The organism is uncultured Tateyamaria sp. (assembly GCF_947503465.1).
GTDB lineage: Bacteria > Pseudomonadota > Alphaproteobacteria > Rhodobacterales > Rhodobacteraceae > Tateyamaria.
Genome location: NZ_CANNDN010000005.1, coordinates 1 through 100,173, shown reverse-complemented (window position 1 = coordinate 100,173; position 100,173 = coordinate 1). Strand labels below are relative to the sequence as shown.

At 56.9% G+C, this 100,173-nt stretch carries 101 protein-coding genes; 37 read left to right on the top strand and 64 right to left on the bottom strand.

Annotated elements, in window-relative coordinates:
* Positions 1 to 408: 408 nt before the first annotated feature.
* The 14 genes from Q0844_RS20135 to Q0844_RS20070 all read right to left on the bottom strand — a co-directional run bounded on the left by Q0844_RS20135 (position 409) and on the right by Q0844_RS20070 (position 21,084).
* Positions 409 to 5,739 (bottom strand): DUF3883 domain-containing protein, encoded by a 5,331-nt coding sequence (locus Q0844_RS20135; RefSeq protein WP_299048871.1) that lies wholly within the window; start codon positions 5,737 to 5,739, stop codon positions 409 to 411.
* Between the two features lie 261 nt (positions 5,740 to 6,000).
* A complete protein-coding gene (locus Q0844_RS20130) occupies positions 6,001 to 7,068 on the bottom strand; it encodes a hypothetical protein (RefSeq protein ID WP_299048868.1) in 1,068 nt (355 codons plus the stop codon).
* Positions 7,025 to 7,417 (bottom strand): hypothetical protein, encoded by a 393-nt coding sequence (locus Q0844_RS20125; protein ID WP_299048866.1) that lies wholly within the window; start codon positions 7,415 to 7,417, stop codon positions 7,025 to 7,027. The genes Q0844_RS20130 and Q0844_RS20125 overlap by 44 nt, the downstream gene beginning before the upstream one ends.
* A 10-nt stretch (positions 7,418 to 7,427) precedes the next feature.
* Positions 7,428 to 9,383 carry an AAA family ATPase gene (locus tag Q0844_RS20120; protein ID WP_299048864.1) on the bottom strand — a complete coding sequence of 652 codons (1,956 nt, stop codon included), beginning with the start codon at positions 9,381 to 9,383 and terminating at the stop codon, positions 7,428 to 7,430.
* Positions 9,383 to 9,580, bottom strand: coding sequence for a hypothetical protein (locus Q0844_RS20115; RefSeq protein WP_299048861.1), 198 nt, complete (start codon positions 9,578 to 9,580; stop codon positions 9,383 to 9,385). Before Q0844_RS20115 ends, Q0844_RS20120 begins: the two co-directional genes overlap by 1 nt.
* Positions 9,573 to 11,735, bottom strand: a complete 2,163-nt coding sequence (locus tag Q0844_RS20110) for a DEAD/DEAH box helicase family protein (protein ID WP_299048859.1) — start codon at positions 11,733 to 11,735, stop codon at positions 9,573 to 9,575. Before Q0844_RS20110 ends, Q0844_RS20115 begins: the two co-directional genes overlap by 8 nt.
* Positions 11,732 to 12,562, bottom strand: coding sequence for a helix-turn-helix domain-containing protein (locus Q0844_RS20105; RefSeq protein ID WP_299048858.1), 831 nt, complete (start codon positions 12,560 to 12,562; stop codon positions 11,732 to 11,734). Before Q0844_RS20105 ends, Q0844_RS20110 begins: the two co-directional genes overlap by 4 nt.
* Before the next feature lie 86 nt (positions 12,563 to 12,648).
* Positions 12,649 to 16,434 (bottom strand): DNA methyltransferase, encoded by a 3,786-nt coding sequence (locus tag Q0844_RS20100; protein ID WP_299048856.1) that lies wholly within the window; start codon positions 16,432 to 16,434, stop codon positions 12,649 to 12,651.
* Positions 16,435 to 16,742: 308 nt separating this feature from the next.
* Positions 16,743 to 17,282: a hypothetical protein gene (locus Q0844_RS20095; protein ID WP_299048854.1), complete on the bottom strand. Its 540-nt coding sequence runs from the start codon at positions 17,280 to 17,282 to the stop codon at positions 16,743 to 16,745.
* Between the two features lie 135 nt (positions 17,283 to 17,417).
* Positions 17,418 to 18,164 carry a protein phosphatase 2C domain-containing protein gene (locus Q0844_RS20090; protein WP_299048853.1) on the bottom strand — a complete coding sequence of 249 codons (747 nt, stop codon included), beginning with the start codon at positions 18,162 to 18,164 and terminating at the stop codon, positions 17,418 to 17,420.
* Positions 18,151 to 18,858 carry a hypothetical protein gene (locus Q0844_RS20085; RefSeq protein WP_299048852.1) on the bottom strand — a complete coding sequence of 236 codons (708 nt, stop codon included), beginning with the start codon at positions 18,856 to 18,858 and terminating at the stop codon, positions 18,151 to 18,153. The genes Q0844_RS20090 and Q0844_RS20085 overlap by 14 nt, the downstream gene beginning before the upstream one ends.
* Positions 18,855 to 19,424: a hypothetical protein gene (locus tag Q0844_RS20080; protein ID WP_299048850.1), complete on the bottom strand. Its 570-nt coding sequence runs from the start codon at positions 19,422 to 19,424 to the stop codon at positions 18,855 to 18,857. The genes Q0844_RS20085 and Q0844_RS20080 overlap by 4 nt, the downstream gene beginning before the upstream one ends.
* Positions 19,425 to 19,489: 65 nt before the next feature.
* Positions 19,490 to 20,125: an SMC-Scp complex subunit ScpB gene (locus Q0844_RS20075; protein ID WP_299048848.1), complete on the bottom strand. Its 636-nt coding sequence runs from the start codon at positions 20,123 to 20,125 to the stop codon at positions 19,490 to 19,492.
* Positions 20,122 to 21,084, bottom strand: coding sequence for a DUF1403 family protein (locus Q0844_RS20070; protein WP_299048846.1), 963 nt, complete (start codon positions 21,082 to 21,084; stop codon positions 20,122 to 20,124). Before Q0844_RS20070 ends, Q0844_RS20075 begins: the two co-directional genes overlap by 4 nt.
* A 126-nt stretch (positions 21,085 to 21,210) precedes the next feature.
* Between Q0844_RS20070 and Q0844_RS20065 the strand changes: the two genes are divergently transcribed.
* Complete coding sequence (locus Q0844_RS20065; protein WP_299048844.1) at positions 21,211 to 22,329, top strand: tyrosine-type recombinase/integrase; 1,119 nt, start codon at positions 21,211 to 21,213, stop codon at positions 22,327 to 22,329.
* A 6-nt stretch (positions 22,330 to 22,335) separates the two neighbouring features.
* On the opposite strand, the gene Q0844_RS20060 is transcribed toward Q0844_RS20065, so the two are convergent.
* The 5 genes from Q0844_RS20060 to Q0844_RS20040 all read right to left on the bottom strand — a co-directional run bounded on the left by Q0844_RS20060 (position 22,336) and on the right by Q0844_RS20040 (position 26,852).
* A complete protein-coding gene (locus tag Q0844_RS20060; RefSeq protein WP_299048842.1) occupies positions 22,336 to 22,680 on the bottom strand; it encodes a type II toxin-antitoxin system RelE/ParE family toxin in 345 nt (114 codons plus the stop codon).
* Positions 22,667 to 22,924: a type II toxin-antitoxin system ParD family antitoxin gene (locus tag Q0844_RS20055; RefSeq protein ID WP_299048839.1), complete on the bottom strand. Its 258-nt coding sequence runs from the start codon at positions 22,922 to 22,924 to the stop codon at positions 22,667 to 22,669. The genes Q0844_RS20060 and Q0844_RS20055 overlap by 14 nt, the downstream gene beginning before the upstream one ends.
* Positions 22,925 to 22,978: 54 nt before the next feature.
* Complete coding sequence (gene repC, locus Q0844_RS20050) at positions 22,979 to 24,268, bottom strand: plasmid replication protein RepC (protein ID WP_299048836.1); 1,290 nt, start codon at positions 24,266 to 24,268, stop codon at positions 22,979 to 22,981.
* Positions 24,269 to 24,483: 215 nt separating this feature from the next.
* Complete coding sequence (locus Q0844_RS20045) at positions 24,484 to 25,500, bottom strand: ParB N-terminal domain-containing protein (protein ID WP_299048834.1); 1,017 nt, start codon at positions 25,498 to 25,500, stop codon at positions 24,484 to 24,486.
* Positions 25,497 to 26,852 carry a ParA family protein gene (locus tag Q0844_RS20040; RefSeq protein WP_299048833.1) on the bottom strand — a complete coding sequence of 452 codons (1,356 nt, stop codon included), beginning with the start codon at positions 26,850 to 26,852 and terminating at the stop codon, positions 25,497 to 25,499. The genes Q0844_RS20045 and Q0844_RS20040 overlap by 4 nt, the downstream gene beginning before the upstream one ends.
* A 719-nt stretch (positions 26,853 to 27,571) precedes the next feature.
* Here Q0844_RS20040 and Q0844_RS20035 point away from each other — a divergent pair.
* From Q0844_RS20035 to Q0844_RS20020, 4 genes are all read left to right on the top strand, one after another.
* On the top strand, positions 27,572 to 28,444 hold the full coding sequence (locus Q0844_RS20035) for a site-specific integrase (RefSeq protein WP_299048831.1): 873 nt from the start codon (positions 27,572 to 27,574) through the stop codon (positions 28,442 to 28,444).
* A gap of 10 nt (positions 28,445 to 28,454) precedes the next feature.
* Positions 28,455 to 29,657 carry an IS91 family transposase gene (locus tag Q0844_RS20030; RefSeq protein ID WP_299048828.1) on the top strand — a complete coding sequence of 401 codons (1,203 nt, stop codon included), beginning with the start codon at positions 28,455 to 28,457 and terminating at the stop codon, positions 29,655 to 29,657.
* Between the two features lie 591 nt (positions 29,658 to 30,248).
* A complete protein-coding gene (gene rsgA, locus Q0844_RS20025) occupies positions 30,249 to 31,331 on the top strand; it encodes a ribosome small subunit-dependent GTPase A (RefSeq protein ID WP_299048825.1) in 1,083 nt (360 codons plus the stop codon).
* Positions 31,318 to 32,088 (top strand): VOC family protein, encoded by a 771-nt coding sequence (locus tag Q0844_RS20020; RefSeq protein ID WP_299048823.1) that lies wholly within the window; start codon positions 31,318 to 31,320, stop codon positions 32,086 to 32,088. Before rsgA ends, Q0844_RS20020 begins: the two co-directional genes overlap by 14 nt.
* 209 nt (positions 32,089 to 32,297) lie before the next feature.
* Here the strand turns inward: Q0844_RS20020 and Q0844_RS20015 are convergent, their stop codons facing one another.
* The 22 genes from Q0844_RS20015 to Q0844_RS19910 all read right to left on the bottom strand — a co-directional run bounded on the left by Q0844_RS20015 (position 32,298) and on the right by Q0844_RS19910 (position 52,837).
* Complete coding sequence (locus Q0844_RS20015; RefSeq protein ID WP_299048878.1) at positions 32,298 to 32,999, bottom strand: hypothetical protein; 702 nt, start codon at positions 32,997 to 32,999, stop codon at positions 32,298 to 32,300.
* A 170-nt stretch (positions 33,000 to 33,169) separates the two neighbouring features.
* Complete coding sequence (locus Q0844_RS20010) at positions 33,170 to 33,415, bottom strand: hypothetical protein (protein ID WP_299048822.1); 246 nt, start codon at positions 33,413 to 33,415, stop codon at positions 33,170 to 33,172.
* A gap of 143 nt (positions 33,416 to 33,558) precedes the next feature.
* Positions 33,559 to 34,557, bottom strand: coding sequence for an IS30 family transposase (locus Q0844_RS20005; protein ID WP_299048820.1), 999 nt, complete (start codon positions 34,555 to 34,557; stop codon positions 33,559 to 33,561).
* A 458-nt stretch (positions 34,558 to 35,015) separates the two neighbouring features.
* Positions 35,016 to 35,540 (bottom strand): Rrf2 family transcriptional regulator, encoded by a 525-nt coding sequence (locus Q0844_RS20000; protein ID WP_299048817.1) that lies wholly within the window; start codon positions 35,538 to 35,540, stop codon positions 35,016 to 35,018.
* Positions 35,541 to 35,545: 5 nt separating this feature from the next.
* Complete coding sequence (locus Q0844_RS19995; protein ID WP_299048814.1) at positions 35,546 to 36,508, bottom strand: branched-chain amino acid ABC transporter permease; 963 nt, start codon at positions 36,506 to 36,508, stop codon at positions 35,546 to 35,548.
* A gap of 2 nt (positions 36,509 to 36,510) precedes the next feature.
* The gene (locus Q0844_RS19990; protein ID WP_299048812.1) at positions 36,511 to 37,383 is read right to left on the bottom strand and encodes a branched-chain amino acid ABC transporter permease; all 873 of its coding nucleotides are present in this window, start codon (positions 37,381 to 37,383) and stop codon (positions 36,511 to 36,513) included.
* Between the two features lie 2 nt (positions 37,384 to 37,385).
* Positions 37,386 to 38,126 carry an ABC transporter ATP-binding protein gene (locus Q0844_RS19985; RefSeq protein WP_299048809.1) on the bottom strand — a complete coding sequence of 247 codons (741 nt, stop codon included), beginning with the start codon at positions 38,124 to 38,126 and terminating at the stop codon, positions 37,386 to 37,388.
* A complete protein-coding gene (locus tag Q0844_RS19980) occupies positions 38,119 to 38,832 on the bottom strand; it encodes an ABC transporter ATP-binding protein (RefSeq protein ID WP_299048806.1) in 714 nt (237 codons plus the stop codon). Before Q0844_RS19980 ends, Q0844_RS19985 begins: the two co-directional genes overlap by 8 nt.
* Positions 38,833 to 38,840: 8 nt before the next feature.
* Positions 38,841 to 39,272: a VOC family protein gene (locus tag Q0844_RS19975; RefSeq protein ID WP_299048803.1), complete on the bottom strand. Its 432-nt coding sequence runs from the start codon at positions 39,270 to 39,272 to the stop codon at positions 38,841 to 38,843.
* Entirely contained in the window at positions 39,272 to 40,102 is an 831-nt protein-coding gene (locus Q0844_RS19970) for an SDR family NAD(P)-dependent oxidoreductase (RefSeq protein ID WP_299048801.1), read from the bottom strand. Before Q0844_RS19970 ends, Q0844_RS19975 begins: the two co-directional genes overlap by 1 nt.
* A gap of 26 nt (positions 40,103 to 40,128) precedes the next feature.
* Positions 40,129 to 41,400 (bottom strand): ABC transporter substrate-binding protein, encoded by a 1,272-nt coding sequence (locus Q0844_RS19965; RefSeq protein ID WP_299048799.1) that lies wholly within the window; start codon positions 41,398 to 41,400, stop codon positions 40,129 to 40,131.
* A gap of 382 nt (positions 41,401 to 41,782) precedes the next feature.
* Positions 41,783 to 43,540, bottom strand: coding sequence for an FAD-dependent monooxygenase (locus Q0844_RS19960; RefSeq protein WP_299048796.1), 1,758 nt, complete (start codon positions 43,538 to 43,540; stop codon positions 41,783 to 41,785).
* A 2-nt stretch (positions 43,541 to 43,542) separates the two neighbouring features.
* Complete coding sequence (locus tag Q0844_RS19955; RefSeq protein WP_299048793.1) at positions 43,543 to 44,598, bottom strand: branched-chain amino acid ABC transporter permease; 1,056 nt, start codon at positions 44,596 to 44,598, stop codon at positions 43,543 to 43,545.
* Entirely contained in the window at positions 44,598 to 45,461 is an 864-nt protein-coding gene (locus Q0844_RS19950) for a branched-chain amino acid ABC transporter permease (RefSeq protein ID WP_299048790.1), read from the bottom strand. The genes Q0844_RS19955 and Q0844_RS19950 overlap by 1 nt, the downstream gene beginning before the upstream one ends.
* Positions 45,458 to 46,165 (bottom strand): ABC transporter ATP-binding protein, encoded by a 708-nt coding sequence (locus tag Q0844_RS19945; RefSeq protein WP_299048788.1) that lies wholly within the window; start codon positions 46,163 to 46,165, stop codon positions 45,458 to 45,460. The genes Q0844_RS19950 and Q0844_RS19945 overlap by 4 nt, the downstream gene beginning before the upstream one ends.
* Positions 46,165 to 46,881, bottom strand: coding sequence for an ABC transporter ATP-binding protein (locus tag Q0844_RS19940; RefSeq protein WP_299048786.1), 717 nt, complete (start codon positions 46,879 to 46,881; stop codon positions 46,165 to 46,167). Before Q0844_RS19940 ends, Q0844_RS19945 begins: the two co-directional genes overlap by 1 nt.
* A gap of 46 nt (positions 46,882 to 46,927) precedes the next feature.
* Entirely contained in the window at positions 46,928 to 48,202 is a 1,275-nt protein-coding gene (locus Q0844_RS19935) for an ABC transporter substrate-binding protein (protein WP_299048784.1), read from the bottom strand.
* A gap of 42 nt (positions 48,203 to 48,244) precedes the next feature.
* Complete coding sequence (gene pcaF / locus Q0844_RS19930) at positions 48,245 to 49,447, bottom strand: 3-oxoadipyl-CoA thiolase (protein WP_299048876.1); 1,203 nt, start codon at positions 49,445 to 49,447, stop codon at positions 48,245 to 48,247.
* Between the two features lie 2 nt (positions 49,448 to 49,449).
* Positions 49,450 to 50,505, bottom strand: a complete 1,056-nt coding sequence (locus Q0844_RS19925; protein WP_299048781.1) for a maleylacetate reductase — start codon at positions 50,503 to 50,505, stop codon at positions 49,450 to 49,452.
* 7 nt (positions 50,506 to 50,512) lie between these two features.
* Positions 50,513 to 51,319, bottom strand: a complete 807-nt coding sequence (locus Q0844_RS19920) for a CoA-transferase (RefSeq protein ID WP_299657957.1) — start codon at positions 51,317 to 51,319, stop codon at positions 50,513 to 50,515.
* A complete protein-coding gene (locus Q0844_RS19915) occupies positions 51,316 to 52,179 on the bottom strand; it encodes a CoA-transferase (protein ID WP_299048775.1) in 864 nt (287 codons plus the stop codon). Before Q0844_RS19915 ends, Q0844_RS19920 begins: the two co-directional genes overlap by 4 nt.
* A gap of 7 nt (positions 52,180 to 52,186) precedes the next feature.
* Positions 52,187 to 52,837 (bottom strand): malonic semialdehyde reductase, encoded by a 651-nt coding sequence (locus Q0844_RS19910; RefSeq protein ID WP_299048772.1) that lies wholly within the window; start codon positions 52,835 to 52,837, stop codon positions 52,187 to 52,189.
* A gap of 172 nt (positions 52,838 to 53,009) precedes the next feature.
* Between Q0844_RS19910 and Q0844_RS19905 the strand changes: the two genes are divergently transcribed.
* The 9 genes from Q0844_RS19905 (at position 53,010) to Q0844_RS19865 (ending at position 60,312) form a co-directional block, all read left to right on the top strand.
* A complete protein-coding gene (locus Q0844_RS19905) occupies positions 53,010 to 54,056 on the top strand; it encodes a C4-dicarboxylate TRAP transporter substrate-binding protein (RefSeq protein ID WP_299048770.1) in 1,047 nt (348 codons plus the stop codon).
* Positions 54,057 to 54,122: 66 nt separating this feature from the next.
* Positions 54,123 to 56,108, top strand: coding sequence for a TRAP transporter large permease subunit (locus tag Q0844_RS19900; RefSeq protein WP_299048767.1), 1,986 nt, complete (start codon positions 54,123 to 54,125; stop codon positions 56,106 to 56,108).
* Positions 56,093 to 56,590, top strand: coding sequence for a DMT family transporter (locus Q0844_RS19895; RefSeq protein ID WP_299048764.1), 498 nt, complete (start codon positions 56,093 to 56,095; stop codon positions 56,588 to 56,590). The genes Q0844_RS19900 and Q0844_RS19895 overlap by 16 nt, the downstream gene beginning before the upstream one ends.
* Positions 56,530 to 57,405: an IclR family transcriptional regulator C-terminal domain-containing protein gene (locus Q0844_RS19890; protein WP_366523040.1), complete on the top strand. Its 876-nt coding sequence runs from the start codon at positions 56,530 to 56,532 to the stop codon at positions 57,403 to 57,405. Before Q0844_RS19895 ends, Q0844_RS19890 begins: the two co-directional genes overlap by 61 nt.
* A complete protein-coding gene (locus tag Q0844_RS19885) occupies positions 57,402 to 58,268 on the top strand; it encodes an intradiol ring-cleavage dioxygenase (RefSeq protein WP_299048759.1) in 867 nt (288 codons plus the stop codon). Before Q0844_RS19890 ends, Q0844_RS19885 begins: the two co-directional genes overlap by 4 nt.
* Before the next feature lie 12 nt (positions 58,269 to 58,280).
* A complete protein-coding gene (locus Q0844_RS19880; protein WP_299048757.1) occupies positions 58,281 to 58,574 on the top strand; it encodes a YciI family protein in 294 nt (97 codons plus the stop codon).
* Positions 58,571 to 59,197 (top strand): glutathione S-transferase N-terminal domain-containing protein, encoded by a 627-nt coding sequence (locus Q0844_RS19875; protein ID WP_299048754.1) that lies wholly within the window; start codon positions 58,571 to 58,573, stop codon positions 59,195 to 59,197. The genes Q0844_RS19880 and Q0844_RS19875 overlap by 4 nt, the downstream gene beginning before the upstream one ends.
* 46 nt (positions 59,198 to 59,243) lie before the next feature.
* On the top strand, positions 59,244 to 59,687 hold the full coding sequence (locus tag Q0844_RS19870) for a VOC family protein (protein WP_299048751.1): 444 nt from the start codon (positions 59,244 to 59,246) through the stop codon (positions 59,685 to 59,687).
* Positions 59,680 to 60,312, top strand: a complete 633-nt coding sequence (locus tag Q0844_RS19865) for a glutathione S-transferase N-terminal domain-containing protein (RefSeq protein ID WP_299048750.1) — start codon at positions 59,680 to 59,682, stop codon at positions 60,310 to 60,312. The genes Q0844_RS19870 and Q0844_RS19865 overlap by 8 nt, the downstream gene beginning before the upstream one ends.
* On the opposite strand, the gene Q0844_RS19860 is transcribed toward Q0844_RS19865, so the two are convergent.
* Positions 60,309 to 60,884: a TetR/AcrR family transcriptional regulator gene (locus tag Q0844_RS19860; protein WP_299048748.1), complete on the bottom strand. Its 576-nt coding sequence runs from the start codon at positions 60,882 to 60,884 to the stop codon at positions 60,309 to 60,311. The genes Q0844_RS19865 and Q0844_RS19860 overlap by 4 nt on opposite strands.
* Before the next feature lie 104 nt (positions 60,885 to 60,988).
* Here Q0844_RS19860 and Q0844_RS19855 point away from each other — a divergent pair, with 104 nt between their 5' ends.
* A complete protein-coding gene (locus Q0844_RS19855) occupies positions 60,989 to 61,417 on the top strand; it encodes an antibiotic biosynthesis monooxygenase (RefSeq protein ID WP_299048746.1) in 429 nt (142 codons plus the stop codon).
* 3 nt (positions 61,418 to 61,420) lie between these two features.
* Positions 61,421 to 62,095: a glutathione S-transferase family protein gene (locus Q0844_RS19850; protein ID WP_299048744.1), complete on the top strand. Its 675-nt coding sequence runs from the start codon at positions 61,421 to 61,423 to the stop codon at positions 62,093 to 62,095.
* 362 nt (positions 62,096 to 62,457) lie between these two features.
* Here the strand turns inward: Q0844_RS19850 and Q0844_RS19845 are convergent, their stop codons facing one another.
* Together Q0844_RS19845 and Q0844_RS19840 are read right to left on the bottom strand one after the other, a co-directional pair.
* Positions 62,458 to 62,715 carry a helix-turn-helix transcriptional regulator gene (locus tag Q0844_RS19845; RefSeq protein WP_299048742.1) on the bottom strand — a complete coding sequence of 86 codons (258 nt, stop codon included), beginning with the start codon at positions 62,713 to 62,715 and terminating at the stop codon, positions 62,458 to 62,460.
* A 113-nt stretch (positions 62,716 to 62,828) separates the two neighbouring features.
* The gene (locus Q0844_RS19840; RefSeq protein ID WP_299048739.1) at positions 62,829 to 63,149 is read right to left on the bottom strand and encodes a hypothetical protein; all 321 of its coding nucleotides are present in this window, start codon (positions 63,147 to 63,149) and stop codon (positions 62,829 to 62,831) included.
* A gap of 142 nt (positions 63,150 to 63,291) precedes the next feature.
* On the opposite strand from Q0844_RS19840, the gene Q0844_RS19835 reads away from it, so the two are divergent.
* The 15 genes from Q0844_RS19835 to Q0844_RS19765 are packed head-to-tail and all read left to right on the top strand — an operon-like array spanning position 63,292 to position 74,903.
* Positions 63,292 to 63,648 (top strand): hypothetical protein, encoded by a 357-nt coding sequence (locus Q0844_RS19835; RefSeq protein WP_299048874.1) that lies wholly within the window; start codon positions 63,292 to 63,294, stop codon positions 63,646 to 63,648.
* A gap of 43 nt (positions 63,649 to 63,691) precedes the next feature.
* On the top strand, positions 63,692 to 64,306 hold the full coding sequence (locus tag Q0844_RS19830; protein ID WP_299048712.1) for a lytic transglycosylase domain-containing protein: 615 nt from the start codon (positions 63,692 to 63,694) through the stop codon (positions 64,304 to 64,306).
* Positions 64,303 to 64,692: a TrbC/VirB2 family protein gene (locus Q0844_RS19825; protein ID WP_299048710.1), complete on the top strand. Its 390-nt coding sequence runs from the start codon at positions 64,303 to 64,305 to the stop codon at positions 64,690 to 64,692. Before Q0844_RS19830 ends, Q0844_RS19825 begins: the two co-directional genes overlap by 4 nt.
* Before the next feature lie 12 nt (positions 64,693 to 64,704).
* Positions 64,705 to 64,983 (top strand): VirB3 family type IV secretion system protein, encoded by a 279-nt coding sequence (locus Q0844_RS19820; protein ID WP_299048708.1) that lies wholly within the window; start codon positions 64,705 to 64,707, stop codon positions 64,981 to 64,983.
* Positions 64,973 to 67,336, top strand: a complete 2,364-nt coding sequence (locus Q0844_RS19815) for a type IV secretion system protein B4 (protein WP_299048706.1) — start codon at positions 64,973 to 64,975, stop codon at positions 67,334 to 67,336. The genes Q0844_RS19820 and Q0844_RS19815 overlap by 11 nt, the downstream gene beginning before the upstream one ends.
* Positions 67,333 to 67,500 (top strand): hypothetical protein, encoded by a 168-nt coding sequence (locus Q0844_RS19810; RefSeq protein WP_299048704.1) that lies wholly within the window; start codon positions 67,333 to 67,335, stop codon positions 67,498 to 67,500. Before Q0844_RS19815 ends, Q0844_RS19810 begins: the two co-directional genes overlap by 4 nt.
* A gap of 37 nt (positions 67,501 to 67,537) precedes the next feature.
* Entirely contained in the window at positions 67,538 to 68,644 is a 1,107-nt protein-coding gene (locus tag Q0844_RS19805) for a lytic transglycosylase domain-containing protein (protein WP_299048702.1), read from the top strand.
* Positions 68,644 to 69,471, top strand: a complete 828-nt coding sequence (locus tag Q0844_RS19800; RefSeq protein WP_299048700.1) for a type IV secretion system protein — start codon at positions 68,644 to 68,646, stop codon at positions 69,469 to 69,471. The genes Q0844_RS19805 and Q0844_RS19800 overlap by 1 nt, the downstream gene beginning before the upstream one ends.
* An 11-nt stretch (positions 69,472 to 69,482) precedes the next feature.
* Entirely contained in the window at positions 69,483 to 70,136 is a 654-nt protein-coding gene (locus Q0844_RS19795) for a virB8 family protein (protein WP_299048698.1), read from the top strand.
* Positions 70,137 to 70,145: 9 nt separating this feature from the next.
* On the top strand, positions 70,146 to 70,832 hold the full coding sequence (locus Q0844_RS19790; RefSeq protein ID WP_299048873.1) for a TrbG/VirB9 family P-type conjugative transfer protein: 687 nt from the start codon (positions 70,146 to 70,148) through the stop codon (positions 70,830 to 70,832).
* The gene (locus Q0844_RS19785; RefSeq protein ID WP_299048696.1) at positions 70,829 to 72,220 is read left to right on the top strand and encodes a TrbI/VirB10 family protein; all 1,392 of its coding nucleotides are present in this window, start codon (positions 70,829 to 70,831) and stop codon (positions 72,218 to 72,220) included. Before Q0844_RS19790 ends, Q0844_RS19785 begins: the two co-directional genes overlap by 4 nt.
* A gap of 3 nt (positions 72,221 to 72,223) precedes the next feature.
* Complete coding sequence (locus tag Q0844_RS19780; protein WP_299048694.1) at positions 72,224 to 73,213, top strand: ATPase, T2SS/T4P/T4SS family; 990 nt, start codon at positions 72,224 to 72,226, stop codon at positions 73,211 to 73,213.
* Positions 73,210 to 73,413, top strand: a complete 204-nt coding sequence (locus tag Q0844_RS19775) for a hypothetical protein (protein ID WP_299048691.1) — start codon at positions 73,210 to 73,212, stop codon at positions 73,411 to 73,413. Before Q0844_RS19780 ends, Q0844_RS19775 begins: the two co-directional genes overlap by 4 nt.
* A complete protein-coding gene (locus tag Q0844_RS19770) occupies positions 73,410 to 73,814 on the top strand; it encodes a hypothetical protein (protein WP_299048688.1) in 405 nt (134 codons plus the stop codon). Before Q0844_RS19775 ends, Q0844_RS19770 begins: the two co-directional genes overlap by 4 nt.
* A gap of 12 nt (positions 73,815 to 73,826) precedes the next feature.
* Positions 73,827 to 74,903 carry a type IV secretion system protein gene (locus tag Q0844_RS19765; RefSeq protein ID WP_299048685.1) on the top strand — a complete coding sequence of 359 codons (1,077 nt, stop codon included), beginning with the start codon at positions 73,827 to 73,829 and terminating at the stop codon, positions 74,901 to 74,903.
* Positions 74,904 to 74,923: 20 nt separating this feature from the next.
* Here Q0844_RS19765 and Q0844_RS19760 read toward each other — a convergent pair whose 3' ends face one another.
* The 9 genes from Q0844_RS19760 to Q0844_RS19720 all read right to left on the bottom strand — a co-directional run bounded on the left by Q0844_RS19760 (position 74,924) and on the right by Q0844_RS19720 (position 81,394).
* The gene (locus Q0844_RS19760) at positions 74,924 to 75,130 is read right to left on the bottom strand and encodes a hypothetical protein (protein ID WP_299048682.1); all 207 of its coding nucleotides are present in this window, start codon (positions 75,128 to 75,130) and stop codon (positions 74,924 to 74,926) included.
* Positions 75,131 to 75,494: 364 nt separating this feature from the next.
* Positions 75,495 to 76,337, bottom strand: coding sequence for a transglutaminase family protein (locus tag Q0844_RS19755; RefSeq protein WP_299048679.1), 843 nt, complete (start codon positions 76,335 to 76,337; stop codon positions 75,495 to 75,497).
* Between the two features lie 296 nt (positions 76,338 to 76,633).
* Positions 76,634 to 77,155, bottom strand: coding sequence for a hypothetical protein (locus Q0844_RS19750; RefSeq protein ID WP_299048676.1), 522 nt, complete (start codon positions 77,153 to 77,155; stop codon positions 76,634 to 76,636).
* Between the two features lie 57 nt (positions 77,156 to 77,212).
* Positions 77,213 to 77,350 carry a hypothetical protein gene (locus Q0844_RS19745; protein ID WP_299048673.1) on the bottom strand — a complete coding sequence of 46 codons (138 nt, stop codon included), beginning with the start codon at positions 77,348 to 77,350 and terminating at the stop codon, positions 77,213 to 77,215.
* A 173-nt stretch (positions 77,351 to 77,523) separates the two neighbouring features.
* On the bottom strand, positions 77,524 to 78,630 hold the full coding sequence (locus tag Q0844_RS19740; RefSeq protein WP_299048670.1) for an alanine/ornithine racemase family PLP-dependent enzyme: 1,107 nt from the start codon (positions 78,628 to 78,630) through the stop codon (positions 77,524 to 77,526).
* 11 nt (positions 78,631 to 78,641) lie between these two features.
* The gene (locus Q0844_RS19735; protein ID WP_299048668.1) at positions 78,642 to 79,841 is read right to left on the bottom strand and encodes a DUF1611 domain-containing protein; all 1,200 of its coding nucleotides are present in this window, start codon (positions 79,839 to 79,841) and stop codon (positions 78,642 to 78,644) included.
* Positions 79,842 to 79,930: 89 nt separating this feature from the next.
* Entirely contained in the window at positions 79,931 to 80,764 is an 834-nt protein-coding gene (locus Q0844_RS19730) for a hypothetical protein (protein WP_299048666.1), read from the bottom strand.
* A complete protein-coding gene (locus Q0844_RS19725; protein WP_299048665.1) occupies positions 80,754 to 81,107 on the bottom strand; it encodes a hypothetical protein in 354 nt (117 codons plus the stop codon). The genes Q0844_RS19730 and Q0844_RS19725 overlap by 11 nt, the downstream gene beginning before the upstream one ends.
* A complete protein-coding gene (locus Q0844_RS19720) occupies positions 81,104 to 81,394 on the bottom strand; it encodes a hypothetical protein (protein WP_299048663.1) in 291 nt (96 codons plus the stop codon). The genes Q0844_RS19725 and Q0844_RS19720 overlap by 4 nt, the downstream gene beginning before the upstream one ends.
* 266 nt (positions 81,395 to 81,660) lie before the next feature.
* Here Q0844_RS19720 and Q0844_RS19715 point away from each other — a divergent pair, with 266 nt between their 5' ends.
* Together Q0844_RS19715 and Q0844_RS19710 are read left to right on the top strand one after the other, a co-directional pair.
* Positions 81,661 to 82,071, top strand: a complete 411-nt coding sequence (locus Q0844_RS19715; RefSeq protein WP_299048660.1) for a hypothetical protein — start codon at positions 81,661 to 81,663, stop codon at positions 82,069 to 82,071.
* A 169-nt stretch (positions 82,072 to 82,240) separates the two neighbouring features.
* A complete protein-coding gene (locus Q0844_RS19710; protein ID WP_224825431.1) occupies positions 82,241 to 82,441 on the top strand; it encodes a hypothetical protein in 201 nt (66 codons plus the stop codon).
* A 60-nt stretch (positions 82,442 to 82,501) separates the two neighbouring features.
* Here Q0844_RS19710 and Q0844_RS19705 read toward each other — a convergent pair whose 3' ends face one another.
* Entirely contained in the window at positions 82,502 to 83,233 is a 732-nt protein-coding gene (locus Q0844_RS19705; protein WP_299048655.1) for a Crp/Fnr family transcriptional regulator, read from the bottom strand.
* Positions 83,234 to 83,383: 150 nt separating this feature from the next.
* Here Q0844_RS19705 and Q0844_RS19700 point away from each other — a divergent pair, with 150 nt between their 5' ends.
* From Q0844_RS19700 to Q0844_RS19690, 3 genes are all read left to right on the top strand, one after another.
* Positions 83,384 to 83,620, top strand: a complete 237-nt coding sequence (locus Q0844_RS19700; RefSeq protein ID WP_299048652.1) for a hypothetical protein — start codon at positions 83,384 to 83,386, stop codon at positions 83,618 to 83,620.
* Positions 83,621 to 84,058: 438 nt separating this feature from the next.
* On the top strand, positions 84,059 to 84,265 hold the full coding sequence (locus tag Q0844_RS19695) for a cold-shock protein (protein WP_224825428.1): 207 nt from the start codon (positions 84,059 to 84,061) through the stop codon (positions 84,263 to 84,265).
* A 163-nt stretch (positions 84,266 to 84,428) separates the two neighbouring features.
* Positions 84,429 to 85,109, top strand: coding sequence for a hypothetical protein (locus Q0844_RS19690; protein WP_299048642.1), 681 nt, complete (start codon positions 84,429 to 84,431; stop codon positions 85,107 to 85,109).
* A 195-nt stretch (positions 85,110 to 85,304) separates the two neighbouring features.
* On the opposite strand, the gene Q0844_RS19685 is transcribed toward Q0844_RS19690, so the two are convergent.
* The 9 genes from Q0844_RS19685 to Q0844_RS19645 all read right to left on the bottom strand — a co-directional run bounded on the left by Q0844_RS19685 (position 85,305) and on the right by Q0844_RS19645 (position 96,296).
* Entirely contained in the window at positions 85,305 to 85,937 is a 633-nt protein-coding gene (locus Q0844_RS19685) for a tyrosine-type recombinase/integrase (RefSeq protein ID WP_299048641.1), read from the bottom strand.
* A 320-nt stretch (positions 85,938 to 86,257) separates the two neighbouring features.
* Positions 86,258 to 88,279, bottom strand: a complete 2,022-nt coding sequence (locus tag Q0844_RS19680) for a type IV secretory system conjugative DNA transfer family protein (RefSeq protein ID WP_299048639.1) — start codon at positions 88,277 to 88,279, stop codon at positions 86,258 to 86,260.
* Entirely contained in the window at positions 88,272 to 90,506 is a 2,235-nt protein-coding gene (locus Q0844_RS19675) for a relaxase/mobilization nuclease domain-containing protein (protein ID WP_299048636.1), read from the bottom strand. Before Q0844_RS19675 ends, Q0844_RS19680 begins: the two co-directional genes overlap by 8 nt.
* Positions 90,493 to 91,074: a helix-turn-helix domain-containing protein gene (locus tag Q0844_RS19670; RefSeq protein ID WP_299048633.1), complete on the bottom strand. Its 582-nt coding sequence runs from the start codon at positions 91,072 to 91,074 to the stop codon at positions 90,493 to 90,495. Before Q0844_RS19670 ends, Q0844_RS19675 begins: the two co-directional genes overlap by 14 nt.
* A gap of 348 nt (positions 91,075 to 91,422) precedes the next feature.
* A complete protein-coding gene (locus tag Q0844_RS19665) occupies positions 91,423 to 91,629 on the bottom strand; it encodes a hypothetical protein (protein WP_299048631.1) in 207 nt (68 codons plus the stop codon).
* Between the two features lie 315 nt (positions 91,630 to 91,944).
* On the bottom strand, positions 91,945 to 92,460 hold the full coding sequence (locus Q0844_RS19660) for a hypothetical protein (protein ID WP_299048627.1): 516 nt from the start codon (positions 92,458 to 92,460) through the stop codon (positions 91,945 to 91,947).
* Between the two features lie 131 nt (positions 92,461 to 92,591).
* The gene (locus Q0844_RS19655; RefSeq protein ID WP_299048625.1) at positions 92,592 to 94,442 is read right to left on the bottom strand and encodes a ParB/RepB/Spo0J family partition protein; all 1,851 of its coding nucleotides are present in this window, start codon (positions 94,440 to 94,442) and stop codon (positions 92,592 to 92,594) included.
* Between the two features lie 72 nt (positions 94,443 to 94,514).
* Positions 94,515 to 94,910 (bottom strand): DUF3768 domain-containing protein, encoded by a 396-nt coding sequence (locus Q0844_RS19650; protein WP_299048623.1) that lies wholly within the window; start codon positions 94,908 to 94,910, stop codon positions 94,515 to 94,517.
* A gap of 681 nt (positions 94,911 to 95,591) precedes the next feature.
* Entirely contained in the window at positions 95,592 to 96,296 is a 705-nt protein-coding gene (locus Q0844_RS19645) for a hypothetical protein (protein ID WP_299048620.1), read from the bottom strand.
* A gap of 279 nt (positions 96,297 to 96,575) precedes the next feature.
* On the opposite strand from Q0844_RS19645, the gene Q0844_RS19640 reads away from it, so the two are divergent.
* Complete coding sequence (locus Q0844_RS19640) at positions 96,576 to 98,576, top strand: DEAD/DEAH box helicase family protein (RefSeq protein WP_299048617.1); 2,001 nt, start codon at positions 96,576 to 96,578, stop codon at positions 98,574 to 98,576.
* A gap of 408 nt (positions 98,577 to 98,984) precedes the next feature.
* On the opposite strand, the gene Q0844_RS19635 is transcribed toward Q0844_RS19640, so the two are convergent.
* Positions 98,985 to 99,869 (bottom strand): zincin-like metallopeptidase domain-containing protein, encoded by an 885-nt coding sequence (locus Q0844_RS19635; RefSeq protein WP_299048614.1) that lies wholly within the window; start codon positions 99,867 to 99,869, stop codon positions 98,985 to 98,987.
* Between the last annotated feature and the right edge of the window lie 304 nt (positions 99,870 to 100,173).

Here is a 100,173-nt window from a genome sequence, read left to right as displayed (position 1 = left end):
CCGACGCCAGCGGCGGCGCTTGCCGGTTTTCTCGGACCTGCCGGGATGGCAGGCGGACCAACAGGATTTGGAAACTGTCAAGGTTGGGGTGAGCGGGCGTCAGCCCACAGGTCCCCTGCCCTGTCAATCGCCCAGTGCGAGACCGGCCCCTTCCCGCGAGCAAACCTCAAAGCCTAAGGCGGAGGGTTTGCTTAAGTGCGCCCTCAGCGGCTCAATTTCTGCGTGGGACGATAATGGCGGGCCATTATCGTTACCGCCGAAAGCCCCGAATTCGTGGCGATGAACCACCTACGGTGAACTGGCTAAGCACCTCAATTGAGTTCAGTTCAACATGCGTCGTCTCAATTAAAAGGTCTTCGTCAATGCCCGTAGAGGTGAGTGTGATCTCTGCCACCACACCCTACCGGCCTACCGGCGCTCAAAGCGCAGCCTAAGCGAGCCGCGGCCAACGACGGAAAACTGCGCCTGTGTTTCTTTGTCCATTGGGTTGGGAAGCTCAAAGACACACCACTTCTCAGGCGAAAAGACATGCGGAACATAGAGAATGCGATATCGTCTGCGACCGGTGCGCGATGCGGAGCTGGCGACGCGAAGTTCGTTCGAGGTCAGTTCGAATTCGCATCCATCCTCAAGGGTAGACTTGACTTCAAACATCCAGTCGACTGTTGGTGTCTGCACAAGAAAGTCGTAGCCAGCTGAATCGTCACCTTCGCTGCCGCCAAAGAACCTCGTTCTATTCTCCGATATCCACGAACTCTCGCCGACGGCGCCGGGAAACCGTCGCTTGAGGTACTGAAAGGCCAACCATTCACTGGCGACGCCCATTGCGACCTTCTGCGTTTCGGTCAGGCGTGCGACCCGCTGCCCCCGCTTACCTCCCCCGCCGTTGCCACCACCGGAGTCCGATCTCGACGTCTCATCAAACGGCACCAGCCTAGTGCGCTGCCGACTCCTTGCGAACCAGCTATCGTCAGACTCGATCGCGGCCTCGGCAATGTTTTGCATTGCTACAGCAAACGACGGTTCATCTGGATCAAGATCCTGTCCAGCGAATTCGATGATGCGCTTCCGACGATCAAGTTCTTGCTGCTCTCTGGCCTTCCGCTCCTGCTCTTCGCGCACAGCGCCTTCGTCAAGCCCGAGACCTTCCGGATCAATCCGTGCGGGCATTTCCTTGGGCCAGATGCCCGCCCGCTCGCAGAGACCAGCCACTTGGTCCTGTTTGATCACCTCGAAGTCAAGGAAGCCTGCATTCTCCACCAGGCGCACGACATCTTGTGCCTCACCTCGTTCCCAGATCTCTGGTAGATCGGGATGGTTCTTTCGGGTCCACGCCCCTAATATGGATTTGGCCTCGCTTGCAAAGGCGCGGACCACTTTTCTGTTCTCGCTAATCATCTTCTCGAAGGCCGGAAGATCCGCTTCCGGGATTTCTCCCAGCGCATCAGCGAAGGACCGCTCCACATGCGTGACAACCGTCTGACGGTCGAGCGTTTCGCAATCTAGGACCCAACTCGGATCAAACGGGATGAATTGAAGCTCGCGCCTTGAAAGGTAGGTGGAAAGCTCGCGTCCTTGCCGGTAATCCTCAATATGCAGGCATCTAAGCCGGTCTCGGAGCCCTGGCGCCAACTCGCGCAGGTACGCTTCGAAGGTGGCCCGCAATTCTGCTTCGCTAGATAGGGCATCTTCACCGAGAGACTGAAGAACCCGGTTGAATTTTCCGTAGTCAAGCCCCAGCGTCGCCGAAATCGAACGCCGGTCGGGACTTTCCTCGCAGGCGGCGAGCAGGTCGCCGGTGCGCGGGGAGTTTTCCGAAAGATGCGTCTCTAGCCAACCCCGCAGGCTGAATTCCGCCCCCGCATTCTCTGCGGCTTCGCCAAGGGCGCGCGCGAGTTCGGCACCTTCGAAGTATGCGACAACCGGGACCACAAGGTAAAGGACGTGGGCCAGATCGGTCCGCATCCCCGCGCGCATATCTTCGACAATTCCGATATCACAACCAAGCGCAGTGGCGAGTTCCGCGTCCGAGGGGCGTTCGAGAATGCCTTCGGGGCGTCCGACCGCCAAGCGGAGAAGCACCAACTCTAGGGAGCGAAGTCGCGTGTCGGTAAGCTTGGATATCTCAGAAGCAAGACCCTTCGCCAAGCGTGGCCAATCGAGAGATACGCCGTGCGTCAGGATAAGCGTCGGGCTGGCATCGTCCCGGAAGGCGTACCAGTCCATGCGGCCACCGCCCGTCACCTCCTGGTCAGCCACCTGCAGTGAAATTGAACTGCACCTCCGAAGCCTAATCGCTCGGATCCCCTTGTCGAGAGTGGCATGCTGAATCCGTCGCTCAAGGTTCTCGCCCACAACCTCGTTGGCGATCACCGCGACTTCTGGAAGCCAGTCTAGGCCCTGTGATACCAGATGGTCGTCATCGTTCCTTGGAACGAACACCGAACCATCCACAAGCAACCGGACGGAGGCTCGGTCCAGCTTACTGGGCGAATAGCCATTGATGTGTTTGAGGCTCTCCACGATGATATCGAGGTCGGCGTCCCCCACTTCAAGTATGGCAAGGCCGGCGGCGGAAAGGGCCCGCGCCTCAAAGCTTTGTGCGTTGTCGACAAGGATCACCTCGATCGACTCAGCCTTGTCGCCCTCGATGTACGCTAGGTTTCCGAAACGATAAGCCGCCAGCGGAAGGTCAGATGGCAACGCTGCACCGCTCTCGGCCAGTTCCCCCCAAGCCCGGCCGTGTTGGCGTCGAAAGGTCGCCACATCACCCGACTGAAGGTTTCTGGCAGAGTTCGCCAGAGCGGCGAGGCGCAGCGGCGCCGTCTCAGGACTGGCCCAGTCCAGAAGTCCAAGCGCATCGCCAAATGAGATCTTGGCGATCTCCTCTCTCTCGACAAGCACTCTAGCGTCGTCGGAAAGACGCGGAACAAATGCCGGAACTCCTGGTCTTTTCGTCCTTGATGCCCAACACTGGTTTGTTGAAAGGAATATGCGTTCACCGCGCAGGTCGCCCTGCAGCCACGCCTCGGATCGCAGGAACGCGCCTATCGGTGTGACAACGCGACGTTCGTCCCAGTCACGCTGTGCACGATCGTAACGTCCAATTCGCGCAGAAAGGAACTTTCGGCCATAAAACGAGAGGTGTTGGACAAGCAATTCATAGAATGCTTCGCGCAAATGCTCAGGCAGCTCGTCATGTTCGTTCTGCCCCGGCATCCGCCAGAACTCGCCCTTGAGCGCGTAATCGTCCGTATTAGGATGATGAAAGGTGGTAGTGCCCGCGTGCCTTATCCAAGCCTCGCCGAGGCCGTTCTTTAGGTCTCCGCGACGCAGCAGGTTGTCCCAGTATCCCGAAGGCGAGCCTCTCCGTCGAATTCTAGCCGCAATGGGCTTCAGGCCATCGGCTACCTCAATCACTTCCAGAAACGTCACCCATTTTCGAGCGCCAGCGTCGATCCGGGTTTCCCATTCGTCCAAAGGCTTTAGAAGATGTTTCCTCGCCCGCTCGCAGTCCTCCGAATATGCGGAGGCGTCGCTGAGATAGGCTTCCAGACGTCTTCCGGCTTCGGTCCACGTTCCCGAAAACACGGCGTTGTCGGCTCGCATCCAGCCTCCAAGCGTGGGCACGTGTAGGTCGGCACTCTTTATCGCAGCTTCCGCGCTCTTTCCCGCCGCATCCCAGACGCGAAACGCCCAATCGAGCGCTTCCACGCGTCTCTTGTCACTAGGTGCCTTACCAAGCGCGGAGCCGAGACCGGACAGCGCTTCGATTGGATCAAACTTCCGAATGAGCCCTGCGTCGGCGAAAGCTTTCAGCACTTCGTCGGACAGACCGATCTTCTCATCGAAAAAACGATACCCTCTGGTCAAGGACGGCGGCGGCAATGGAATGCCACCTTTCCTGCGCTTGCCGATCTCGCTTTCGCTGCGAACGTAGAGACCGTGCCGACCGTCCGCATCATGTCCACCCGCCGAGCGCAGCTTCCCCGACCGGTCGATCAGGACTTCGACGCCGTCCAGACAATCCAAGTCAACCTCTGAAGCCTCGCAGAGGGTGGCCAGATCCTTATAGAATTTCGACCATGTTGCTGGCTTTGCCCCCCGGTCGACGAGCGTTCTCGCAAAAATCGCCGACCACTCGGGGATCTCGTCGGGCGAAGGGAGGCGGGAATACTGCCAGCCATAGCGGCCCCAGCAGCGACCCGCCATTTCGCGAAGACGCTCAAGGCGCTCGCTATCCAAGTCGCTCGAAGTTAGGTTTATGCCAATATGCTTCACAATCTCGCGCGGTTTCAGCAACGCGAAATTGACCTCGGGCCAGATGGTAACGTCATTGATCGTGGACCATCTTTCGCCGTCCTTGGTCGGAATGATTGGAACAAGGCGAATGTCTTTTAATTGCGATTCCGCAACCCGGATCGCGCCATCCAGTTTCTTTGCGGCACTTCCGGTCCACGCGATCAGATCAAAGACACTCCGACCGGGAACATCTAGTTGCTCATGTACGGCGGCGAGAGCCCCGGAAAGGCAGGTCTCTGCAACAGCCTCCATTAGGATAATGTTAAGCGGAAGATCCAACTCGGTATTGCGTCGGTCGATGTCTGCAAAAAACGGGGCGTCAATGTGGCCCACGAGGGGCGATCCAGCTTCGCTTGCCATTGGTAAAAAGTTGTAAAGTTGTCCGTTCAAAACGGCCGCGGTGGTTATCCCTACTGCGACCGAAACAGATGGTTGTCCCTTCCAGTCCAACCAACGCTTCAAAGCGGGGGCTCGGTCGATGCTTTCCCTAACGGCATCAAGGACCCGTTCCTTGTCGACCTCCTGCTGTACCAGGAGGAAGCGACGCCGCTCTCCAACGTCAATCTCGGAGATCCTAGGGCTCCCTGGGCGCCCCCCCTCCCGCAGAGATTTCTCGCGTCTGGTCAGGCGACGGCTACTTGTTCTTTTACCATCGATTTCAACGTCTATGCGGACTTCCCCGATACGATCGAGAAAAAGGAGAAGCGGATGTTCGAAGTTTGCGATCTCGTCAACTTGTTTTCCCACCAGAGCCACCGCTGACGAGGATCGCAGAGGAGCAACTACAACCGTCGCAAAACCGGCAGACGCGAAGCGTTCGACCTCGGGAGGGATTTCATCTAGCGGCTGCGGTACCAGGTATCGAGGGATTGTCTGCGAGATCCGATCTGCTTCATCTTCCCGAACATCTTGATCGAGAAGCTCGGAAAGAATGATGTCACGTATCTCACTTGGTTGAGAAAATCGGAAACAGAACCCATCGAACGATTTAGTCGTCCGTTCCTGCGATCGTGAGTAGATACGTACATCGTCAGTGATCGCTTCGATACTGCGAAAGCCGAGTCCCTTGTTGCCAATCCCCTCGCCGATCTCTTTTCCGCTGGTCGCCAGGTTCATGATGGCATTTACATCACGCTCTTTGAAACCACGCCCTCGGTTGGCCACATAAAGGTAACCTGCGGTTTCCGATATTTTGACAAACTTGATGGTGATCGCACCATCCTCACCAATTTTGTGAGCGTCGTGCGCATTCTGGATGAGCTCAAAAAGTACTCGGTCACCGTATTCGGTCCCAATGACTTCTCCGAGGTTCTTTAGGCTTTCGTAGGTTGAAAGTTCCTTCCGATGCGCATCAAGAGCGTTCGAAAGAGCATTTCGTGCCTTTGTTCTCAGAATCTCGGAAATGCTGCGAGATGGGATGTCTGTGGAAAGGTTCAACTATTTGACCAAATCTTGCTAGGCAACAGACGGGATTCTAAATCAACGAAGTTCCTTAAGCGTTGTTCCGTCACTGTCGTGGGGCCAATTTTGCGGCCGGTTGTAATTGCCGTCCTTGACCACGCCACCACCTGTTCCGGCTTTTCACGCTTCATGAGTTCCAAGTAAGTATCTCTCAACTCAGCCGAATTCACTAGCATTGTCCACTCTGTTTCTATTGCTATTTTCTCGACATAAGTAGGTCTTGCCCGTCAATGCGGATCAAAAAACCGAGATCTGCTGGAGCCACTGTAATATAGTCGCTCCGACTCGTCGCAGTCCTTCAACGATTTCACCTTTGTAAAGCACAGCGCTTGTTCCCACTGTGCCGACAACCGCCTTCACGGCATACTCTCGAGCAATATCCTTGCCCTTATCAATCGTTTGCCCGACTTCAGCCCGCACGACCCGAAGAATTTTGCCCATCCATGCGAGAAAAGATCCAGATGCCGCTACTTGCCGCACATCTGGCTCTTCCGCCTCAAGTTCAACCTTGATCTTTGTGGCAGCGGCTTCGACTTCCGCGACAGCAACGTCCGGATCTTCGACTGGCCCCGGTGGACTGTTGTGCCCGATTTGTGCAGGAGCCTGCTGCCCATCAAGATCAAGAGCAGCCAGCAGATCTGCCACGCCTGCAAGTATCTCTGATCGTAGATCGGGTTCCTTGCTGGCTGCGAGATTGAAACCTATAGCGTCAGATCCAATTCGAGATATTTCGGATGCGAGTGGATCGGATGCGGGATCCTCTTCGCTTGCCAAGACGGGACCCAAATCGCCTTGATGCGCTGTGCTTAGGTGCTGGGCATATCGTCCAAGTTTTTCCGGTGTAAGCGCAGCCGCAAATTCGTTCTTCGTCTTGTCTTGTAAGGAAGCGCCGCTCTCAACAGCTGCCTGCAATGTTTTTGCTGTGATCTGAATCGATGGAGAAGCTCCCATTTTTCCCAAACGACGCTGAACGTCGAACCCAGCAAATACATTAAAGTCTTCACTCCAACCAAGCAGAAGAGTTCGCCCGTTTTGTTCGGGCTCGAACGTTTCGACGCCAGTGATTTGAATGCGATATTCGTCTTGCGATCTGCTCTTGCCGCCATGCGAAAGATTCCAGACATAGAGTTTTACAACATGGTTCACCCCATCCTGGCTCATGATAAATCTTGCGGGATGGGTGCCATCCTCAGTCAGCATTTCAACTGACCAACCACCCTCTGCCAACGCGTCTGTTGCTTTAGAGATAAGAGTGTTCTTACTAAGACGGGCTATCTTGATTTTCTCCTTCTGAGTTCTCTTCAAACAGTATGCCCGCTACATCGGGTGGCAAACCTTCTTCGGATTTCAGTCGGCCCAACCCCTCATTCATGAGATGCTCAATCAAGCGATACGGCTGTGCTTCCTCGGGGTACAAGGCCTGAATAATGGCCTTCATCGTACCATCGCTATCGACGCTGCCGACATTCCACTTAGTGCCCGCTCCTTCTGTCGTGCCGCGGGTTATTTCCAAATCAATTGCATACGCCATAGCAAATTTAGCCGCATCGATTTCGGACGCAAACAGACCTTCCGACACGAGTGCGGTAAGAATGCTCTCGTTGCCAGAAGTAATGCCAACCGTCTTTTTATCTGCCGCTTTCTGGTTAACCATTTTTGCCTCCTTATCTCTCTGCAAGTTCGGTGTGACGGGCTGTTTTTCGTTCGAGTGTCCATTCTGATTTGAGGCGTCCCTTTAATGCCTCGCGCGCTCGCGCCGGCGGCAATTCTTCCTCATATACGAGTAGGATAACTTGGTCGGCCATCTCCGGGAGCGTCTCTACAATGCGAGCTCTGTGGCCTCCATCTAATCGGCCAAACGGAGAGTCCACCACGATAGGTCCGCGCAATTGGGCGTTGTTCTGAAGAGCGGCTACCAGAGAGAGTGCCACTACATGCTCTGCACCAGCAGATCGCATCGGTATATCGCTTCCGTCGCGGTGCATGATGGTAAGGCCGTATGTATCGTTAATTCTTAGACCCGCGTAGTCCTCTTCCGTCGTCAGCCGCTTGAAATAACTGCTGGCATCGGCCTCAATTCGACGACGAAGCTGTTCCCGGTAGACACCGACACTTTCGTTGAACATGTCATATAGCGTGTTCGCAAGATCACGCCTACGTCTTTCAAGGTCCATCTCGCTTCCTGCAAGCTTGTCTAAGCGCTTTTGCAATTTTTCGCGATAACCAGCATTCTCAAGGAGCTTATCATTGGTCTCAGCTATACCTTTCTCGAGGGCTGCGGTCTGACGGACATTTGACTCGTACTCTCTTTGAAGGCCTTTGATTTCACCTTCTGAATCGCCACTCAGTTTCTTCTTAATCTCCTCAATCTCACCGCGTTTTGTGTATATGCTGCGCCGATGGGCTTCAAAATCAGTCCACAACAAGCGAAGCACCTCCGGATTGGTGTTTTCGAGCTGGGCGTTAATCGCATCAATCTGACGTCGTACACTTGCAAGCTCCCTGTTTCGATCATCCTCTGTTCCCGCATCTGCATTGGGAAGATGGGCGCGAATCTTGGTCTGTGCTTCGTCGGAAACGATCTGTAGGCAGGTGGGGCATTCCGGGTCATGGCCCTCCGAGAGGCTTTGCAAAACTTGCGCGCGCATAACGGTGCTTTGCAATTCGACCTCCCGTTTCAGGTGTCTCGTCAGCGCCAACTTTAGCTTATCCACGATGATGGCGGCCCACGCTGGAGACATTGCTACCGTAATCGCTTCTTGCTTCTTGGCGATCTCTGTCAGGAGCCCAGCAACCTCATCCGTGAGGCGGTCACGTTTCTCTAGAAGCGTCGCCATCCTCTGCTTGCGTCGCATATCGTCTTCTATGGCAACTTTTCTGGCACGGAGGTCCTCCAGAGCTTTCTCATGCCGGAAAAGGTCGCCCGTCAACACAGTGCGTTCTTCAACAAGATTTTGCAGTTGATTGCCGTACTCGCGTGTTTTTTGATCGCCCTGTGCTGCCAATGCGACGCGAGCTTCCGCGCGGTCGAGTGCTGCTTTCAAGGAGTCGCGCGATTTTGTCAGTGTCGGCAAGCCGAGAATACGTTCGATGGCCTGGCTGATCTTTGGGCCCATGTCCGTATCGCTGTAGAGCAGATCCTCATATTCCTGCAACAATTCGCCATCGAAGAGAAAGAAACGCGCAATTTGTTCTGGCAATATGCGTTCGATTTCCATCGCTGCCTGTTGCGGCGGTAGTATGTGTCCCCCACGCTCCAGATAGTAGTCCGCGACATAGTCTTCATGACCTGTAGGCGTGTTATGCCCACTCTTGGGCTTACAGGTCCTTGTGAGTCTGTACTCTGCTCCAGCATGGCTAAGGATCAATCGCACTTCAAAACTCTGAACGCCGTCCGCGCGCGCCTCCCAATTGATCATGTCGTGGAATGAAACAGAGCGCCGCCCCCGACCAATGATCTTACCAAATAATGCAAAGCGAAAGGCGTTCAAAAGTGTTGTTTTACCTCGCATGTTTTCGCCGTAAAATACCGTAACTCCCTCGTCCTGCGGGAGTTCAAATCTTTGCTCTCCTTTGAACGCTCCAAAGTTTTGCATGGTGAGTGATTTTATCCGAAGCATTAGTCATCCCCTTTGAGGCGCTCGGCAATTGCTTCATCAATCTGTCGATCAACATGGTCAACTACTACTCCATCGGCATGGAAGCGAAGCACGTCTAGGACCAGGTCGCGGTCCACGTCAGGAAACTTCTCTGCCCGGATTCTTTCAATCGTATCCGCGACAGTTGCGTCGCGATTGTCACGTGCGTCATCAGACATTCACCATCTCCAAATCGTTCTCATCGTCGTCTGTTTCAAATCCATTCTCTGTCAAAGAAGTCCAATCCAAACCTGCAGCGGCAGCAATGCGGTTAAGGTCTGCAACGGCTCCTGGGTTAATTGCATGCCGACCGAACTCGATGGCCCTTGCCAGTTCCCCTTTCAAAATCGATCCGCCACCGTGATCGTCATCTTCGATCTCCGGGGCGACGATTACATCGTGAATATGCGCAAGCGCTTTGCCATCTGCTTTTCGAAGTACCCTTCCCCGCCTCTGTATGAATTCTCTAGGGTTCTTCGATGACGCAAGGATGAGTGCGTGGCTTACCAACGGTATATCCACCCCTTCGTCGAGGCACCTGATCGAAACCAGCACGCCACCTCGCTCGCTGAATATATCAAGGGTGCGTGCCCGATCTCCGACCATGCTGCTGTGGTACTCAAAATTATCTTCGATTCCCGCCGATGAAATGGCGTCTTTGACACTCGCGAGTTGATGTTGATCGTCGCAATAGACAATCCAACGCTCACCCGGTTTATAGGATCCAGACACGATCTCCGCGGCCAAGGAGATTTTTCCTTCAGCGCGTTTGACGATCCTTGCGCGCTGAATCAGCAGCCGCTTTAGTTGTCCTGAAAGTGAAGCATCTCCGTCATCGCCAGCTGTCATTGCTCTCGCAAACAACCGGCGAATATCTTCAGACAATTTGTTCCAAGCAGTGCGCTCTGCTTCCGTGAGCGAAACCGTGTGGGCGTTGTAGGCATAAGGTGTCAAAGCTTTAGCTTTAATGGCATCCTCAAGGGAAAACGGTGGGGGAACGATACCCTCGAAATATGAGGTGATTGCCGCTGTTCCGTCTGGGTCTCCAGCACGTTCTGGTGTTGCGCTTAATCCAAGTCGCGGTCCCGTCTCAAGTGAAAGGATCTGGCGGGCAGATGGCGCACCTAACCTGTGCACTTCGTCTGCCACCAAGAAGAGATGTGGTCCGCCACTAATGAGTCCCCGGAAACGTTCGCTTGTTGCCGTTTGAGTGGTCGCCAGTATCGCGCGATTCCCGGCTCCTTTACGGCTCCAAATACGTAAGTTCGATCCTTGCGCCCAATGCCTATTCCCTCCCCCACAGATCATTAATTGCAACCCAGCGGACTCAAACGTTTCACGTAGTTCGTCGCTCCATTGCTTTAGAAGCAATTCGCTAGGAACCAATATGATAGGAATTTCAGAACGACTGAGGCTGTCTTTAATCGCACAGAGCGCCGTGAAGGTCTTCCCTGACCCAGTCGCATGCTTAAAGATGCCGCGGCGGCCACGCCTCTCCCATGCGTCCAGCGCGCTGACCTGATGTGGCCGCGGCGACCTACCCCCCGGAACTCCAGCTTCAGCAGACCAGCGCGCAGCCTCTTCTAGCTCAATGCATATCTCATCGACAAACTCCGGCCATTGTGCGGCATCAGCGGCAGAGACGATCGCTTCCAGAGCGACATCTGGTAGGGGCCGCACAGTGACGCCCGACCATTCGTCATTCCATACTTTTCCAAAGTACTCGGCCTCATCTGCAACACGCTGTTTCTCGCCATCGTCACGCCAACTTGCAAAAACGTCGACTGACTCAAGATTCCCATCTTGCGCAAGCCCTGGCCACGTCTCGTTCATTGACCCTTTGAAGGCAACGCGATCATCAAACTGATCCGTCAAGATGCCCACCTTGTCGTGAAAGAGACGTTTCGGGCGGCCTCCAGCTTCATCGCCAACCCAAGCAACGCGACAGTCTATGACACCTGCTGCCACAAGCGACGCCAAAACAACGGCAGGTTTGACCAGCCCTTCCGTTGCCAAGAGCTCTTCAAACGATCGGGCTATCTCCTTACCTGCTTCAAGTTCCGCCCGAAGTGAGTAGCCGTCACGCAGCGCGGAATGGTCCCTTTCTGAGAGGATGGGAGAGCAGATCAGCCGCATTTTCCCGCCTGCTGCCACAAATTCTTTTAGACTTGGCCAGGCCAAGAGAAAAATTGTGCTCGAGAAAAACCCGACCGCTCTGTCGTATGTTACCGACGCGCCCATAGCAGGAAGGTAGAAGTCCGCAGCAATGTTATCAGCGGGTTTGTGATATGCCCGCTTGAATTCGAAGTCCTGCAGCCTCCCCAAAACCTTCATTCTGCCATCCTGCGGCGGGTAATTTCTACGCGCCGTAGGATAGCGTCACACAAACGTTGCGGTGGGCAGGCAAGCAGGGTTTCGGTGACCGCCTCACCATCCGTTGGCCGGAGCCTACGCCCCTGTTCAGCCACGCGCCCTGCAGACGCCTCAATTAGTGTTGCCGCCTTGACTTGCACGTTTCTCGACCATGCGAAATCTGCGTAAAGGCCAGCATCCCAAAGCACAAAAACGTCTTCCTCGGCCGCATACCCAGCAAGAAGGACAATGCGTCCGTCTGTCTGATCGAAGTTCGCACGTTCACCGCGCTTCTGACCAGGTATGATCAACTGCACTTTGTGCTCACCAAGGGGCCTACCACCTGGGGGCCTTGTTACGTTGAAGAGATAGACTCTGATACGTGATGGCATTGGTGTAGAAAGGTCAACTTCGAGTGGTTTGCGCTCAATCTCTGAGTTAGATTGCGCTTTTTCACCGAGCGCCTTCAAGAAACGCCTATGGAGTTCTGGTTGCGATACTCTGGTCGTCAGCGGCGCCACCGATTGGCCGGTCTGCGCCGGTTCGCCTTGGTCTTTGTCCTGGACCGGTTCACGAGGTTTTACCGTCTTCTTTTTGTTGAGGTTCTGGGTTATCGCGGCAACCAGATCCTTCGGATCTTGGCCGGCGGCTACACCAGAAATCCATTGCTCGAAATGATCTCGTGTCAAACGCCATTCTGAGCGTAACATGAACCCGGGCAGTTCCCCCTCCTCCAGCATTGCGAGGACAGTACCTTCGTCAAATTTGAGCCGTTTTGCCACGTCTCCAATCGTTAGAATGTCGTCCAAACTCCGACCTCTCGCAAAGGGAATCACAACTGCAGACGATGCAGCTTTATAAGCTGACCCTCAGCTTTTGATTGCAGGGAGTCAACCTAAGTCTGTGAAAAGGCTTGGCGGACCTGCTGAAAATCTGGAAATTCTGTGCGGCCTTCAGACATTAATCGGCGCATGATTTCGGCATGGATACCTTGAACGCCTCGGTCGGATATACCTGGGATTGATGTGGCATCCTCAACTAGCGCGTCTATGTCCATCACTTGGTTTTTGTTGGTTCGCTTAACGGCACCGTCCAATGGTTTACGTAGGTTCATTACTACGTCAAAATGGGCTACATTCTCCGAGCCACCTCGCCCTTTATACCCTTTGTGGCTTTGCTGTTTCCGATCCAGAGAGGCCGCTTCATGAAAAACGAAACCAGCGGCCGCTGCTGCTTCGCTTAATGCACGCCAAACCTCGCTGTCTGTGTTGTGGAAAACGATGGTAGCCCATCCGCCGGGCTTTAAGACCCGCGCTATTTCCGCAAGCGAGGCCTCCATAAGGGCGGAGTAGTCTGCAAGCGTTTTTCCTCCATCTGCCGGTTGTAGAGACCGATTCACCACCGCTTCAAGACTTGGATCCGTAACGCGGCCGAGCCAGGACTCCCAAATCAAATTGCAGTCAGCATAAAAAATGTTTGATCCGAAAGGAGGGTCAGTGAAGACGTAATCGATGCTGCCTTCCGGTATTCCTGACAGATCGGCAGCACTTTGGGTCATAACATGAGGGGGCTCGATTTCTGCAGGTTGGAATGCGCGGTAATAAGACTTCAATTGTCGAATCTTGTTGCGCATGACTTGCAGCACATTTGCTTCGGCAGAGAGTTGCGGAACATACAAAGTGCCCGTCAGAGGACGATGTCCGCCGCGCGCATTGAACCGCCGCATTTTTGTTCCGTGCCAAGCTGTATTGGTGAACGCAAACGCCAGACAGGCACGAAGGCGGTGATTGGGCTCTTTCTGGATCGCTTTCCATAGGATCGCTAAAGCAAGCCTATTTCGGTCCGTGTACATGTCGCGAACGCTCCGGATGCCTTGAAGGTGCAAGGCGCATCTTCGGTGCATCTCTCTATCGGCTTCCAATGCGACATCGGGAAAGGGTGCTTGGCAGTCTTCAGCTGAAAACTTCTGCGCGTCGGCGAAGTCTTGTTCGGTTGCAGGGCGCTCGCCCTTAGAACCATCCTGACGAGTGAACGCAACAACAGCCGGTTCGTTGCCCACTGTGTCAAATTTCCGCCTATCTGCACTGAATGAACAGGACGGACACACGGTTCCTCGGCTGATGCGCCCCGAGCATTGATCAACTGTGTCCCACAATAAAAAATCCTTGCGACACTGAGGGCATCGGTGACGTGTACTCCAAAGCGTCCAACGGATTTCTGCCGGCTCTCCGTGATCATCGATTGTCGCGTAGTATCGGGCCATATATTCCTCAACATCGCCCGCCATCCGGTCAAAAGCGACCTGTAGATCGTCTTCTTTACATGCCCGAGTGTGGTTCCAGGCCAAGTGTACTGCCGCTGGAGAAAGGTCATTCAGGATCGCGCGCCTGCCGCACAATGCGGCAGAAACACCAGTCATACCGGAACCGCAAAACGGATCCAGAACAACAGCACCAGGCTTTGTAAAGTGCTCGATAAAGGGAGAAATCGCTTCTGGAGGAACCTTGGTATGATAGCTGTGCGCATTGTAGAAAGCTGTATTACGGGTCCCAGATATCATTCGTTCTTTTGGTGGAAACTTGGGTGCAGCCTTGTTGTCAGTTGTCGGAAGCGGTTGCGATGAAAGATATCCTTCTACGAAGTCCTGCATCTCTGCAACGTCGTCATGCGGCTCTAGCTCTCTACGGCGCTTCTCAACGCTGGCAATGGTAATGCCGGTTGCTGCCAGTTCTTCTTTCAGAACGTCTCTCAGGACCGCAGTGTATACGTGATCGGGATCACTGAGCCCTTCAGATAATGCGCTCAATATTGACGCATCTATGAATGCCTGAGGAGCTGCTTCACGTTTGCGGGGCGACCGAGATCGATGTGACAACGTTAGCATAAGATCAAGTCGCGTCACACGTTCTTGCTTTAACTGCCCCTTCACGCCTTTGATCGATGGTTGTCCTTTGTTCAGCACATGTACGCTCTCGGTTTCCAAGCCAGCATCAGATAGGGCATCTTGAACTTCGCTCCATACGCGATCGTTGGTGTTGGAGAATGCGAGAACTCCCTTGCCGCCAGATCGCATGATGCGCGCCGACTCCGTAAACGCTTGCGTCATCAGATCGCCATAAAGCTCAAGGTCCTTCCCACCCGCTTCCCGCCGACGGCGCTGGTTTACCACGATCTCGTTGGTTTGGTCGGTTTGACCTCCAATCCAGGCATCCCAGAGCAAAGAGCTGTCTGCATAAAAGATATTTGATCCAAACGGTGGGTCCATGAAGACCAGATCGACTGCGCTGTCTGGAATACAGGCTAGGTCCGTAGCAGAGCTTTGGAAAACTTGTGCTTCTGAATTAATCCCTACTCGGGATTTGTAAAAACGTAATACATCTGCTGCTTTTCGCTTGAAAAGGCTCCATACATTCCATTCGTAGCGCAGCGACGAAATGTACATCGTCCCTGTCATGACATTGGTTGGACGTTTCGCATTCCACTGATACCGTTTCGAAGCGCGATTCACACATGCTGTGAACGCGAACAGCAACGCTTCGCGAACACGGCTCTCCGAAACCTTAACAATCGCATGCCGAAGGGCCGCTAGCGCATGCAGGTTGCGCTTCGTATAAAAGCTGGCGGCATCTGTAACTCCCATTGCCGAATGCGCAGATCGCCACATCTCGCGGTCAGCGGCAAACGGGTTTGATGGGATCCAGTAAGGAATACTCGTTCCTTCAATTTCATCTATCAACGTCAGCTCGGCCGGTGTCGGTAGGTGGGCATGTATTCTTCGGCCAGGTTGAGAAACATGGGTGCGGACCGGCACTTCATCGATCCAAGCGAGTCCATTTTTTTCCAGTTTTGCGCTGCACTTCGGGCAAGTTAGCTCCTTGCTCATGCCTTCCTGAGATGCATCCCAATAGCTAAAAGGCGACGAGCAAGAACTGCATGCAAATACATCGCTCCAGACGGTATACTCAATCCGCTCACCCTGACTACTGATTGGTACATATAGCCAATCCATGGTCGCCTTGGCTTCCTTCTCAACCATAAGAAGTGCTTCTTCGAAACGCTTTGGGTCACATGGTGATGTGTAATTGCGCGCAATGTGAACAGCTGCAGGAGAAAGATCGGAAAGCAATGCATCACGCCCTGCGTCGAGGGCAGCGACACCTGTCATACCAGATCCGCAGAATGGATCACTGACTAAATCTCCAGGTCTGGTAAACGCTTCAATAAATGGGGCAATTGCTGAAGGCGGAACTTTCGTATGATAACTGTGGGCGCGATATGTCGTGCTCGATTTGCTTACCTGGATCAATGAGGGAACTGTCGCGGATATTTTGTTGCTGCGCCTACGATTTGGCTTAGACCGAGGCGCGCTCCCAGGCTTGGCGGGGTAGACGACGGCGTCGTGCTCTGACCACGTCCTTACGACCGCCGCCACGGCTGTTGCATCATCGTCAATCGCGATCTGCACATCTTTTGGCAACCTTCCGGCTTGCAAAAGCAATAGCTCGGCGGGTAATCCAAGGGCCTCGCTCAGCCGAACCACGTGTTCCTCAGTTGGGACTCTCTTCCCGCTTTCAACTAAACTAAGAAAGCTCTTATCGACCCCGATCTGTGCAGCCAACGCTGCTTGAGAAATCCCCATGGCTTCACGCCGTTTCTTGATGTGTAGGCCGGCTGAATTCATCGAAGTCTCCCTTCAAAGGAGAATGATTGGGTTGACAAGGTTAGTCAACGCGCATTTTCAATTTTTCTTCCTTTGCTTTAGTAAATAACCAATGAATCAAGGAGGTTACAGAGGATCTATCTACAAGTTGCAAATTTTCTGCGTACGTTGGCATCGATTTTTGAAACCGCCGGTTGCTCTAACGCAAAAAAACGGTCCGCTTCGAACAAGCCTCCACTTATCCGGCATGCGCCTGCCAGCATCTGAGCACTCCGACATCATCTCCGACTGGCTTCATATGATTTCCCTTGAAAGACTTTTGTCGCATTCTAGTAACCGACTACGATTAAGCCGTATGGCATCCGAAGCCTGCTGTGCGCATACAGCGAGTCTGCGACGGCACAGGTATTTTCGTAGTCTTTGCTGACTACGGTGCGACCGAGACTTTTCCTGCGATATCCGTTCGGAACAGCGAGGGCGAGATAGTCCAGATTTACCATCACAAGTGCTTGAATCAGGTCGCGATAAACCGCATTGCCCTGCCAAGCTCGCCCCGCCTCGATTTCTAGTCCACAGCGCCACACCGTGTGAAAGGCATCAACCTCGTATTGCAGACCTGGCACGCCATTCTCGCCGAAGAACACTGGCCGTTTGATCTTGTCCTGTGCCGCCTTGCCTTGCTCAACTTCGAAGCCAATCGCCTGCAAATCATTCCGCATCTCCGAGAGGACCGCGTCGCTGGTGAGCCCCTTTTTGCGCGCAAGGGTCGAGATAGACGCCTCATGATCGATAAAGGCCTGTACCAAAGGCGATACGAACTCTGGGGGTGGATCGGTTCGCGGAAAAGTTGAATAGCGAATTGCAGACATGAGGACATTCCTTGGAAGGGCAAATTGGTCAACTTGCAGTCTGATTGACCGCTGCATCTGAAGTTTGTTGCAGCTTGGTATGGCTTTTTCCGCGAGTGAGACAAGTTCCTGACTTGGCAATCATGGCAGTTCACCTCAGGTAGAGATCACGACATATAAGTTGTCGGGTGTCGTGGTGGTAACGTGCGGTTTTCTGACTGCGTCGTTGATTGTGATTTTCAATGCACTGCAATCGTCCAGATCGTCCCCCTCATAACAGCCCTCGTCCACCAAGAAGCAACGTTGTTCCTCTTGATTGAGCCCTGCCCAAAAACCATCGGTAGCAACAATCAGCGTCTCTCCCTGTTTCGCTGGTATTGTCGTGATCTCTGGGGTCATAAACTCGTTGGCTCGCAAGCTTCTTGTCAGTCTGTTCCTGATATTCGAATGCACCAGTTTAGCAATTGAGAGATCACACGTTGCATTGGCCAAAGTATGTGGTTGCATCAGCCATTCTATTAGTCCTTCTGTATCGACGTTGCCAAACAGACAGTCGCCAGCATGGAAGATGATGGGTGCCTGATAGCGCGTGATGAGCATTATGAGATAACTCGCCGAAGCCTGTTGTAAGTTTGGCAATCGCGCATCGTGAATTATGTGCATTTGACCAATAATTTCGTCTGAGGACACTTGTCCTTCGGTTTGCACGAACCAATCGATCAAGTCTTTTGCGACTAGGCGTACGAGTTCGCCACTTTTTGGTTTTCTAGAAGACCCATCTAAGACCACACATAAGGTTGCTTCCGACCGAAAGCCGACACCACAGTAATCCCAGTTGTCGTCTGTTCGCCTTCCACGCTTGCTCCGCCAGTGCAATTCAGCTGTCATTTCAGGCACCGCCATCACTGGCTGCCAAAGACGCAAATCGATCCCGCACAAGATCGACTCGACCGTCAGGTCCTCTGATGTTGCCCGCTACGAAAGTGTCAAAATCGTAGTGATTTCGGAGCGCACGCATTTGTTCTGCAATGAATTCACGGGTATCTGATTCAGCGTCTCTTATCTCCTGGATCAACTCTCTACGCCCATCAACCATCAGTAAGATGTCCTCGACATCTCGGCTTGTAATGAGATCGTCATTCCCTCTGCCAAGAAACGCCTCAATCTTGGTCGCAATGAAGAGTTCGGGTTGCAGAAGCTTGATCTCCATTGCGTCGGTCAACGGATAAGTCACCGCCGTCTCGATGCCTCTCGCGTACCAACGGTTGCTAAATCCGAGTATTTTTTCATCGTCGGGCATAAAGTCGACTTTGAGCTCGCCTAATCGCATCCGACAAATGACGTTGTCTTCATGAGATTCAGAAAATCCTTGTTGTCGCAGCCTCTTTTGTAGTTGAGCCCACTCGCCATAGCCTGCCAAGTCAACGATCAGATCGACGTCATCAGTTGCTCGCACATCTTCAAGAGTGATGGCGTCTGTGATGAACAGCGCTGTCGTGCAACCTCCAACAAAGACAAACCGATCACGCAAGTCTGGTCCAAGCGCGTCCGCAACCGTCACAAGCATGTTTCGCAACTGGCCTTGGACGGTTGTCATCGCTTCAAGAGTCTTTCAGATAGTTGGTCCGCTGCAAGACTTGTTTCGCGCTGCTTGCCTAACCTGATTGCGTCGACGAGGGCGAGATATTCGTAGAGCCGCTCGTCACTCTGCACGGCTTCCGGTACTGACTTGAAGAGAGGTTCAATAGATTGGCCCATGTCTTCACCATGTGCATACGGCCATACATATTGGTAATCGCCGACTGACATTAGCAGGCTCTTGAGCATTGGAGCTGCAAAGGCGGTTGGTATTCCTCGTATCATTGCGCCGGGTTTTGCCGGGAACACGAACTTTAGCCCGTGAATGATAAAGCTACTGAGATCGCGGCGATTGGGTTTAGCCCTTCCGAGCTCACGATCTTTGATGGCAAGTCCAGAACCAATGCTTCGGTTGATCGATGCATTGACTTCTGATTTGCTGATCCCGAGCGATGCTGCTAATCCGCGCGCGGAGAAAGGCTCTTCGCGCGGTGACAACCAATCGTTATCTCCAGACCGAGCCATCTTTTCCTGCTCCTGAAGGCTGACAAGCTTGAGCAGCACGACGATGTCCTGACTTTTCATCTGATCCTCACCATGTGTCCGCTGTCCGTGGACACAGGACACTCAATCATAAAGCAACCATACTGTCAAACATCGCCCAGCATTGATGCCGCACTTGAAACAAGCTCCAACTCCGGCAAGTCTCGCAATGTCTGCAGATCAAACGTCGCCAAAAACGTCTCCGTCGTGACAAAGGTATGCGGCGCGCCAGGTCGCGGCGCCCTCGGCCCACTCGCAATCAGATCTTTGTAGCGCAGCCGCGCCAGCAGATCGCGGCTGACTTCTTTGCCAAAGATGTCTTTCAGACCGGCCCGGTCAATCGGCTGGTGATAGGCGATGGCGCAGAGCACGCCCATCTCCATCTCGGTGAAACCCAGCGACTGCTCGCCGAGATCGGCCGCCGCTTTGATCGCCTCGGCGAACTGGGTCTTGGTGCGGAACATCCATCCGCCGGCGGTCTCCATTAATTCATACGGTCGCCCCACAAGCTCTGCCTGAATATCCGCAATCAGCATCTCAACCGAGGCCCCCTGCCCCACCACGCGCGCCAGGTCGTCACGACCAACCGGCGTGGCACTGGCAAACAGCACCGCCTCAATCCGGCCCATCCATTCCCGCCAACGCAGATCTTGCGGCAGGTCTGTAAGTTCCCGGTCAAACAGGCCTGCGCCTGTCGAGACTCGCCGCTTGCTCGCTGACTTTCGTTTAGCTGTCGCCGTCATAGACCGATCCCATACAGCCGGAACGTCGGCCGCCCGGTCAGCTCCCGCGCGACGCCCAGCTCGACCAAACGGTCGCAGAACCGCCGCGCGGCCCGATCCGTCATCGGGATGGTCGTGCCTTGGATCATTGGCGAGAGCATCGCCGATGGCGCGACGGCATCCTCGGACAGAAATAGGGCCGCTGCAACCTCCGATCCTTTTGCCCGCAGCTTCGGGGCTATCTTTTGGAGCGCCGCTGCTCTGGCCGCAAGGTCGCGCGCCTGCCGGATTGTGTCCTCGATGGTGACCAACAGGCTCGCCTGAACTTTGAAGTCTGCCCCCTGCCCTCCCGCCGCCAGATCCCGCAACACCGCCTTGGTAAGATGCCGCGCCGTGATCGGAAGAAGAGATGGCAAATTCAAGGTACGTGCCAGAACCACATCACTGAGTAGGCATGCCACCCTTTCGGCGCGATCGTCCGCCTCCAGGACGGTGCGCATCACGCCAACGGCACCCGCCAGCGGCCCCTGGGTTTTGGCACGCGCGGCCGCGCTTTCGATCCAGCCAACGACATCGTCAGCAAAATTCGAACCAACGAGGTACCCTAGATCGCGATGCCAATCCTTGTTGTTCAATCGAAGCTTTGCGCCCTCCCGCCAGAACGCCAGCAGATCGCCATCGGGGCCGCGAGCCTCTCCGGGCGGCGTCAGGTGATAGGCATCGCGGATATCGACCTCACGCACCATGCGCCCTTCCAGTTTTGACGTCACCGTCGCGGCTTTCAGCGCCAACCGGTTCGCCAATAGCTTCGCCGGCACGCCGTACCGCGGATCAGAGACCAACGCATCCAGCACCGTCAGCGCTGCCCCAGACCGAAATACCACAGTTTCAAGGGTATCTGCACGTCCTGAGGTGACCCAAGCCGGCAACTTCGATAGGGTCATCAAGTCGTCAGCGATGGCTGTGGGCTGATAGGTCATGCCACCACACTATCCTATCGCGGCGCTTTCGACTACCATATAGTGTATAAACCGCCCCACCCTGTTGATCTCAATTATGTCCAATAAGTTTGCATTATCGGACGTAAAAAGAGTACGCTCAGAAACATGAGCAAACCGCCAGAAATCACGCCCACAGATGCCGAGATATCGGGCTCAGCGTCCAAGGATGCGACCAGCGAAGACGAGCGCGATGAGAGCGAACCTGGTGCCGAGGATACGATCGCCCTGCCCTCCGATATCGCAGGTTCGGGCACGCTGGACCGTCTGGTCGAGACCGCAAAAGACTATGCCCGGAGCGCCGCCTCGGACAACACCCTGAAAGCCTACAAGGCGGACTGGACCCACTTCTCCCGCTGGTGCCGCATGCGCGGGTCTGAGCCGCTGCCGCCTGCGCCGGATCTGATCGGATTGTATCTCGCCGACCTGGCTTCGGCCGAGGGCCCCTCCCCTGCCCTATCGGTTTCCACGATCGAACGCCGCCTGTCCGGTCTTGCCTGGAACTGCGCACAGCGCGGTTTCACCTTGGATCGCAAGGACCGCCACATCGCCACGGTGCTGGCCGGGATCAAACGGAAACACGCGCGGCCGCCGGTTCAGAAAGAGGCCATTCTCCCCGGAGATATCCTCGCCATGGTCGCCACCCTTGGGTTCGACCTGCGAGGCCTGCGCGACCGGGCGATCCTGCTCCTCGGATATGCCGGAGGACTGCGCCGCTCCGAGATTGTCAGCTTGGATGTCGGCAAGAACGACACGCCGGACTCAGGCGGGTGGATTGAAATCCTCGACGAGGGCGCCGTGCTCACGCTGAACGCCAAGACCGGCTGGCGCGAGGTCGAAATCGGCCGCGGATCGTCTGACTCCACCTGTCCTGTCCATGCACTCGGGCAATGGCTTCACTTCGGACGCATCGACTTCGGGCCGGCGTTCGTCCGCACTTCGCGGGACGGAAAGAAAGCCCTCGAGAGCCGCCTGTCCGACAAGCACGTCGCCCGCTTGATCAAATCCACTGTCCTGAAGAGCGGTATCCGCGCCGATCTGCCCGAAGGTGAGCGCCTCGCGCTGTTCTCGGGCCATTCCCTGCGCGCCGGGCTCGCCAGCTCCGCAGAAGTCGACGAACGCCATGTCCAGAAGCAGCTCGGACATGCCTCGGCCGAAATGACCCGTCGGTACCAGCGTCGCCGGGACCGGTTCCGGGTGAACCTCACAAAAGCAGCGGGGCTCTGAACGTGGTCAGCCCTCCCCGCCCTTAAGCGCCGTCAGCGCCGCGACGTGACGGGGCAAATCACTCCGGGAATGCAAAATATCCACGATGATGACCTCGTCCGGCCGATTCAGAAAAATCAGGAAGTGCTCCCCTGCCCTGATGAACCGAAGATCCTCGGCACCATCGACCAGGACCGAGCACCTTCGGCTGTACGCCTGGCCCTGCAAAACCGCCTCACACCGCGCGAGCAGTTCTGCTTCGTAGATCTCCGCCTGACGCGGACCGAAATTCTCGATGGTCCACCGGGCGATCTCGACCAGCTGGCTTCCGCGCGACGCGTCAGCCGGAAGGATCGGCTCATGAGGTGGCACGTGCTTTCGCAAAGGCGCGGCGCACCGCATCGGGCCCACTCCCGTCGGCCAGGTCACCGCTTTCCGCCTGTTGAAGTCCTTCAAGCAGCCCTTTCCGAATACCCGCAAGCTCGGCCTCTTCTTGCTCGAGCAACCGCAAACCAGCGCGCATTGCCTCGCTCACATTCTGGTACCGACCGGAAGCCACCAAAGCCTGAACCAGTTCATCCTGGGTCTCCGTGAGAACCACATTACGTGTGACCATGACAAACCCTCCGCGTTGGCAATATATGCCAGTGGCTTTCCGCGATCAACGTCCTCACGCCGCCTGTCCGCTCAACCGGCCGTAGAAACTACGCTCCAGATGCAACTCCCCCGCCCCGGCTTTTTCGGTCATGCCGCGCAGATATCCACCCGCCGACGCCACTTCGCCCTTGGCATGCTTGTCAAAGACCAACGCCATCGCCGCGGCGGCCATCTGTTTGCCCATAACCTCCTGCGCCGCCAGCCAAGCATGGTCCGAGATCCCAATGATCTTCTTCAGATCACCGGCAATCCTGTACAGATCACCCCAGTCCCTCAGGTATCCGCCCATGTTTCGTGCCCAAAACGCGAATTCCGGACAGGCCTGCATGACGGTCGCCACATCCACAGCCACGCCTCGGGCCGGTTTTGCCCCCTCTGCCGCCTCCCCTTCCCGTTCCGACCTCTCAACCGGCACCACGGTCGATCTTTCGGGTGCCACGCCCGCCGCTTGCTCAGTTTCTGAGCGATTACTAGTTACAGGATTGAGTTGATTTGTAGTTAGTATATGAGGGTCGGAATTGACCTCCTTGGGGTCCATTTCTTGAGTCTTGTCACTGATCTGTGCTTCGTTTGATACCGGGTTTTCCACAACTTTATCCGCGCGAACAGATTTGAGATAGGCCTGCTCGACGCGCTGTTGCAACTCAGTGAACCAGCCGAGAATTTGCTCGAGCGTCTCGGAGGCCGCATTGGTGCGTGGAAGACGGGTCAGAAGACTGTCGAAGAGCTCCAGATACCGCGCCCAGGCGCCGCTGAGCGCGTTTTGAAGGGCCGCCTCGATCCGCGCCCGGATCATCCGCCGTGCCACGGTGATCTGACGCTTCAGACGCTGGCAGAGCGCGCGCTCGACCTGGATGTGTCCATAGAGCTCAGTGAACTCCTCCACACGGGCCGCCATGGGCGACAGATCAAAGCCATAGGCCTCGATGATGTGCCCATCCGGGTTCCGCCTGCCCCAGCGTTTGCCATTGGGGCTGTCCTTGAACGCGATCACACCGACTTCGGCCAGGCGCCTTGCATGTCGCTTCAGGGCCGACAGAGAAAAGCCCGTCTGCTCCATAAGGTAAGCGTTCGAGGCCCAGACGATCGGCCGCCGGCGCGCCTCCCAATCCTGGGGCTGCGTGAACGCCCCGAGTGTATCAAGGAGCATCAGATCGCTTGCCTTCAGCCCGATATGCGCGCCAACGCGCTTCACGGCCACGAATGCCTCGTTTTTGGGTATAGATTTATGTTCACCGGCTTGAGCGAGCTGTTCAGCTACGCCAAGACCCGGTGTCGGCTTGCGCCAACCTGTTTGTGTCATGCCTGTATTTCACCTCCTGTTTTGTGGAGGCAAAAGAAACCCGTTCGCTCAGAAGCGTTCATCGTTGACAGAGATTCATGAGAGACTTATCTTGATGGCGACCAAACCGATAAGATCAGCTCTCAGGCCCTCAGCTTGGGTGCTTTTCTTTTGCCTTTAGGTCACTTGTTCGTCCTCTTGCTCGTTGCCTCAATACAGAGATGCCTTTCAAGGGATCACTCCTTTGACGGCTCCTCCTTGTTCTTGCTCAAGTACTCCGCGATCAGGTCGCTCAGTTCCTCGAGTTGAATCTTACTGATCGGCACACCCGACGCCTTAACCGAAAGACTCCCGTTTGCCGACGTTAGCGTTAGGTTGCGATTGCCCACTTTGCGCTTTGCAGTGAACTTCTTTGCTGTTTTCTTAGCAGGCGTTTTGGGCTTGGACTCAAGGCTTGCCATCGCGACCTGAAGGTCCCGGAAACTCATTTCATAGGCGTTCTTGAACGTGTTCAAGATTTCGTCTTTCGAAGCGAAAACTGCGCGCGCGCGGGACACGATGCTCTCATGAACACCAATGCGTGAGGCAAATGCAACTGCGGTCAGCTTCTCTCCCGCTTCCTTCAACGCATTGTACATTTCACCGATAGACAACAGGCGCTCGAAGGCGCCGAGATTTTCACGGGCCTCGTTTTCTCTGAAGCGCAGAAAAAGCATCTCGAACTGGGCGTTGTTCGCTGAGCGCAGTTCAGGGGGAGCGAGGATCGCTCGGAGCTTCCGATTGAGTTGCACCGACGCTGCGTGTCGACGCCGTCCGGTCAACAGGATGAACGGCACATGATCCGCGTCTGTCGGATCAAGCGGGTCAGGCGTCCAGTTCGGGTCTTCAGGCCAAACGAGTATGGGCGTATCTTGACCATTCGCCTCGATACTCTCGACCAGCGCCTTGAAGGCCTCTTGTTCCATCCAGTCTTCACGACGGTCGGAACCCAGCGGATCGCTCACTTGGTCGGGGCTCAAGTTGAGTTCATGTCGACCATTTAGAATATCCGCAGCGAGCTGCTCCCTGCTCTGCTCGACCGCAGCCTGTGACTGTGCAAGCGCTCCGGCTTTCCATGCGCTTCCCGCCCCCTTCAGAGGCTTGGGAACGGCTTCAGAAGGAGCGGTTATTTCATTATTGTCGTGCTGATGTTTGTCTTCTTTAGACTGGCTGATGGCCTTGGAGACCAAAGACCGTGGGATGCTCCGCTTCATGCTGCATCCTCCCCGTCGTCGTCATAGAAGTCATCCATCCAGGCGTTAGCATAGCCGCGCTCCAACCCTGGCCAAAGACGGCTAACGATCGCGTCGTTGACCGCATCCGCATTCGTTATGAAACGATTGATACCCTTGCGTTTGCCCGGAGTGTCCGGCTCATACTCATAGACGGACTGATAGACGTCCGATGCGTTGGAAATTGCGTCGGATCGCAAATAGAAAACGGGCAAGATTTCGGTGGGGCAATGCTCCAACAAGTTGCCGATGTGGTTCAGGTCTTGAGCGTTGGAACGCTGCACTATAGTTGGAAGCAGCATATTCGCACCTGAGCCTATCTCGATCCGCTCGTGTGCAAGGATGTGTTGCAGCATACCAAGCAGGCCGGTAACAAAAGTTGAAAGCGTCGCGATATCAAATCCCTTCATTGTCTGAGGAATGACGAGCGATGAAGAGGCGATCACGTTGTTAAGTTGGAACAGTGTCAATGCGGGCTGATAGTCGATAATGATGCAGTCCAGCGTCTCCGTCAGAGCACTATCCAATTTTTCGACGTCGACCTTACCGTCCTGAACCAATTCGTTGGGTGCAGTCTGGGGCGGATGTCCTTCTTTCCACCGATCGATTGCATCACGAAGATACCGGTAGAAACTCTTTCCAGGCGGCGCTTCGCGCACCAATCGGGCAATTTGAATCTCACCTTCAGACGTCTCACCATGAGCAGGCAGGAGCCGGAGCCCTGGCCAAGAGGTCTTTAATAGAAAGCCGTCGAGTGTATCCGCGTCGTGGTCAGTGAATGGCGCCTCGTCAGACTGGAACAGACCGGCAAAATCCACCATGGACGCGGTGTTCTCGTCCGGCATTTGAGGAAGCCCCTCGCCACCTACAAAGTAGAGCGTGATCGTGCTTTGAGGGTCGGCATCCATGACCCCGACCCGCATGCCGTAGTGCAAGCTGAGATACTGGGCAAAATGGGCGGCACTCAAGCTTTTGGCGGTCCCACCTTTTTGGCTTGCAAAAGAAATGACTGGGAGTGGATCGTCCGGCTTTCGCCAAGCCAAGTAGTCGTAGGGTCGTTTCGCCGACGCTGCCAGAAGAGCCCGCATGAGCATCAATTCTGACAGGGTGAAGACGCGCTCGCGCCCAACGTATTCACCCGCAGGGAAGTCGTCGTTCGCGTTGGCGAACTTCGTAAGGTATTGTATGCTGACATTCAGAAAGCGCGAGCACTGGCGCATTGACCAGGTTCGTTTTATCCGCTGCCTTAGCGTCAGTTCCTTATTGACGGCCACCATTGTGCGCTCAAGCCCGCGCGACAGGTCTGTCAAAAACTGTTCAAGGTTACCGCTCATGATACTGTCCCGACATCGGTTGATTCCGAGTTCGACTCGATTCTGCCTCGATAGTAGCATCATTTCGGCGGAAAGATAAAGATACCACACGCATAGACGGCTTGAGGCGTTTATTTGAGGGCATCCCACATCAAATTTGCGTTTCTTGAACGCGTTCAAGATTCAGTTCAGATGACGGGCGAGGGCAGGGCGCTGTCAAACCTTGGTGGATGGCTTTTACCTCCCGAGGCCGACGATGCGAGTAATCCTTAAACCGCTCTTCGGATCCCGCCTGCAATCGCGGGCCACCAGCAAAAGCTCGCGATCACAGGAGCTGCATTAAGTTCCATCACTAAGAACCTGTCCAAATTGCCCTCGAAGGAGTTCGCTGTAAAAAGCGGCAACACGGTCGCGGGGCAGGGGAGCGACACCTTAGTGACCCCTACCGGTGTCAGGAAGAGAAGTATCGCCATAATCTTCTTGGGCCTCGAAAGAGTCGGTCAAAGTGCGTCTGATAGACTTTAGTGGCAGCGAACAAGAATGCTGCGCGGCACGCTCGTTGACTTCAGACATTGCCACACGGCACTCGTGAAGGCAGGAACGCGGACGAGGACGAAACCGCTCTCGCGGTATTGGCGCTTGAGGTGAGTGAAACGCGCTGATCGGGGCGCAGCGATTTGGTAGATGGGCGCGCCTGTCGGACGATTGGGACCTTCTCAATCAGATGACAGGAGGTTTCCATGTCCGATCAACATGTCCCCGCTTTGCGCCGGCGGTTTCTCGAAGATATGCGCATCAAGGGTCTGCAGCCGAAGACGCAGACCATGTACCTGCGGGCGATGCGCGACTTAACGCAATTTCTGGGCCGTTCGCCCGACACGGCGACACCTGAGGATCTGCGCGCCTTTCAACTCGACATGAAGGAGAAGGGCGTCGGCGCACCTACCTTCAACAACCGGCTGAGCGTCCTCGGCTTCTTCTTCTCGGTGACCTGCGCGCGTGGGGAGATGAAGCGCCACATGCGTTATCAGCGTCTGGCGAAGAAGATCCCGGTGGTGCTGAGTGCCGAGGAGGTCACCCGTATTCTCGAAGTCGCCCCTGGGCCTGGCCTCAAGTACCGGGCCGCCTTCAGCGTGGCCTATGGCGGCGGCCTTCGAGCCAGTGAAGTGACCCATCTGCGTGTGCCTGACATCGACAGCGATCGGATGCTGATCCGCGTCGATCAGGGAAAGGGCCGCAAAGATCGTCACGTGATGCTGTCGCCTAGCCTTCTGCAGCTCTTGCGCGACTATTATCGCGAAGCCCGTCCCGCAGGCTGGCTCTTTCCCGCTCGCAACCGGGTCGACCCGATCTCTACCCGGCAGTTCAACCGCGCGTTTGGGGCGGCTTGCGACTTCGCCGAGATCAAAAAGAAGGTGTCACCCCACACCCTGCGGCACAGCTTTGCCACTCACCTGCTGGAGGGCGGGACCGACATCCGTGTCATCCAGGTTCTGTTGGGTCATGCCAAGCTGGAGACCACAACGATCTATACCAAGGTGGCGACCAAGACGATCCAGAGTGTGACCAGCCCGCTTGATCTTCTGGTGCGACGGGAGGCTGGGTCCGGCTGATCCCGGTCCTATGTCCCGCCCCAAACTGGAGGTCGCGGATATCTTCCGCGCCCATGGGCCTGCCTACCGCCATGAACACGCAGGGCATCTGAACCTGCCGCAGTTGAAGGTGATGTCTGCGATCGAGGCATGCCGGACCGCCGCCCTCGGCGGTCACGTAGCGGCCTGCACCAAGTGCGGTCACCAGCACGTTGCCTACAACTCGTGCCGCAACCGGCATTGCCCGAAGTGCCAAGGGGCCGCGTCGCGGGACTGGATGCAGGCGCGTATCGAGGACCTGTTGCCGGTCGAGTATTTCCACGTTGTCTTTACCCTGCCGGCTCAGATCGCGGACATCGCGCATCAAAACAAGGCGGCGGTCTATGGCTTGCTGTTCAAGGCATCCGCAGAGACCCTTCTGACCATTGCCGCCGATCCGAAGCATCTCGGGGCCCGGATCGGCATGACCAGCGTGCTGCACACATGGGGCTCGGCGATGACCCATCACCCGCACGCCCATGTCATCGTGCCAGGTGGCGGGCTGTCGCCGGATGGCACCCGATGGATCGCCAGCCGCCCGGGGTTCTTCCTGCCGGTGAAGGTCCTGTCGCGGCTCTATCGGCGTCTGTTCATCGAAGGATTGGTCAGGCTGCACAAAGCAGGCAAGCTGGCGTTCTTCGGCGATCTGTCGAAGCTGGCTGATCCCGACACCTTCCAGTCCCATCTCTCGCCGCTGCGCAAGGTCGACTGGGTCGTCTACGCCAAGCCCCCATTCGGCGGCCCGGAGGCGGTCCTGGCCTATCTCAGCCGATACACCCACCGCGTCGCGATCTCGAACCACCGCCTCATCAGCGCGGATACCCGCACCGTGGCTTTCCGGTGGAAGGACTACCGGATCAAGCGCGGGGACCGGATGAAGGTCATGCGCCTGCCCACGTCCGAGTTCATCCGCCGGTTCCTCACCCATGTCCTGCCGTCCGGCTTCCACCGGATCCGGCACACAGGCTTCCTGGCCAATGGTATCCGCCGCAACAGGATCGAGAAGATCAGATGCCTGATCAACACGGAGCGAGAGCCGGATCAGACGACCGGCAAAGACGGGCGTGCCGATGCCGACGAGCAAGGCCTGAACCGGAAATGCCCCAGATGCGGCGGCGCGATGCGCATCATCGAAACCTTCACCCGCGGCCAGACTCCGAAATCCCGCGCGCCGCCATGGGGGGACGCCGCATGATCCACCCATCACACCCGGCCCCGCGGTCCCGACACGTCGGACCCGTCAGCGTGGCCATTCGACCAAAACCAGCATCGGAACGGGCCGATGACGGCGAAAAGAGATATCGATCCGCGACATTCGACCGGGGCAATCGACAGGCCGACAGTCCTAAACGACAGCGGACCCGAAGTTCGGCGCACCGGTTGCCGAAGACCTGAAGCACAATCCCCATAGCACCGAAATCCGCCCGCGCTTTCCTCCTTGTCAGGTTTATCGCCGCTGGATGGCAAGCATCCAGCAGCCACAACCCTTAGACAAATCTGACATACCCTTTTTCCCGTCGAATGGCCGCTTCCGATAACAATGAAGAGTTCCAAATCAGCCGTCAACGGTTGCAGTTTGCATGTATTCATCCTATGTGCAGATCATCTGAAAATGGAGATTTCATGTCCCGGTAAGGAAGGGAGGCAGCGCGCCTCCCGGAGCACATACAACGTCTAGAGCAGTTCCGTCACTTCGTATCTGACGGACAGATTTGTTGTGCACACTCTTTTCCTACCATTGGCGCCCAAACCTGACTTGGGCCAGAGACATGAAAGTGGACACCCTATGATAAGGGATTACTCAGACTTCCTTCCGCGTCGCACGCGCGACGCCGGATCACACGCCATACTCAGCCCTCTTCAGGCACTGGGATGGCAACCGTTTTTCGCCCAACAGATCAGCGTAGAGGATTTGTCAGCGACACCTCCCATTCGCATTGTTGAAGTGCATCGCAGTGGGCTGCACGCCCTCGGTGACGGCATCGATACGACCCTTCCTCCGAGGGCTGATGTAACTGTTGGGGACTGGCTGATGCTGGATCCCTCGCACCCGCGATCCAGTCGGCTTCTCGAGCGCACAAGCCTCATCAAGCGGCGCGCGCCCGGCACCGACCGGCAGGAACAACTGATTGCGGCGAACATTGATACGACCTTTATCGTCACGTCCTGCAATCAGGACTTCAAAGTGGCACGGCTGGAACGTTATGCCGCCCTGGCGTTTGAGGCACGGATCACGCCTGTCATCGTCCTTACAAAGACCGACCTTGTGACGGATGCGCAAAGCTACATCGACGCAGCGCGCTCGGTGTCAGAAATGATCGACGTGGTCGCACTTGACGCACGCGGTTCTGCTCCGAAAATGGAACTAGCGGCCTGGTGCAAGCCGGGCAAGACGGTGGCGTTCCTCGGCTCATCCGGCGTTGGGAAATCAACCTTGGCCAATGCGTTGCTCGAGAGCCAATCCATCGAGACCCAGACCATTCGCGAGGACGACGCAAAGGGTCGGCATACGACGACGCGGCGCGAGCTTCATGCGATGCCCAATGGCTGTCTGATCCTGGACACTCCGGGCATGCGGGAATTGCAGCTTACCGATGCGGCGGAAGGGATCAAGGATCTCTTTGCCGATGTTCAGGGGTTGGCCGCGCGGTGTCGATTCAACGACTGTCAGCACGAGACCGAGCCGGGATGCGCTGTTCTGAACGCCATTGATGAGGGCCTTCTTGATGCTGGCCGGCTTGGCAGATGGCGCAAGCTCATGGCCGAAGACGCGTTCAATTCCGCGAGCCTTGCGGAACGCAGGTTGCGCGACAAGGCGTTCGGCAAGATGGTTCGCGGTGTCAAAAAACTCAAAGATGTCAGGAGGTGAGACGATGACGCAGTCGAAAGCAGGTCAGATCGTAAGGCATGACCTTTTCACATCGGACAGGGAGTGTTCGATGGCATTCTACCAGCACGTTGCCAACTGGACGTACGAAGTCGAGCGGGCATCGGATTTTGCCTGGGGTGGCGGCGAGAAGGATTTCATCCTTGCCCTATCTGGTGACGAAGCTGGTGCCGGGTTGGCCGAGACGCCTGCCGAGCAGGAAAATGGCTGGACCGCATACATCGAAGTCCCCGATGTCGACGTAGCGATCAAACGCGTCGGCACGCTCGGAGGTAAGATCGTTCGGGAGCCATTCGAAGTGCCGGGTGTCGGTCGCAATGCACTCGTCCGCGATCCGCTCGGTGCTCTAGTGGGGATTTCACTGTCTCGGCACAGCTTTCCTGTGCCGCGTCAGCAGTTCGGCCCAGAAGTGTACGTCAGCAACGGCACTGACTTCCCGCAAGCGTTCTATGCCGAACTCTTCGGATGGCAAGTCTCTCCCGCGACAGACAAGAATCGTGTCGCTCTCCTCGGACCTAGGGGCGTTCTTGTTGCAAACCAACATGCCGCGTCTTGGTCAGCCGGTTCAAACGCGGCTTGGGTCCCGTGCATCAAGGTTGCTTCAGTCTCTGATGCCTGCCGTACGGCCGAAACCAACGGGGCGCGTCCGGCTTCTGTGGTTATCAGCGGAGCTGTTCAAGCCCATAGCCCCATCCTGTGTGATCCAGACGGCGCGCCGTTTGCTCTTGGCATCGAATAGACGACCAATTTCTAGCACTCGCCAGTTCTTCACAGGAACTGCAGAGCGGACATTTGTCCGCTCTGCAGCATCGGTCAAATAGGGCTCCTTTGAGACTTTCGCGGCGTCAACTTCGAAGGGCTGCATTCAGCTGTTGGCCAAAGGCAGCGCCTAGATTTTGTCGATGCCTAGGCTTCGGTAGGGTAGCTTCGGTAGGGTAGGGGGTTCAATCAGTAGTTCACCTGCTCGAACCCATAATTCCCCTCGTAGTCGCGCCAATCCACGAACACAGAACGATGCCAGATGTTGGGACAGGACTCGCCCCAACGCTCGAGACCAACGTGCGCCGCGGGCAGGGCGGTCGGCGACGAGCGTGACCACGAAAAGTCACCCTGGATTCCGTAGGTACCGAGCGAAACCACTGCCGTCCTGTTGCAGTCGCCATCCCGGCCCGATTCACGCTGTCTAGCGTAGCGCACGTCATAAACTCGGATTGAGCGGACGAAATTGAATTCTGGCCCACTGATGTCGATGTCGGCGCGTTCTTGAACGAACTGCAGCGCGAAGCCATCTGGGAGAGTATCGGGCGGTGTCGCGCCACCTCGAAAGACGGCTGGCATGACTTCGCTCCATAAGGATGTCTGTGGAAGAGGAGAAGAGTAGGGCAGGGGGGTCTCATCCCCTTCGTTCATGATGTCGTAGAGACGAGCGGCCGGACTTCGTTCCGCTCCTGGCGAATACGACGCCGCCATCGGACAGCGCCAGATCTGTAGAGGTGGCTCAACCGGCCAAGGCGTGATGCGGCGGATGAACTCGGCACGCGCTCGGGAGCAGGGGACGGATGCGGGCCATCCACCAGAAAGGCACAGAAGGATGGCGCAGTCGATCGGATAGGTCTGAGCACGGAGCCTGTCCGGGAACCCGACTGACATCAAAGAACCAAGCAGTGCGATCGTTGCGATGCGATTGACCAATTTGACCATGTGGGCACTCCTTGGGACGTCGAGTTTCACCCAAGGTTACATCATTGATATATTATTGTCACGTCATGTATATTATTGATGGCTGCCTGCGAGATAACGCTGCCCGTTTGTCAGTCTGCTTACTGCGGCGATCTTTTCGAAAGCGCTTCCAAATACTCAAACACAGCATCCGCATTTGCAGTCCGTGCGTTCTCAAGGATCTCAGGTCGCAGGGGCGGATCAATCACCTCGGCTTCGCGCGCTTCGTAAAGCCACAGGATCGAAAGCTCCGCTGTGTTCCACAGGTGCACTAAGCCGACGACACGGCCACCTGGCTCGGAAAGCAGCCGAGCAACCTTAACGCCTTCTTGCTTGTCCTCGCTCACCGTACTGGTGTGCTCCGGGCTCCCATTTCGGGCTTCGTGTTTGTCATCGCCTGTTTTCCGTACTGCTCAGTTGAGGGGTAGGGTGATTTTCGGCTGGGTGGCCTCTGCGCGTGGATTCTCAAGGTTCGTTGCGACAGTTTCCGCTATCTCAGTTTCATGAGTTCTTCCCTGAATGCTTCTGTCGGGGTGCGCCATCCCAGACACTTTCTAGGCGTTCCATTTAAGCGCTCGCAAATCGACTTCATATCTCGATTTGAGAGCGCGGCCACGGGCGCATCCCGTGGCAGATAGCGGCGTGCCCGTTTGTTCAGGTTCTCGACCGATCCCTTTTGCCATGGTGCCTGTGGGTCGCAAAACCAAGCCTCGGTTCCGATCCCCGGTTTGAGTTTGCGCCAGTTCCTAAACTCAATGCCTCGGTCAAACGTGATAGATTTGCGGGCTGGTTGGGGTAGGGGTTCCATCACGTCCATCAGCCGGTTCATCAGATGTGTTGTGCTGCGGTCGTTGTTGCGAAACAGAACGGCGAAACGGGTCTTACGTTCGACCAGGGAAGCGACGTTTGCCTTGCCCTGTGCCCGCTCAAAGATCATCAGATCGCCTTCCCATTCGCCGAATGTCTCACGGGTTTTGACATAGTCGGGGCGTTCATGGATTGACCGATCAGCCGGAAAAACAAGGCCACGCGGAGTGCGTCTGCGTCGTGGTAGGCGCTTCTTGCGCCGATGCGGCAGATAGCGCGCCAATTCTTCAGTCTGACCATCTGGGCCGTAAACAAAAGCATAGATCGTCTCGTGGCTCACGCGCAAAGGCTGACCGTCGTATTGCATGCGGCCTGCGATCTGTTCGGGTGACCATCCGATCTCCAGCTGCTTAACCACGTGCTGCCTCAGACCCTCGAACCGCACCAGTTTGCGGCGGCGCGCACGGCGTTGCGCCGCTGATCTCTGTGCATTCATGCCATAATAGCCGTTCAGGTTTGGCAGCTCGTCATCGTAATACCGATTCCGTTTGATCTCGCGATGCACTGTCGAGCGGTGCCTTCCGATCTCAGCGGCAATCTTGCTCACGGGCACTTTCGCATGCAACATGTCTTCAATTGCGCGTCGTTCACGCAAACCTAGCTCTGTGTGGGCCAACTTCATTCTCCTTGCTTTCCAGCAAGATAGGGGATTTGTCGCAACCCAGTTTAGAATGTGCCGCGCCGGGAGAACCAAAGGCCGATAATCGTGCTTATGCAAAATTTCATGGCCAGTCCGATATAGCGAGCCAGAGTTCAATTTCGTTCGGTCGATCCGCGTATTTGATGTTCCGTATGCCCGCTAGCATGAATCCGGCCGCGACGGTGACAGCAATCGTTCGGCGACTATCTGTCTAGGAACGTACGGAACACAGGGCGTTTTTTCCTGGGCGCGATCATCATCAAAGACACTTCCAAAAGCCCATGTCGGCTTACATCATTTGGGATAAGACTGCCCAAGCATCAATCATCGTTCCGTCTTCGTCGAGTGGAGCGACCAAGGCGGACGCTACGGGTTCGAACAGGTAAACTACTGAAGACGTTGCAGATCTATTGGCAAATGTGATCGTTGCGATGCTTGGCTTAGGAAATGCGTTGCAGACCTGCAGGAAATGGCCGTTCCACCAGCTCTGCAATCTCGGTTTCGGTAGCGCCTTGTTCCAGCGCGTCTGCCAAATCTTTGATACTCACAGTTCGAAGTTCATTCTCAAGGGCGGCAACTGCTGAGTCGGTTGCGGCTTTGAGGTGCTTTTGAATATTACGGCCAACAAAACAGCTTTTGTCCGGAACAGACCTATGCATTGGGAAAAAGTCGCCACCGTCCACCGCTCGATAAACATCGTTGAGAGAGATCTCGGCGGCGTCCTTCTGTAAGAGCGCGCCACCTGCGGGCCCCTGAGTAGATCGGATGAACCCTGCTTCCGAAAGAGTTTGATACAATTTTCGGATGATTGCCGGGTTTGTTGCCGCACTTTTTGCGATACGTTCCGACGGCACCGCTCTGCCATGATGGACTGCTATCGAGCACAAGGTATGCACCGACAACGCAAATCGGGTATTTGACGCCATGTTTAGCTTCCCCTCTTTCATCAATGCCTGCGTTTTCACTCCCACTAAAGGGGACGCACTGCTCTGAGCCAACGGCGTGAGATCGCGGCTATGTTGCCGGAGAGACCGTCTGGAAACACTATTATGATTAAGATTGCAACAATGCCAGTTACAATAATGTATACCGAACCAAATGGGGCAAGTAACTCCCGCAAAGCGAAGTAGAACATCGCTCCCACCAGAGGCCCCTCAAAACGGCCAATTCCACCAATCACTACAATAAGGATGATCGTCGCGGTCCATTCCTGCATGCTAAACGCCGCAGACGGCGAAACTCGCAGATTTTGGACGAAAATGATTGAGCCGACGAGGCCAGTTAGCACTGCAACAGATGTGAATAAGATGAATTTGATGCGGTCGCTGTTGATGCCTACGCTGTGCGCAGCGGCGACATCGTCGCGGATGGCGGTCAAGGCTAGGCCAAAGCGGCTCCGAAGAAAAAGGAAATTGCCTGATAACACTCCAAAACACATGATCCCTGCCGTTGCGTAGATGACATATTCCCGCGTGGTCGCCGCAGCACCGAATTCACGAATGCTTGAGAGTGGCAGGCTGAAACCCGAGGCACCTCCGACGTAATTGGTCTGTAGAACGGCCAAGAACACTATTTCCGCTACAACCCAAGTGCCGATGGAAAAGTATGGTCCAACAAGGCGGGAGACCAAGGCATAGATCCCAATGGCAAGACACCCGGAGACGAAACCAGCAAACAGCAAGGCAGGAGCAACGTGCACGCCGAACTGGGCGCAAAGCACAAAGAAGGCATACGCGCCTGCGCCAACAAATGCGTGCTGCCCGACGGAAACCAATCCACCATAGCCAGCCAACAGGTTCCACAATTGAGCCAAGGTAAGTACCAAGAATATCTCTGTGAGCAGGCGTACATCACCTCTCCCCAGGAACATCGGGGCGAAAATCGCGATGGTGACTGAAACGATGATGATGGCGAAGAATGACTTGTGATGCATCGCTAGTTCCTTTTTGCGCCGAAGAAACCAGTGGGCCGGAATATCAATACTGCCACAAATACCATGTGCCCCATGACAATCTGAAGGGAAGGATGGAAATATGCACCAAGACCTTGGGCAACCCCAAGGATGAGGCCCCCCAGGAACACTCCACGCAGACTGCCGAGCCCTCCCAACACGACCACTTGAAACGCGTAAATCAGGCGATCGTTTCCTGAGAACGGATTGAATTGGGTTTTAACGGCCAGGAAAGCCCCGGCAATAGCGGTCAACACACCCACGACGGCAAAGGCTTTGGAAAAAACGTCACGTTCATTGATGCCAAATGCGCGTGCAATGTCTGGATCGTCCGATGCCGCGCGAAAAAAGATGCCAAGCTCCGTCCGATGAATGAGATGGGATGTGGCCCAAATAAGCAGGGATGCCGCAATGGCGGTTGCAAGCGGAAAGAGGCCGATCGTCAAGCCATTAACAATTTCGAGGCCCATGGTTTCGAAGCCACCGATGGACACCTTACGAGAATCGCCACTGGCGACAATCAAGAGGCTGTTTTGCAGAATTGATGACAGGGCCAAGGTTACTAGGAGCGGGCGCATCATGTCAGGATCAAGCGTATAGTTGAGTATACCCCGCTGAAGAAGGTAGCCAAGGGCGGCCATCAAAACCACAACGCCCACAAGGGCCAGTGTTGGATGGATATTCGCCGTGGACGACAGGAACAACACTGAAAAAGCGGCCAGAACCAGCATATCGCCAGTGGCGATGTTAACGATGCGCATAATCCCAAACGCGATTGCCAAAGGAGCCGCACATAAGGCGTAAAAACAGCCAAGCAGCGCGCCCTGAACGACTGCGTTTGTCAATGAAATGATCATGCTTATTCCACTGCTCCAAAGTAAATGCGCTGCACCTCAGGGTCGATCATCACCGCCTCCGGCGCACCGTCGGCAATCCAGGTTCCCCCATGCAAAACAAGCACCCGATCAGCCACCTTTGTTAGTGCACGCAGCACATGTTCGACCCAAAGTATAGTCACGCCCTGGCTGGCTATGGCGCGGATGATCGATACGAGATCATCGACTTCTGCGTCCGTGAGGCCACCGGCGATTTCATCCAGAAGCAAGATCGCCGGCTTGGTTGCGACCGCCCTTGCCAGTTCCAGTCGTTTCCGCACGAGCAAAGGAAGACTTCCAGCCAGCAAATCACGCTGCGCCTGCAAACCTGACAGAGACAAGACCTCATCGACCCAACTCCTGGCGTCTGAACGTCGCAATCCGGCACCAAAAATCGCGGATACTTCCAGGTTTTCAGCGACGCTCATGCGGCCAAAAGGTTTGGGCACCTGATAGGAACGTGCGACGCCCAACCGATTGCGTTCAAAAGGTTTGAGTGCCGTGACAATTTGGCCGTTGGCCTCAATTTCCCCCGAATCGACAGCGATATCTCCCGATATCAAATTGAATAGCGTGCTTTTCCCAGCACCATTGGGACCGATGACGCCCACAAGCTCGCCATGAGCGCAATCCATCGATAAATCGTTTGCGATGATGGTTTTTCCAAACCGTTTGCAAACATTCCTGAGAGACAATGCGGTACCAGCTACTTGAGTATCACGCATCGGTTGTGCTTCCGAAATAGGCCTGCTTAACTTGATCCAGTTGCGCTTCTGCTGAACGTCCGGTCAGTTTCACACGTCCCTCCATCAGGCAATAGAAGCGATCAGAGTGCGATAGCGCCATTTCGAGCGACTGTTCGACAACGATCATTGCCATCTTTCCCTTGAGCGTTTCGAGCGCCGCATAGATGTCCTTGATCACCGACGGGGCCAGGCCGAGCGAGATTTCGTCGCATATCAGCACTTCCGGATTGGACAAAAGCGCCCGGCCGATTGCGACCATCTGTTGCTGACCGCCCGATAAATCGGAGGGGTAGAGCGTGCGCCTTTCCCTCAGGGCGGGGAAAAGTGCGTAGACCCGTTCTAGATCCCAATTCCCAGTTCGGCCCGAACCGATCTGCCCAAGGCGCAGATTTTCCTCGATTGTCAGAGAGGAAAAAAGCCGGCGGCCTTCGGGGACCAGCGCGATACCCTTGCGAAAGATGCGCCGAGGATGCAATGCCTCTATTGGTGCGCCATCGTATAGTACAGTTCCGCTTCTTGATGATTGCAACCCTGTCACTGCCTTGAGAAAGGTGGACTTGCCGGCACCATTGGCACCGATAATCGCCAGCGCTTCGCCGTGGCGAAGCACCAGGTCAATACCGTGCACGGCAACCATATCACCATAGGCGACGTACAGCTTTTGAGATTCCAGCAGCGGCGTCATTGGGATGATCAGGTGCGGTTGAACACGTTAATCAGGTTACCATCAAAATCCCGGAACAGGGTCGACTTCAGGCCTTCGTCGTTCAAGGCCTGCTCGGCCCACAGGATGGTTACCTCGTGGCTACGCAGATGCTGTGTAAAGCCCGCGAGATCATCAACGTCAAATACGATGGCCTTGTAGCCCGCGAAACCGACATGCGCAGGTGGGTCGACCAACAACTCCGGCACTGTTTCCACAGATTTCGGGTTGACCAGTTCGAGCGACAGGCCGGGTCGACTGATAAAGGCTATGTTGGCTTCGATCGGTTCGAAATAGGTTTCCGAAACCAGCTCAAATCCCAGCACATCTCCATACCATTTTACGGCTGTCTTAATGTCTTTGACAGCAATGGCGATATTGTTGAAAGCGAGGTCGAAATCGGTAATTGAAGACTGTCCCATCACACAAACCACGCATTCGAGACGCCGCCATCCACAACAATGGACGCACCGTTAACCATTCTTGACGCATCGCTGCACAGCCAGAGACAAGCCTCGGCAATATCGACTGGATCGGCCAGTTGGCGCATGGGGTTTTGTTCGACCAACACAGCTTCAAAGTCGGTCGGAACGACTTGCCGCATCATATCGGTTTTGACGTTGCCCGGCAGAACGGAATTAACCCGCACACCCTGGGGCCCAAGTTCGAGTGCTGCATTATAGGACAGGCTGACCACGGATGCCTTGGACGTGCCATAGGCCGTCATGCCGGGTTGGCCAATGATGCCCATGATGCTGGCGATGTTGACGATACTGCCCGGGCGTTTCGCGTTTGTCAGGTGCCTTGCCTGAGCGCGCATGGCCAGCCACATGCCCTTGGCATTCACATTAGTGACTGTGTCGTATTCGGCTTCCTCCATGTCCAACATGGCCGGGACCGAGCCGATGATGCCAGCAGTGTTGACGAAAATACTGAGGTCACTCAGTATCTTGCCCGCTTCGGCAAGCGCATTGGTTACGCTTTCCGAATTGCTGACGTCGATCTGAACCGCATCGGACTTTCGCCCAAGCGCCTTGATTCTATCTGATACGGCTTGAGCGCCGTCCAATTTCAAATCGGCAACGACGACGTCTGCCCCTTCGGCTGCGAACAGTTCTGCTGTTGCAGCGCCAATGCCTTGTGCCCCACCGATGATCAGGGCCTGTTTTCCTTGCAAACGAGCCATTGCGCGTTCCTTTCCTGTGAACTTGCGGTCTGAAATGATTTCTGTTTGGGAACGTGCGGCGGACATTCGTTCGCGCCGCCGCATGACTGTGATTAGATCGGCAGAGCCTCTCCAGTCACCGGGATTTCCGGATTGACGATATTGCTGACAATTACCGGCTCATAGGGGTGTGGTCCGTCCACCTGGCGCCATTGCCCGCCCGTCAATGGTGTCAGAGCAACGTTCTTGACCGGGCCTGCTGGAGTATCGATGCGACCGGCGATGGTTTCCATTTGCAATGTGGCTAACACATCGCGTGTGCCACTGCGCGTTCCGTCGCTGTCCCGCAAGCACCGTACCGCCGCTTCGAGCACCGCATGTATGGAACCCATTGTCTGGATCCACTGACGTTCCGTCGACTGCATATAGTCATCGGCGAATTCTCGGGCAGTTTGGCCCGTGATTGTCGAAGTAAACGGGAAATCTGGATGCCAGAACAAGTCGAATGAGTGATTGTTGCCCAAATCACCAAGGGCTTCGACACTGGCAGGAAAGACCAAGGCTTGACCCGTCGAGGCGACTTTTGCTTCAAAGCCCTGCTGCGCGGCCTGTGTCCAGAACGTGGTCCAATCCGGCGGCAGCGCCACACCTGTTACGATCTCGACCTCATTGGCTTTGAAATCTGAAATAATCTGACTGAAATCATCGGTCAGCGGCCGATAACGCCCTGGATCCGTCAGATTGAAGTTGCGGGCGGCAAGCGCGGGTGGAAACCCTGTTTCCGAATTTGCCCAGGCCAGCCCGTCGCCAGTGCTGGGCCACAGCGCGCCGACGTTGCCATTGGTGTCCACCTGCGACCATAGATCAGTAAACACATCGATGACCTGATCGATGCCCCAGAAGTGGTGGTAGGTCCAGTCGAACCCTTTCTCATCCGTCGCACCGCGGTCGTAATAGAAAGTCTGCCATGGCATTAATGTCGAAATACAAGGCACCTCATTCAATTCGCACTGATCAGCTACGGGATTGACCGTGTCCGGCGCCATGAATGTGACGATGATATCCACTTCTTCGTTCAGAATCAGGTCGCTGGTGACTTCGGATGCCCGGTTCGGGCTCGACTGGCTGTCTTTCACGACCAGTGAAATGGTGCGGATGCCGGACGCCGTCTCGATACCGGCAGAAAGGGTTTCCTGTACCCGGCCAAAAACATGGTCAATGCCGGTAATTGTTGGCGATAGGACGCCGGTCAACGGGGCGACGACTCCTATTTTGAGATCAGCACTTTGCGCCCTCAAATAAGTCGGCAAAGCAAAAGTTAACGGCGTGGCACCTATGGCGGTGACAAAAGCTCTTCGGCTCGGCCGAAGCAGAGTTCTGGACATTTTTTTCTCCTCCCAATGCTCATTTTGTAGTGAGCGCAACACAACTCTGTTCGAACAGAGGGGCAGCTGTCAATGTAAAAAAGTAATTTACTTTATTACAATATTGATCTCATTAAAATATTGATATATAATAGAAAAATTCTCCCACTAGAAATGAGATCGACCTTCGCACAGCTATTACTTGTTCGCATTCCGAACAAATGTCAGCTTTGGTCTCACCCCTCGCATGCGTGCGCAACGGGTCCGCGTTGGCATTCTGGTACAGTTCTCAAGATGCCTGTGTGGTCTGTGATACAAATTTTGAGTCAGACGCGGCATTTGCTCCGCGCCTGAGATGTGAATAGAGATACTGATTTGGAAACGACCCGCCTGAAGCTGGCAGTCATACTTGGCAAAGCACCCGCATCATAACGTCCCGTAAGGTCATTTCTGAGTTCTGCACCATGGTTCTTGCGCGGAAACAAACATGATGATCCGGACGTACAATCAAACAGCCATCGTCCTCGATTTCACAAAGTCGCGCCCAATCGCCTGTATGATCCTGAAAGTTGCGTTTCGGACCAATCATGAAACTCCGCAAATCGACTTTGGACTGTTGCGAGAAATCTTCTGCCGCATCGATCCAGGCGCCTCCCCCATTGCCGGTCAATAGGGTGAACCCACCTTTTCCACAGAGATCGAGAATGGAAACTTTTTGACCGGAGGCATCGAAAACCCAAGCGTGAGGGACTCGTGCGCCGGGAAAGGTCGTTTGCTGGTGATGAAGTTCAGGATCGGAACCAAGGGCAGGGCCTGCAGAGCCATCATGCAATATTGCAGAGGACGAGTACCGCTGGTTCATCTCAACACCGTGGGCGTCATACTCGTATCGCTTGTTCGCGATAGCTATCCTGAGGTCTGACCGCTGTTTGGCAGCTTCAACAGTATCCGCCGCTCGCTTGTCCATGTTTGCCTGCATTTCTGCGGGATCATTTGTCTCGGTCAGGCCAAGTGCAGCAAAGATCGGCCCATAGTCGCCGATCGATTTATTGGCGCGTGCCACAATCTGTTTTGCGACAGGTGCGCGTTCGTCTGTGTAGGTGTCGAGCAACCCTGAGCCAGCCGCTCCCTTCAAGACGGCGGCCAGTTTCCACGCAAGATTAAAGGAATCCTGAATAGAGGTGTTTGATCCAAGACCGTTTGTCGGAGGATGACGGTGAATGGCATCACCGACGCAGAACACACGTCCTTCTTGAAGGCGTGTTGCATGGACATCGTTGACGGTCCAATAGCTGACCTCTCTCAAATCGACGTCGAGATCGGGATCGCCGACAAGATCCCGAATGATTTTCTTGGCCTGGTCATCGGACAGGTCTGGTGGACCTTCGGCGATATCATAACCCCAGATCGCCAGCCATTCATTCCAAGGGCGCACCATTCGCACCACGCCTGCCCCAATACCACCAACATCAGAACCAGGCTGAATGACCCAATAAAGGACGGAAGGCCTGTGCGCGACAAACCGGGTTAGATCGGCCTTGAACAAGAAATTGATCGATCCCGATACCCCCATTTTGCCTTCCAAAGGAAGGTTCAAGTCTTCTGCGACCTTACTATTCGCCCCGTCAGCACCGACAAGATACTTGGACCGGACAGTAAATGTTTTGCCTGAAAGGCGATCTTCGATTGTTGTTGTGACGCCGTCTTCATCCTGAACATGCGACAGGTAGTTGCAGGACATGCGCGCCTGCGCACCACGCGCGCACGCGGTCTTGAACAACAGCGGCTCCATCAGGGTTTGCGGTAGATCGTTCATGAGCGACGGGCTGGACAACTGGTGTTCTGCCTTCGAAAGAGGATGTGTCCCCCATGCGGGCAGACGTCCTAGTTCTTCTCCTGCAAGCGACGAGCAAAACACGTTTTGGCCCATTAACTCTTGCTCAGTTGCGTGAATGTAGGCCTCCTCCTCAACATCATGGCCAAGGTCGCGAAGAACCTCCATTGTCCGTTGATTGGTGATGTGGGCCCGCGGGGAATTCGCAAGCCAGCGGTAACGGTTGATGACAAGCGTTTCGACGCCTTGCGTGGCCAGCAGCGCAGCCAAGGAAGAACCCGCAGGTCCGGTCCCGATGATAAGAACTTCTGTTTGGATATCTGCCATGATTACTCCTCCGATGTCTCAAGGCCGAGCCCGTGCAAACGACGTTGAACGGGAAAGATGTGGAGTCCTGTACGCTCTGACAGCAGCCCCCAAAGGCCGCGCGGCGCAACGAGCATGATGACAATCGCAAGCAGCCCAAGGCTGAGGAGATACCAACTGCCGAAATCTGCCAAAAGCGATTGCAGGACAACGAAAATCAGGACGCCAAGGATTGGGCCTTCGATAGTACCAATGCCCCCGATGACCACGATAAAGATCACGTAGGCCGTCCAGTCGGTGACGCTGAAGGCTGCATCGGGGCTGATGCGGGCCTTTTGCATATAGATAAGCCCACCTGCGAGACCCGTGCCAAAAGCAGAGGTCAGGAACACGACCCATTTCATGCGCGCGGCATCCACACCCACCGATTTGGCGGCCTCGATGTTGTCGCGTACAGCGGCAAGTGCTAGGCCTCGGCGGGTCCGTAACAGCCAGTATATCCCCGCGATCGTAGCGACCGCGAGGGCAAGTGCCAGCCAATAGGCCAATACATCCCGCGCGGCCGAGGTTTTGATATTCAGCAGCGCCTTGATGCCGTCGACAAACCACATGTTACCGGTCGCATCGCGCGGCAATGACGTGCCTGTCCCGCCGCCAAGGACCTTCCATTGCGCCACCAGCAGACGAACAACCTCAGCGATGACCCAGGTGCCGATGGCGAAATATGCGCCGTTCAAACGGAAGGCGAAGAAGGCCGTGGGCACCGCAATGACAAGCGCTCCGAGACCGGAACAGAGGGTTGCCGCCACCGGATCCACACCTCCAAGGATCACCACACCAAACAGCGTATAGGCACCCATGCCAACAAAGGCTTGCTGGCCGATGCTGACTAGGCCGCCGTAGCCGGCCAACAGGTTCCACAACTGCGCCAGAACCAGCATCGTAAGGATCGTGAACATGTCCTGGATCAGACCGCGACCTGCAAAAAAGGGCAGCAAGATCAAGCAAAACAGGATGGCAGCCCCTAGCGCCGTCGAGACACCAGAGATAGTAGTGCGGGTTTGCACGAAATAGGTCATCAGTCATTTGCCCTTGGAAAGAGTCCACGCGGGCGGATCAAGAGAACCACGAGGAACGCGATATGCCCTGCCAGGATCTGCCATTCGGGGTTGATTGCGGCACCGACTGTTTGGGCGACACCAATGATGATCCCTCCGATCAGCGTCCCCCAAAGTGATCCAAGCCCGCCGATGATCACAGCCTCGAAGGCATAGATCAGGCGCGCGGGGCCGATGTTCGGATCAAAGTTGGACCGCAGGCCAAGATAGAGCGCCGCAATCGTGACGATGATCATCGCAATGCCGGTCGCAACGGCGAAAACCTGGTTTGGTTTGATGCCCATCAGGCTTGCCGTCACCGGATCATCGGAAGTGGCGCGGAAGGCGCGGCCGAGCGACGTACGGTAGAAGATCTGATTCAAACAGATAATCACCAATATCGCCGAGGCGAAGGTCAAGAGCGGCATAACACCAAGCGCGATTGACCCGATCTGAACGGATGCTGTGGTTAGCATATCGGTAGGAAGCCGCTGACTGTCGGCTGAGAAGCCCTCGAGCAGGGCGTTCTGCAAAACGACGGAAAGACCGAAGGTCACCAACAGAGGCGGTAGGATGTCATCGCCCAGCGTCCGGTTCAGCAGATGTTTTTGGAGCCCCCACCCAAGCGCAAACATCAAAGGCATTGCAACCAGCACAGCGATGAATGGGGAAAGGCCCAATAGCGTGACCAAGACAAGGATTAGATAGGCCCCCATCACGATCAGATCGCCATGCGCCAAGTTGACCAGCCGCATTATTCCAAAAACCAAGCTGAGCCCGGCCGCAAACAATGCATAGAGCCCGCCCAAAAGTATGCCTTGTGCGATTGTATCGACCCAAATCATGCTACTGCTCCAAAGTAGGCATCATGAATGGCGTCTCGGCTCAGACTGGCCGGCGTTCCCGACAGCGTGACCTGCCCTTCCATCATGCAATAGACCCGGTCAGCCACTGCCATGGCTTGCCCGATGTCCTGTTCAACTACGATCAGCGAGGCACCGGCAGCCTTGATCGCGGGCACTGCTTTGTAGATGTCCTTGATCACTACGGGGGCGAGGCCAAGACTGATTTCATCACACAAAAGAACACGAGGGTTGCTCATCAGCGCGCGTCCAATTGCCACCATTTGTTGCTGGCCGCCGGATAAGGCAGTGCCCGGATTTGTCCGCTTGGCGCGCAAGATTGGGAAAAGATTGTAAACCGTATCCAGGGTCCAATGCCCTTCGCCCTTGCGACCATAGGCACCGATCAGCAAGTTTTCTTCTACACTGAGTGAAGGGAATAGCCTGCGCCCTTCGGGCACCATGGCCAGGCCTTTAGCCATGATCTCATCGGCGGGTCGATCACCAATTGCCGCTCCGTCAAATTTTATGGCTTGCGCGGCATTCCTGAGCACACCGGAGATTGACCGCATAAGCGTCGTTTTACCCGCTCCGTTGGCACCGATGATCGCAACAACCTCGGCCTCGTTCAGCGTGATATCCACCCCGAAGAGCGCTTGAAAATCACCGTAGTGGGCAATCAGTTCATCCGTTTGCAACAGGGCCATCAGACTTCAATCCCCAGATAGATTTCCTGAACCTGCTTGCTGGCCATGATTTCGTCTGGATCGCCGATACCAATGACCCTGCCAAAGTCCAGAACCAGCAATCGTTCGACGACTGAAGTCAGTGCGTGCAGGACATGCTCTATCCAGATGATCGTCACGCCCTGGCCGTGGATGTCCTTGATGGTGGCAATCAGGGCCTGACATTCACCCTCGGTCAGGCCGCCTGCGATCTCGTCGAGCAACAACAACTTGGGTTGCGTGGCCATCGCGCGCGACAGCTCAAGGCGCTTGCGTTCCAACAGAGACAGGTGAGACGCGGGCGTATTGGCCCGTTCGATCAATTCGGTGCGTTTCAGAATGTCGACGCAGTCTTCAAGCACGGTGGTCTCAGAAAGGTTGCGGCCATGCGTGGCGGCGACGACAAGGTTTTCATAAACCGTGAGGGTCCCGAAAGGCTGTGGGATCTGGAAAGACCGGCCAATTCCCGTCAGACAACGTTCCATCGCGGAAACGTTTGTTACATCGCGGCCTTCGAAATGAACGCTGCCCGCGTTGGCGCGCAAATTGCCTGTGATCAAGTTAAACAACGTCGACTTGCCCGCGCCATTTGGCCCGATAATGCCCAAGGCCTGCCCGGCCGGCACATCAAAGCTGACATCATCCGAGACGGTCAGCGCACCAAAGGACTTGGACACGTTCTTAAGCGATAAAATCATGGCTGTTTCCCTCGAGGGGCGGGCCGAAACCCGCCCTGACCGTTGGTCAAACGATTGCTTCCATTGTTCCTGCGGTCGGGATGTCGGTATGGTCCGAGTTGTCCACGATCACCAACTCATAGGAGCCATCATTCTGGAGCCGCCACTGTCCACCCACGAGGGGTGTTTTGGCCACATTCTGTGCCGCAAAGGGCGGCAGGCCTGCACCATCGAATGCGATACGCCCGACGACCGATTTCAATTCGGTGGAGGCGATAGCGGAGGCCACTTTGTCGACATTACCGCTATCATCAACTCGAGCCATGACGTCTGAAGCCATCTCGAAGAGAGCATGGACAAATCCAATTGGCTGCGTCCACGGTCGCCCCGTCGCCGCCATGTAGTCCGCGGCAACACCTGCGGCAGTCTGCCCAGTAAGAGATGAATCGAACGGATGGAACGGTGACCACCAAACTTCGGAACTCAGATTGTGGCCTTGATCGCCTAGCGCCTCAACTGCTTGTGGAAACAAGATAGCTTTGCCAATGCTAGCCGCCTTTGGCGTGTAGCCTTGTTGCTTGGCTTGCGTCCAAAATGTGGTGAAGTCCGGTGGGATCGGTACGCCGGTAATGATTTCGCAGTTCGCGGCCTTGAATGCATTGATTTGCGCACTGAAGTCGTCGGTTAGGTTCTGATAGCGGCCGGTATCGGTCAGTTGGTAACCTTGTGCTTCAAGCACCGGCGGAAAGCCTAGATTAGGGTCGCCCCATGCATTGCCATCTCCGTCGTTTGGGAAAATCGCCCCGACGCTTTTGTTCGTCTCAAGTTGATTCCACATCGCGGTAAAGACGCTGATGACGTCCTCTAAACCCCAGAAAAAGTGAAAGCTGAAATCAAAGGGTCGCCATGATCCCGGATCGCCCGGGTTCCCCTGCTGCCCAATGAAATAGGGTTGCCAGGGTGCGAGGGTCGAGATGACGGGTATCTCCTCGGCTTCACAGGTTGTCGCGACGGGATTGGTAGTTTCTGGTGTCGAAGCAACAAGCATCATATCGATCCCGTCATCGATAATCAGCTCACGCGCCACCTCCGCAGCCCTGTTCGGATTGGACTGACTATCTTTGACGATCACTTCAAAATTTGCATCGGCGCCCGACGCCAAGAATGTGTCGATGACGAATTGGTCTGCCTCTGAAAACGCCGCGAGTGGTCCAGATTGAGGGCTGACATAGCCCAGCTTGATTTTCGCGCCCTGTGCCAGAGCCGGGGCTGCCAGTCCGCCAGCGGCCAAAGTTAGGCTTGAAGCCATACCGGACTTGATAATTTTGCGTCGTGTGAACATGATTTCCTCCCAGAATTCATTGTTGGTTGCTTTGGTTCGTTGTCAGACGCCCTCCAGCGCCATGGCGATCCCCTGCCCCACCCCGATGCACATCGTGGCAAGGCCAGTGCCGCCGCCGTTTGCCCTAAGTTCTAGTGCGAGTGTTCCCGCCAAGCGGGCGCCGGACATCCCCAACGGGTGTCCCAGTGCGATGGCACCTCCGTTTGGATTTACGTGACCCGCATCGTCGGAAAGGCCGAGGTTACGGAGCACCGCGAGCGCTTGGCTCGCGAATGCCTCGTTCAGTTCGACGAAGTCAAAGTCAGAAGGTTGCGTCCCAATTTGGTCGCACAGCTTCTTCGTCGCAGGTGCGGGACCAATACCCATCAGTCGCGGCTCCACACCGGCGGTAGCACCACCGACAATGCGGGCAATGGGTGCAAGACCATGAATACTCACGGCCTCTTGTGAGGCCAAAAGCAATGCCGCGGCACCATCGTTGACACCAGAAGCATTTCCAGCGGTTACCGACCCCCCAGTTCGGAACGGTGCCCGCAACCCTGAGAGCGTGTCGAGCGCGGTAGGCCTTGGATGCTCGTCGGTATCGACGATGCGCACATCACCTTTGCCACCTTTGACGCTGACCGGCACGATTTCCTTCGTCAGCCGACCGCTTTTTTGTGCGATTTCGACGCGCTGCTGCGACCTGAACGCAAACGCGTCTTGATCCTCGCGCGAAACGTTAAATGCCTCGGCTACATTCTCAGCTGTTTCCGGCATTGAATCCACGCCGTGCGCCGCCTGCATCTCAGGATTGACGAAACGCCATCCGATCGTCGTGTCGTATACTTCGGCATTGCGCGAAAACCCGGTCATTGCCTTCGGCATGACGAAGGGCGCGCGCGACATACTTTCGACCCCGCCAGCGATGGCTAAATCGTATGCACCCGTCTGTATCGACCGCGCCGCATACATGACGGCATCCAACCCGGACCCACACAGCCGATTGAGCGTGGTTCCTGGCACTGAAACCGGCAGGCCAGCCAGTAACAAAGACATGCGCGCGACGTTCCGGTTGTCGTCGCCAGCTTGATTTGCGCATCCCAGTACGACCTCGCCGATATGCGCAGATTCGATGTGCGGTGCCCGCTCCATCAGTGTTCTGATTGGAATGGCGGCCAAATCGTCGGCGCGGACCGCTGACAGCGCTCCGCCATAGCGACCAATAGGCGTCCGGATATAGTCGCAGATGAAGACGTCCTGCATCATCATCTCTCCGGACGATCGCCGTGCAGCGCGCGCGATAGAATGGATGTGATATCTTCTGCATCAAACGACCGCGGATTCCAGTAAGGGTTCTCCATGACTATGTCGGTTGCGCGGGGCACATCGGCGTCTGCAAATCCGAGCGCCGACAGGGCCAGAGGCGCATCAAGCTCCCTGGCTAGGTCATAAAGCGCCTGCCCCGGTTGTGTTCCACCCAACGCGCGGTTGACCGCAGCCAGCCGCCCATCGGATCCGTTAAAGGCTGCCGCGTGCGGGAGAATGACCGTGTGCGTGGCTGCGTGCGGTAAGTTGAAACTACCGCCAAGCACATGGCAAAGTTTGTGGTGAAGCGCCATGGAGACCTGTCCCAGGCAAGTCCCGCAGGCCCAGGCACCAAAGAATGCGTCACTGCGCGCGGCGAGATCATCTGGGGTCGTCTTCAGGGTTCTGAGGGCTTGACCAAAAGCGGCAATACCACGTTCCGCCAAGACTTCGACAACAGGATTGCGATCCTTTGCATAAAGCGCCTCGACCGCATGGGCCATTGCATTCATCGCTGACGTCACCGTCATCGGCCACGGCAAACTGAGTGTCAAATCCACGTCGTAAATGACCGAAGCGGGAAGAATGCGCGGATCGCGCCGCGTGACTTTCTTGCCATTGGCTGTTTCGCCTAGGATTGGGGTCATTTCCGACCCCGCATAACTTGTCGGGATTGCGATCTGATGCTTTCCAGTTCGCACTGAAAGGGCCTTTCCAAGACCGATTGTCGACCCGCCACCGATTGCCAAAATGCCATCCGCTTTCAGCGACTTCATCACCTCCATCGCGTTCTCGGTAACTTCTGTTGGCGTGTGCATCGCCGCTTTTGAGAATATGCCAGCGACCAATTGTCCTGCCGATTTGGCAACGGTCTCCGCCTGATCTGCCTGTTCGGGTGTCGAGAGAACCAAAAGGCGCTTTAACCCAAGGCGGCCGGCTTCCTCCGGTATTGCGGCGACAGTGCCTGAGCCGAAGATGACACGCGATTTTTGCGGCTCATATGTGAAAGCTTGCATTGGTCTGTCATTCCTTTTTTGCGCTGGCCGAGCGTGCGTGCAGGGCGCGCAGTGTCTCAATTTCGGTTTGTGAAGGTGTTGGCGTTGTCACGACTGTGGGCGCAAACTGCGGGGTCCAGCCGACGCTTGCCGCCACATCATCACGCGCGACGCCGGGATGCAGGGACATCACGGTGAACTCAGCGTGCGCAGCCTCAAACGCCGGATCGATGACATTTCGCCCCACAAGGTCGCGCATTTCCCAGATCGCAAGATCGGTGACCAACTTAGTCGGCCCCTGCGTGTGCACACCATAGGCGGCACGGCTTTCGCCCGGCTTGCCCTGTCCAAGGCTGGTCAGAAAGTCGATCTTGTCGACGAAGGTACGCTTGGATTGCTCCGCAATGATAAAGACCTGTTTGGCCTGCGTTGCGATTTCGGGGGCGCCACCGCCGCCGGGAAGGCGGACCTTGGGCGCGTCATAGCTCCCAATCACGGTTGTGTTCAGATTGCCCCGTCGGTCCAGTTGCGCTGCACCCAGAAACCCGATGGATATACGGCCACCCTGCAGCCAATAGTGAAACATTTCCGGGACAGAGACTGTTGTTAGCGCCGTATCGTGCAATTCACCATCGCCAATTGACAGCGGCAATCGGTCAGGTCGTGTAGCTATCGTTCCCGACTCGTAGATCAACGTGATGTCGGGCGCATGGGTCAGGCGCGCGAGATTACAGGCTGCGGAAGGCGCGCCTATGCCAACAAAACAAACATCGTTGTTAGTCAAAAGCCGTGCGGCGGCGATCGTCATGTATTCTTTTGGTGAGACGCCCGTCATGTCGTGGCCCCTGCGGTCAGGTGCGACGTGTTTTTCGCTACAGGCGTCTGCAGTACATTGGCGTCGATCCAAGCCGTGAAACGGTCACGGTCCGCCGAGATATTGCTCCATTCGAGGTAAAAATCATTGTCGCGGGGGTAGAACCCCGTGGCATAGCTAGGCGTGGCACCGCCGGGCACATGACAAACGGCGGCAATACTCCAGTTTGGAAGGACGCATGCGTTGCTGGAAAGCTCAGAATACTCCCGCAGATCGTCGACCACCTCTTCGACGGTGACGATTGCAGTCTTGGCCGCAAGGACCGCTTCTTTCTGAACACCGACGATACCGTCGATCATGACATTTCCTGCGCGGTCAGCGCGTTGGGCATGAATAATGGTGACGTCCGGTCGGAGTGACGGGACACAAGCCAAGCGTTCGTTTGTGAACGGACACATCACAAAGCAGATGTTGGAGTTGACGGTCACAAGATCAGTGCCACGATAACCGCGAAAGGTTGCACTCGGCATGTTTGACGCCCCCGCATGGTAGGCGTTTGCCATCGCGGCGTGGCTATGTTCCTCTAGCGCGAGCGTGTTTGGCCAGCCATTCTCGACAGCGTCGCGAACCCTGTGCAGAAGACCCGCACCAGGATTGCCCGCATATGAAAACACGAGCTTTTTGGCCGCGCCTACGCCGACGAGCTGGTCGTAAATAATGTCTGGCGTCATCCTGATCAGGGTCAGTTCACGAATGCCCTGACGAATGATCTCGTGCCCGGCCTCGAAGGGGATCAGATGTGTGAACCCTTCGAGCGCAACGGACATGCTATCCTTCACGTGCGTTTGGATGGCTTCGGCAAGTGGTACGAGCTTTGGCATGGGATTTTCAGATGATCTTGGCGACGTCGTCAAACGGCAAGCGGGGCAGCCGTCGGAACAGCTTTTCTTCGTCCCCGTAACCAAGATTGCACAAAAAATTGGTCTTCCAAGTCGTGCCCGACAAGAAAGCCTCGTCGACGGCGGCGGGGTTAAAGCCGGACATCGGCCCAGTATCCAGACCCAGTGCGCGGGCAGCGATCAGGAAATACGCCCCCTGCATGGACCCGTTGCGAAAGGCGTTTCCAGCCGCCATCTCCGGGTTCCCGGCGAACATGTCGCGCGCGTTGGGGTTGGGTGGAAACACTGCGGGAAGCTGTTCATAGAATTCGGTGTCGAAGGCAATGATCGCAGTGACCGGCGCGGACATCATCTTCGCTTGGTTAGGTTCCATCAGCGCAGGACGCAGTTTTTCTTTCGCGTCAGCACTTCGAACAAAGACGAAGCGCCCCGGCTGTTGGTTCATGCTCGTCGGACCCCATTTTGCGAGGTCGTAGAGCTCTTTTAGAGTGTCATCGCTCACATCGCGGTCTTGAAATCCATAATGCGTTCTACCGTCCCGTAACAGCAGGTCCAGCGTGGCCGGATCCGCCGTCAAAATGCGCTCTCTCAGGTCGCGTACATCGTTGCGCGCCTGCGCGTCCAGCTTATCGGTATCCATTTGTCTTTCCTCACTTTTGTTCGATAATCGAACATTTTAATCTGCCGAACTTTTGGGCAGGTTCAGCAGTTTTGCTATTTTTGTAGTAATCGTTCTTGACGGACGATTCTTTTTTTGTCAACATCATTACATAAACAAATAATCGTTCGTATATCGAACAAGGGAGGAAACAATGTTACTTAAAACCGCTTTGGCGGCGACCATCGCCGTGTCTGCTCAAACTGCGTTCGCAGAGACATTCAATCTGACAATGGGATCCAGCCATCCAACGGTCGTTCCTTGGGTCGGCGTGCTGTCTGAACACGTTGTCGGGCAGACGAACGCACGGCTCGAAGCAATGGGATCAGAAGATCGTGTCGAGTGGACCGAAAGCTACGGCGGCGCATTATTCGGGTTTCAAGACACGCTCGAGGCAGTTGAAGATGGCCTTGTAGATGCAGGTTGGGTCGGTGCGGGTCTGTGGGAAGAATCCAAGATGCCGCTGCAAACGATTACCTACTACGCACCCTTCGTCATTGATGACCAACCGACTTTGATGGCGATCATGAATGATCTCAACGAAAACACCCCAGCTATGGCGCAGTCTTGGGAGGATCGCGGCCAGGTTTTTCTTGGCGCATCAGGCGTTGAAACATACCACTTGCTGACGACCTTTCCCGTAGACTCTCTGGCTGACCTCGAAGGCCGCAAGATCCTGGCACCGGGGCCATCGGGGAATTGGATGTCGGCCATCGGTGCCGTCCCAGTCAACGGTGCTTTGCCTACATATTACAACTCGCTTCAGACTGGGGTTGCCGACGGAGTAATCTCCATCATCACAGGGACCTACCCCAACAAGATTCACGAGGTCGCGCCCTATGTGACGCTCGTCGGTGTTGGTGCTCAATATACCGGGGGCCTTTCGTTCAACCGGGATTCCTGGGATGGCCTGTCGGAAGATGTGCAGAGTGTTTTGCGCGAACTTGGAGCTGAGTACGCGATCCTGCACGCCGAACAGGTTCAGGGACGCTACGACCAGTTCCTTCAGGCAATGCGTGATGATCCGGACGTGACCGTTTCGGAGATGTCCGCCGAGGACCGCCAACAATGGATCAGAAGCCTGCCGGACTTGGCAGGCGACTGGGCTGCACGTCACTCCGCAGGCCCGGAAGTGCTGGCAGCCTATATGGCGGCCGTTCGCGCCGCCGGAGTCGAGCCAGGCCGCAACTGGGACCAGTAGCGCGGCCTTCCTCGGCCCCGCAGTAACTCCCTGCTGCGGGGCCAAAACGGCTCGAAAGGAAATCACATGTCGCGCACACCCACTCTGCTACATCGCCAATCTGATCCAACAAACCCGATAGCTCTTGAAAAGCCGAAATGGTTCGGGTCGCTGCATCTCGGGTTCTCCTACATCGCCGCGATGCTGGCGGCTGGCGCGACCCTATGGATTTTTGTCATAATGTTAATGATATGCGCGGATGTAATCGGGCTAAAGGTGTTCTCACGCCCGCTTTACGGCGTCGTCGAATTGACCGGCGCCTCGATCGTTGCCGTTGTATTTGCCCAGCTACCTCATACGCTGTTCGAAAAACGCATGACGCGGGCCGATTTTCTAATCTCGACGCTGGAAATCAAGACGCCGCACCTGGGGTTGGCGCTGAACCTGATATTCTGTCTTTGCGGTCTGGGCATCTTCGCTGCTCTCGCATGGATGCTGATAGATCCCACCCGTTCGGCCCTACTTGAAGGTGAGTTCATCGGAACCCAAGGCATCTTTACGATGCAGGTGTGGCCGATCAAGGCGATCATCCTTCTGGGCGTCACCATGACCGCACTTGAGTTCGGGTTTCAGTCCATTCGTCTGGCGCACGCAATCCTTGCGGAGAAGGCCGTGAAGGCCGCAATTGTTCCGTTCGGACTGGTCTTGCTGATTTGCATCGCGGTCTGGGTGGCTCCTGATATCGGGCGCATCGGGATCGGCGTGATCGGTGTCGTGGCCATGGTGCTCATGATCCTTCTAGGCATACACATCCCGGTAGCCATGATGCTGGTGGCCTTGGTCGGCGTCTGGTTGATCCGCGAAAATCCAACCCTTGCCCTAAAAACCATCAGATCTGCGGCAACAGGCACGATCAATAAATTCGATTTTGGCGTGGTTCCTCTGTTTGTATTGATGGGGCTGCTCGTTGACGCTTCGGATTTGGGCAAGGACGCCTACCGCGTTGCCGCGTCACTATTGCGACGCCTTTACGGCGGTCTGGCCATCGCAACTGTGGCCGCAAACACTGTTTTCGCGGCGATCACCGGCATTTCCATTGCCTCTGCCGCCGTCTTTACCCGCGTAGCAGTTCCTCAAATGACCGCGCATCACTATTCGTCGGGCTTCGCTGCCGGGACTGTCGCTGGATCATCCGTCCTCGGCATGCTGATACCGCCCAGTCTGCTATTGATTATCTATGGCTTCGTGACCGAAACGAGCGTCGGAAGTCTGTTCATCGCAGCCACTTTGCCGGGGCTGTTGCTCGCTATCTCATTTTGTCTGTTCATCTATCTCGCAGCGCGATTTGCGCCGGAGAAAGTTGGCTGCCCGGACATCGCAGAAGACATCGCACCCGTATCGGGCGGCGAGGTAATTCGTGCCCTGGCCCCCATCTTCTTTCTGGTTTTTGTGGTGCTCGGCGGGATTTACGGTGGCGTTTTCACACCGACACAGGCGGGCGCAGTCGGTGCTGCGACAACACTGATCGTCGCTGTCGCCCGCCGCTCACTTACATGGACAAAACTATGGCTCGTAATGAAAGAAACCGGCGTGATTTCGGTCACAATCCTACTTTTGATCATCGCAGCAGCCGCTTTCACAAAAATGCTCGTGATGTCCGGCATCCCCAACGCAATCGTCTCGGTCTTTCTTGAGCAAGGCATTTCGTTCTGGGGTTTCATGCTTGGCTATTTCGCAGTGATCATTCTGCTGGGCATGTTCCTCGACTCCACCTCGATCATCCTGATCGTCGTGCCTCTCGTGGTCGGCATCGTGCCCGAGATCACACAAGGCATCGTCGCCAGCGATCCGCTGATATGGTTTGGCATCGTCACTATCATCGCGGTCGAAATCGGGCTGCTGACGCCCCCCTTCGGCATCACCGTCTACGTCGTCAAAGCGACGCTCGCGACGGATGACGTAACGCTGACGGCGATATTCAGGGGCGCATTTCCATACGTGCTGATCATGGCGGTCGTGATGCTGATCCTGACGGCCTTTCCGATGATCTCGCTCTTTTGGCTGATGCCATGATTGCCTCAACTCTCCAAAGAAAGAAGCCTGCCCTGATGCTTTTGTTTGGCATTGCTGTTGCCCTGACGTGTGGCGTCCTGATTGGCGTACAACCTGCAATCAACGCCGAAGTCAGCCGTCGTCTTGCGTCCCCTTTCGCCGCTGTTCTGTTTTCGTTGCTGGTAAGCACAGCGATCGTTCTGCCGTTCGCCTTTCTGCAGGATCGGGCGCCAATCGGGCCAGCGATTGCCTCAGCCCCCTGGTGGGTCTGGCTAGGCGGGCTTGCAGGAGCGGCTTTTGTGACTGCGGGCATAACCATTGCACCAATCATGGGCATCGCGCTCTTTCTAATGATCGTCGTCACCGGCCAGCTCGCCGCTGCATCGTTTGCGGATCACTTTGCGCTGTTCGGCACGCCTAAGCGGCCAATGACACTCAGCAGATGTCTGGGTGTGGGTCTGGCACTTGTCGGCGTGCTGACATTCCGGTTCGGCAGGTTCTAGAAATGGGTCTGCACGTTGTCTCACCCGAACGAAGTGTAACTCTTATCAAGGGGTTGTCTGTGTTAGGATTCGTCGCTTCAAGACCTTTTGGGTGTACGATTGCGGAGACGGCCAAAGATGTTGAAATCAGTAGAGCTGCCGCCCGCCGGCTTCTGCTCACCTTTTGCGACATGGACATCTTGCGCCAAGACCAAAAGTGGTTCTTGCCGACACCAAAGCTTGCTGAACTTGCCATAAGCCCAATTGTGACTGAACCCTTCTGGGAAGCGTTGCGTCCGCCCATGAAGCATGTGTCTGAAAAGACGGGCGAAGCCTGCTCAATGTCGACCCTCTATGGTCAGGATATCGTCTACGTCGCGCGCGCGCCAAGCCGCCGTGTGCTTTCCGTCCACCTCGAAGTCGGCAGTCGGCTGCCTGCTGTCCATACCTCGATGGGTCGCGTTCTTCTGTCCAACCTCGTACCGGAGAGGCTGACCGCGTTGATCAACCAGACCGAGCTCCCGCGCAGGACACGTTTTTCATTATCAGACAGGCAAGTTCTATTGGAAACGCTCTGCGGCGTCGCGTCAAATGGCTATGCGATCGTTGATCAAGAGCTTGAAGAAGATCTGATCTCTGTCGCGGTTCCCGTCTTCGCACCGACGGGCGCAACGCTTGCCGCCCTCAATTTCAGTTCGACCCCAACTCGATACCCGTCCAAGCGGCTCCGCGACACCATCGTGCCGATGCTTGAAGCCGCTTCGAAGCAGATCACTGACGTGCTCCGGACGAACCAAGACATCAATTCTCACGCAATCAAGGAGATCAAAAAATGACCAGAAATTTCACCGAAGAGAACGCAACGGCCGAAGTCCTCAGCCGCTACGCAGACTGCCCCGACCCGCGCCTCAAGGAAGTTTCCGAAGCAATTGTGCGCCACCTGCACGCCCTTATCCGCGAGGTTGAGCCAACGACCGCGGAATGGATGCAAGCGCTCGAGTTCCTCACCGAGGTCGGACAAAAATGCGACGACGTCCGCCAGGAGTTTATTCTGCTTTCAGATGTCTTCGGGGTCTCGACACTGGTTGACGCTATCAACAACCGAAAACCCGCAGAGGCGACTGAGTCCACCGTATTGGGCCCCTTTCACATGGTCGAAAGCCCTGCGTACCCGAATGGCGAAAACGTGGCACGCCATGGCAGCGGCGCGCCTTTGGTTGTGACCGGAACGGTGACCGATCTGGATGGAAAGCCCTTACGGCAAGCGAAAGTCGACATTTGGCAGGCCAATGAGGACGGGTTCTACGACGTGCAGAAACCCGGTGAGTTACCCGATCTGAACCTGCGCGGTCTGTTCACGACAGAGGAGGATGGTTCGTTCTGGTTCCGGTCGGTTTTACCCAGCTACTATCCGATCCCAACAGACGGACCCGTCGGGAAAATGGTGCTGGCGTCCGGTCGACACCCTAACCGCCCGGCACACATTCATTTCATTGGGATGGCCGAAGGGCATGAGCCAATCACGAGCCACCTCTTTGTTGAAAACGATCCATACATCGAATCCGACGTCGTCTTTGGTGTGAAGGAAAGCCTCGTGCGGGAATTCGATCTGGTGGATGACCCCGTGCGCGCGGCAGAATATGGCGTGGCCAATCCGTTCTACCATGTCCACAACACCATTTCCCTCGTCAAAAATTGAGGGGCACTGGACATGTTCTATATCGCAAAGGCTCAAGACCGGTCGGGAACCGGCGCCAAAAGGGCCGAGTTTCATCCGAAGCACGCCGCACATCTGGACCGCGCCATCGACAACCCGCGCGTCGTCGTGAGCGGCCCGCTTCTTGATCAGGGCGACGCGCCTGAGGGGTCGTTCTTTATCTTTGAAGCAACGTCGCTCAAAGTTGTTCAAGATTTCTTGGGTCAGGATCCTTTCGCCCAAGAAGGTATCTGGGCGTCGCACGAAGCGCAGGCATTCGATTGGCGGCGCGGAAAGCCTGCCCCATGATCCGTCTTTGGGGCAGAAGCACCTCGACCAATGTTCAGAAAGTCCTTTGGTTTACCGAAGAGCTTAAGCTGGACATAGAACACCGCGAAGTTGGTGGGCCATTCGGTGGGCTCGATACGCCAGAGTTTGCCCGACTGAACCCAAACCGTACGGTGCCTGTGCTCGAATACGATGGATGCGTCATTTGGGAGTCTCATGCAATCCTGCGCTTTCTTGCCAACAAAAACGGAGCAGAAAGCTACTACCCTGGGAACGCAAATGAACGCTCCTATGATGACCGCTGGCTCGATTGGCACTCAAACGTGTTCTGGCCACCGATCAGAACGTTGTTTCTCGATGGATGGCGCGACAAGGTGTTCGCTCTCAATTCACCGGAGGCATCGAAGCTGTTTGCGCGGGTCGCAGCGAATGTGGACCTCCTTGAAACGTGCCGCGTTGGCGAAGCCGAAAGCTCAGGCGATGCTCGTCTGAGCGACCTCCCGCTTGTGATCGGGTTGAACCGGCTTCTTACCGTAAATCCCGAATTCACACTTCCACCCCATGTCGCAGACTGGTTCGCGCGGCTGACGTCACGACCGGGATTTTCTGTCGTTCGTGATGCAGAACGAAACCTAAGGATCTGAAAAAGTGAGATATCCCACAGTATTTGCCGCAATCGTCGCTGTCGGCATGATGACAACAACCGCCAAGGCACAGGAATTTGATCTGACATTCAACAATGTTGCGATCTCCGTTTCCGATCTGGACGAAAGCATCGCGTTCTACCGCGACATCCTCGGGTTCGAGGTCGTATCCCAAACCTATTTTGAACCGGTCTCCGCAAAGGTCGCATTCATCGCCCTCGCGGATGTTCGGCTGGAACTGCTTGAGGTCGAAGGCTCCGAACGGTTGCCAGAACTGGATACCCCACCCCCAACCCATCTGCTTACGCAAGGGTTCAAGGCCATCGTGTTTGATGTGAACGATCTGTCCGGTTTCACACAATATCTGAACGCGAACGAGGTCGAGACTCTTTGGGAAGAACTCGTGCTTGATGATGCCGGTTCGACGTCGACGCTGTTTCGCGATCCGGACGGGAACCTCATCAACGTCTTCGGGGTCAGCGATGATTGAGCTTTATTATTGGAAAACATCCAACGGTCACAAAGTGGCAATCTGCCTTGAGGAAATGGAACTCGCGTACCGTGTCACGGCAGTCGATATCCAGAAAGACGAGCAGTTTTCACCGCAATTCCTGTCGATCAATCCGAACAACAAGATCCCTGCGATCGTTGATCACGCACCGTCAGACGGTCTTTCACGGCAGGAAGTCTTCGAGTCCGGGGCGATATTGCTCTATCTGGCCGAAAAGACCGGCCTCTTTCTTCCAAAGACCGCGCCGGAGCGGATGGAGGTCTTGCAATGGCTCTTTTGGCAGGCAGCAGGGTTCGGACCCATGCTTGGTCAAGCGCATCACTTTAACCGAAAGGCGCCTGACGATGCTCACTATGCCAGGGAACGGTATAACAAAGAGGCGCTTCACCTCTATGGCGTGTTGGATCGCAGGCTTGAAGGGCGCGACTTCGTCGCTGGTGCCTATTCAATTGCAGACATGATGATTTTTCCATGGGTGCAAAGACATGCTTGGCAAAATGTCGATCTCAATGATTTTCCCGCAGTACACTCATGGAGCGAACGGATATCGGCGCGCCCTGCGATTCAGAAAGCCTACGCCCTTCCGGATCGCCTTGGGATTTAGTCCTTAGCGATCAGGACAAGGTCCACAACCGCTTCAAGGTCTTCCTTGGTCGCAAGGTTTCGCGCAGAGGCTGATAAGCCCCGCATTAAGATGAGAATGGTCGAGGCCGAACTTTCGGCCTCTTCTGCACCCAACTCCTGCAACCGTTCCGCTATTACCAGCTGTGTGCCCTGCGCTTGCGCCGCCACTAGCGCGTTCGCCTCCGGATCCTGTGAGGTGAGCGTCCCATCAAGGACCAGGCACCCTTTGATTTCTCCTGAGGTGTAGGCATCTGCGGCAGCGCGAAGGACCTTGTCCCACACCTCCCGCTCTGTCTGCGCCTGCTCAAGTGCCTCTCCAACGAAACGTCCGGTCGAACTGGCGTAGGCCTCTACCGCGCGCTCATATAGACCCAGCTTGTTGCCGAAGGCCGAATATAGCGATGTCGGGGTGATCCCCAAAGTGTCGCAAATCTCGCTCACGCCAACCACATCATACCCGCGACTGGCAAAAAGTAATTGCGCCTGCCGAACACCGCTTTCGATGTCAAACTTTCTTGGACGGCCTCGCGTTCTTTTTTGTGAAGTGGTCACTACATTAATCCTTGACCATAGCGATCAATTTAACTATCGATCACTACATTAATCCGTTTTGTCCCAAGATTCAACGGATTTCTCCAACCTAAAGGATATTGACTATGTTCTCTACGCTAAACCTCTCACCACTGAAAGCCGTCGCGTTCGCCGCTGGCGTCGCGCTCGCCCCGATTTCCGCAAGTGCCCAGGATGCAACCGTCTCGATTGCTGAAGCAGGCGATGCCGTCACTTTCATCAACGTGATGACGCCAAATGAAGGCGTTACGATCCAGGAACTGGCCCAGCAACTAACCCTAGCAATGGAGACCGAAATCAGCAGCTTCGACGGCTTTCGCAACGCGTCGGTCCACATCAGCCGCGATGAAACTGTCGTGACAAACTATGCGCAATGGGACAGTGAAGCGTCTGTGCAAGCGGTCGTCGAAGCCCTGACCGCCGGTGATCTGCCCGAATTGGGCAAAGCCTTCACCATTTCCAGCCCGGTTTTCCATCCCTACGATGTGTTCAGCATCACATTGGCGGCTGAATAACGGATGTCAGATCTCACATTCTACTTTCACCCCTCGCCAAATCCGCTGAAGGTCGCGCTCTTGTTGGAAGAGCTCGAGCTTGATTACGACGTCAAGCCGGTTGACACGTTCAAGGGCGAACAGCACAAGCCGGAGTTTCTTGCGCTGAACCCGAATGCGAAGTTACCCGTTCTGGTGGACGGTGACGCCACAATTTTCGACTCCAACGCGATCTTGCTCTACTTGGCCGAAAAGCACGGTAAGTTCCTCCCGCAGGATCCGGCCGTGCGTGCGGGCGTCCTAAGCTGGCATCACTTTATTGCAACGGGACTGTCGCCTTTTTCAGGGCAGGCAGTCCATTTTCTCAAGATGTGCCCCGAAGACATCCCCTACGCCAAGAACCGCTACGAGAAAGAAGTGGCGCGCCACTATGCCGTCCTTGATGAACGCCTGAAAACGAACGCGTTTATTGCGGGTGACACATACTCCATCGCCGACATTGGTGCGTGGGGCTGGATGAACTTCGCGCCCTATATCTTTGACGATGGCTTGGCGCAGTTCCCAAATGTCGCGCGGCTTTTTGATGCGATCTCTGCAAATCCCGCCGCTCAGCGGGTTGAGGCGCTGAAGGGTCGTCACGAGTTCAAGCAGGACTTTGATGACGAAACAGCCAAGGCACTGTTTCCACAAAACTTTTGAACCTCGTGAAAATCAGGAGAAAATACAAACTAGCGATCATTGGTCGCTAGTTTGTTTCTTTGGAGAGCAAATGAACTCAGAAGGTCACCTGGAGGCAGTGCCGATCAAGAAAATCCTTGATGCTCGAACAGGCAAAGTCGTGGGTTGGTTGTATTTGTGGAACAACGGTGAAGTTGCCCCAATGTGGATTGCCGACGAGCCTACCGATGAGATTTTTCCATCATTCTCGAGGCAAGGTCCCGCAGAATACTAGTCTGGTCAGTTGCTGATCGCTGGAACCGCCATTGGAGGTGCGCAACTAAACCACACTGTTTCTGTACCTCTCACTAGTTTCTTTAATGTTTTGAGGCACATTGCCCAATCTAGAGCTGATGATCAGGCTCTGTCATTCGCTCTGCAACATCCAAAAGTTCATGCGCATCTCCGTCAATTGCTCGCGACAAGACAATTAGCTCGATCACATCGATCCGACGCTGCCCACTTTCCAATCTCGCCACGAATGATTGATGGCACTTGAGCCGTGAAGCCAACTCAGTCTGCGTTAGACCAGCCGCCTTCCTCGCTGCGATCAGGGCTTCGCGCAGCGCCTCATGTCCAGAACTTCTAATCGTTTTTGCCACGCGTCACATACCTCTTGTGACGGGGCTAATCTGCTTTATAGATTATCTAAAATCTGGATAAGTTGGAGGTCTCTGGAAGTGCATGGCAGATCAGGAAACATAAAAAATCTGCGTCACGGACCAACCGTCTCAAGGAAGCGTCCGAATTCTTCGCTAACCTCACGCGCCTCTTCAAAAGCCCGTGCTCGTTCGTCCTCAAGACACCGAAAGTAGCCCTGAACATCGCGAATGTAGAACTCGAAGTCCGACCGAATCACATCCGCATATTCCCGCGCTGCTTGAGGATCGCTCGGAACGAATGGTCTCTGCGGCGCGAGACAGGTCTCAGCTACTGCGTCGCTGCCAAACAACAACGACAAAGCTATAGCCTGGCTACCGAGGAGCCAACACAACCGGAGGTTCTCCGAACCCCGTAAAACCTTGATAGAATCCATGGCGCATGCCTAATGGGTGCGCAACCAGAGTACAGCCGCAACGACAAAATAATATCTTGCGGTCATTTATATAGCATCGTAGGCTTGGGCATCAACTCCTGATACCCGGGTCTTCGCCTTTAGGGAGAACATGATCCGGGTGATGGACCTAGAACAAGAAGCACCAAATGTGGTCACTGAACCCAGATTCCGCGATCTGGTCGCCGACGGCTATCGCGTGGAAGTTGTCTGCAAGGAGGCAGCGTATAAGAAGGGCCCCAACTGGCATGGGGTCTGGATCATGCGCGCTGTCAGCGACGAAGGGCTCGAAAAGCTCTTGGTCACTGCGCGTACACGCACATCTCGCAACGATATCAAGATCCGTGAGATCAAAACCGTCACGGGTGTCATCTCCTTTCTGCAAGGCATCGGCTTTTCCCATGCCGACATCCCGCTCGAGGAAGGAAAGCGAACAGAGCTTAAGCTCTCGGGCGAAGAACTGGCGGCAAGCCGGGCTTAGCGCCCTTCTCGTCTCATTTCTGATGTCTCCAGTGTCGGCACAAATGGTGCTGGTGATGGAGGACGATGGCTCGCTTCGCCCGTCTGAGGCGCAAGAGCGTTTTGCACGCAACTACGTTGGCGGGATTGGTCAAGGTTCTGCCGAGACCGCTCTGATCATCTTCGGAGAAGGCGTTGCAGACCAAGAAGAGGTTCGCGTTGCCGCCGTCGCGCCCAGAGCCATCGCTCCCCGCCCCGAACTCCTCGCTGCCATCGAAGACACCGCTCTACGCTACGTCGGTCATCCCGGCCTTCGCGCCGCGGATCTCACTGTCACCGGTTGGATGAACCTCTATCGGGCCAATATCGAGATCGAGAGCGCTTACGACCCGCAGGCAGTCTCCTCTGCCGGAGCCATTGGGTTGGGTCAACTCATGCCAGCGACAGCCAGTGTGCTTGGCGTTGATCCTCGAGACTGGCAGCAAAACCTCGATGGGTCCGCGCGATATCTCGCAATGATGCTCTCGGAGTTTGGCGACGTTCGCTTAGCGCTGGCTGCGTACAACGCCGGGCCGGATGCGGTCCGTCGATACGGGGGGATCCCTCCCTTTCGGGAAACCCAAAACCACGTCAGCCGCGTGCTGGCCGTCTTCAACCGGCTGGAAGGAGCGACCCAATGAACTCCCGATCTTTGTGGAAACCAAGAATCAAATCACTTTTCGCCAATGTCACGAGAGCGCGAAGCGCGGCAGTGCATTGGCGAACCTACCATTTCCGCACAAGTCGGCTGCATTTCTTTATCGCATCTTTCTCTTTGTTTGTGCTCGCGGCCGAACCCGCGCTCGCGCAGAGCATCGATCTCTCCCCGATCCAGAGCCTGCTGCAAGGCATCGTGGACGCCCTCACGGGACCACTTGGCGTCGTCATCGCGACGCTCGCGGTCCTTGGCGTTTTCCTGAGCTGGTTCTTCAATATCATCGATTTGCGCCAGGCGCTTTGGGTGTTAGTTGGGATCGCAGGCGTGGCTGCTGCACCAACGATCGTTGCGGCTGTCTTCGGAGCCTGAGGGAGAGCGGGTGTGGCTGAGCGATCTCCCCTCTTCCTGGGCCTCGTGCGCCCGCCCAAGCTTCTCGGGCTGCCGATCATGTATGCGATGGTCTGGCTCTTCGGGTCTGTGCTGCTCTTTGTCTGGATCCAGCACATCGCCCTGCTCGGCGTCGCCGCCATCCTCTACCCCGCGCTTTGGAAAGCCGCCGATTGGGACCCGCGCTTCATCGACGTGATGATGACCGCCCTGCAGGAAACGCCGCCGACGCGGAACCGCAGCATCCACGGGGGCGACAGCTATGCCCCGTGACGAGACGCTGGATGAACGCACCCTCATGCCGGACTGGTACGCCCGCGAGAAACATCTCGCGCATATGCTGCCCTATGTCAGTCTGGTCGATGACCACACGGTGCGCACACGGGTCAATGAGCTCTTCCAATGCATCCGTCTGAGCGGCGTGAACAGCTACACGACCGATGATGTCTATCTCGACAAGGTGACGGCACTTTTCGCCCGGATCATCGCACAGCTTGGGCCGGAGTTCAGCTACTACGTTCACAAGGTCTCGAAAGCGATCACCCCGGACCTCCTCCCCGTCCCCGGTGATCACTACGCGGCGGCGGTCGATGAGAGATGGCGCGAGAAGCTCAGGCAAGCCGGCCTGCGCGATAAGACGCTGACACTCACAATCATCCATCGGCCGCCGCCGAGGAGCTTTCTTGGGTTCATGAATAGGAGCGATCCGGGGCGGTTCAAGACAGAGACGCAGAAACGAGTCCGGCGTCTCAACGAAGCTGTGGGTGTCTTCACCTCCGGCCTAGCCGACCTGAAGCCGCGCCTCCTCTCCGCACAATCAGGCGAGTTGGTGGGTTTTCTGGGCGCGCTTAACACCGGTCAAGAACGACCGCTCTACCCGGCCAATCGATATGGCTTCCTCGCAACCAACGTGGCCAACACCCGCGTGACCTTCTTCGATGAGCATTTCGAGCTCTCAGAGGGTGTCGTCGGACAACGCTATGGCAAGAGCTTCACCATCGGCGAATACTCCGAGGCCACGACCTGCACGATGTTCGACATGCTGAACCTGCCCGTCGACATGATTGTCACGCATTCCTTCACACCGATCAATTCGAACCTGATGGCCGGTCGGATCAAACGCCAGAAGCGCCAGATGCAGGCCTCTCAGGACGCCGCCCTCTCGCTCCTCGAAGCGCTCGACATCGCGCATGATGATCTGGAGGCCAAGCGCCAGAGCTTCGGTGAGCACCATATGGTCGTGACGGTGTTCTGCGACACGCTCGACGAATTGCAGACCCTCGGGGCCGAGATCGTAAATGCCGCCGCAGCCCAAGGCGTGAAGATGATCGGCGAGCGCATGGCCGCCAAGACCCACTACTTTAGCCAGCATCCAGGCAATCAGCCGAAGCGCGTGCGTGCCAGTGCGGTGACCAACCGCAACTTCGCGGATTTCGCGGCCCTGCATCGCACGCAACTCGGCAAGGACAAACACCAGCTCCCCTGGGGCCAGGAGATCACGCTCTTCCCGACGCCAGAGCAAAGCGCGTACCGGTTTTCCTACCACGAGCAAGGTTCAACCGACAAAGAGCCAACCGGGGGCCACACGCTCATATTGGGGCGTCCCGGGTCCGGCAAATCCGTTCTCTCGGCCTTCCTAATGACGCAAGCGCGTCGCGTCGGCGCGCGCATTTTCGTCTTTGACTATCGGCTCGGCATGGAGATGGCCGTGCGCGCCAATGGCGGGCGTTATGCCTCCGTGAAAGCCGGCAAGCCAACCGGTCTCAACCCGCTCTGGACCGAGATCGATGATCGCGGCACGGCCTGGCTTTCGGACTGGTTGGCCTCCTTGCTCTATCGCTCGGACAAACCTCTCGCGCCCGCCCAGACCAACCGTATCCAGGAAGTGGTTCGCCAGAACGCAGGCGCGGCCAATCCGCAGTTACGCAACTGGAAGGACTTCGCTTCCCTCTTTGTCTCGACCGATGACGATGGCGATCTACACCAGCGCTTGCTCGAATGGACAGTAGACGGGCGCTACGGCTGGATTTTCGGGCAAAGCCTGGAAGACACCTTCTCGCTAGAGGGCGATGTGGTTGGTTTCGATCTCACGGGCATCCTGGACTCGGAATCCGAAAAAGAACGCATGGCCGTGCTCTCCTACCTCTTCCGAAGAGTCGAGCGCGAAATCGAAGACCGCCGCCCAACGATCATCATCATCGATGAGGCCTGGAAGGCGCTTGACAACCCGTATTTTGCGGAACGTCTTTCGAACTGGCTGGTGACGGCGCGAAAGCAGAACACCGTCGCGGTGATGATGACCCAATATGCGAGCCAGCTAGAGCGCACCCGCACGGGCAAGACCATCATTGAAGCCGTGCCCACGCAGATCCTGCTGCCAAACATCCGGGCCCATGCCTCGGATTACGCGATGTTGAACCTCTACGAGAAAGAACTCGATGTGCTCCTGAACACTGGCAGCGACAGCCGCCTCGCCCTGATCCGCGATGATACCGGTTCGGTTGTAGTTGACGCCGATCTCTCGGCCCTCGGTCCCTATCTCACCATGCTTGGCGGCATGGAAAAGGGTGAGGCGCTCGTCGGCGCCGACTATCGCGATCGACCTGACTTCTGGAGGCTCCCATGATCCGAACTCTCGTCCTGTTGGCTCTGATCGGGTTTCTCTCCGCCTGCGCGCAATACCGGGAGCCGACGGTCAATTGCTTCGCCTTTCGAGCCTCCGTCGCGCCTGTCGAACCAGACTGCATCTTTGAACCGCTTGAGACGCCGGGGGCCGACGTTGAGGTCTAAGCTTCCTCATATCGTCTTGCTGTGCCTGTTGACCGGTATGGCGGCCGCTCAGGGCGTTCCTACCAACGATACTGGTCTGACAGCCCGCGATCTCGTCGAAACCCGCCACCGCGAGACCGATCTTGGCATCCAACGCGAGACGCTGGCCGTCGAAGAACTTCTCAGTGAAATCGAACAAGAGCAGCTCGCAGTCCTGCAAAGTATACTCGATGCACAGACGAGTTTCGGCGGACAGGGCTTGCCCGCACTGGTGTCGACGCTCGAGTCCGGAAGCGACGATGATGCACGAAGCGTAGAAGCAGTTTACGGCACCGGCGATCTCGACCCCAATCCCGGCGGCGCGCAGATGTTTGGAGATGCGGCGCATAACATCGAGCAATTGATCATCCGGGTGGCCCAGGAAACCCATGGCCGGCCCGGGATCAGCCGTGCGGGCCTGTCCGTCGTACAATGGCGCGCGCTCCTGCAAGCGTTGATCTGGCAGGAAAGCCGCTTCTCCATCGGTGCGCGTTCGCCCGTCGGGGCCTTCGGCCTCACCCAGATCATGCCGGGCACGGCCTCCGATCTCGGGATCAACCCGGAATACTATGACAGCCCCTATCTGCAGGTCGAAGGCGGTGCGCGCTATCTGGCCGCACAACTTAACAGCTTCGACGGCAACATCATCAATGCACTGGCGGCCTACAATGCCGGTCCGGGCCGCGTTATTGAATATGGCGGCGTGCCGCCCTTCGCCGAGACACAGCACTACGTCCAGGTCATCCCGGAACGCTACAACCTTTATCTCTCGCGGATTGGCGGTATCGAGGCACTTGGCACCATCGACCCCGCCCTACTGGCCAACGCCAATCTCTCCCTGACCGGCCATGGCGCGGCCTACTATGGCAGCAATTCTCCGGCTGCGATCCGCCAGGCCGCTATGCGCATTCAGGACATCGTGCGCCGCATCGGCGAGACCGAGGACATCCAGGAAAGCATTGCCCTCAACACTTACGCCCGCGCCGAACTCGTGCGTCTGATGGCGGCACGCATCCGTCTGCAAGCCGCCCGTACGCAACCCCTCAGTGCCGCGCAGCTTGCACAGGCCTCTGCAAGGATGGCCGAGGGCGACTTCATGGAATTCACTTTGGAGGACCTGGACTGATGAGACTGAACACCTTCCGCAAATCGGCGCTGCCCACACCCATACTCATCGGAGCACTCACCTTTCTGAGTCCCAACCTTTTGCCAGCTCCGGCCCATGCCCAAGGCGTGCCTGTCGTCGACACACAGAACATCACGCAAAACATCCAGCAGCTTCGACAGATGATCGAAGACGAACTTTTACAAAACGAGCAGTTGCTGCAGCTCCGCGAACAATTGGCCACCCTCACGGAACAGCTCGCGGAGTTGCAGCGAACCTACGAGGCTCTGACCCGCCTCGCCGAGCTGCCGGAAATCATCCAGACCGAGATGGAAGAGGAATTGAACGGGCTGCTCGATCAGGAATTCGGCGACATCCTCGCCACAATCCGAGCGATCCGGACTGGGGATTTCTCGGGCCTCAGCGGCTCCGGGGCCAGCGAGATCGAAACGCAAATGGACCAGGTTCTGGCCGATCTTGGGTTCGACGAGGACACGCTGAGCGAGATGGCCCGGAGCGGCAATCCGGGGGCGGAACGGATCGCAACGCAGGCCACGACCGGCGCGCTCGTCTCGGCGGCAGCCCAGAACAGTTATTACGATGCCGGGCAGTCGCTGGAACGCGTCGAACGGCTCGTTGGGCTCATCGATGATATGGATGAGCTCAAGGAAAGCGTCGATCTCAACACCCGCGTCACGGCCGAACTCGCTATCGCGCTCGTCGCCATGTGGCAGCTCGAGGCTGTGCAGACCGTGGGGGATGGCACCGGCGGTGTCATTGATGCGGCCACTATCGCTGAGGAACAGCGCTTCATGGAGTTCACCCTCCCTGATCTGCGAGCGGACTGAGGCGCGCCAAATTGGATGAAGAAACCGCCATCATCGAAGAGGAACTGGTCTACGGCGCGCTCAGACGGGAACGACTCTGGCAGCGCCTCGGGCTAATGGGCCTCATCTTTGGCATCCTCGGGTGCTTGGCGGCCGCTACTGTCGCGATCCTCGATGTCGATCCGCCGCCCGTAGTCGTCCCTTATGATCCGGAGACCGGCTTCGCGCTACCGGAAGCCGCGGTCGGCGCCACGACCGTGACCGAGAATCAGGCGATCATTGAAGCGGAGGTCTTCCGCTATGTGACCGACCGCGAGGTCTACAACCAGCTCGACAATGACGTGCGCATCCGCAGCGTCTTACAGCGCTCAGATGGGGCGGCCGCAGCCTCTGTGCGCCAGATCTGGAATTCGGCCAATTCAGAGTATCCCCCGACGCTTTACGGACCCAACGCCCGCCTCGAGGTCGAGATCCTCAGCATCAACCGGATCGGCACCAACCGCGCGACCGTACGCCTGCGGAAACGGCTGACCTCCATCAATGGCGTCCAGACCGGCCTTTTCACCGCGACTTTGCTCTTCGAATTTCGCCCCGAGGAAAGCCGTTCCATCGATCAGGTCTGGACCAACCCGTTCGGATTCACGGTCGTTGAATACGCCATCCGCTCAGACAGATTGGAGAATTAAGTGAAGTTTTTGAGTGCTGCCTTTGCCTGTCTGGTTTTGATCCCTGCCCTCGCCATCGCAGAGGCGATCCCGCGCGGCGGTCCCAATGACAATCGCGTCCGGGTCGCGACCTATCAGGAGGGTCAGGTCTATCGACTGAATGTTTCACTCACCCATGTGACCACCATCGAGTTTGGCGAAGGCGAGAGCATTCGGTCGATCATTTCTGGCGACACGGAGGGTTTTGAGATCGACGGCGTCCCCGGCGGTCAGGCCTTTGCAATCAAACCGCTCGCCCGCGGCGTGCGCACCAACGTGACCGTCTACACAAATCGGCGGAGCTATTATTTCAACGTCACAGAGGCCTCGACCCCGACCTTCTATGTGGTCCAGTTCCGCTATCCAGAGGATGAGCAACAGCCCACAAACGTCATCGCCCAGGCCGCGCCGAACTACAATTACGGGGCCAGCGAACGCCTCGACTTCACACCCGCGCGGGTCTGGGATGATGGGACCTTCACTTATTTCGAGTTTGCCCGAAACGCGCCGGTGCCGGCGATATTCCGATACGCCAATGGGCGCGAACGGACAGCGAATACGCAGGCTGTTGAAAATGGGGTCATCCGGGTCTCTGGTGTGCATGGCCAATGGGTGCTGCGGCTTGGTGAGGATGTGGTCTGCATCCAGGCCGCACTGCCCACAGGGGTGTCCTCATGAGCGATAGCAACGCCGATCTTGAGAAACGCCTCGCCGCCCTTGAACAGAGCGGGTCCAGACGTGGTTCCACCCCGAAGCGGCGCTCTCCGCTTCTCGCGCTGCTCGTTATTGGCCTGATCGCGGCTGGTGGCATCGTGCTCTACGTCCTGTCTCAGCCCGAAGAAGAGGTTGCACTGCCGACGGCCACGCCCGACGTGTTCCAGACGGAGGGTGACGGCTTCGGCGAAATTGAACCCTTCGTGCCGCCACCTGCCCCAGACCCTGAGATTGTTCTCGTCACGCCGGAGCCTGCGGAGCCGAATGCCGAACTGCTAGCGCAGCTCGAAGCCCTCCAGGCGCAGATCGAAGAGCTGCGGAATGCGCCCAAGCCCGTCGTTGCAGAAGATACCGCCGCAGCAGAGGCCATCGACGCGCTCACCGAACAGATCGCCGCCCTACAGGCCGCCTCGGAGAACGGGCAACAGCAATTCCAGGACGAGCTCGCGGCCCGAGACCGCGAATTACAGCAATTGCGCATAGACCTCGACCTCGCCCGTCTTGAGGCCACCGCCCCTGCCCAGGCCCCCCTTGGTCCAAGCGAAGACGAGTTGCTCCGGCGAGAACAAGAGCGGCTGCGCCAGGAAGAAGAGGCGCGACGACTGGCTGACCTGCAGCGCCGCGCGGAGGAGGAACGCGCCTTCCAGGAGCGCCGCATCGCCTCACCCGTGATCGCCTTCGGAGGCGCGGGCGGCACCAATCCGGGCGCGACCGAACTCACGGAGCGGACATTCGGAGACGTGACGGATTTTGTGCTGAATGGCGCGCTGCCTACGCAAGTCACTCAAGCGCAGGTCATCGCCAACCCCTCGAACACCGTGATTCAAGGCACGATGATCCAGGCCGTTATGGAAACGGCCCTCGACTCTTCATTGCCCGGCCAAGTTCGCGCGATCATCTCTGAGGACGTCTACAGCTACGATGGCACGCGGCTGCTGATCCCGCGCGGGTCTCGTCTGATCGGGCGCTACCGCTCCGGGCTGGAGATCGCGCAGCGCCGGGTCACCATCGCCTGGGACAGGATCATCCTGCCCACGGACCAGACGATCCAGATCAGCTCCTTTGGCGGCGATCAGCTTGGCCGGTCGGGTGTCACGGGCTTTGTCGATACCCGTTTTGATGAACGCTTCGGCTCGGCAGCCCTCATCTCGATCATCTCCGCGGCCCCAACTGCGGCCGCCAGCGGGGTTGAAGATGAAACCGCGGCCGACATTCTCGAAGACGTCGGTGATGACCTTGCCGACGCGACCGACAGCGTGATCGGCGAGTATCTCTCCATCGGACCGGTCATCTATGTCGACCAAGGCGCGCGCGTCACCGTCATGGTCGATCGCGATTTGGAGATTTTCTAGGCCATGACCCTAAGCTATCTCCAGACCTCTCTCGACAAGCTAACGGACGCGTCCCGCGATGACGTGATCGAAATCTGCATCAACCCCGACGGCTCCTGTTGGGGCGAGTTCCAGGGAGACCATTTCATGCGGGCTTTGGATCAGCATATGAGCGTCACCGAAGTGAAAGATCTCGGCAACCAGATCGCCTCCAGCGCCAACACAACGATGAGCAAGGATAAGCCCATCGTCTCGGTGTCGATCACCTATCTCAACCGACCGATCCGCGCGCAGGTCATTACGCCGCCGGCCGTGCTAGACGGAATGTCGATCTCACTGCGCTTTTTTTCGAGTCTACCACTCGATGCCATCGAACTGCGCTACCTATTTGGGGAAGAACGCAAACTCGAAGAGCTGCGCGAAGCGAAGAACCGCGCCTTGCGCGATGTCGTGGCCTCGGGCGCGATCACGGATGCCGTTCAATTCTGCGTCGAGAACAAGCTCAACATGATCGTCTCCGGCGGCACCTCCACCGGCAAGACCGTCGCAGCCCGCAAGATCCTTTCTTACGTCGGCGACTATGAGCGGATCGTGACCATCGAAGAAGCAGCGGAACTGCTGCCCGCACAGCCGAACGCCGTCACGCTCATTGCCAACCGCGATGCCAAATTCCAGACCGCCGATGTGCTTCTGACCGCCACCCTGCGCATGCGGCCTGACCGGATCATCCTCGGCGAGGTCCGTGGCAAAGAAGCCATGACCTTCCTCGAGGCGATCAACACGGGCCATGGCGGCTCCATGACGACCCTGCACGCCGAAACCCCCCAACTCGCGGTTCAGCGCCTCGCCATCGCGGCCCTCAAGACGGAGATCCCAATGACCTATCAGGACATGGTCCAGTACATCGAAAGCTCGATCGACGTGATCATCCAGGCCGGGCGAAAAGACGGCGCGCGCGGAATCACCGAGTTCTATCTGCCGGGCACCAGACTGGACGAAGGAGATGCCGCATGACCCGTTTTGAATATCAGATCGTCGCCTATCCGATGGACCAGAAAACCAGCCTCATCGAGATGCAGGAGGATTTGAACTTGCGCGGGAACCAAGGGTGGGAGGTTGTCTCAGTCAGCACGTCTGAATTCGCCCATCTCGGCCATACGGCGTTTCTAAAGCGCGAGATCGCTGATCTCGTCGAAGGAGACCAGACGTCATGAAACCGCCGAGATTTCTTTTGGTCGTTGTTCTCGGCCTCGCACCATGCCCGGCAATTGCAGAACGCAACCTCATTCCAACGATGGACGGCGTGTCCAACATCTGCCCAGATCGCCCGGAAGAGCCGCAATGGATGCAAGAGATCGCATTGCGAGACGCGTATCAGCGCGTGCTGGTGCAAGACATCTACAGAGCACAAAGTCTCGCGCGAGTCGTCGAAACCGGTGATTGCGCCTGCCAGACTCTGTTCCCTCCGTGGGATGCCGCCGTGGCGGATTTCAACGAACAGTTCACCACCAGCGAACGTTGGGAAATGCTGGACGCCTCGAGCGCATACGGACGCGAGGCGAACGCATTGCGCCCGCAGGCCATGGCGATCTGTGAAGCTGTGGGCAACTGGTAAGGTGCGCGAGAAATGAGCGTCGTCACCTACTTTGTCGAAACCTCGCAAGGTTATCTAGATTCCGCCGCTGAGACACAGTTTGGCGCTGTAGCGGCGACGGTCGGAACCTTGCTCGTCCTCGGAACAACCCTCGCGGTGCTCTTCGTATTCATCAACATGATCTATCAGTATCGAGCCATGGATGGGCGCACGGCTTTCTGGCTAGCAGTCAAGGTAGGGCTGATCGGGATATTTGCGACCAATTGGGTGCAGTTTAATGCGCTTTCTGGGGCGATCCTGAACGGCATCGACAGCATCGCAGGATCGCTTGTGGCGTCTGTTGGAGGTGGCACGCCCGGCCCATCCGGGACCTTTGCCGAAGAGTTTGACCGGCTGATCGAAGAACTTGGGGAGTATCTGAACGCGGCAGGCTCGGAACTGAACTGGATGGCAGGAGCGCTTCTGGACGTTCTGGGAGTGCTCTTGCTTTCGATCCTGGGAGGTCTGGCGGCGTTCATTCTCGTGGCCTCCCGGCTGATGATCGCGCTGCTTATCGGGATCGCCCCAGTTATGATCTTCCTGACGCTGTTTGACGTGACGAAAGACTATTTTGCGCGCTGGCTTTCGGCGCTCATCTCATTTGCCCTCTATCCGATTGTCGTCGCGGGTGTGTTCGCGACCATCACCGGCGTGTCATCCGCGCTCATTGGTGAGTTGGGAGACCCTGAAGGTGCATCCAATATCGGCGCGCTAATCCCGTTTTTCATGATGGTTCTGATGGCAAAAGGGTTCATCATTGCTACGCCGTTCATCGTCCGCGCGATCTCCGGGAACATCATGATGCCGGCACTCTCAGGCGGCCTTAGCGGCGCCTACAGCTTCGGCCGCGCCGCCATGGGCAGCCAGCAGGCCTACAACCGCTATCTGGTGGGTGGGGCGAGTGGAGCGGAATATGCAGCGCTCCGTGCACGGCAGATGTTCGGTGTTCAGCAAATGCCGATGCGACCAGGAATAAGCCAAATGTCACCGCCGGGCGGGACCGCAGGTCCAGGAACCGGAGCGCAGATGTTGGCGCAGCTGGCGCGATTGGGAAGATTGGGACGGAGATAAGGATGACAAATCCCGCAACTTCATGGATCAAGTTCGAAGATCGTCCACCAACCGGAGCGGAACTGCACACCGATAGGGTCGTTGGGTACTTTCGGATTCGGGACCTCTCTGGAAAGGTCACAACAGACCACTTTGGCAAGCTCTTTCGGGATGACGATGAAAAGACATGGTCGATTGAGATCTTCAGCAACACCCTCAGACTGACAGCACCCGGTCAGTTCGAACACGAACCCGTCGAGCCAAGTCATTGGTGTATGGTTCCACCCCTGCCAAACCATCCAGATATAGATGGGATGCCGGAGAATTAGCTATTTCGATCACCAACCTAGTGCAGAGCCGAAGACCGCTTGCTGAAACAATTTGAGCATTCGCTGCAGTTTAACTCAATGGGCAAGATGCGGACAAACCCGCCTTTTGCAGGTGCGGCTTTTGCTGACGCAGAAACCGCTCGCATCTGCGACATACGTTTCGCCGCGTTGCAGCCATATTCGCCGAAGCGGTCTTTTGCCATGCCAAAAAGGAGCACCCGGACAAACCGTCCAAACGCCGCATGATAGTCGGCGAATGGACGTCCCGTTCTTACCGGCGCAATCACTGATCCTCAACACGCACAACCACCTCCATCGAGAGCAGATCGGTACCTTCTCCCTGGAAGCTGCCGGTTACCGGAGCGACCTGTGATATGTTCCGCGCAACGGCCACCGGGATCAGGTTGGCCGACCCTACTGACCTGTTCGTTGGGTCGAACGGGATCCAACCGGCCCCGGGAACGAAGACTTCGACCCATGCATGCGTAGAACCCGAGCCAGCAGATCCGCGTTGATCATCACTGGGGTCGTAGAGGTAGCCGGACACCAGACGAGCCCCGAATCCCAGCGTTCGGATAGCCTCGGCAAAGAGGACCGCAAAATCGCGACACGAGCCACAGCCCCGGTCGAGGGTTTCGAGTGGTCCCTGCGTGCCTTCGCTCTCGCGGATCTCATATGTGATCTGCGCTGTGATGCCATTGCTGACGTCCTTCAGGAGCGACAGGGTATCCGTTGGCCTGTGCATCACGAATTGTTCGACCCAGTTTGACAAGCGCCCTGCGTCGTCTTGGTATTGTGGCGCAGAAAGCGCCCCGAGATCTGTCCAGTCTTCGGCGGAGTAAAGGAACGGGTAGGGCGTCGCAGCGGCCGCGATCGGGAAGACTGGCCACTCAGGCGCGGTGAGGATGGCGGTCGTGTGGGACCGGATCGAAAGCGTATCCGTTGCGGCATCAAAATTGGCGATAACGATGGCGTTTCCGGCGACATCGTGGGACCAGTCGAGTCGGGCCGTCGGCGTGATTTCAAGATCGAAAGCCGTCAATGTGAGGTCCCGCGTTTCACGCGGACGCAACATCAGCCTGTGCGGTCCAAGGACCACGGCGGAGCGATAGCGATAGGTGGTCATGTGTGCGACCGTGATTGTCGACATGCGGCGGACCTAAGCGGAGCGACCGGCTGAGCGAGACCGGCCTTTGCTGACGCCTTCCGGCACAGCTGCGCGCCATGCTGTCCTGCCTTTGCACCTTGCACAGATGCGCTGGCCGAACCCTTCGCTCCAAAAGGAAACCTTACAACACAAGCAGAACCGCAACTTCGGCACATCGCCGAGCACGCGGCCGGGGTAGTCCATCAGGGTGCCGTCGACTCTTGCTTGCATCAGTTCCTCGCGTTCAATTGGTCCCTGAAATTGCGTTTCGGACATCATACGGAAAAGGATGAAGTGCGCGGTCGGCACGGCATCCCTTCGTTCTCGGCGTCATGAATGTCCGAAGCGTCCCGCGAAGCCCCCTGCGCTGTTGCGTTTTCGGTCTCAGCGTCCGCGTCATCCATGTCAGTCTGTGCCATCCGCGATCCCGAGTAGAGATGGCGCAAATGCGCCTCCGACACCCCGTCGGCCTTCATGACCATTTGCACCATCGGATCGGCAAGCATTTCTTCGAGAAAGACCTGCGAGAGGTCCTTGCCGGACAGTTTGTCTTTCGCCCGGGCATGGTCGAGATCGGCCAGCGACACGGACAGGCTCCGCGTCAATCCCGGATGGGACAGGCGTGGATGCAGGTGGATCATGACGGAGGCCTTCCAGGCCTCCGGATCCTTGTGATCGGGCGGTGAGGCGAGTTCTGTCTCGATATCGTACTCTCCGGCAGGAAGCGTTTCGTCGAAGCCCGGGAGTTTGAAAGGCCAGTCAAAAACCGCGACGGTCGTGTCTGTTTGGTCGTCCATTGCGTTTGATCCTTTCAATTTAGCAGTTTTCCACGACGTGGAGCAAAACCAGCCGCTTCAGGTTTTCTTCGGATCCGGAGCCCCAGGTTTCGCAGCAGTGTCCGGCGTCCTGATTTGCGGTTCCTTTTTCGATGGCTCCGCAGGTTTGGCTTTCAGTATGGCAGCAGCCTTGGTCGTCAGGTCTTTGAAAGACATGCGCTTCATCCTTTTCGGGTTTTCCGCTGGAATTTCCGGGCCCCGATCAGGCTCGAATTCTCGAATGCGGCTTATCTGTATATGTGTATTGGCCGGCCCCATTACTATGGCGCGGTTTCGGACAAGTCTGCGAGATATGACTTTCGTCGTTCCCGCAGGCGATCATCTGGGCGTCATACCAGCGTCAGGTAGGGTTGGGTCTCGCAGTCCTTGGAACGACCGTTCATCTTTTGCTTGCCATGAACAACCTTGGCGACATCCGGGGCGTTCATCGCCCGCATGAGGGCGCTGTAATTAGTCCCCATTTTCATCTCGGACCCGACGGATACGGCGGATTTGGTCGTGTCGACAACGGCGTGGTCGCTGGTCGCGCCGATGAACATAATTCCTGAGGGAAACGTAAGGCCGCTTGTTTCGGTGTCTTGCTGCCCGACAGCAAGGATTGCTCGGGCTCGGAGGTCATCATTTCGAACCAATTTGAGTATCCCAAGCTCCGGAGCAATTGATGCAGGAGGTATTGCGCTTGGTTTGTCACTTGTTTCGATCACCTCGGCAAAAAGGGCAAACGCGTCCGTATGAAGGCCAGTGATCGGTTGCCCTGTCACGGGGTCGGTGCCCAACAGGATCGCCTCGCCGAGGCGGAGGTTGTTGACTCGCCCGGATGAGTCTTTGCCAAGCGCCCATGGCAAATTGGCTGATCCACCTCCTGAAACAAGCCCGACAAAAGGTCCGCAAGCGCCTTCGACTTGGTCGGCCAGTCGCGAGAGCATGTCCATGTCACCGGCCGTCGGTGCCACGTTTCCCATGCAGGCGAAATTTGCAGCGATGCCTTTGAGCGCAACACCGGGTGTCGCGCTGACCCGAGTAGCGAAGTCGTTAAGGTTCTCGGGCAAAATGCCTTCGCGCATATCTCCCATTTCGACCATCAGGATGACACCGTGCGACGTTCCTTGTTGCTTCGCTGCGGCGCCAAGCTTCAGGATTGTGTCCATCTCTGTGTTGTAGCTCGCGTCACAACACCGGACGACGTCTTCCATTTCGCTCACCAGCGGAGCGCGGATCATAGAGATCGGGCATTTGATCCCTTCCATCCGCATCCGAACGACGTTCTTGATGCGTGCGTCGGCCAGACCGACAACGCCGCCGTCCAGCATCGCCCCGGCTACGTCAGGATGCCCGCACACTGCCTTGGTCACACCGGTGACCGAGAGCCCACGGGCACCAAGACGACGGACGAGACATCGCGCGTTTGCCTGGATCTTGCCCAGATCAATTTCCACTCGCGGCGAGGTCATTCCGCAGCCACGAGAGGCACGGGCTTTAACTGTGGAAAGGCGGTCAGGATCATGTCGCTCAGGTACACTTCCGGCCGGGTCAGCGCGTCCGTCACCGGAATGCCGAGATCGCGTGAAAGGCTGTTGATTGCATGACCGACCTCGCCGTCCGTCATCGCCTCGTGATTGAGCGTGATACCAATCACCCGTGTGTCGGCAAAAGCTTCGATGAGGACAATCTCGCTTTTCGGCTCGGGCATCGGCATGGTGGGAAAGTCGCATCGATGGGCACGCTTCGGCGCATGTTGAAGAACGACGGCATGCGGCTGGCTGCCGCGCAGAATGAAAGCCGACGTGCAAAAGGCCGGATGGCTGAGCGCGCCTTGTCCTTCGATCAGGATGACATCCGGGTCTTCACCCTCAGACGCCGCGACAATCACACGTTCAAGTTCCCCGCAGCAAAACTGCGGTGGCACGGCGTCCATGGCGATCCCGTATTTTGCGCCCTGCATAAGTCCCGTCTGGCCGGTGCCGACGAGGACGGTCTTGATACCACGCGCGTTCAGTTCCCTGGCCAGAATGGTCGCCGTCGTCCGCTTGCCAATTGCACAATCCGTTCCGAGTACGGCAATGCGGATTGCCTTCCCCTCGGACACGCTTCCGTCAAACAGACGCATGTCCTTGCTTGGTCGGGGTTTGCGAATATCTCGGATCGTAACGTTGGCCGCATCAGCGGCGTTTGAAATCTCGGGATCATCGCCAAGGTATTCGTGGAGACCGCTGACGATGTTCATGCCGAGCGCGATGGCATCCAGCACGATCTCTCGATCAGTAGGTGACATCTTCCCTGTAGAGGGGGCCATCCCATAGATCAGCGTGTCTGGGATACTTGCTTCACGCGCAACCGCAGCCTCAATATCTTCAAGGATGGGGATGCCGTTACTCACATTGTCCAGCACTTGCCCGCTGTCGCGCCCTTCAAGTCTGCTGTCTATGACCGAAAGAATGCGGTAGGCTTGGCTGTGACGGACAAGCCCGTTTGCGGTTTTCCCGTCGATCTGCCCGAAGTTCCCCTCGCAATAGACAATCGCTGTGAGCACCCCTTTTGTTACTTCTTTGCTGGTGTGAGATCGACGGGACGCGGACAGGTCAGGCGGGGCTTGCGGCCCCATCGTTGACAGCCGTGCCATCGAGTTTTCTACATTGTCCGATTCCATGATTATTCCTTTGCCAAGCGGGTTTTCCCGGCTCCGATCACATGAAGCGTTCGGGCGGGTGAGCCGCGTTTCGGTTCTAATTGCGAGCGCTAGTCGTTCAGGACGCAACGCCCCTGCGAGCGCTGGAAATTCCTATGGCACTCCCAACCGTTTCCCGATCGGTCGAGATGCGCATTTTCGGGGAGGTCGATCTCATTGCACCCGTCGTCGGCCTCTGCAAAGCCGCGATTACACTTCCAGCCTGAGCCATAGCTCGCATCGTCGAAATAGGCGTTCTCCGGAACGACGACAGCCTCACAGGTGTCATCGCGTTCGAAATAGCCCCGCTCACATGTCCATGGCTGCCCGTATCCGGACCCATTCAGAAAGGCGTTTTCAGGAACCGCGATTGCGACGCATGTATCGCCTTCGATCTGGTAGCCACGGTTGCAAAGCCAAGCGGCGCCATAGGAGTCAGCCGACAGATACGCATTGTCCGGCACAACGACTTCGAGGCAAATGTCGTCGACCTTCATGTAGCCACGAAGGCAGCTCCAGCTCTTTCCCGACGGGTCGAGAAATCCGCCATCGGGCACGACGACCTCAAGACAAGTCGCGTCATTGACCATCTTGTACCCGTGCAGACACTCCCAGCCTGCGCCATAGGTTCGTTTGGTGGCATAGGCGTCCTGCGGAACGATGATGGCAAGGCAGGCATCGTCGTCACGCCGGTACCCACGATCACACTCCCATCCCTCGCCATAGCTCTTAGGCTGCGCATTCGCAGGCATCGGGGTAGACTGAGATTGGGCGTAAGATGGCGATCCGATCGCGATGAGCGCGACGAAGGCGAGCGCAAGGAACTCCGTGAAAGACACCGTGGCAAGCACGCCTACGGTGCCCTTGGACGAAACGGGCGAGAATTTGAGGTCACTACGATGCATCAAGGTCGAGACCTTCGATGCATGCCTGTGCCAGATCGCGGTTCGGGCCATCTGATCCGGGCATCGTCGCCCAACCGGTTTCCATGACAGCGTCGCGCCGTTTGAATGACGATGCCTCGCGGATCGTAACCAGCTTTGCAATGCGTTCATTGTCGGCGCGAGACTTGTCGAGGCAGAAGGGCACGAGCGCCGCGATCACCTCCTCCTGCGCCATATTGTTGGCCATCTCCTCCGCGCCGCCACCGGTCACCCAGCCGCCCCACGAAAATCCAACGATGCCGACAAACGCTGCGCCAAGGAGCGCGCCGTAGATGCCGGGTTTCAGCCATTCGGGTGTGGTCATGTCATGTCCTCCTGCGGGGAAAGCGCCGCTTCGCTGTGTTTGTTCGTTTCGGAGAGTGCCCGATCACATGCCATTGCATGTTCCAGATCCTCCTGTGTGGTCATGTGCATGGTCGTCTGACCCGCATTGCTCCCGCGCCCCTGGACCATCAAGTATGTCCCGGTGCGCCGGTAAGCCTCGAAGCTGAGGCCTTGTAGGAGCTCTTCCTCGACAAGGATTTCGTACGTTCCTGCCGGAAACTCACGCAGGCTCTCGCCAATCATGAAGTCGTTGGAAAACGTCACCATTGATCTGGTCGAACGCGAGAGCATCCCGGGTCTCCATTGATTAGAATGCTGGACTTTCCGCCGTCGCCAATGTGGCAAGCGTCGAAAGGAACGCCTCGTCACAGCAAGGCAGCTGCGGGAACACTATCTGAACTGTTGTGGTGCGATGCTGATCGAGGTTAGCCCCCGTCGGGGTCTTTGCTGTCAGGGTGAGAGGAAAAGCCGTTCCGCGGCTTCAGAAACCTGCGTGCGAGTTATCGAATGATCTTCACGCCGAAAGGAAACCCATGTCCGCCTCAGATGTTCTCCACCCCGATGGCAGCGACTACGATGCCTTCCTTTACGCGCAAGTGGGTGAAGACAGAACCGGTGCAGCCGTTACGGTCTTGTCTGCGCTTGCACGCCTTGACCTCGAGCCATGGACTGAGGCGAGTGAGCTTGCTGGTCTGGGCCGGGAGGGTGCGCAAGTTCGGCTGACAACGCATTTTGAAGCGATTACCGACATTCCGGCGCTGGCGCTAGCAAGCGAGGGCAAAGCAGCAAAGCTGGTTTCATTGTTGCCATTGCGTGCGTCGCCTCGCGTTCCGAAACCGCTCGAAGCAGGCACCTTTCCGAAACTATCGGTTTCTTGGACACTGATGGCCTTCGTTGGGGTCGTGGTTCTGGCATGGTTCTACTATCTGGCTCAGACGGGCTAACCTGCGTCAGTGCGAAGACACGGAGAAACCGGATAGGTGACCCTGTCCACCGAAAGTCATGGTGGCATTTTCCGAGTAGTTCAGAGGCGCGGGGCACATGCAGTTCCTCCATAGAACTGCATGTATTTTGCGCCTCTTTTTCTCGGACCGTCCAGGAAAGGACATTTCCATGAATGAAGAAAACCAAACCGCGGAAAACCAGACTGTGAAACATATGGCGTCCGTCAAGGCCGCCTATGACAAGGCCCCCGAAGGCTCCAAGAAAGCCACAGCTTTGAAGCACTACCAAGCCGCCGAAAAGGCCCATGAAGCCGAAAACGACGAAGAGGCCCACAAGGAACTCAAGGAAGCAAGCCGCGCGTTGATGTGATGTCGGCCTCTATGTGACAAGACCGCAGGGCCGCCCCCAGCCTGACTGAGGGCGGTCGTTTCACGGCAACAAAGGCCGCGACTGATCGAGGTAGGCCGGATCGAAATCCGCCAATGCAACCAGCCCCTCGTAGTCATCGAACGTGACAAGCCCGCCCTGAAACGTGACGAGCCCGCTTTCGCGGAGTTTACGAAGGACGCGGTTGACGTGAATGGCGCTCAACCCCAACGCATCCCCCAGATGATACTGTGTGAGCGGGCAGGCATAGCCTTGCCTACTTCCCATACCGACGAGTGATAGTCTCACGCCAAGCTCCAGCAGGAAATGCGCCATGCGCGCATCCGCATCGCGCCGCCCCAGCCCAACCAGATGCTCGACCACCATAGCCTCATCCCGCGACACGGCCCAGAGAATGGCCGTAGCCAGCCGGGGTGTCTCTGCAAAGGCTTGCAGAAGATCGCTCACCAGGACTTCCGCAGCTTCGATCTCGACGATTGGCTCAATCCCATGATCGGATGTGTGCAAAAGCACGCTGCGCAGCCCCAGAAAATCCCCCGGTATCTGGAAATCAACAATCTGCCGCGACCCGTCAGCCTGTATCTTGTAAGAAACGACCCAACCCGCCGCCAAGATGTAAGCAGCCTGCTCTGATTGACCCTGATGAACCAAGTCGCGACTTGCAGAAAAGGATTTCCTTCTCTGGTGCAAACGCTCAAGAACGGCCAGCTCAGTCTCCGACAGTGCAACAAACGCGGAGAGCTTTTGGGTGAGTGGACTGGCTTTGATGTTCATTATCGGTCCCTCCCGAACCGGCGCGTACTCATGGAAGAATTCGGCGCCGAGACTGCTTTCGATCAGTACGGGATACCAAACTCTTTGTGAGTTTAGGACGATCAAGACCCAACCCGGTCGCAATACAACGAACGAAAGAGGAATGCCCCGATGTCAGACCAACGAGACGCCGCAGGCGTGGCCGCCTTTTCGATTTGCGAGGCGCTCCTACTTGCCCTGCAAGATCGCAATCTGCTGCCGGAACGCGAGATCGTGGGGATTCTTCGGGATGCGGCAGCGACCCACGAGAATGCTCAAGACCCGGAAGACGAGCGCAAATTGCATGGGGCAGCCGCCAAACTGATCAACGAGATCATCATTGGCGGCAACCTATCGCGACGCTCGTAACGCCGATCCTCTTACGTTGGATAAGAAAAGCCTAAATGCTCAGCCTCTCAACCCGTTTTTGGGTCGGTCGGCTCGGTCTATGCTTCAGGAGGTCGTTTGGTTGCAGTCTGCGGTTTCGTATCTTTTTCTTGCGAGGCCTTTTTGTCGGCGGTCTCTTTCTTCGCCAAGTCGTTAAACGACATTCTGGCTTTCCTTTTCTGGCTGCCAGGGTATCCGGCAGCTTGTGATCCATAGTGGATCAATGCTCTCTTGGCAAAGGGAACATTGGCCAAAGCACTGAGTGCACCTTGTAATCCTCCCCGGCAGCCACCACGTTTTATGGGCTACTGACCTCCATTCGACCCTCTGTTTTCCTTCACTGGCTCGCAGCGCTCGACACTGTCGTGAGAAGCCGGGCTGCTGCATGTTGTGGGCAGCGATAAAGTAAGGAAAATTCACATGGCCAATGGCACAGTGAAATGGTTCAACACCACCAAAGGATTTGGCTTTATTGCCCCTGAGACAGGTGGGAAAGATGTATTTCTGCACATCTCCGCACTCGAGAAGTCGGGCATGACCACCCTGAACGACGATCAGAAGGTGACCTTCGACGTCGAGGCCGGCCGTGATGGCCGCGAAAGCGCAACCAACATCGCGCTTGCCTGATCTTTGCAAGTGGGCGCTCATTTGGAGCGCCCCATCGCCCGACGGCCATTTGTTTCTTAGTTTTCTTCCACCGACTAACGCAGCAGTTCCATTGCCCGGATCGGTAACCACCGAACTGGCGCTGCACTGGCGCTGCGACATGCCATCCTCAGGAGGCCAGCCGATGTCAGACTACACAGCGCCGAACAGATCAGATGCGGGACGTGGCGTCTTCAAGGCTATGTCGAAGAAATCGAAGGCCAAGTACACCGATAAAGAAGCCCCTATGTCGATCCGCATGGGCGAATATGGCCGATATCAGATCAAGTCCGCTTGTGTCGCGGGCGTATACACGGCTCGGGCATTCCCAAAGCCGCCGACGAAAGCCCGTGGTTTGATTGCCGAGGCAACCGGTAAGACCGAAGAAGCCGCGATCGCCGCTTTGCATTGCGTCATCGATGCGCGTGAAACCCGCAGGAGCGAGGACCGAAGGACAGATCCAAGCACCGGGACGCAGGTACCAACATCCGACGAATACGTGGAGGCCCTCAACACTGTAAATCTGACAAAATCGCAAGGCGCCATGTTGATGGCGTTATCGCTGGCGGAAGCGGACGGGCTGACAGAGGAGAGGGTCGCGAATGCGGGCAGTTACAAATCCACTGCCTCAGCCAAAAAAGCGCTAGCAAGCGCGGGTCGAATGATTGCTGGATATTTGTCTACAGAGACAGGTTCCAAGGTGCCTTCAACGAGTTTGGATGGAGTTGCGCTGATTGGATTTTGCAGTGATTCCGGACACGAAGAGAAGCCGGGGAACTGGATTCTGCACCCCGAACTTTGCGCCGCCATCCGGATCGCTACTTGAGCTAAAAGGGTTGGCCGTCTGAGTGATTACCCACTTGGAGCTGGCAGCCAATTCACCCGACTTTATCTGTTCCGGGATGGTTATGGCGAGCGGACGTCAAATAGATTTTGGCGGCGCTGGTCATTTTACGTCAAAACTGATGCTTGCAGCTGGTCGGCCCGCAAAGGCGAGCGGCATCAGCCGCTCACCCAATGCCTAAAGGTCAATATTTTCGGCGATGCTCAGCGCATCTTCGAGTTCAACTCCCAAGTAGCGCACCGTGCTGTCGACCTTTGTGTGTCCTAGCAAGAGCTGAACCGCGCGCAGGTTACCTGTTTTTCGATAGATCTCAGCAGCTTTGGTTCGGCGAAGCGAATGCGTTCCGTATCCGGTTGATTCCAGACCAATTGACGACACCCACTCGTGCACCAACCGGCCATATTGACGGGTTGAGATATGCGGGCGATCGTGAAAGCGGCTGGGAAACATGAACGAGCAAGCCAACATTTCGGGTGATTTGACCCAAGCCAGGACAGTTTCCCTTGTGTTTTCCGTCAGTTCAAACTGAACAGGTCGTTTGGTTTTGCTCTGGATGACCGAAACACGTTCTCGGACGCGGTCCACTTTGACCAGATCGACCACAGAAAGCCTGACCAGATCACACCCGCGTAGCTTGCTGTCGATGGTCACGTTAAATAGCGCCAGATCGCGAAGGTTGTTCGCCAGTTCCAGTCGCGCTCGGATCGCCCAAACCTGTTTTGGTAGCAGCGGTCGTTTCTGGCCGACGATCCGCCCCTTGTTCCAGGCTTTACGTTTCGGGGTGACAGCAGGAAGTTGGACTCGAGGCATGATTTGCCCTCCTTGCCGCCCTCCAAACCCACGCATCAGCACCGCGCTGACGTTGGAATGCTACTCGCAAACCTGATTGTAACTGATCTGCCGCCCGTGGGTTTGTGCTCCAAACTTAGTAGTAGCCCGGATGAATGGCCGGTTTCACCGCCGCATTCGCGCGCCAAAATCCAAGTGCCCGCAGCAATTTCCGTGCTGCGTGCGCGCGCAGCGAGGAATCATTATTTCCGCTGTAGGCTCTTTCGGAGCTTTTGCCGCGCTCGGTTCGAAAGTCAGGTCATTAAATCAATGCATCGGACCACAGCGGTTTCCCATCACTTTCAGCCTGTGATCTCCCGAACCCCTTCCTCGGTGAGCAGGTCTTCGTCGCCAAGCCTTGCCTCCATCGTTTCGAGGTCAGACAATGCAGTTTCGACGTCGTCTCGATCCTCAGGCTTGACGCTGTCACCTCCACCTTCAACAGCGCCCTCAAAATTCATCTCGATCTGGCGATCCTGATCCGCATCCTGAACTTGCTGAACAGCCGTGGAAACCTTCCGTTTCGGTCTAGGTCCCCCGCGCCGCTCTTCGCGTATTTGCGGGTCTCTCTTGGGCAGTTCCTCTGACAGGTTGATCCTATCGCCTGTATCCCCATTTCCTCTTTGAGAAGCATCGCCACCTTTGTCCGAACGCGCCTTCTTCTCGCCACCGCTCGTCGCCGGAAACGGCAGTTCCCCCTTCTGCGCATCGTGGATCTTCATGAAATATCCATCATCAAAATACTGAATGCGCTTCGCCCGGATCGGCATCTGCGCATCGATGACCATGATGATCTCATCTAGGGGCAACCGCCGCGCTTCATCTTCCGGTAACAGCGAGGTTTCTTCTGTGCGCATCGACTGGCTGCGCCCTTCGAATGGATTCTTGCCGATCGACCGAGATCGCGTGACGACGGTCTTCGTGGTCTTGCCGACCGCTTTGCTGAGCTCCTCGATCGTCTTTTCATCGGAGGGTGTGAGGTAGAGTTTTACGCCAGCATTGCCTTGCAAGGAGCGCCGCGTGTTCTCGCCGTAGATCTCATCGATGGCGGGAATGGTCTGGGTGACCACAGCGAGATGCCCGCGGTAACTTCTGAGCGTCTCGATGCTCTCAACCACGATAGGCATTTTGCCAAGCCGGTTGAACTCATCCAGCATGATCATCACGCGCCAGGGCTCGTCGGGTCCCGGTTCCTTCTCTTGCATGGCCGAAAGCAGATCAGAAAAGAAGAGCCGGATGAGGGGGGCGAGAGGTTTCACCATGAGCGGCTGGACCACCAGATAGACGCTCATCGGTTTTCTGCGGATCTCCCGGAAATCAAAGTCCGAGACGGCTGTCGCCTCATCGATGGCCGGGTTCTGCCATTGATCGAGTCCGGAGGTCATCAGGAGCGAGACATAGGAGGTCAGGGTGTCGTTGTTCGTGGAGGCCAGCCGCGTGAAGACCAGTTTCGCGGCCTTGTTCTCTACCTCATGGGAACGCGCGAGGTACTCCTTCTGCTTGTTCCCGCCTGAGGCGGCGATGCGGTAGATTTCTCCCAAGGTGGGTTTCTTGCGCTGGAAGGCCAGAAGACCTGCCGCGACGAAGAGATCGATCCCGCCCTTCAGAAGCCCCTGCACGCGGTCATTGTCGTTCTGCAGAAAGAGTGTGGCCAAAAGCTGCAACTCCATCTGCTGACGCGCGGGGTCTTCCAACTCATAGATCCGCAGAAGCGGATTGTAACGATGGGTGCGCTTGGTCTCCCAATCCGTTGGCGCGAAGCGGAACACCGCGTCGCCCTGCGACGCACGATGCCGGGCCGTCGCCTCATAACATTCGCCCTTCACATCCAGCGTCACCGACGATCCTTGCCAGGTGAGCAGGTTCGGAATCACGAAACCCGTGGTCTTGCCGCGACCGGTCGGGGCGACGATCAGCGCGTGCGGCAGGACCTTCGAGCAGAGGAACGGCCCGCGGCCCTTGGGTTTGCCGAGCTTGCCAATGATAAATCCGGTCCCCGGGGTCCCGAAGAACCCGTTGCGCTTCATCTCGCGGCGCGTCTGCCAATGGGTCTGGCCGAACCGCGTGAGCGCGGAACCCGAGAGCGCGATGGCGATCATCAGGCCGGCGACCCCTGCCCCACCCATAATGAAGTTGATCAGCCGGAAATCTTCGGGCCGGACATCTCGGATTGCAAGGTAGTTCCGGGCGATATAGGCAAAGTCGATATCGGCCTGGAATCCGAGGTCGCGGAAGGTGAGCACGGCGGAGGCGATGACATAGCCCATCGCGATCGCCACCAGCGTGACCAGCAAAACGCCGATGGCGATGCGTCCCCTACCCATGGGTCTGGCCTTTCTCGCGCTCGCCATGGGTCTCGCTCAGCCATTGCGCCTCGTATTCCCGCTCGGCGATCTCTTCGACCACGACCCGGGCCGCGTCGCTGTTCGCCGTGGTCGCATCGGATTGCAGATAGGCTTTCGCCGCATAAAGCCGATCGAGCCGATCCTCGACCACGTCTTTCAGAGCGTCGCTGTCCCCGGATCCCAGCCGTGCGGTCTGATCGTCGTCCAGAAGCCGATCGACCTCGGCGCGATAGCTCATGCGCTGGCTCTCGTCGGCAAAAGGTGACGACAGATTGCCCTCGCGCTCATGCGCAATGACGCGGCGCAATTCTTCAGTCTCGACGGGTGCGGGCTCTCGTTCCGCCCGCAGCGCCTCGTCAACCTGCGCGTAGGTATCCCCCAGACCCCGCGCCACATGATCCGGCATGTCCGGGTAGCGGGCTTTCAGGTCCTGTGCCACGGCCTCCGCTACCGGCTGATCTGTCGAGGCGCCAAGACGCGCCGCCTCGATCTCTTGGGTTATCCGACCGGCCAGAACCCTGTCCCTGATCTGCGGTGCACCCTCCTGATCCAGACGGATCACATCCGTGGGTCGCGCCAGGAGTTCGGGCCGGTCTCGCAGATAGCTCTGTTGTTCTGCCTCGATCCGGTCGAAGACGCGCTCTTCGACGTTCAGGGTCTGGCGTGCGAGCTCCGCCTCGCTCATGCCCTCCGCACGCATCTCTGCGCGGACGGCCCGCGTTGTGTCCTCAACATGGCGCTGGTCGAAATGGATATCCAGCTCGCGGTCTTCCTCGATCACCCCGTCTTCGCGTAGCACACCGGCGCGCTCGAGGGTGGTCCCAAGCTCCACATGGACGCGGTTCAGAACCTCGCGCGCCTGTTCGAGATCACGGCGGCGTTCGAGGTTCAGCCCGTTCTCTTCGGCCACCTTGGTCAGATCGTCTGCGATCCACTGGCGCTCAAGCGCGGCGTTCTGCGCCCCGGTCTCCAACCGCGCCATGACGGTCGTCGTATTGATCCCCGTCCCGCGCAGCGCCGCATCCACCTGCGCCCGCACCTCCGGTCTCTCGAGCCGATCCAGCCGCGTGGTCTCGATGTTTGCTTCCGAATACACCCCGCCCTCCGACGGTCGCTCGGTCAGCGTCTGGGATCGGATCCCAAGGGGCTGCATATGTTGCACCCGCGCCTGGATTTCGTTGAGGCTTTTCTCGAGCGCAGGTCGCTCCGCATCGGTCCGCGCGGCGATCATGGTCTGGACCCGCTCGACTTTCTCCGCGTAGCGGCTTCTGAGCTCGTCGAAGCTGTTTTCCTCGGCCATGTAGATGTCTCCTTCCTGGGCCACCTGCCCGCCGCGCGCCAGCATCTCACCCGCGCGGAAAAGCGCGTCCGCCACGTCTGCGCGGTTTTCGGATGAGGCTTCGGCGGCCAGCGCCTGGTAGATGGATTTGGTATTGGCGATCTCTTCCAGGGTCCGGGTGAGGTCGGCGCCGACGCGTTCCCGTTCGATCACCTCCCGCTCTTCCTCTTTCGCGGCATAGACCTCGCGGATGCGCGGCGGGTAATGCGCAACGCCCCGATCCACGCGGCGGGTGGCCTCGAGACGCACACCGTACTTCTCGGCCTCTTCGACCATCGCAAGGCGGAAGTCGTCATAGTTGAACCGGTGATCCCGCGCGAGATAGAAGAACTCACCCTCCTGCGAGCGGCGGTTCAGCACCAGATGCGCGTGCGGATGATCCCGGTCCTCATGCACCGCGATGATGTAGTCGAAATGCCCTTCATCGGTTTGCAAGAACCGCTCGGCCACATCCGTCGCGATGTCACGCACATCCGTCCCGCGCGTCCCGATCGGGAAGGACATCAGCAGATGCGTGGTCTGCCCGAGCTTCGGTTTGAACCCCGCGCTCCAGCGCTTGGCAAACCGCTCCGTGAGGTCTTTGATCTCTCCGCTCTCGAGCTTGCTCTTCCCGTCCAGGAACCCGCTCGAGTCCACGATATGGGTGGACTTGGTGGTGAGGTAATGCAGCTGGTTTGAGAGCTGCGATTTGCTCTGCGTGCCGCCGCCTCGGATCGCCTTGAAGACGGCCGCGCGGTGCCCCGCCGAGGCACGAATGAACTGCCGATACTTCGACGTGTTCAGCCCCTGCATCGAGCCGCGGATCCGGCTCCAGCCCTCCCGGAAAATCTCGCCGGTGACGGCGTCGACAGCATCACTCCGCGGCATGGGCAAACTCCCGCAAAGCCTCGACAGCCGTCAGCCGCATCGCGTCCCGACGACGGCGCACAAGCAAGTCGATCTCATCAGCCGCATCGAGGATGAACCGCGACAGACCCCGCATCTGTGCGAGGCGCAGTTCCGAGAATTCGAGGCCTACGCCCTGTCCGCTTCGGTTGGCCAGCGTCATCTGTTTGGCGATCTGCGCGACCCCGTTGCCAACCTCATTCAGGGACGCCCGGTAGCGCTCCATCTCGGCAGCCAGTTGGGCGTCCGGCACAAAGACCCCACCAGCGGCCTGCATCAACCGGCGCAGTCCTTCTGAGCGGGTTTCGATGCCAGCTGATGCCAGCACCGCGTCAAAGGCTGCAAGCTCCTCAGGGGTCACCTTGAGGCTCACCGCGGCGGTCGCCACAGAGGTGTCGCGCTGACGATCTTCGTCGGCCTTGAGCGTGTATTGGACAGCCCGGGGCGTCACACCGAAGCGCGCGGCCAGCTCGGTGCTGGACACCCCCTCGGCCGCCTCGCGCACAATCTCCATGCGCTCCGCCTCTGTCAGTCGTTTGCTGCGCGTCATGCGAAGAAAGACCCCCTATTTCCTGCCAACTTCCGCCTTCGTCTCCCACTATCGCCAATCCTATAGCTACGTGTCAATCATATACTTACGTACCGATTCAAACATTCATGTTGCCTTGGCAAGAACTGCGCGCTGAGCCTCGCTCGGCACGTCCAGGCCAAGGGCGTCCGGCGCAAAAGCAAGGACAGCTCTGAGGGCTAAGAGCTGCCCGAGGACCACGGGATCTTCCCGGCGGCACTCGGCGTCAAATCGCTGAACTTGGACTTGGCGAGAGTTGATGGCATCTGCACCGCATCGCATGGAACAGGAAAAGGGCCGCCTGTCGGCGGCCCCTCCTCGGCAGAGGATTTAGTCCTGCGGTTCCCGGGAGCTCGGCGGGAACATTACCAGCTCCGAGACCGCGACGGGGAAGTCGAGCTTGAGGCTGAAGAACTCTGAGCCATCCCCGGTGCGGGTGTTGCGGAACATAGCACCCACGCGTTGGAAGCGGGTGCGTTCCTGGCCGTCAGTGTCGGTGAATGTGACGGGGACGGTGGCGACGTAGTGGTTGGTCATTTGGGTCTCTCCTTTTTGCGATGGGGATCAAACAGCACGGGGGCAAGAGGCCCGGTCGCAAGCGAAAATGCGGAGGGTCCGCGCCATGGGCGTGGAAGCCGTATTTGTGCTTGCCGGAGCGCAGCGGAGGGCACGGACGGGCCGCCCCCGTGCGATCCACATCTTTGAGCAAAAGGGAAAGACCTAGGGATGAACAGTCCTCTCGCTGGAGCCACTGTTCTTGTTCACCTGGACGATGACGCGCTCGAGCTGCACCTGCCTCACGCACGCACTTGAGACGTCCATCAACCCACACTGGCGGACCGTGTGACTCAGCTATCGCGCCTTGGACAGCACGCCTTGCAGCGTAATGGCGGCGAGATTGTCCGGCGTCCGGCGTGACAATTCCGTGCCATCGGCTGACATCGCCGCGTCGACAAACTCGGTCTTTTTAAGAATGCCGCCATCGGCCTCGACCCAAGTCGTGCTGTCGGCATCCTTTCGGGTGATGGACCCATCATAGTTGATGCGGATCGAGACATCGCCGAACCTGACCGCAAGCTCATATTGCTCGATGACCACGCCCTGCCATGTGTCCGGGCAATCACGACGCAGGACAATCATGTCGGGGCGCAGTTTGATCTGGACATCTTGCGAGGCATCTCCATCGGCTGCCTTGACCACCACAAAGACCTCCTGATCCTCAGGTTTGTCATGGAGCGCGGCGCGCGCATTCTTCGGGGGCCAGACATGGGGGGTGCCGCGCTGCTTGCCGTTGGGGTCGCGGTGGAACCCGATGTAGAGCTGCGCCGACGTCCAGACGCGGCGCGCGGATGTGGTGAGGCTTGGCATGTCTGGGGCTCCCATAGCTGGAGTATCAGAAAGACGGCTGAACGCGCTGCTCGGTCGGTCATGACAGAACGCTGGTGTTCTGGTCCTCGGTGGATGGCGAGGGCGGCGATGCGCCGCCCCGGCCTTTGGCTTCACGCGAAGTAGTCAGGCAGCCACGCGTCGATGCGCGCCTTCTGCGCCTCCGTCACGCCAAGCAGCTTCTGGGTGGTCGGATCAGAGAACAAGTTCTCAAGTGCTTCGGCCTTGTCGGCCTTCTTCTTTTTGGAGAACGCCTTGGCCCGCTCGTCCGTCGGAGCAAGGTCCAACAGATCACAGTAGATGCCGTCCATCATCACCCCGGAAATCCGCTTGAAGAGGTTCTCCGTCGTTGGCGTCCAGACCTTGCGGATGCCCGCGTTGCACTTGTCGGCCAACACAGCTGCGAACACCTCATCCCCGCCGGTCAGAAGTTTGGCCAGCTGCCGAGCCAGTTCCGCATCGCGGTGCTTCTTGCCCTTCTTCTTGAAGGCGGCAAAGGCCTTTATGAGGTCAACGCCCCAGCGGTCTTCCGGACAGGATGATGGTTTGCTCAGACGCTTGTCCACGTCAAACCCGGTTTCCGTAGAGGGCGCATTGCAGGGCGTGCCAAGACTGATATCCAGCACATCCCGAAACCCGGTCATGCCGCTCAACTGGAACGTCAGCAGATCGAGCAACAGATCGGGCTGGTCGAGCATGGCATTCTGCAGGGAGGCCAGCTTGATCGCCTCCAGATCAGCCTGCAGTTTTTGCGAATAGGGGTTCTTCGGGGTCTTCTCACCGCTGCCGCCATGATGTGACTTGGCCAGTATCCCGGCTTCAATCGCCGCCTTCTTGTCTGCGGCTTTGATCAGCCCGCCGGTGACTTCAAGCTGGCCATTGTTGCCAACATGGACGACACACCCGGCGATGGCCCTTTGTGCCTCCGTGAACGCGCCGTCCAGCACCGCTTGCAGGCTGTCCAACTCGGCTTGGCCAGCCTCATTCAGAACATCACCTTCGGCCAGTTCTGCCAACTCGTCGTAGCGCTCGGTGAGATCATCGGACAGCACACCTTCCACCGGATAGACCCGCTCGAACTTGTGCTCATCCATGACGTGCCAGCCAAGGTAGGACTCATCGTGGGGCATGACCCACGCCCAGCCTGCCTCTTTCATCACCTTGTCCGCTGCTTCGCGAAGACGCAGCGCAAATACCTCGTCCAGAATGTCGCGGTTCTCGAAGAAGACATCCTCGGAGAAGAGATCGCGCGAGACCTTGCCACCTGCAGCCTCATAGGCCTCCACGCCAACAAAGGTGGCGCGACGGTCGGTGGATTTCACCGCCTTGGGATGCAACACGCCATCAATCTGACCCGTGTTGGTGATCTGGCCTTCGTCGATGAGGCGCAGAACCTCAAAGATCAGCTTCTCATCATCGGCTGTGGTGAGCTTTTGCGCAACGGTCAGATTGATGCTCTTGGCCTTGAGCGCATCCAGCGCCGCCTCGGGCAGGTCCGACAGTTTCAACCGGCCTTTGACATGGGCGACGGTGACCCCAAAGGCACTAGCGATGTCGTCAGCGCTTGCATTGCTCTTTGCCATCCGGCCATAGGCGCGGATTTCGTCGGCTGGATCGAGATCGGCGCGCGCGGTGTTCTCGGCGTTGGCCCAGAGTTCGGCCTGTTCCGCATCCTTGGCCAACAATACGGGAATGGAGGTCACGCTCTCCTGCGCCGGGTCGGTCTCCGCGAGAAAGGCAAGCGCCCGCAGGCGGCGACCCCCAGCCACAATGCCGACCTTGCCGCTATCGTCCTGCAGGCCGCCGAGGTTTTGCAACAGGCCACAGGTTTTGATGCTCTCGGCCAGGGTCTCGATGGCCTCCTGCGCCACCTCTTGGCGTGGGTTCAGATCATGCAGGTAAAGCTGATCCAGCGAGGCATAGATGATTGCGGTCCCGGTTGTGATTTGAGTTTGGTTTGTCATTGGGATGTTCCTTTGTGGTTGATTGAAGAAATGCATCTGGTTTGGACCCGCCCCGGCTCAGGGCGGTTCCGATCAGTATTCAGAGGCGTGCATGATGGTGAGGACGCGGCGGGTGACCTGCGGGTTCGCTGACTCATCGCTGCCCATGCTGTATTCAGTGTCGTAGAGATCGATCTTCCAGAAGATGCGGTAGCTGTTGCCGCCAATCTCAAACTCGAACGCACCAAAGGTGTGATCGCGGTAGGGGTCGTTGTCTTCGGTGAAGGTGGCGAACTTTTGAACCCGCTGCAGGATGATCGCCTTGGCGGCGGGCGAGAGGTCCGACACCCCGCGCGTCATGACGATCTGACCCGGCACCGTGAAATCAGCACCCCACGTGGTGCGGAAGCGGTCGTTCTGCTCCGCGATCTTGGCCGCGATTGCCCCTTCGTCTTCGCACTCGCCTGAAGTGTCCTTTGCTTGTGTCATCTGGTCTCTCCTTTGTGGTTGGGGTCCTTGCCCCTTTGGTGTCTGGTTTTGAGAGAAGCCCCTTGAGGGCGTCGTCTCTAAAACCTGACCCACTGGCGAAGTGCCGGAGTGAGCAAACGCCACCAGAAATCGACCGACCTGGTGCGGCCCGCAGGCGCAGCCGAGGACACGGGGGAGGTCTATTTTGGTTGCGTGCGCGAGAACCCAGCGGGTTCTAAAGCAACGTCCCCGCAGCGGCGTATCGCGCGGCACGCGCGAACCCCAAGGGGACAAGGGAAAGATGGGATCGCAGATCCCCTGCCCCCGCGATCGAAACCTGCCAGGGCGGATCATCGCCTTGAGACCTGACCATGCGAACGCCACGTCCTATGGCTCCTCAGGAGACATTGGAGGTGGCGGATGTGAGCAGGGAAGGATCGAGGCGTATGTTCCGGGCGTAAGCCGGCGTTACCGGCTGGAGCCTGAAGAGCGCGGTGGCGCAGCCGTCAGGATGCGTCAGGGGCCAAAGTCAGATACAAAGACACTGGCTACGATAACGAAAACCTATCGTTACTGGCGTGATGGGCGCAAACCTGCCAAAACCGCGTCTGTTTTGCCCAGGGTTTTTGACCCGCGTAAGTGGTTGATCCGGCATTCGGCGGTGCATGCTGGCACAATGGACCGCTTCTGGCATGGTACCGGTCAATGGACGATGCTCTCGGCTGCGTCCTTCAGCAGATGTCCCATGATCGTTGCGCGGGTATCTGGACTATTAGGGGGATGCTTTGCCTTCAGGTAATGTCCAGCTTGTTGAATGCGGTTGACGTTTCGCTGAAGGCCGGTGGGATAAAGCGCTCCTGCACTGAACGCTTCGTTCAGGCGGTCCAGCGATCCCTTGCTGCGATGCGCAAGGTTGTTGCGAGTCGCTATTACAGCGTTGATCACCGCTTTTTGCTGGGCGTTCAATCCGGTGAATCTGTTGCGGTGGTGATCGGCAAGCCATTGCTGCGCACGATCCTCAATAGCGACAAAATTCGGAAAAGACGTGTTTCGGCCCTCCGGGTCGAGGATTGCCTTAAGCTCTGACTTAGTCAGGTGATCCCGGTGTTTAAAGTCCGCAAACTTGTTGAACGCGGCTTCCGCCTTGGGAATGGCTGCAAGCGTTTCGCGCACACTGTTCTCAAGGTGCTGCATCACGCGAGAGCAGTCGCGGTTCGCATAGGCAAAGATAAGGTCATTGATATAGCCTTCGAACATGACGCCAATAGTGAGAGCGTAGTTTTCGGTTGCGATCTTCCTATCAGCTGCACCGGTGAGCGTGTTCCAAGAGCTTCTGTAGTATTGCGACTGTTCATCAAGCTGATCTTCAAAATCTTCCCAAACTCCTTCGGGATCAATCTTCCGCATCTGAGATTCCTTCGGCGAAGCCCTAAATGGTGAGAGCCTTCCAGCCTGCGGTTCTCATGTAAACAGATTGGTCCGGCATTTCTTGGGAAACCTTGTATGACAACTGACCCGAGGACTCGTGACGCTCACACGACACCAGCGTTAGCCACGAGAGACCGACGCCTACGTTTCTGTAGAGGCGTCACGAGGATCAGCGGGTTGACCCAAGGCGACGCAATCAAGCCTTTTCTGTTGCATCATTTGGCATCAAATGGCAGCATACGGCAAAAGGAGTCTAGCATGGCCGAAGAGTGGATGACAATCGAAGAGACCGCACGCTACCTACAAATCGGGAAAACCGCACTGTACGATCTCGCGAGGGAGGGGGCGCTTCCTTCCAACAAGATCGGCAGCAAATGGCTATTCAGCAAGAAAGACCTAGACGCATGGGTAAGGTCGAATATCCCCCTTGAGCAGTTCTTCATGAGGACACCTGCTCATATCGAAGAAAATCTTCAGCTCAGGGAACCGCAAGTCGAAGCCTACAAGGCGCTCTACGAGTACTTTCGTTCGGGCCGTAAGTCCGCGATTGTTCAAATTCCTGTTGGATGTGGAAAATCCGGGATCGCTGCAATTGTTCCATTTGGGATTGCCACAGGTAGGGTGCTCATCGTCGCACCAAACTTGACGATCAAAGAAGGTCTGTTCGAGTCGATGGACGTGACCAACCGCCAAAAGTGTTTCTGGCGTAGGCGCGGAATCTTGAGCGACGAAGCGATGATTGGCGGACCCTTTGCGACCACGCTGGACACCGGCAACATCTCAGTTTGCGAAAAGTCGCATATTGTCATCTCGAATGTGCAGCAGCTCTCTACCAACCCCGACAAGTGGCTGCATCGCTTTCCAAGAGATTTCTTCGATATGCTTATTGTGGACGAGGCTCATCACGCGCCAGCGGCCAGCTGGCAAAAGGTATGCGAACATTTCGGGGATGCGCGAGTTGTCAACATGACGGCAACTCCGTTCCGGGGTGACGCACAGGAAATCGAGGGAGATCTCGTCTATCGTTATCCCTTCAAAAAAGCGACTTTCAAAGGATACATCAAACGACTGACAGCATCGTACGCCGCACCAAATGAGTTAGAGTTCACAGCACACGGTGAGACCAAGACCTACTCGCTCGATGAAGTCTTGAAGATGAAAGAGAAAGACTGGTTTAGCCGCGGGATTGCTCTCTCGGAGCCTTGCAATCAAACGATTGTCGACAACAGTCTCCAGCGCCTCGAACAGCTACGCGAGACTGGGACCGCGCACCAACTCATCGCCGTTGCATGTAGCGTCAATCACGCTCGGTCCATTGTCCGACTTTACGAGGCGCGAGGTTTTAGTGCCGATCTCATCTATAGTGAAATGGACGAAGACAAGAAGGTGGAAGTCAAACGTCGTCTGAAGAGCGGCGAGCTAGACGTCATTGTTCAGGTTCAGATGCTCGGCGAGGGTTTTGATCATCCAAAACTGAGTGTTGCAGCCATATTCCGGCCCTTCCGCACACTAGCACCCTACGTTCAATTTGTCGGCAGGGTTCTCCGCGTCATTGTGCAAAACAGCCCGGGCCATCCTGACAACTACGGGCATATTGTAACCCATGCGGGTATGAACCTCGACGAGAGGCTTCGAGAGTTTAAGCTCTTTGAAAGCGATGATCAGAAATTCTGGGAAGACGTCATAGGCGGAAAAGAGCCAGAGCCGTCTGATGAAGTCAAAGGCGGGCAAGCCCGAATGAAACTCGGCGAGCAAGCAGTCGTCAACTACGAGATCGTTGACGAACTGATCGAAGAGCAATTCACGTCAGCTGAGCAAGAAGACATCATCAACGAGCTAAGGGAAAAACTGGACCAGCTCGGCCTCGATCCCGAACAGGCTGAAGCAATAGTACTAGCTAAGTCCAGCGGTCGTACGATGACCAAAGCGGCGCAACCATTTCAGATTCTACCTCAACGTGAATGGGAAGCCCAACGAAAGGGCCTGAATGACCAGGTTAACCGAGCCGCAAACCTGCTTATGAACAGGCTTGAGATAAATCGCGCTGGCCGCGATCTCATAAATTTGGGGGTCGCAGCAACGAACAACTTCGTCGCAGGCGTGACTCTCATCAACAAGGAATTGAAGGCCAGCTTTCCCAAGCAGCGAAAAGAATGGTCAGTCGAAGAGTTCAAGGCGGCTGAAGCTGAACTTGAGAACATACTCAATTCAATTACACGCCGCTATAAGGGGCTAATGCATGGCAAAGCCAAAGGGTAAGACACCTTCACTTCTATCCCAGTCGACGGGCAAACCTATCAGCCACATTTGCGGCAAGGCTACGAAATGCAGCAGATGCTCAAAGCTTGTCGGGACTGGGCGGAAATGCTTCAAAATCCCGAAGGTTAAGAATGGATTTACGACCAGGCCGATCTTCTGCGTAGGCTGCACAGCTGACATTATCTCACAAACGAGCTCAGAGCTAACCGCGATCCAGGCTGAACTAGATGCCGCCAGTTGACCCACCCCCTTTGGGGCGTCCGCGCGAAGCGCCGGGCCTGTCGGCGGGTGGCCTTCAGGTTGCCCGCCGACAGGTCACCCTGAAACCGCCCCGCCCAAGATCACTCCACAACGCAAAAAGGCCCCCACCTACTGACGGGGGCCTGAATAATTCGACAGGGCTGTCTGTTACTCTGCCGCCAGCCGCTCGGCCTGCGCGGTACGCTCCATGATGTAATCCACGGCCTTCTGGGCCTCTGACGCGGCGCGGAAAATCGCGCGGCTGTCTTCCTTCATCGCCTCAAGCCATCCTTCGACATAGGCCGCGCTCTGGTCAAATTCGGGCTCCACCCCGATCTGCGCGCAAAGCATGCAGTTACCGATTTCCGCGACCAGCTCCTCGAACGCATAGGCCTTTCGGTCATTGAACCGGCCCAAACGGTCCAGCCGCTTTGTCGCGCCTGTCCAGTGGATTGTCTCATGGGCCAAGGTGCCAAAATACCCTGCCGCTCGATGAAACGTGCCAACGGGCGGCATGTGGATGCGGTCGGTCTTGATGTTGTAATAGGCACGCGGCTCCTCGGTCACGTCGATCTGCGCGCCTGTCGCGGCAAAGAACGCCTCCAGCTCGGGGTCGGCCACGGTGCCAAGATCACGGGGCGGATCGGGCAGGATGTAGAGTTCGGCAGGCAAGCCCTCGATCTGGTCGGCATTGAACACGCGGTAGGCCTTGGCAAAGGGGATCTGACGCGCCTCGCCGTTCTCGTCCTCGCGCTCGACGGTGCCGTACTTCACCACGGTTGCGGATTTCTCGCCCTTGCGGACATGGCCCCCAAGCTGCTTGGCCTGATTGAACGTCATCCAGCGGGCTGAGCTGTAATCCTTGGCCATCGCTGTCGCCCAAAGCATCAGGATGTTGATGCCCCGATAGGCCTCGCCGTTGAACCGTTCCGGCAAGCTGACCCCTGCCCCGCCGCCGGTCCACGGTTTGCGCCAGGGCGGCGTTCCCGCCTCGATCTGCGCGATGATCTGATTGGTGACATGGGTGTAAACGTCAAACTTCTCTGCGGTCATTTGTGACCCTCCTTCGCGTGACGCGGGCCGGGTCTCTTCCCCTTTCCGCCAATGGGCGGGCCTTCCTGTTCTGATCTTTGGAATGCCCATGCATTCCGAAGGGCAGAGCAGGTAAGGGCAAAGCCCGTCCTGCGGCCCGGCGGGGCCGTGACAACCCGGTGGAGGGCGTGAATTTGGGAGGGAACCGCGCGCCTGCGCGTGGGAGGAACCGGAATTCTCGACCGGAACCGACGCCAGCGGCGGCGCTTGCCGGTTTTCTCGGACCTGCCGGGATGGCAGGCGGACCAACAGGATTTGGAAACTG

Bases quoted from the DNA above. Each gene is read 5' to 3' on its own strand.
- Q0844_RS20125 (WP_299048866.1), bottom strand. From the start codon at position 7,417: ATGGTTAACCAGAAAGCGGCAGATAAAAAGACGGTTGGCATTACTTCT.
- Q0844_RS20120 (WP_299048864.1), bottom strand. From the start codon at position 9,383: ATGCTTCGGATAAAATCACTCACCATGCAAAACTTTGGAGCGTTCAAA.
- Q0844_RS20115 (WP_299048861.1), bottom strand. From the start codon at position 9,580: ATGTCTGATGACGCACGTGACAATCGCGACGCAACTGTCGCGGATACG.
- Q0844_RS20110 (WP_299048859.1), bottom strand. From the start codon at position 11,735: ATGAAGGTTTTGGGGAGGCTGCAGGACTTCGAATTCAAGCGGGCATAT.
- Q0844_RS20100 (WP_299048856.1), bottom strand. From the start codon at position 16,434: ATGAATTCAGCCGGCCTACACATCAAGAAACGGCGTGAAGCCATGGGG.
- Q0844_RS20095 (WP_299048854.1), bottom strand. From the start codon at position 17,282: ATGTCTGCAATTCGCTATTCAACTTTTCCGCGAACCGATCCACCCCCA.
- Q0844_RS20090 (WP_299048853.1), bottom strand. From the start codon at position 18,164: ATGGCGGTGCCTGAAATGACAGCTGAATTGCACTGGCGGAGCAAGCGT.
- Q0844_RS20085 (WP_299048852.1), bottom strand. From the start codon at position 18,858: ATGACAACCGTCCAAGGCCAGTTGCGAAACATGCTTGTGACGGTTGCG.
- Q0844_RS20080 (WP_299048850.1), bottom strand. From the start codon at position 19,424: ATGAAAAGTCAGGACATCGTCGTGCTGCTCAAGCTTGTCAGCCTTCAG.
- Q0844_RS20075 (WP_299048848.1), bottom strand. From the start codon at position 20,125: ATGACGGCGACAGCTAAACGAAAGTCAGCGAGCAAGCGGCGAGTCTCG.
- Q0844_RS20070 (WP_299048846.1), bottom strand. From the start codon at position 21,084: ATGACCTATCAGCCCACAGCCATCGCTGACGACTTGATGACCCTATCG.
- Q0844_RS20065 (WP_299048844.1), top strand. From the start codon at position 21,211: ATGAGCAAACCGCCAGAAATCACGCCCACAGATGCCGAGATATCGGGC.
- Q0844_RS20055 (WP_299048839.1), bottom strand. From the start codon at position 22,924: ATGGTCACACGTAATGTGGTTCTCACGGAGACCCAGGATGAACTGGTT.
- repC (WP_299048836.1), bottom strand. From the start codon at position 24,268: ATGACACAAACAGGTTGGCGCAAGCCGACACCGGGTCTTGGCGTAGCT.
- Q0844_RS20045 (WP_299048834.1), bottom strand. From the start codon at position 25,500: ATGAAGCGGAGCATCCCACGGTCTTTGGTCTCCAAGGCCATCAGCCAG.
- Q0844_RS20040 (WP_299048833.1), bottom strand. From the start codon at position 26,852: ATGAGCGGTAACCTTGAACAGTTTTTGACAGACCTGTCGCGCGGGCTT.
- Q0844_RS20035 (WP_299048831.1), top strand. From the start codon at position 27,572: ATGTCCGATCAACATGTCCCCGCTTTGCGCCGGCGGTTTCTCGAAGAT.
- Q0844_RS20030 (WP_299048828.1), top strand. From the start codon at position 28,455: ATGTCCCGCCCCAAACTGGAGGTCGCGGATATCTTCCGCGCCCATGGG.
- rsgA (WP_299048825.1), top strand. From the start codon at position 30,249: ATGATAAGGGATTACTCAGACTTCCTTCCGCGTCGCACGCGCGACGCC.
- Q0844_RS20020 (WP_299048823.1), top strand. From the start codon at position 31,318: ATGTCAGGAGGTGAGACGATGACGCAGTCGAAAGCAGGTCAGATCGTA.
- Q0844_RS20015 (WP_299048878.1), bottom strand. From the start codon at position 32,999: ATGTCAGTCGGGTTCCCGGACAGGCTCCGTGCTCAGACCTATCCGATC.
- Q0844_RS20005 (WP_299048820.1), bottom strand. From the start codon at position 34,557: ATGAAGTTGGCCCACACAGAGCTAGGTTTGCGTGAACGACGCGCAATT.
- Q0844_RS19995 (WP_299048814.1), bottom strand. From the start codon at position 36,508: ATGCATCACAAGTCATTCTTCGCCATCATCATCGTTTCAGTCACCATC.
- Q0844_RS19990 (WP_299048812.1), bottom strand. From the start codon at position 37,383: ATGATCATTTCATTGACAAACGCAGTCGTTCAGGGCGCGCTGCTTGGC.
- Q0844_RS19985 (WP_299048809.1), bottom strand. From the start codon at position 38,126: ATGCGTGATACTCAAGTAGCTGGTACCGCATTGTCTCTCAGGAATGTT.
- Q0844_RS19980 (WP_299048806.1), bottom strand. From the start codon at position 38,832: ATGACGCCGCTGCTGGAATCTCAAAAGCTGTACGTCGCCTATGGTGAT.
- Q0844_RS19975 (WP_299048803.1), bottom strand. From the start codon at position 39,272: ATGGGACAGTCTTCAATTACCGATTTCGACCTCGCTTTCAACAATATC.
- Q0844_RS19970 (WP_299048801.1), bottom strand. From the start codon at position 40,102: ATGTCCGCCGCACGTTCCCAAACAGAAATCATTTCAGACCGCAAGTTC.
- Q0844_RS19965 (WP_299048799.1), bottom strand. From the start codon at position 41,400: ATGTCCAGAACTCTGCTTCGGCCGAGCCGAAGAGCTTTTGTCACCGCC.
- Q0844_RS19960 (WP_299048796.1), bottom strand. From the start codon at position 43,540: ATGGCAGATATCCAAACAGAAGTTCTTATCATCGGGACCGGACCTGCG.
- Q0844_RS19955 (WP_299048793.1), bottom strand. From the start codon at position 44,598: ATGACCTATTTCGTGCAAACCCGCACTACTATCTCTGGTGTCTCGACG.
- Q0844_RS19950 (WP_299048790.1), bottom strand. From the start codon at position 45,461: ATGATTTGGGTCGATACAATCGCACAAGGCATACTTTTGGGCGGGCTC.
- Q0844_RS19945 (WP_299048788.1), bottom strand. From the start codon at position 46,165: ATGGCCCTGTTGCAAACGGATGAACTGATTGCCCACTACGGTGATTTT.
- Q0844_RS19940 (WP_299048786.1), bottom strand. From the start codon at position 46,881: ATGATTTTATCGCTTAAGAACGTGTCCAAGTCCTTTGGTGCGCTGACC.
- Q0844_RS19935 (WP_299048784.1), bottom strand. From the start codon at position 48,202: ATGTTCACACGACGCAAAATTATCAAGTCCGGTATGGCTTCAAGCCTA.
- pcaF (WP_299048876.1), bottom strand. From the start codon at position 49,447: ATGCAGGACGTCTTCATCTGCGACTATATCCGGACGCCTATTGGTCGC.
- Q0844_RS19925 (WP_299048781.1), bottom strand. From the start codon at position 50,505: ATGCAAGCTTTCACATATGAGCCGCAAAAATCGCGTGTCATCTTCGGC.
- Q0844_RS19920 (WP_299657957.1), bottom strand. From the start codon at position 51,319: ATGACGGGCGTCTCACCAAAAGAATACATGACGATCGCCGCCGCACGG.
- Q0844_RS19915 (WP_299048775.1), bottom strand. From the start codon at position 52,179: ATGCCAAAGCTCGTACCACTTGCCGAAGCCATCCAAACGCACGTGAAG.
- Q0844_RS19910 (WP_299048772.1), bottom strand. From the start codon at position 52,837: ATGGATACCGATAAGCTGGACGCGCAGGCGCGCAACGATGTACGCGAC.
- Q0844_RS19905 (WP_299048770.1), top strand. From the start codon at position 53,010: ATGTTACTTAAAACCGCTTTGGCGGCGACCATCGCCGTGTCTGCTCAA.
- Q0844_RS19900 (WP_299048767.1), top strand. From the start codon at position 54,123: ATGTCGCGCACACCCACTCTGCTACATCGCCAATCTGATCCAACAAAC.
- Q0844_RS19890 (WP_366523040.1), top strand. From the start codon at position 56,530: ATGTCTGGGTGTGGGTCTGGCACTTGTCGGCGTGCTGACATTCCGGTT.
- Q0844_RS19885 (WP_299048759.1), top strand. From the start codon at position 57,402: ATGACCAGAAATTTCACCGAAGAGAACGCAACGGCCGAAGTCCTCAGC.
- Q0844_RS19880 (WP_299048757.1), top strand. From the start codon at position 58,281: ATGTTCTATATCGCAAAGGCTCAAGACCGGTCGGGAACCGGCGCCAAA.
- Q0844_RS19875 (WP_299048754.1), top strand. From the start codon at position 58,571: ATGATCCGTCTTTGGGGCAGAAGCACCTCGACCAATGTTCAGAAAGTC.
- Q0844_RS19870 (WP_299048751.1), top strand. From the start codon at position 59,244: ATGATGACAACAACCGCCAAGGCACAGGAATTTGATCTGACATTCAAC.
- Q0844_RS19865 (WP_299048750.1), top strand. From the start codon at position 59,680: ATGATTGAGCTTTATTATTGGAAAACATCCAACGGTCACAAAGTGGCA.
- Q0844_RS19855 (WP_299048746.1), top strand. From the start codon at position 60,989: ATGTTCTCTACGCTAAACCTCTCACCACTGAAAGCCGTCGCGTTCGCC.
- Q0844_RS19850 (WP_299048744.1), top strand. From the start codon at position 61,421: ATGTCAGATCTCACATTCTACTTTCACCCCTCGCCAAATCCGCTGAAG.
- Q0844_RS19840 (WP_299048739.1), bottom strand. From the start codon at position 63,149: ATGGATTCTATCAAGGTTTTACGGGGTTCGGAGAACCTCCGGTTGTGT.
- Q0844_RS19835 (WP_299048874.1), top strand. From the start codon at position 63,292: ATGGACCTAGAACAAGAAGCACCAAATGTGGTCACTGAACCCAGATTC.
- Q0844_RS19830 (WP_299048712.1), top strand. From the start codon at position 63,692: ATGGTGCTGGTGATGGAGGACGATGGCTCGCTTCGCCCGTCTGAGGCG.
- Q0844_RS19825 (WP_299048710.1), top strand. From the start codon at position 64,303: ATGAACTCCCGATCTTTGTGGAAACCAAGAATCAAATCACTTTTCGCC.
- Q0844_RS19815 (WP_299048706.1), top strand. From the start codon at position 64,973: ATGCCCCGTGACGAGACGCTGGATGAACGCACCCTCATGCCGGACTGG.
- Q0844_RS19810 (WP_299048704.1), top strand. From the start codon at position 67,333: ATGATCCGAACTCTCGTCCTGTTGGCTCTGATCGGGTTTCTCTCCGCC.
- Q0844_RS19805 (WP_299048702.1), top strand. From the start codon at position 67,538: ATGGCGGCCGCTCAGGGCGTTCCTACCAACGATACTGGTCTGACAGCC.
- Q0844_RS19800 (WP_299048700.1), top strand. From the start codon at position 68,644: ATGAGACTGAACACCTTCCGCAAATCGGCGCTGCCCACACCCATACTC.
- Q0844_RS19785 (WP_299048696.1), top strand. From the start codon at position 70,829: ATGAGCGATAGCAACGCCGATCTTGAGAAACGCCTCGCCGCCCTTGAA.
- Q0844_RS19780 (WP_299048694.1), top strand. From the start codon at position 72,224: ATGACCCTAAGCTATCTCCAGACCTCTCTCGACAAGCTAACGGACGCG.
- Q0844_RS19775 (WP_299048691.1), top strand. From the start codon at position 73,210: ATGACCCGTTTTGAATATCAGATCGTCGCCTATCCGATGGACCAGAAA.
- Q0844_RS19770 (WP_299048688.1), top strand. From the start codon at position 73,410: ATGAAACCGCCGAGATTTCTTTTGGTCGTTGTTCTCGGCCTCGCACCA.
- Q0844_RS19765 (WP_299048685.1), top strand. From the start codon at position 73,827: ATGAGCGTCGTCACCTACTTTGTCGAAACCTCGCAAGGTTATCTAGAT.
- Q0844_RS19755 (WP_299048679.1), bottom strand. From the start codon at position 76,337: ATGACCACCTATCGCTATCGCTCCGCCGTGGTCCTTGGACCGCACAGG.
- Q0844_RS19750 (WP_299048676.1), bottom strand. From the start codon at position 77,155: ATGGACGACCAAACAGACACGACCGTCGCGGTTTTTGACTGGCCTTTC.
- Q0844_RS19745 (WP_299048673.1), bottom strand. From the start codon at position 77,350: ATGTCTTTCAAAGACCTGACGACCAAGGCTGCTGCCATACTGAAAGCC.
- Q0844_RS19735 (WP_299048668.1), bottom strand. From the start codon at position 79,841: ATGGAATCGGACAATGTAGAAAACTCGATGGCACGGCTGTCAACGATG.
- Q0844_RS19730 (WP_299048666.1), bottom strand. From the start codon at position 80,764: ATGCATCGTAGTGACCTCAAATTCTCGCCCGTTTCGTCCAAGGGCACC.
- Q0844_RS19725 (WP_299048665.1), bottom strand. From the start codon at position 81,107: ATGACCACACCCGAATGGCTGAAACCCGGCATCTACGGCGCGCTCCTT.
- Q0844_RS19720 (WP_299048663.1), bottom strand. From the start codon at position 81,394: ATGGTGACGTTTTCCAACGACTTCATGATTGGCGAGAGCCTGCGTGAG.
- Q0844_RS19715 (WP_299048660.1), top strand. From the start codon at position 81,661: ATGTCCGCCTCAGATGTTCTCCACCCCGATGGCAGCGACTACGATGCC.
- Q0844_RS19710 (WP_224825431.1), top strand. From the start codon at position 82,241: ATGAATGAAGAAAACCAAACCGCGGAAAACCAGACTGTGAAACATATG.
- Q0844_RS19705 (WP_299048655.1), bottom strand. From the start codon at position 83,233: ATGAACATCAAAGCCAGTCCACTCACCCAAAAGCTCTCCGCGTTTGTT.
- Q0844_RS19700 (WP_299048652.1), top strand. From the start codon at position 83,384: ATGTCAGACCAACGAGACGCCGCAGGCGTGGCCGCCTTTTCGATTTGC.
- Q0844_RS19695 (WP_224825428.1), top strand. From the start codon at position 84,059: ATGGCCAATGGCACAGTGAAATGGTTCAACACCACCAAAGGATTTGGC.
- Q0844_RS19690 (WP_299048642.1), top strand. From the start codon at position 84,429: ATGTCAGACTACACAGCGCCGAACAGATCAGATGCGGGACGTGGCGTC.
- Q0844_RS19685 (WP_299048641.1), bottom strand. From the start codon at position 85,937: ATGCCTCGAGTCCAACTTCCTGCTGTCACCCCGAAACGTAAAGCCTGG.
- Q0844_RS19680 (WP_299048639.1), bottom strand. From the start codon at position 88,279: ATGGGTAGGGGACGCATCGCCATCGGCGTTTTGCTGGTCACGCTGGTG.
- Q0844_RS19675 (WP_299048636.1), bottom strand. From the start codon at position 90,506: ATGCCGCGGAGTGATGCTGTCGACGCCGTCACCGGCGAGATTTTCCGG.
- Q0844_RS19670 (WP_299048633.1), bottom strand. From the start codon at position 91,074: ATGACGCGCAGCAAACGACTGACAGAGGCGGAGCGCATGGAGATTGTG.
- Q0844_RS19665 (WP_299048631.1), bottom strand. From the start codon at position 91,629: ATGACCAACCACTACGTCGCCACCGTCCCCGTCACATTCACCGACACT.
- Q0844_RS19660 (WP_299048627.1), bottom strand. From the start codon at position 92,460: ATGCCAAGCCTCACCACATCCGCGCGCCGCGTCTGGACGTCGGCGCAG.
- Q0844_RS19655 (WP_299048625.1), bottom strand. From the start codon at position 94,442: ATGACAAACCAAACTCAAATCACAACCGGGACCGCAATCATCTATGCC.
- Q0844_RS19650 (WP_299048623.1), bottom strand. From the start codon at position 94,910: ATGACACAAGCAAAGGACACTTCAGGCGAGTGCGAAGACGAAGGGGCA.
- Q0844_RS19645 (WP_299048620.1), bottom strand. From the start codon at position 96,296: ATGCGGAAGATTGATCCCGAAGGAGTTTGGGAAGATTTTGAAGATCAG.
- Q0844_RS19640 (WP_299048617.1), top strand. From the start codon at position 96,576: ATGGCCGAAGAGTGGATGACAATCGAAGAGACCGCACGCTACCTACAA.
- Q0844_RS19635 (WP_299048614.1), bottom strand. From the start codon at position 99,869: ATGACCGCAGAGAAGTTTGACGTTTACACCCATGTCACCAATCAGATC.